Genomic DNA, 111575 nt, shown 5'->3' on the forward strand with positions numbered 1-111575 from the left:
TCACCCACGGGCTTGGTGTCCCTCAGGGCTGTCGGTCTTCCACCTGCCACCGCAACCGCTGGTATAGCAGATGAGGCAAAATGAGAGTTACAAGGTGTTCGGAGCGGAAACGTTGGACCTGAACCCAACCGCGCGGTGAGCGCTCGCGGAACTCGTCCAACGGACTACACCTCACCCTGCCCTCTCCTTACAGGAGAGGGTTCCCCGCGCCTTCCCGCGACAGTTCAGCTTCTCAGCTAATCGCTTCCTTCAGATCCAAGGTTCCCTGCACGCCGATCGCCGCGTAGTTGCGTTTCAGCCAGCGCTTGGCCGCGGTGCGGCCGAGATCGCGCAGGCTGAGCAGGAAGTTCCATTCGGAGTTGAGGCGCGAGGAGGAGGTGAGCTGCGCCAGCGGCAGGCCGCCGTCGATCCGGTGCATCAGCACGCGCTTGTAGTCGCCGGTCGAAAGCTTGCCGTCGTCGAGCAGGCGGTTGACGAAGTCGATGGCGCGCAGTTCGCGCAGGAGCGAGGCGTTGAAGGTGATCTCGTTGAGCCGATCCTGGATGGCGCGGGCATTGGTCGGCAACTCGCGGCGCTCGAGCGGGTTGATCTGGACCAGCAGGATGTCGTCGCCTGCCGCTTCGTAGAACAGCGGAAAGAGCGGCGGGTTGCCCATATAGCCGCCGTCCCAATAGGGCTCGCCGTCGATCTCGACCGCCTGGAACAGCATCGGCAGGCAGGCCGAGGCCATCAGATGGTCGGCGGTCAGCTCCTGCCGGGTGAATATCTTGATCTTGCCGGTGCGGACATTGGTCGCCGAGATGAACAGGTTGACGTCGGCGCAGCCCTGGACCTTGCCGAAATCGATCAGGTCGGAAATGACCCCGCGCAGCGGGTTGATGTTGAGCGGGTTGACGTCATAGGGGCTCGCCACCTTCGAGAGCAGCTCGAACCAGAGCAGCCCCGGCGGGCGGCCATCCGTCCAGGCGCCGAGCATGGTGTCGAGCAGCGAGCGCTCGGAGCCGCCATATTTGCCGTCGACGCTGATCCGGCGCCAGAAATTTTCCAGTGCGGTGCGCGCGCCGTCGATGCCGCCATCGAGCCAGCCCTCGGTCAGCACCACCGCGTTCATCGCGCCGGCGCTGGCGCCGGTGATCGCCTCGATGGCGATACGGCCGTCGGCGAGGATCGCGTCGAGCACGCCCCAGGTGAAGGCGCCGTGCGCGCCGCCGCCCTGGAGCGCGAGATTGACCGATTTCTCGGCCTTCGGCCCCGCCAGGCCTTTGACCAGCGGGACCTTGCGCTGCTTGCGGCCGGTCACGCGGCGGTCCAGCCGCCATCCATCGGCAGGGTGGTGCCGGTGATCGACTTGGCCGCATCGGTGCAGAGGAAGACGGCGAGCGCCGCGACCTGCTCGACGGTGACGAATTCCTTGGTCGGCTGGGCCAGCAGCAGCACGTCGTTGATGACCTGCTCCTTGGTCAGGCCGCGGGCCTTCATCGTGTCGGGGATCTGCTTCTCGACGAGGGGCGTCCAGACATAGCCCGGCGCGATCGCATTGACGGTGATGCCATGGGTCGCGACCTCGAGCGCCACCGTCTTGGTGAAGCCGGCGATGCCGTGCTTGGCCGAGACATAGGCCGATTTGAACGGCGAGGCGACGAAGGCGTGGGCGGATGCGGTGTTGATGATCCGGCCCCAGCCCTTCGCCTTCATCTTCGGCAGGGCGGCGCGCGTGGTGTGGAAGGCCGAGGTCAGGTTGATCGCGATGATCTGGTCCCATTTCTCGATCGGGAACTCGTCGACCGGGGCGACATGCTGGATCCCGGCATTGTTGACGAGGATGTCGATCGCGCCGAATTCCTTTTCGGCCTCGGCGATCATGGCGGCGATCTCGTCCGGCTTCATCATGTTGGCGGCCGAGTAGCGCGCCTTGACCTTGAAGTCGGCCTCGATGCCGGCGCGCTCCTTCTCGATCGCGTCGGTCTCGCCGAAGCCGTTGATCACGACATTGGCGCCCTCGGCGGCGAGCGCGCGAGCGTAGGCGAGGCCGATGCCGGAGGTGGAGCCGGTGACGAGGGCGGTGCGATCTTTGAGGAACATGGGGCGGCTCCTGACATTTGGCCTGAGAACGCTTAACTTACCGGCGAAGGCTGGCATTGCGCCAGCGAGGGAGCGTCGGTCACCAGGACGGTGCCCGATGTGCTATTGCAACGCAACATGACGAAAATGCAGCCTGCAAATCCAGATCACCACCACCATGATCACGATCATGAGCACGGTCTCTGCCAGCACGCGCACGACCATTCGCGCCATGCCGCCGCCGGCCTGGCGCGTGCCGAGGCGGTCTGCCGCGAGCGCGGCCTGCGCCTGACGCCGATCCGGCGCAAGGCGCTGGAGGCGCTCTATGGCGACCACAAGCCGGTCGGTGCTTATGATCTCGCCGACCGGATCTCGCCGCCGGGCGGGCGCAGGCTGGCGCCGATCTCGATCTACCGGGCGCTCGACTTCCTGGTCGAGCAGGGCTTCGTGCACCGTCTGAGCTCGCGCAACGCCTTCATCGCCTGCCCGCATGGCCACGGCGCCAACGAGGCGGTCGCCTTCCTGATCTGCGAAATCTGCGGCGGCGTCGACGAGGACGCCTCGCCGGCGATGCGCCAGGCGATCAAGGGGATGGCGGAGGGCCGGCGTTTCCAGACCTCCTATCAGGTGGTCGAAATCGTCGGTCGCTGCGAGCATTGTCGCGACGCTGCCGCAGCTTGACGATTATCCTGCAACGGCGCAGTGCAGCCACGACGAGCCGCTGCCGGCAAAGGATCCGGACCATTCCATGAGCGACCAGCCGCTGACCTGCCTGCCCGAAGGGCCTGACGCCGCGCCGGCGCCGCGCAAGCGCACCGTCCCGGTGATGGTCGGCCATGTGCAGGTCGGTGGCGGTGCGCCGATCGTCGTGCAGTCGATGACCAATACCGACACCGCCGATATCCCGGCGACGGTCGGGCAGGTGGCGGCGCTGGCGCGGGCGGGCTCGGAGCTGGTGCGCATCACCGTCGATCGCGACGAGGCGGCCGCAGCGGTCCCGCATATCCGCGAGCGGCTCGACATTCTCGGCATCGACGTGCCGCTGGTCGGCGATTTCCACTATATCGGCCACAAGCTGCTGAGCGACCATCCGGCCTGTGCGCAGGCGCTGGCGAAATACCGGATCAATCCCGGCAATGTCGGCTTCAAGGACAAGAAGGACAGGCAGTTCGGACAGATCGTCGAGCTTGCGATCAAGCACGGCAAGAGCGTGCGGATCGGCGCCAATTGGGGCTCGCTCGACCAGGAATTGCTGACATCGCTGATGGATATCAACGCTGCCGCGCCGAAGCCGCTCGATGCGCGAGCGGTGATGCGCGAGGCGATGGTGCAGTCGGCCCTGCTCTCGGCGCAGCGCGCCGAGGGAATTGGGCTAGCCAAGGACAAGATCATCCTCTCGGCCAAGGTCTCGGGCGTGCAGGACCTGATCGCGGTCTACCGCATGCTGGCCGAGCGCGGTGACTATGCCATCCATCTCGGCCTGACCGAGGCCGGGATGGGCTCGAAGGGCCTCGTCGCCTCCTCGGCGGCGCTCGGAGTGCTGCTGCAAGACGGGATTGGCGACACGATCCGCTTCTCGCTGACACCGGAGCCGGGCGGCGACCGCACGCTGGAGGTCAAGGCCTCGCAGGAACTGCTGCAGACCATGGGCTTCCGGGCCTTCGTGCCGCTGGTCGCGGCCTGCCCGGGCTGCGGGCGCACGACCTCGACGGTGTTCCAGGAGCTGGCGATGGACATCCAGAGCTGGATCTCCACCTCCATGCCGGAGTGGAAGACGCGCTATCCAGGGATCGAGGCGCTCAACGTCGCGGTGATGGGTTGCATCGTCAACGGCCCCGGCGAGTCCAAGCACGCCGATATCGGCATCTCGCTGCCGGGCACGGGCGAGGCGCCGACCGCGCCGGTCTTCGTCGACGGCAAGAAGGTCGCGACCTTGCGCGGCCCCGCCATCGCCGCCGAATTCAAGACCATGGTCGAGACTTATGTCGAGCGGCGCTACGGCGCCCGGGCCGCCGCCGCGGAGTGAGCCGGCGGCAATTCACGGTTGAAGCGATTTTCACCGTGCGCCGCGTGAAAGTGGCTCCCGCCCTCGCGGAACATGCTCTAGCGTCTTTGCCTGACAGACATGCCGTGCTAGAGGCCCCGGCCTTTCGCTGCATTGCAGCACCCGCGGAGCGCCCTGATGGGTCATGACCAGCAGCACCCGTCGGCCGCCAAGCCGGATGGGGATCGCTTCGGGCTCGAAGAGCCGGCCGGCAACGGCCATTCCAGGCAGAGCTATGCGGCGCTGGCGCTCGGCGCGCTCGGCGTCGTCTATGGCGATATCGGCACCAGCCCGCTCTACGCGCTGCGCGAGACGATCCTGGCAGCGACCGGCGCGGCGTCCGGCGGACATGGCGGCGGTGCTGCCGTCACGCTGAGCGGTCCCTTGCCGCGCGAGGCTGTGATCGGCGTGCTCTCGCTGATCCTGTGGTCGCTCGTCCTCGTGGTGACGCTGAAATACGTGGTGCTGCTGCTACGCGCCGACAATAACGGCGAGGGCGGCACGCTGACCCTGGTGGCGCTGGCGCAGCGCGCGCTCGGGCGCACCCGTGGCGGCATCGTACTCTTCCTCGGCATGGCCGGCGCGGCGCTGTTCTACGGCGATGCGGTGATCACGCCGGCGATCTCGGTGCTCTCGGCGGTCGAGGGCCTGAAGCTGGTGACGCCGGTGCTCGAGGACTACGTCATCACCATCGCCTCGGTGATCCTGATCGCGCTGTTCCTGGTGCAGAGCCGCGGTACCGGCAAGGTCGCCAATTTCTTCGGCCCGATCATGACGCTCTGGTTCCTGACGCTGGCGGGCCTCGGCATCTACCACATCGCCGACGATCTCGGCGTCTTCGCCTCGATCAATCCCTATTGGGGCGTGCGCTTCTTCTTCGACCATCCCGGGCTGTCGCTGGCGGTGCTCGGCAGCGTCTGTCTCGCCGTGACCGGCGCCGAGGCGCTCTATGCCGATATGGGCCATTTCGGCCGCGGGCCGATCCGTAGCGCCTGGATCTTCCTGGTCTTCCCGGCGCTCTGGCTCAACTATCTCGGCCAGGGCGCGCTGATCCTGTCCGATCCGACCGCGATCGACAATCCGTTCTACAAGCTCGCACCGCCGGCGCTGATCCTGCCGCTGGTGATCATGGCGACGCTCGCCACCATCATCGCCAGCCAGGCGGTGATCACCGGCGCCTATTCGCTGACGCGGCAGGCGATCCAGCTCGGCCTGCTGCCGCGTCTCGAGATCCGCCACACCTCCGAGCACACCTCCGGGCAGATCTACATTCCGCGGATCAACGTGCTGCTGCTGTTCACGGTGCTGCTGCTGGTCTGGACCTTCAAGACGTCTTCCAACCTCTCGCACGCCTATGGCATCTCGGTGTTCGGCGCGATGATGGTCGACTCGCTGCTCGCCTTCATCGTGATCTGGAAGGGCTGGCGCTGGGGCTTGCTGGCGACCACCGCCGTGGTGCTGCCCTTCCTGATCATCGACGTCGCCTTCTTCTCGGCGAACCTCCTGAAACTGCTCAGCGGCGGCTATGTGCCAGTGCTGTTCGCCATGGCGCTCGTCCTGCTGATGTGGACCTGGGTGCGCGGCACCAAGATCCTGTTCGACAAGACCCGCAAGACCGACGTGCCGCTGCTCGAATTGGTCGGCATGCTGACCAAGAGCCCGCCCTACCGGGTCAAGGGCATGGCGGTGTTCCTGACCAGCGACCCCGAGACGGCGCCGGCCTCGTTGCTGCACAATCTCAAGCACAACAAGGTGCTGCATGAGCGCAACGTGATCCTGACCGTGCGCTCGGCCGACACGCCGCGCGTCGCCGAGACCGAGCGCGTCAGGCTCGCGCGCATCACCGACGACTTCTGGCGCGTCGAGATGGTCTATGGCTACATGGAGAGCCCGAACGTACCCAAGGGGCTGGCGATCCTGCGCAAGCAGGGCTTCAAGTTCGACATCATGTCGACCTCGTTCTTCCTGTCGCGCCGCTCGATCAAGGCCTCGCCGCAATCGGGCATGCCGGTCTGGCAGGACAATCTCTATATCGGCCTGACCAAGAGCGCGACCGACGCCACCAACTTCTTCCAGATCCCGACCGGTCGCGTCGTCGAGGTCGGCACGCAGGTGACGGTCTAAGCGCTCAGTTCTTGCGCTGCGCGGTGAATTCGGCCGCCGCACGCAGCATCGCCGCCTCCGGCCCGAAGCCGGCGAGCGCCGCGATCGCCTCCTCGCTCAGCCGGTCCCGCTCGCGCTTGGCTGCATCGAGGCCGAGCGCCGTGACCAGCGTCGCCTTGCCCTTGGCGTCGTCCTTGGCGGTCGCCTTGCCCATCTGCTCGGGGCTTGCTTCGATGTCGAGGATGTCGTCGGCGACCTGAAAGGCGGCGCCCAGCGCCTTGCCATAGCGCCCCAGAGCGGCTGTCTGCGCCGCCTCGGCCTGGCCGAGATGGGCGCCGATCAGGACGCTGCCGGCGAGCAGCGCGCCGGTCTTCATTGCCTGCATCCGGCGGATCTCGACCTCGCCGAGCTTTCCGGGGGCGCCGTCGGCGGCGAAGCGTCCCTCTGCAGCGAGATCGAGCATCTGCCCGCCGACCATGCCGCCCGGGCCGAGCGAACGGGCGAGCTGCAGGATGACCGCAGCGCGCGTCTGCCCATCCGGATGCGTCTTCGGATCGGCGATCACGTCGAAGGCGAGCGTCAGCAGGCCGTCGCCGGCGAGGATCGCGGTCGCCTCGTCATAGGCCTTGTGCACGGTCGGGCGGCCGCGGCGGGTGTCGTCGTCATCCATTGCCGGCAGGTCGTCATGGACGAGCGAATAGCAATGGGCGAGTTCGACGGCCGCTCCGGCGCGCAGGGCCTGTTCAACCGGCACGCCGAAGAGCTTCGCCGTCTCGACGACGAGGAAGGGACGAAGCCGCTTGCCGCCACCGAGCGCACCATGGCGCATCGCGGCGAGCAGCCGAGCGGGGCGATGAACCTCACCGGTCTCTGGTTTGTCCTGAAGCAGTGCTTCGAGCAGGGTTTCGATCGCACCCGCCGTCTCCGACAAGGCGCTGGCCAGAGCCGCGGCGGGGACAGTCCGTTCCACGGAACTCATGATCACTTCTCGCGTTGGCTGGCGGAGTTTGGCGCGCGGGGCTTGCCGGAGGCGGCCGTATTCGTCAAGCGTGGGGGATGACGCAGATGGCTGACAATCCGGCTCCGCGACGCGGGGGCCTCACGGGCCGGATCGTGCGCGGGCTGTTGCGGCTGCTGGCAGCGCTTGCAATCGTCTTTGTCGCCCTGCTGTTGCTCTACCGCTTCGTGCCGCCGCCTTCGACCTTGATGATCGGCCGCTGGCTGACCTTCCGCACGGTCGAGCGCGACTGGGTGCCACTCTCGCAGATCTCGCCGCACCTGATCCGCGCGGTGATCGCCTCCGAGGACCAGCGCTTCTGCTCGCATGCCGGTGTCGACTGGGGCGAACTCAACGCCGTGCTGCAGGATGAGGACGGGCCGAGCCGCGGCGCATCGACGCTGACCATGCAGACCGCCAAGAACCTCTTCCTCTGGCCCGGCCGCTCCTATCTGCGCAAGGGAATGGAACTGCCGATGGCGCTGGCGATCGATCTCGCCTGGCCGAAGCGGCGGGTGATCGAGGTCTATCTCAACATCGCCGAGTGGGGAGACGGCATCTTCGGGGCCGAAGCGGCAGCCCAGCGCCATTTCGGCAAGCCGGCCTCGCGCCTGACGCCGGCGGAGGCGGCGCGGCTGGCCGGAGCCCTGCCCAACCCGATCCTGCGCAACCCATCGCGGCCGAGCCGGGCGCTGCAGGCTGCGGCCGGCCGGGTACAGCGGCGGATGAACCAGCTCGGGCCGCTCGGCAATTGCGCGCTGCCGGGAGCGTAGACCACTTTTTGTGCCCGGCGCACTAGCCAGAGCGCGCGCGAGCGTGTAAAGGCCAGCCCTCATCACGAATGTGACGTCGTCGCGACAGTGGTGCGGGTGAAATGCCCCGCCTCGCGCGAAGGCATGATGGAGAGTACCGATGGCCGTTCCGAAGAGAAAGACTTCGCCGTCGAAGCGCGGCATGCGCCGCTCGGCCGACGCGCTGAAGCAGCCCACCTATATCGAAGACAAGAATTCGGGCGAGCTGCGCCGTCCGCACCATATCGACCTGAAGTCCGGCATGTATCGCGGCCGTCAGGTGCTGAAGGCCAAGACCGAGGCCTGATTCAGGACGAAGCCCATCCGGGCCTCTGTCTTTGATTGCCGAAAGGCGCCGCCATTGCGGCGCCGGCATGACGGTCCCTATCTCAGATCTGCTGGATCAGCATCGCGCTGCCGAACCACGGCGGCGCGGAGCTGTTTTTGCACTATAGCGCTCAGCTTTCCCGGCTGAAGAAGCACAGCAGATTGGCATAGCCGCGGGCGCTTCGATCGCGCGATGCGTATGGGCGACCGAGCCCAGCCATTCGGCGGGATAGTGCTGGACATCGCACTTGCCTTGCTGGCGTCCGGTCTTGCCGGCGACGAACGACATCAGGCAGAGCGGCGGATGCCGGAAGAGACGGTCGGCGGCCCAAGGCAGCAGCGGGCGCCCGATGAAGCGTCGCGGACAATAGTCGAACCAGAGCCCGTCGAGCGCCAGCGGATGAGCCGCAAAGATCGGCTCGCCTTCGATCGCGCCGAGCCAGTCTCCGAAGCGCCGCACTAGCACGGCGGGAAGCTCCGGCTTTTCCGTCGCGGCCGCCCAGGCCAAGGGATGGCGTGCCCAGAACGCCATCGTGATCTCGTCGCGCATGGCGCCGTCGAGGGGTTCCAGAACCGCTTCGAATTCTCCGAGGACGGCACCATCGGCCGAGACGGCGACGGAGCCGAAAGAGAGCATCGAATTGATGCCCGGCGTCGGCCCGTCGAACTCGCAATCCGTCACGACATGATAGGGCGGCATGCGTCCTCGTCAGCCCTGCGCCCGCCTCGGCAGGCGCGGCAGCAGGATCGTCAATAGCCCCAGCAGCGGCAGGTAGGAACAGACCTTGTAAACGAAGGTGATGCCATAGCTGTCGGCGAAGCCACCGAGCAAGGCAGCGCCGAGACCGCCCGCGCCGAAGGCGAAGCCGAAGAACATCCCCGCGATCAGGCCGACTCGGCCCGGCACCAGCTCCTGCGCGAACACCACGATCGCCGAGAAGGCCGAGGCGAAGACCAGCCCGATCATCACGCTCAGCACCCCCGTCCAGAACAGGTTGGCATAGGGCAAGAGCAGCGCGAACGGGATGACGCCGAGGATCGAGAACCAGATCACGAAACGCGCGCCGAAACGGTCGCCGATCGGCCCGCCGGCGAAGGTGCCGACCGCGGCCGCGCCGAGGAACAGGAACAGCATCAGCTGCGCGTCGCGGAAGCCGAGCTGGAACTGTTCGATCACATAGAAGGTGAAGTAGCTGGAGATGCTCGCCATGTAGACGTTCTTGGTGGCGGTCAGCAGCACCAGCACGAACAGGGCGAAGGCGACGCGCCCGCCCGGCAACGGCAAGGCCCGGCTCGCCGGTGGCCGGCCGGCCTGCGCCCGGCGATGGGCGGCATACCAGTGCCCGACCCGGGCCAGCACGATGACGCCGGCCATGGCGATGACCGAGAGCCAGGCGACGCTGCCCTGGCCGAAGGGCAGGACAACGAAAGCCGCCAGCAGCGGCCCGAGCGCCGAGCCGAGATTGCCGCCGACCTGGAAGAGCGATTGCGCCAGGCCGTGCCGCCCGCCCGAAGCCAGCCGCGCCACCCGCGACGCCTCCGGGTGAAAGATCGCCGAACCCAGGCCGATCAGGCAGGCCGCGATGATCAGCACCGTGAAGTTGTGGGCGTTGCCGAGCAGGATCAGGCCGCCGAAGGTCGAGGCCATGCCTGCCGGCGCCGAATAGGGCATCGGCCAGCGATCGGTCACCATCCCGACGACCGGCTGCAGTAGCGAGGCCGTGACCTGGAAGGCCATGGTCAGCAAACCGATCTGAACGAAATCCAGCGCGTAATTCGCCTTGAATAGTGGGTAGAGCGAGGCCAGTAGCGACTGCATGACGTCGTTGAGCAGATGGCAGAAGCTCACCGCCAGCAGGACGGAAATCGTCGTCTTCTCGAAACGGGGGCGGCTTCCCTCGATCGTTGCAACCATTGCGGCACCCTTGCAGGCAAACCTCGACCAGCGCTCCTTCTACAGAGCTTGCTCGTGACCTGCTTTCGTGTTTCGGTCGATTTCTTTCGCGTTCGGGCCAATCGATGAGAAAGCTGCCGCAGCAACAGGTGGAGGCCCTCCATTCCGACCATCGCCAGATTCACGGCACGGTTTCCGATGCCGACGGCGATGTCCTGGTCCGAGTCTCCGACAATCCCGCCGGCTATACGATACCGCCGCACAGCCATCGCCAGATCCAGCTTCTCTGCGCATTCTCGGGCGTGGTCCAGATCAACACCGAGCGCGGCAGCTGGATGATCCCGCCCGGCCATGGCCTGCTGATACCGGCCTGGCTGCAGCATTCGGTTGAGATGCTCAGCGATGTCAGCATCAAGTCGGTCTATCTCCTCACGGAACACGACGACCTGGCGGAGCGCATGCTACAGGTGCTCGGCGTCACCGATCTTGCGCATGCGCTGATCGTCGAGGCGATCCGTCTCAGCGACACACCGCCCGGCACCCGCAAGCTCGCGCTCGTCCTGGAACTGCTGACGGCCGAGATCGCCGCGCTGCCGATCCGGCCGCTCGGCCTGCCGATTCCGGTCGACAGGCGACTTTCCGCCCTCTGCCGCGCCTATATGGCCGCGCCCTCGGTGACCGAGCGCCTCGACGATTGGGCGGCCAAGCTGGCGATGAGCCGGCGGACCTTCACACGGTTCTTCCAGCGCGAGACCGGCCTCAGCTTCGTCGCCTGGCGCCAGCAGGCCAGCCTGTTCGCCTGCCTGCCCCGGCTGGCGGAAGGCGTGCCGGTCACGGAGGTCGCCATGCTGGCGGGCTATGACAATGTCGCGGCGTTCACGACGATGTTCAGGCGGAGGCTGGGCACCGCGCCGCGCAACTATATGAAGGCCTCGCTGGCGCGATAGCCGTCCGGCTATCGAAAAAGGGCCGCCCTCGCGAGCGGCCCTTCGAAACAGTCCATGCGAGCGAAAGGCTCACTTCGGCGCGAAGATGCCGACGCTGCTGGCGGTGATGTCGAAGGAGAGCGTCGCCACCACGGTCGGGTTACACCACTTCGAGCGGCCCGAGCCCGAGACGATGCCGCGCGGATCGGCGGTCAGCAGGAAGCAGTCGCTCTTCGACAGGTTGGTGTCGTGGTAGCGCACATCCGCCGTCAGGTTCTTCCAGGTGTAGGAGAGGCCGGCGTTCCAGTAGGCGTAGTCGGGCAAGTTGGTCGGCGGCACCGTCGACCAGATCGCGAGATTGGTCGTGCCGAGCCAGTAATGGCCGAACTCGCCGGAGACCGAAAGGCCTTCCAGGAACGGCAGGTTGTACTTCGCCGTCACCGAGGCATAGGTGCCGGAGGCGCCAGTGCCGAGCCAGTCCCAGGCGTAGAAAACGTTGGCGCCGAGGATCAGCTTGTCCTCGAAATTGTAGCTGAGCTTGCCGTAGACCTCGGTGTAGTCGGTGTTCTTCGGTGTCCAGTACACGCCGGCCGTATCGATGTACTGCTTCTCGCTAGGGTAATAATACTGCCAGACGCCGACATCGACGGTGACCGGGCCGAATTTCGGCCGGATACCGCCGTAGAAGTCGATCTCGGCCGGCGGGCTGGTCGCCAGGTCGACATTCGAGGCGTAGACGCCGGCATAGACCAGGTTGTCGTAGAACTGCAGCTCGGCGCCGCCCTGGATCGCCGGCTTGCGGTCGGTCTGCGAGATGCCGCGGAAGTTATAGTCCGTCATGCCCTTCACGCTGACGGCGATGTCGAACCAGGTGATGCTCGGCGCCACCGGCACGGGCGGCGCGCCCTTGCGGCTCGGCAGGTCGGAGGCGAGCGCCGAGGCCGCAAGCGCTGTCGACAACGCCAGGCCGGTCAGCAAACCCGAAATCTTGAAAGCCATTACGAACTCCATCGAAGGTCCGCATGACCGCGTCATGCCTTCGTCACGATGAAGCCTTCGCAACCGAGAAATCGGCAAGGCGAGCTTTTCGGCAGCCTGCCGTGCCATTGGGCAAAGACACCGGTTTCGCCGGGTTTCGCGCCCAGAAAAGCGCCCGCGGCCATTGCTGGCCGCGGGCGTGACTTTTCTGCATCAGTGCTTTGCGGGCGCTTCAGCGCGCCGTGGGCTGGCTCGCATAGGCCGCATCGGGCTGCAGCTGCGAGGTCCGCAGCGTCGAAGCCCGGCGCGGCGGCAGCGGGGCGGTCACCGTCTGCGGCGTTTCGGGCACGGACGAGGCGATCGGCGCCTGCTCCTTCGGCTCGGAGGAGCCGCCGAGCAGCGGCACGAAGCTCAGCGCCCGCTGATAGAAGGAGGGCTGCGCCGGCTCGGCTGCGGCTGTCTGGATTGGCGCCGGCGTCGCGGCTCCGGCCGTCGCCTTGGCGACCTGCGTCGCCGCATCGCTCGCCGGCTTGGCGGCCGGCGCGGCGGCGACCACGGGCTTGGCTTCCTCGATCTGCGCGCTGCTGACGGCGGCCAGGACGGCGTCGTTCTCAGCCGATTCGGCGCGGACGGTGGCCTTGGTCCGCCCCTTGTCGTCGAGCACGACGACGCGCGGGCCGATCAGCGAATCGACGCGGCTGATGCCGACATCACGCGAGCCCCAGGCGACCGACCGGTTCAGCGAATCGGCGCCGGACTGGGCCAGTTGTCGCTTGAACGAGGAGTGCTGGTCGCCATCATCATAGATCAGCTTGACCGCGGGCGTGCCCTTCGAGACCAAAGCCGCGACCTGGATCTCGTCCTGCTGGCGCTTCTGGGCGACGGCCTGCGTGATCGAGGAATCGATCTGGCTGCCGTCGCGGTTGAAGGCATAGCGCCCACCGGCCACGGAGACCGCGGGCTCATCCTTGGCGACCTCGAAGAAATCAGAGCCTTCCTTCAGATTCTTCCAGAAGGCGATGTTCGGGTCGAGCCGGTGCTTGGCGAGATTCTCCGGCGTCATCCGGAACGGATAAGCCTGCATCTGAACGGCGCGCTGCCCGCCATTATGGGCTTCGCGGACCAGCGCATAGAGCTCGCCGATCTGGTCGTCGGTCATCGAGTAGCAGCCGGCCGAGGAGCAGGCGCCGTGCACCATCAGATGGGCGCCGGTGCGGCCATGCGAGCGGTCATAGGCGTTGGGATAGCCCATGTTGAACGAGACGTAGAAGGACGAGTTCGGGTTCATCTGCGCCGGGGTGATGGCGTAGAACCCTTCCGGCGCCATGCGGTCGCCCTCGCGCACCTTCGGGCCGAGCTGCCCGGACCAGCGGCACATCGGATAGGTCTTGAGCAGCGCGTATTTGCCGTCGGCGCGCTTCTTCCAGACCTCGAGCTCCGACTCCTTCTTATAGGAACGAATCAGGATCGGTTGGCTCTTGCTCATGCCCTTCTCGGACATCAGCGTGTAGGTCGCGGACGGAATCGGGATGTTATGGCGCGCGGAGCCGCGGTAGCGCTCCTCTTCGCAGGCTGCCAAACTGAGGCCAAGGAGCGCCGCCAGCGCGAAATGTCTCAGAGCCACGTCGTCAATCCCATCTCGCGCGGACGCGTCAAGCCGACAATTCACCACGCAACAAGGCCAAATTATGCCCGTTGCCCGGTTTTAGGATCGTTAGCCTTGACCGTTCCTTACCACAGGGGCCTTGCAGATGGCCATATGGTGAAGCCGCGGTAAAGCGCCCGCCGGGGCGAGGGCCCGGTTGCGCCCAATCGGCCGGTTAAAGCGTCCGGCCGATCGCCAGATATTTCTGCGCCCGCCGGTCGACGATCTCGTCGGCGCCGAGGCCGGCGAACTCGGAGAGCGCTGCTTCGATCGCCGTGCCGGCCCGCTCGATCACGGCCTGGGGGTCGCGATGGGCGCCGCCGGTCGGCTCGGCGACGATCCGGTCGATCACGCCGAAGCGCAGCAGGTCCTGGGCGGTGATCTTCATGCCGGTCGCGGCGTCCTGGGCGCGCGCCGTGTCGCGCCAGAGGATCGAGGCCGCGCCCTCCGGCGAGATCACCGAATAGATCGCATGCTCCAGCATCAGCACCTTGCTGGCGGCGGCGATCGCAATCGCTCCACCCGAGCCACCCTCGCCGATCACCAGCGCGACGCTCGGCGTGCGCAAGGCGAGACAGGTCTCGGTCGAGCGCGCGATCGCCTCGGCCTGGCCGCGCTCCTCGGCCTCGATGCCGGGATAGGCCCCGGCGGTGTCGATAAAGCTCAGCACCGGCAGACCGAACCGGTCGGCCAGCTCCATCAGGCGCACCGCCTTGCGGTAGCCCTCCGGCTTGGGCATGCCGAAATTGTGCTTGATGCGGGTCTCGGTCGAGTTGCCCTTCTCCTGGCCGACCACGCAGACCGGCTCGCCGCGGAAGCGACCGAAGCCTCCGACGATCGCCTCGTCCTCGCCGAAGGCGCGGTCGCCCGCCATGGGCGTGAACTCGTCGATCAGGGCCGAGCAGTAGTCGAGGAAATGCGGGCGCTGCGGATGGCGTGCCACCAGCGTCTTCTGCCAGGGCGTCAGGGCGCCGTAGAGGTCCTTCAGCGCCTGCGAGGCCTTGGCCTCGAGCTTGCCGATTTCCTCGGCGAGCGAATAGCCGTCGCCCTTGCCATCGAGCGCGCGCAGTTCATCGGCCTTCGCCTCCAGTTCGGCAACCGGCTTTTCGAAATCGAGATAGCTTCGCATCGACATCCAGATCAGGTCCCGCTTTCCCGAGGGAAAAGGCGGCGGCAAGGGCCGCCAAGGCTCGCGGCGACGGAAGGGTCAAGAAAGGCGGCGGACCTTGGCCGCGCCCCGGCGAAATTGTCAACCCGCAGGCAGCGTCGCTTCGTCCTGCCGCGGCAGCCGGCCGGAGGGATGAGCCTGCGGCAGCAGCACCGGCCGGAAGGCGAAACTCCGTCGTGTCGCGCGCAAGGGTGCGCGCCGGTAGAACTGCTTGGTCGCGTCGATGACGTAGACGCCGGCAAAGGGCAGCGACAGGCCGGCGCCGACCTTCTCCCAGGCCATGGCCGAGCGCATGAACAGCCGCCGGCGCAATGGTGGCACATAGAGCGCCTCGGCCCAGTGCTCGGGCGAGAACATGGCGCGGCGCATCAGCGCCTCGATCTGCGAGCGGCTGAACGGCCGGCCATGGCCGAAGGGCGTCGTATCCATACGCGCCCACAGGCCGCGCCGGTTCGGCACCACGACAATCAGGCGCCCGCCCGGGCTCAGCACCCGCGAAATCTCTTCCAGCAAATCCTCCGGGCTCTCGGTCTCCTCCAGCGCATGCACCAGCAGGACGCGATCGATCGAGGCGGTCGGGAGCGGCAGCAGCGTCGGCTCGACCAAGGCGGACGCGGAGAGGCCGGGCGAGGGCCAGTTCACCACGCCCTGTGCCGCCGGCATGAAGGCGATGACGCGCTCGGCCTCGCCGCCGAGCAGCGGCAGATAGGGCGTCGCATATCCCAGGCCCAGCAGACGCTGGCGTCGGCAGTCCGGCCAGAGCCTCAGCACCACCCTGCCGACGGTCCGCCGCGCCACATGCCCCAGCGGGCTGGCATAGAAGCTGCGTAGGTCGACGACGTCGAGGGCCATGCCGACGGAAATGGCGTAGTGGCGGCGGGAGCGCAAGGGCGAGCTGCCAGCCGAAGTCTGGTGTCTTGCTACCGACGCCGGCTTGCTTCAAGCAGTCACCTCGATTGCCGACTGTCGGAGTTTTTGCCATGCCGCTCGACATCCATGTCTTCCGCACGCTCAGCGACAATGCCGGCGCGCTGCTGCGCGATGCTGCCACAGGCGCCTGCGCTACAGTCGACGTTCCCGATGCGAACGAGGTGCTCGCCGCCGCCAAGGCCAAGGGCTGGACGATCAGCCAGGTGCTGGTCACGCATGAGCACGCCGACCATGTCCAGGGCATCGCCGCGCTGAAGCAGGCGACCGGCGCCAAGGTGTTCGCGCCGGAAGCCGCCCGCGACGGCGCTCCCGTCGACGTCGTCCTTGGCGAGGGCGACCGCGTCTCGGTGGGCAGCTATGAGTTCGAGACCTGGACGACGCCCGGCCACGCCGACGGGCATGTCAGCTTGATCGGCAAGAGCGCCAGTCTCGCTCTGGTCGGCGATGTCGTCTTCGTCATGGGCTGCGGGCGCGTCATGCCCGGCAAGATGGAGGCGATGTGGGCCTCGCTGTCGCGCATCATGGCACTGCCGGACGCGACCACGCTGATCACCGGCCATGACTACACGCTCTCGAACGCCCGTTTCGCCGCGGCGATGGACCCGAGCAACGCCGCCGTCGCGGCGCGCCTCGCCGAGGCCGAGGCGGCCAAGGCCGAGGGACGCTTCTGGGCTGTGACCACGGTCGGCGAGGAGAAAGCGACCAACCCGTTCTTCCGCTCGGAGGAACCGGCGCTCGCGGCCACGCTCGGCATCGTTGGCAAGCCGGCGGGCGAGGTCTTCGCCGCGCTGCGCGAGGCCAAGAACAGGTTCTGAAGTCAGATGAACACGTTGAGCGGCCTCAGCGCCGCCGAGGTCATCCACTTGCTGGAGCTGAAGCCCCATCCCGAGGGCGGGCATTATCGCGAGACCTTCCGCGATCCCGCCGGGCCGGTGGGGCGCGGCTTCTCGACCGCGATCTACTATCTGCTCGATGTCGGCGAGACCTCGGAATGGCATCGCGTCGACGCCGCCGAGATCTGGCACCACTATGCCGGCGCGCCGCTGGTGATCACGCTCTCGCCGAACGGGCACGACGCCTCGGCCCACCATCTCGGCAAGGACCTTTCCGCCGGCCAGCGGCCGCAGATCGTCGTGCCGGCCGGGCACTGGCAGAGCGCGACCTCGCTCGGCGCCTGGACCCTGGTCGGCTGCACCGTCGCGCCGGGCTTCGCTTTCTCCGGCTTCGAGATGGCGCCGCCGAACTGGCGGCCGACGCCGCGCCCGGCCCGAGGCTGAGCATGGACAAGCCCGTCACCGATATGGCGCTGGTCAGCGCCTGCGAGACCCGGATCGTCAACGCCTGGCCGGCGCCGACCACGCTCGTCGTCGATCAATGGGTGGTGCGCTTCGCCAATGGCTATTCCGGCCGCGCCAACTCGGCCTCCTCGCTGCGCGAGGGCGGCGACATGGACGAGCCGACGCTGGCCTTCGTCGAGGGGCTCTACCGTGAGGTCGGCCTGCCGCCGCGCATCCGCTTCACCCCGCTGGTCGCCGAGGATGCCCGGCGGCGTTTCGCCGAGCGCGGCTACCGCATCGAGACCGCCTCCTTCGGCATGGTCGCCGAGCTCGATCCCAATCTTCACCCGCCTATCCCCGGCATGGTGTCCACCGGGCAGGCCGACGATGCCTGGATCGACGGCGTCTGCAGCCATCAGACCGGCAACAAGCGCAATCGCGAGCATCTCGCCGCCATCGTCTCCGGCGTACGCGTCCCCGCCGCCTTCGCCATCCTGATGCATGACGGGCGCCCCGCGGCCTATGCGATGAGCGTCGCCGAGCGCGGCATGGCCGAGATCGGCGCAGTGATCGTCGACGAAGCCCTGCGCGGCAAGGGCCTCGGCAAACAGATGATGCTGGGCCTGATGGGCTGGGCCGCGGCGCAGGGCTGCACCAAGGCCTATCTCCAGGTCGACCAGAGCAACGGCCTTGCCTTCGAGATGTACAAGCGGCTCGGCTTCCGCACGGTCTACGCCTACGAGACGCGGATCCTCGACATCTGAGCCTAGCCGCGGGCCGCCTTCGGCTCGGTGCCCCGCGCTGCCGGCCCGAAGCTCGCGACCAGCGCGCCGGCGACGATCAGGACGCAGGAAACGGCCAGCAGCCAGTTCGCCGGCGCATAGCCGGCAATCACCAGGATCACGGTCGAGAGCACCGGCGCGGCATAGGAGGCGACGCCGAGGAAGGCGACATCGCCTTTCTTCATGCCGATGTCCCAGCAGATGAAGGCGAGCCCGATCGAGCCGAGACCGAGGCCAAGCACGCCACCCCATTCGACCGCGCTCAGCGCCCACAGGGTCGTCTCGAAGGCAAGATGGCAGGCGAAGGCGGGAATGGCGCAGCCGAGCATGGTGATGGCGAGGCTCTCGGACGGCACCCCGGCGAAGCGCCGCGACAGTACCGAATAGCTCGCCCAGACGAAGGCGCCGAGCGCGGCCAGCACATGGCCGAGCTGGATGCCGGCGCCGCCCGAGCCGAGGCTGCCGGAGATCAGCATCGCCGTCGCGGCAAGACCGATCAGTGCTCCGACGAGATGGCGGGCCTTGAGTCCTCCGCCCGGGAGCAGCGCCGCGAACAGCACGATCAGCAGCGGCCAGAGATAGTGGATCAGATTGGCCTCGGCGGCCGGCGCCGTCTTTACCGCGGCGTAGTAGAGCGCGGTGTCGCCGAACGGCCCGTAGAGCCCGAGCAGGAAGGAGGCTGGCGTCGGCCGCGCCAGATGCAGGCGCCCCCGCAACGCCGCGATCGCCAGCACCAGCACGCCGCCGATGACGAAGGTCATGCCGACGAGCTGGAAGGACGGCACCCGCCCGGACATGGCGGTGAACAGCGCCAGCGTCGACCAGAGCAGGATGGCGATGGAGCCGGTCGTGGTGGCGGCGCGGGAGGTCATGAGACGAGCTTCGGAATTGCGATTGCAGACCCGTTAAGCGCTGCGCCGCCACCTAGCCAGCCCATTCATCATCAGTGGCCGGCACGACATCAAAAAAATGCCGGCAAGGCCAATCTCACGGCCCTGCCGGCAATCTTGCCGGAGCGAATGGAGGCCGAGCGCTCGGCCTCCCTCTCGCCTCACCCCTTGATGAAGGCGAGGAGGTCGGCGTTGATCACGTCGGGATGGGTGGTGCACATGCCATGCGGCAGGCCGGCATAGGTTTTCAGCGTGCCGTTCCTGAGCAGCTTGACCGACAGCGGAGCCGAGTCGGCATAGGGGACGATCTGGTCGTCATCGCCATGCATCACCAGCACCGGCACCTCGATCGCCTTCAGGTCCTCGGTGAAGTCGGTCTCGGAGAAGGCCTTGATGCAGTCGTAATGCGCCTTGGCGCCGCCCATCATGCCCTGCCGCCACCAGTTGTCGATGACGCCCTGCGAAACCTTGGCGCCCTCGCGGTTGAAGCCGTAGAACGGGCCGGTCGGGATATCGACATAGAACTGGGCGCGGTTGGCGACCAGCGCGGCACGGAAACCGTCGAAGACCTCGATCGGCAGACCACCCGGATTCTTGTCAGACTTGACCATGACCGGCGGCACCGCGCCGATCAGAACCGCCTTGGCGACGCGGCCGGGCTCGGCGCGGGCGACGTAATGGGCGACCTCGCCGCCGCCGGTGGAGTGGCCGATATGGACGGCGTTGCGCAGGTTGAGATGCGCGGCGAGCTCGGCGACATCGGCGGCGTAGGTGTCCATCTCGTTGCCTGTCGCGGTCTGGCTCGAGCGGCCATGGCCGCGGCGGTCATGCGCGATCACCCGGAAGCCCTGATGCAGGAAGAACAGCATCTGGTTGTCCCAGTCGTCGGCGCTGAGCGGCCAGCCATGGTGGAAGACGATCGGCTGCGCCTCCTTCGGGCCCCAGTCCTTGTAGAAGATCTCGGTGCCGTCCTTGGTGGTGATCGTGCTCATCTGCCTTCTCCTTCGGCTTTTCGGGCGGCCGGATCGTCGCCCTTCGATGTGGACGGTTATAGGCGGGGCGTTGCATGCTGCCGCTTGGCGGAACCGACAATCAGCGGGGCAAAACTGACAGCATGACGACGGGTAAGCAGATTGTCGCAGAGATCGGTCTCCTGCTCTATCCGGATGTGCAGCTCGCGGCCGTCTACGGCCTGACCGACCTGTTCCGGATCGCCGGCGAGATGAGCCAAGAGCGCCGCGGACCGGACGCGCCCGTCATCCGCGTCAGCCATTGGCGCCAGGCGGCGGACAGCGCCGGTGTGGAATGCGTCTTCGACAGCCATCCCGGCCGTGAGCACGATCCGAGCCACCTGATCGCACCGCCGAGCCTGATCATGCCGGCGAGGATGCAGCCGATGAACGGCCTTGCAACCTGGCTGGCCGAGCGCCATGGCGAAGGCACGACGCTGTGCTCGGTCTGCGCCGGCGCCTTCCTGCTCGGCGAGGCCGGGCTGCTGGAGGGCCGCGAAGCGACGACGCATTGGGCCTTCGCCCAGGAGCTGGCGGCGCGCTTTCCGGCTGCGAAGGTCGATACCGACCGCATGGTGATCGACGATGGCGACATCATCACCGCCGGCGGCATCCTGGCCTGGACCGATCTCGGCCTGACCCTGGTCGAACGCCTGCTCGGACCGAGCGTGATGCTGGAGACCGCGCGCTTCCTGCTGATCGATCCGCCCGGACGCACGCAGCAGCCCTATGGCCATTTCGCGCCGCGGCTCGACCATGGCGACGGCGCGATCCTGAAGGTCCAGCACTGGCTGCAGGCGAGCGGAGCCAAAGATCATGACGTCCCGGCTCTGGCGAGGCGAGCGGGGCTGGAGGAGCGCACCTTTCTGCGCCGCTTCCGCAAGGCGACCGGCCTGCGCCCCACCGAATACGCCCAGCAGATCCGCATCGCCAAGGCGCGCGAGGCACTGGAACTGAGCCGTCGTCCGGTGGCACAGATCGCCTGGGATGTCGGCTACGAGGACGCCTCGGCCTTCCGCAAGCTGTTCCAGCGCATCACCGGGCTCGCCCCGGCCGATTACCGCCGCCGCTTCGGCGTCGCTCTCTCCTGAAGATTGATCCCCTGACCGCCGTACTTGCGTCACGGCTTCTGCGCGATGGCGGCCATGCATAGCGCGCTTTGCCCGGCGATTGACCGCGTCCGCGCGCTGGCGCAAGCGTGCGCCATGACCACGCTCCCCTTGCCGACGGCCGCCCGCCCGTTGATGCCGGTCCTGGCGGCCCTCAGCGTCGCCCATCTGCTCAACGACCTCATCCAGTCGATGATCCCGGCGGTCTACCCGCTGATCAAGGAGACTTATCAGCTCGATTTCGTGCAGATCGGCCTGATCACGCTGGCCTTCCAGGTCACCTCGTCGCTGCTGCAGCCTGTCCTCGGCTATGTCACCGACAAGAAGCCCTGGCCCTATGCGATGGTCGCCGGCATGGGCGCGACGCTGGCCGGCCTGCTCTCGCTCGCCTTCGCCCATAGCTACGGCATGGTACTGGTCGCGGCCGCCCTGGTCGGCACCGGTTCGGCCGTGTTCCATCCCGAGGCAACCCGCATGGCCCGCCATGCCGCCGCTGGACGCCAGGGGCTGGCTCAGGGCGTGTTCCAGGTCGGCGGCCATGCCGGCTACGCGATCGGCCCCTTGCTCGCCGCCGCCGTGGTCGTGCCGAACGGACAGCAGAGCCTGTCCTGGTTCTCCGGCATCGTGCTGGTCGCCATGCTGCTGATGGCCTGGATCGGCTCGCGATATTCCGCCTTCCGCAAGGAGCAGGTCGCCTCCAAGGCGCATGCCGACGATGTTGCCTCGCACGGCATGCCGCGCCGCCGCGTTCTGCTCGCCATGGCGGTGCTGATCGTCATCCTGTTCTCGAAGAACGCCTACACGGCCTCCTTCACCTCCTACTACACCTTCTATCTGATCGAGCGTTTCCAGGTCTCGCTGCAGCTCTCGCAGATCCTGCTCTTCCTTTATCTCGTCGTCGGCGCGGTCGGCGTGATCATCGGCGGCATGATCGGGGACCGGATCGGCCGCCATCGCGTGATCTGGCTCTCGATCCTGGGCTGCCTGCCCTTCGCGCTGGCATTGCCCCATGCCGACCTCGCCTGGACCGCGATCCTCAGCGTCATCATCAGCTTCATCATGGCGAGCGCCTTCTCGGCGATCCTGATCTACGCGATCGATCTGGTGCCGCACCGCGTCGGACTGGTCGGCGGTTTGTTCTACGGTCTCGCCTTCGGCCTCGGTGGCCTGGCCGCGGCTGCGCTCGGCGCGCTCGCAGACAAGATCGGCATCATTCAGGTCTTCGCCCTCTGCGCCTGGCTGCCGGCCTTCGGCCTGCTCACCTTCCTGCTGCCGAAGGAAGCGCGCGGCTGACCGCTGCGGCAGCGAATGCAACGAGAAAAGGCGGAGCCGGCCGGCTCCGCCCTTCGCAAGGTCGGCCGATGGGCGGCGTCAGGCCATGTACTGTCCGCCATTGGCGGAGAGGGTCGAGCCGGTGATGAAGCCGGCCTCGTCGCTGGCCAGGAACACGACTGCGCGCGCGATCTCCTCGGGCTCGCCGAGGCGTCCGACAGGGATATGCGGCAGGATCGACTTCTCGATCACGGCCGGGTCGATCGCCTTGACCATCTCGGTCGCGATATAGCCGGGGCAGATCGCGTTCACCGTAATGCCGGCCCGCGCGCCTTCCTGCGCCAGCGCCTTGACGAAGCCGATGTCGCCGGCCTTGGCGGCGGAGTAGTTGACCTGGCCCATCTGGCCCTTCTGGCCATTGATCGACGAGATGCAGATGACGCGGCCGAACTTGCGCGAGCGCATGCCTTCCCAGACCGGGCGGGTCATGTTGAACAGCGAGTTCAGGTTGGTGTTGATGACCGCGTCCCACTGCTCCTTGGTCATCTTGTGGAACATGCCATCGCGGGTGATGCCGGCATTGTTGACGAGCACATCGACGGGCCCGAGCTCGGCCTCGACCTGGGCGATGCCCGCGACGCAGAAGTCGTAGTTCGAGACGTCCCATTTATAGGTCTTGATGCCGGTCTCGGCGGTGAACTTGGCCGCCGCCTCGTCATTGCCGGCATAGCTCGCCGCTACAGTGTAGCCGGCCGCCTTGAGGCCTTTCGAGATCGCCTCCCCAATACCTCGGGACCCGCCCGTCACCAGTGCAACCTTAGCCATCGCCGTCTTCTCCCTCTTAGACGCGGCTATGAAGGCCGCTTCATTCTTTGCTGAGATCGAGACCGGGCTCGTAAGCCCGGTCGACATCCTTGATGATCGCCTGCCCGCAGATCACCCGCCCTGTCTTCTCGTCATAGGTCAGGGTCGGGTGGCCGTAGAGAATCCAACCACGGCTCAACGCCTCCGAGACCCGATGACAGAACGAGGCGTCATCGGGGCCGGTGAGATAACGGTAGAGCGTGGTCTGCTTCGGCATGGCGGCGCGCCGCTCAGCGCTCCACCGCCAGGGCGATGCCCATGCCGCCGCCGATGCAGAGCGTGGCGAGGCCCTTCTTGGCGTCTCGCTTGGCCATTTCGTGCAGCAGCGTCACCAGCACGCGCGCGCCGGAGGCGCCGATCGGATGGCCGATCGCGATCGCGCCGCCATTGACGTTGACGATCGCGGGATCCCAGCCCAGGTCCTTGTTCACCGCCAGCGCCTGCGCGGCGAAGGCTTCGTTGGCCTCGACGAGGTCGAGATCGCCGACCTTCCAGCCGGCCTTCTCCAGCGCCTTGCGGGTCGCCGGGATCGGGCCCGAGCCCATGATCGCCGGATCGACGCCGGCGGTCGCCCAGGAGGCGATGCGGGCGAGCGGGGTCAGGCCGCGCTTGCTCGCTTCCTTCGCCGTCATCAGCACCAGCGCGGCGGCGCCGTCATTGATGCCCGAGGCGTTGCCGGCGGTCACGGTGCCATCCTTCGAGAAGGCGGGCCGGAGCTTGGCCATCGCCTCCAGCGTCGCGCCGTCGCGGATGTATTCGTCGGTGTCGACGACGATGTCGCCCTTGCGCGTCGAGATCGTGATCGGAGCGATCTCGTCCTTGAAGCGACCGGCCTTGCGGGCAGCCTCGGCCTTGTTCTGCGAGCCGACGGCGAAGCTGTCCTGCTCCTCGCGGCTGATCTGCCATTTGGTCGCGACGTTCTCGGCCGTGGTGCCCATATGGTAGCCGTGGAAGATATCCCAGAGGCCGTCCTTGATCATGGTGTCGATGAACTTGACGTCGCCCATCTTGGTGCCGGCGCGCATGTGCGCGGCATGGGCCGAGAGCGACATCGATTCCTGGCCGCCGGCGACGATGATGTCGGCGTCGCCATTGGCGATCTGCTGCATGCCGATCGCCACCGCACGCAGGCCCGAGCCGCAGACCTGATTGAGGCCCCAGGCGGTGGCGCCTTGCGGCACGCCGGCATCGACCGCAGCCTTGCGCGCCGGGTTCTGCCCCTGCGCCGCCGTCAGGACCTGGCCGAGGATGACCTCGTCGACCTCGCCGGCATCGACCTTGGCGCGCTTCAGCACCTCCTTGATCACCGCGGAGCCGAGATCATGAGCCGGCGTATTGGCGAAGGCGCCGTTGAAGGCTCCGACCGCCGTGCGCGCGGCGCCGACGATCACGATGTCATTCTCAGCCATGGGCTCATCCTCCGGTTCTCTTCCGCCGGCCACAAGGCTGGCTTGTCCCGCCCACCTTCGAAGCGTGAAACGACGCCGTCAAGACGGCTAAGCGAGCAAGCTCATCTTCGAGGCAAACTCGGCGCGCTCGTGCCTCGCGCTTAAAAAACTTGCAGCAGGCGGCCGAAGGGTTATCGTTCCCCTCGGGACCGTTCTCCGGCCTTGCCCGATCCCTGAGGCTTGGCCGCAACTAGCCGCGTGGGTGTCGATGGCCAGCGACAAAGAACCGACTGTCATCAAGAAATACGCCAATCGCCGGCTATACCACACGGGTACGAGCTCCTACGTCACATTGGAGGATCTGGCCGGGCTGGTCCGCAAGGGCGAGGACTTCGTCGTCTACGACGCCAAGAGCGGCGAGGACATCACCCGCTCGGTGCTGGCCCAGATCATCTTCGAGGAAGAGAGCAAGGACGGGCAGAACCTCCTGCCGATCACCGTCCTGCGCCAGCTGATCCGTTTCTACGGCGACAGCATGCAGGCCCTGGTGCCGCGCTATCTCGAATTCTCGATGGAGAATTTGACGCAGGACCAGAACAAGTTCCGCGAGCAGATGAGCAAGGCCTTCGGCACCGGCGCGATCGACGCGCTCCAGGCCCAGACCCGCGCCAACATGGCGATGTTCACCGAGGCGTTCCGGCTGTTCAACCCGTTCGCGGCTGCAGCCGCCGCGAAGGGCCGTGGCGAAGCCCCGGCCCAGGGCGAGAGCGGCGAGCTCAGCGATCTCAAGCGCGAGCTCAACGAGATGCGCGAGCGGCTGGACAGACTGGCCAAGGACAAGTGAGGCGGTGACGTCGCTTCGATCGGCGGGCTTGCCGGCGGAGGATTCCGCCCGGCAGGCGCGGGCGGGATGTCAGGCTGTCGCGCGCAGTGGCGGCAGATCCCGCGCCTCGTCCGGCAGCGACAGCTCGGCCTTGCCGACCAGGTGCCCCTGCAGATAGGTCACGCCCCAGTCGCACAGCATCGAGGCCTGCAGCTCGTCGTCGACCCATTCGGCCACAGTTTCGACGCCGAGATGGTGAGCCAGCTCCAGCAGGGTGCGCACGAAGAAGCGATCGTCGGTCGAGCGCCGCAGATTCTGCGTGAAGGCGCCGTCGAGCTTGAGAATGTCGATCGGAAAGGCGCGCAGATGCCGGAGCGAGGTGTGGCCTGCGCCGAAATCGTCGATCGCGATGCGGGCGCCGCGCTGCTTGATCCGGGTCAGCAGTTTGGCCATTCGTTCGGGATCCGCGATCGTCGCCGTCTCGGTGACCTCGACGATAAGGCGCTTGGTCGCAGCCGGGTTCGCCCGGGCGCTCGCCTCAAACCCTTCGATCCAATCGGCTTCCGCCAGCGTGCGCGGCGAGACGTTGATCGACAGGATCGCCTCCGGCCGCTCCACCAGATGCGTCATGGCGAGCTCCAGCACGCGATGGTCGAACAAGCCGACCAGGCCTCGCCGTTCGAGCAGGGGCACCAGTTCGGCCGCGGCGAGGAAGCCGCCTTGCGGGCGCTCGACCCGCAACAGCGCCTCGTTGAACGCGAATGTACGGTCCTTCGCCGTCACCACCGGCTGGAAGGCCAGCCGCACCTTGCGCTCGTTGAGCGCGGCGACCGCTTCGAGATCGAGCCTCGGCGCGACGCCGCCGGCCTCGGCCGCGAGGGTCCGGCGCGCGATCACGGCATTGTCGAGCCCCGTCGCCTCGGCGCCGGCGAGCGCGTTCTCCGCCGCCTTGACCAGCATCGAGCCGTGGCGGGACAGATCGGGCGCGAGCGCGGCGCCGACACGTAGTCGCGTCAGCGCGATCCCGCGCGAGGTCTCGACCGCCGAGCGCGCCACCGCTTTGACGAAGCGCTGCGCCGCCGCCTCGATCTGGTTCGCCGGGCAGCCGGTGAGCAGGATGGCGAAGCGGTTGCCGGAATAGTGCATCAGCTGGTCGCGCCGGCGCATGACCGAATGCAGGCGCTGGCGGACCTCTTCGATGATCTCCTCGGTGCCTTCGTGGCCGAAATCGGCGTTGAGCCGCGACAGCTCCCCGATCGCCGCGATCAGCACGACGACGGGGCGCTCCGCCGGCAGATGCTCGGCCAGCAGCTCGTCGACGCGCTCGATCAGGGCATCGCGATCACAGAGGTCGTTGTCGGAGGATGCGAGTTCCTCGGGCCGCACGGCGCGCTCGAGCCGCAACACCCCGCGTGCCCGGGCTGGACGGCCATCGATGCCGGCGAACCAGCGTCCCGCATCCTCGATCCACATCTTGCGGCCAGCGAGATCGGCGGCATAGCGCGTCCGATAGACCGCGCCGTCGCCGACATCATGTCCGCCCGAGGAGAAGATCGCGTCGTAGCGGCTGCGGCCGCTGCCGGGCTCGACCAGTCCGGCGAAGGCGAGGCCCCGCTGCAGCACAGTCGCCGAGACCGGGCCCAGAACCTCGGCCACGTTCGGGCCCCAGTTCAGCGTGTCGCTGCCGATGTCCCAGCTATAGGCCACTTCGCCGATCGATGAGAGCAGGCTGCGCGGCTCGACGATTCTCTCGTCGCGGGAACCGAACAGGGACGGCGCAGACATGGTGCGGCTGCCTCGGACGACGGAGTGGGGAGCCGTCCCATTCTGGAGACGGCTTACAGAGAACTGTCCCGAAACGATGCGTGTGTCTGCGTGAATGAACGGTTAAGATCGGCACGCCGATTGCTGCGATCGCTCGTGAAACCCCTGGTTTTTCGGAGCGGGACGATGGCTGAGACAGAATCGACCGGTGCGGCCACCTCTACGGGTCGGGAGGAGACCATCTCCCGGGTGCCCGCGGCCTTTCTCGTCCAGCTGGCGGCAAGCCAGGTCGGGATCGGCCCCTTTGCAGAGCGCAACCGCGAGACGCCGTTCATCGGCGCCCGCCGCTACTACGAAGGATTGGCGCGCCGGGGGGTGCCTCGCCGGCTCCTGCGTTCGGCCTGAGCGCTTCAGGCCGGGCTGCTCGGCGCGGTCGGTTTCTCCGATTTGCCGGCAAGGGCGACGAGACGTGCCTGTTGGTCCGGATTCAGCAGCCGCAGCGGCAGGCCGATCGGTGCTCCGGCCTCCGGCCACAGCGACAGCAGGCCGTGACCGACCGTCGTCGAGCGGATCGCGGAGAACGGCATGAAGCCACGCATCGCACGGCTTCGCGTCCACAGGCCGGCCTGCGTGACAAGGACACGGCCACCACGCCATTCCGCCATGAAGTCGTCGAAAGCAGCCTGCTCCCGGCGCGCGGCAGAGAGACGAGCGGCGAGAGAGGGCGCCCAGAGGCCGAGCCAGAAGGCGGCGAAGGCCAGCATCGCGATCGTGCCGCCAGCACGCAGCTGCGACGCGCCGCTGGCGACGGCGAGCCCAGCGGCGAGCAGGGCGAGCACGCAGCCCAGGCCGATCAAGGCCGGCCAGCCTTCCCAGGCTGACGACGTCACCAGCGCCTGCCGCCGGCTGGATTCGAGCGCCTGATACTGCGCGAACTCCTCGAACGTGTAGTCGAGCCGGATCTCGAACGCTGCCTCAGTCACGGATGGTGGCTCCACAGCCTCGATCTCTCTTCGCAAGGATGCAGGCGACCAGGCTGGCCGCAAGAAAAAAGCTCCGGCGGTCGGCCGGAGCTTCTTGATCTGGTCGTCAGGGCCCGAAGACCAGCTTCAGACGAACTGGCCGTGGCAGTGCTTGAACTTCTTGCCGGAGCCACAGGGGCAGAGCTCGTTGCGGCCGACCTTGCCCCAGGTCGCAGGGTCGGCCGGGTCGCGCTCGGCGACGGCGAGATCGCCATCGGTCGCGGCGAATTGCGGCTGGTTGGCGAAGAAGCCGGCCGGCGGGGGCGGGAGGTTGTCACCGCCGCCCTGGTCGAAGGTCTGGCCGCCTTCCGGAGGCTGTTCGAAGCGGACCTCGACGCGCATCAGATTGCCGGTGACCTGCTCGCGCAAGCGCCCGATCAGCCCGTCGAACAGCTCGAAGGCTTCCTGCTTGTACTCGTTCAGCGGGTCGCGCTGGGCGTAGCCGCGCCAGCCGATGACCTGGCGCAGATGATCGAGGGTGACGAGGTGCTCGCGCCAGAGATGGTCGAGCGTCTGCAGCAGCACCTGCTTCTCGATATAGGTCATCACCTCTTCGGTGTTCCGCTCGATGCGCGCGGCGTAGTCGTCATCGGCGATCTTGCGGATGCGCTCGCGGAGCTCGGCGTCGGCGATACCCTCTTCCTTGGCCCAGTCCTCGATCGGCAGGTCGAGGTTGAGATAGGTGACGACGTCCTGCTTCAGGCCGGCGGCGTCCCACTGTTCGGGATAGGCATCCTCGGGGATGCGGCGGGAGACGGTGTCCTCGACGACGCCATGGCGCATATCGTCGATGGTCTCGCGCACGCTGGCCTCGCGCATGAAATCGCGACGCTGCTCGAACACGACCTTGCGCTGGTCGTTCATGACGTCGTCGTATTTCAGGATGTTCTTGCGGATGTCGAAGTTGCGGGCCTCGACCTTGCCCTGCGCCTTCTCGACCGCCTTGTTGATCCAGGGATGGACGATCGCCTCGTCCTCCTGCAGGCCGAGCTTCTGCAGCATGCCGTCCATTCGGTCGGAGCCGAAGATGCGCATCAGATCGTCCTGCAGCGACAGGAAGAACTTGGAGCGGCCGGGGTCGCCCTGGCGGCCGCCGCGGCCGCGCAGCTGGTTGTCGATGCGGCGGCTCTCATGGCGCTCGGTGCCGATGATGTAGAGACCGCCGGGGCGGGTCATGGTCTTGGCCGGGCGCGAGCCCTTGGCCGGCTCGAGCTCGATCGTCTCAGAAGCGTTCAGGACGATCTCCTTGAAGCGGGCGACCTCGGCCTCGATCTCCTTGATCTTGGCGTCCTTCTCCGGCCCGTCCGCCATGCCCGCGGTCTCGGCCGCGACGCGCATCTCGACATTGCCGCCGAGCTTGATGTCGGTGCCGCGCCCGGCCATGTTGGTGGCGATGGTGATCGCGCCAGGCACGCCGGCCTCGGCGACGATGAAGGCTTCCTGCTCGTGGAAGCGGGCGTTCAGCACGGCGAACTGCTTGCTGCTCTTGCCGGAGCGGGCCGAGGCGTAGAGCCGGTCGAGCGCATCGGGCTGCGAGAAGTCGATCTGCTTGAAGCCGGCGGCGACCAGCATCTCTGCGATCTGCTCGGATTTCTCGATCGAGGCGGTGCCGACCAGGACCGGCTGCAGGCGCTCGCTGGCGCGCTCCAGCTCCTTGATGATCGATTTCACCTTCTCGGGGAAGCTGCGATAGACCTCGTCGTCGTCGTCGATACGGGCGACCGGGACATTGGTCGGGATCTCGACCACTTCGAGCTTGTAGATCTGCTCGAACTCGTCGGCCTCGGTGCCGGCGGTGCCGGTCATGCCGGCGAGCTTCTTGTAGAGGCGGAAATAGTTCTGGAAGGTGATCGAGGCGAGCGTCGCGTTCTCGGGCTGGACGGTGACGCCTTCCTTGGCCTCGAGCGCCTGGTGCAGGCCTTCCGAATAGCGCCGGCCCGGCATCATGCGGCCGGTGAACTCGTCGATGATCACGACCTCGTCGTTGCGGACGATGTAGTCCTTGTCGCGCGTGAAGAGCGAGTGCGCACGTAGCGCCTGGTTGACGTGGTGGACGAGCGTGACATTGGCGGAATCGTAGAGATCGCCTTCCGTGAGCAGGCCGGCCTCGCGCAGCAGCTCCTCGATATGCTCGTTGCCGGCCTCGGTCAGGGCGACAGTGCGTTGCTTCTCGTCGACCTCGAAATCGGTCTTGATCAGCTTGGGCAGAACCTTGTCGATCGCGACATAGAGGTCCGACTTGTCGTCGAGCGGGCCGGAGATGATCAGCGGCGTGCGGGCTTCGTCGATCAGGATCGAGTCGACCTCGTCGACGATCGCAAAATGATGGCCGCGCTGGCTCATCTGCGCGACCTCGTACTTCATGTTGTCGCGCAGGTAGTCGAAGCCGAACTCGTTGTTGGTGCCGTAGGTGATGTCACAGGCGTAGGCGCGCTGGCGCTCCTCGTCGTCGAGGCCATGCACGATGATGCCGTAGGTGAGTCCGAGGAAATTGTAGATCTTGCCCATCCATTCGGCGTCGCGGCGGGCGAGGTAGTCGTTGACGGTGACGACATGGACGCCCTTGCCGGCGAGCGCGTTGAGATAGACCGGGAGCGTGGCGACCAGGGTCTTGCCTTCGCCGGTCTTCATCTCGGCGATAGCGCCCTCGTGCAGCACCATGCCGCCGATCAGCTGGACGTCGAAATGGCGCTGGCCGAGCGTGCGCTTGGCTGCTTCGCGCACGGTGGCGAAGGCCGGCACCAGGAGGTCGTCGAGCTTGGCGCCGTCGGCGAGTTGCTGCTTGAAGGTTTCGGTACGGGCGCGGAGAGCCTCGTCGGAGAGCTGGGAGACCTCGGCTTCGAGCGCGTTGATCGCGGCGACGCGGGGTTGGTAGCCCTTCACCCGCCGATCATTCGACGAGCCGAAGAGTTTCTTTGCAAGCGCGCCAAGCATGTCTGGCCTTTCAATGGCGATCCGGCCGGCGCGGATGGCGAGGCCGAAGCGGTACCTTAGAATTTCACGCGCGTGTTTAGACGGGCGCGGGCGCGTGGTCCAGCACGCGCTTGTCCGCGCCGATGTGGGGTCCGACGAGGCACCTTCCAAGAGGTCCGGGCGGCTGCGGCGGATTGAACCAGCCCAGCCGGCTCGCGTTGATGTGCGAGGCCTCGTCTTGCCAAGGCCGCGTTCTGCTGGCACTCAGCCGGCGAGATCGATCTTCGCGCCGTCCAGTTGAAAGGCCGCACCGATGTTGTCCTCCCGTCTCGCCATGCTGTCGCTTGGCTTCGCGCTCGCCGCCGTGCCGGCCTTCGCGCAGCAGGACAAGCCCGTCGCCAAGGTCGACGGCATCACCATTACCGAGGGCGACCTCAAGCTCGCCGAAGAAGACCTCGGCGAGCGCACCGCGCAGATGCCGGAGGAGCGCAAGCGCGAGGAGCTGATCAACTATCTGGTCGACCTCAAGCTCGGCGCCAAGACCGCTGCCGCCGCCAAGATCGGCGATGGGCCGGAATTCGCCAAGCGCCTCGCCTATAACCGCGACAAGCTGCTGCTCGACGAGTACCTGACGAGCGAAGCCAAGAAGGCGGCGACGCCGGAGGCGGCCAAGAAGCTGTTCGAGGACACCGTCAAGGCGATGAAGCCGGAGGAGGAGGTCCACGCCCGCCACATCTTGGTGCCGGAGGAGGCCCAGGCCAAGGCGGCGCTGGAGCGGGTGAAGAAGGGCGAGGACTTCGCCAAGGTCGCGGCCGAGCTCTCCAAGGATCCGGGCTCCGGCAAGGAGGGCGGCGATCTCGGCTGGTTCGCCAAGGACCGGATGGTGCCGGAATTCGCGGAAGCGGCCTTCAAGCTCGAGAAGGGCCAGCTCTCCGAGCCGGTGAAGAGCCAGTTCGGCTGGCACGTCATCAAGGTCGAGGACAAGCGCAGCAAGCCGCTGCCGAGCTTCGACGAGGTCAAGCCGCAGATCGACCAGTATCTGGTGCGCAAGGCACAGCAGGACATCATCGTCGCGCTGCGCGAGAAGGCCAAGGTCGAGCGCCTCGACAAGCCGGCCGCTCCGGCGACCCCGGTTCCGGCTGAGCCGAAGAAGCCCTGATCAGCCGCGATTTTCATCGGATCGTTGTGATGCGCCCGGGCCATGCCCGGGCGTTTGCTTTTGGAGGGGTTCCGACTCTTGTCTTCGTCCCGCGGCTGCGGCACATCGGGCCAACGATACGAGGAGGCGCATGATGGCCGGCAAGGATGTTCCCGTTTCTCCGCTCGCGCCGAAGCGCCAGCCCAAGGTTCCGGCCGTGCCGGGCGTGCGCTTCGCGACCGCCGAGGCCGGCATCCGCTATAAGGGCCGCACCGACGTGCTGCTCGTCCTGCTCGACGAGGGCTCGCAGGTCGCGGGCGTCTTCACCCGCTCGAAATGCCCGTCGGCCCCGGTCGACTGGTGCCGCGAGAATCTCGCGCAAGGAAAGGCGCGCGCCATCGTCGTCAATTCCGGCAACGCCAACGCCTTCACCGGCCTGAAGGGCCGTGATTCAGTGGCGCTGACCGCGAAGATCGCGGCCAAGGCCGCGGGCTGCAAGGCGGAGGAAATCTTCATCGCCTCGACCGGCGTGATCGGCGAGCCGCTCGACGCTACCAAGTTCGAGGGCGTGCTGGCCGATTGCGCGAAGCGCGCCGCCGACGGCCCCTGGTCGGATGCCGCCAAGGCGATCATGACCACAGACACCTTCCCGAAGGCGGTCTCGCGCAAAGCCAAGCTCGACGGGCATGAGGTCGTCATCGCCGGCATCGCCAAGGGCGCCGGCATGATCGCGCCCGACATGGCGACGATGCTCTCCTTCGTCTTCACCGATGCGCCGATTGCTGCGCCCGTGCTGCAGGCCTTGCTGTCGAAGGGCGTGAAGGGCTCGTTCAACGCGATCACGGTCGACAGCGACACCTCGACCTCCGACACGCTGATGCTGTTCTCGACGGGCAAGGCGAAAGCCCGAGGCGTGCCGGAGATCACCGACCCCGGCGATGCCCGCCTCTCCGGCTTCAAGCGGGCGCTGAACGCGCTGCTGCTGGAGCTCTCGCACCTGGTCTGCAAGGACGGCGAGGGCGCCCGCAAATTCGTCGAAGTCCGTGTCGTCGGGGCGCAATCGGCGCGCTCGGCCAAGAAGGTCGCGCTCTCGATCGCCAATTCGCCGCTGGTCAAGACTGCGGTCGCCGGTGAGGATGCCAATTGGGGCCGCATCGTCATGGCAGTCGGCAAGGCCGGCGAGCCGGCCGATCGCGACAGGCTCGACATATCCTTCGGCGCGATCAAGGTGGCGGAAGCCGGCGCGCGCGCCGCGTCCTATGACGAGCAGGCCGTCTCCGACTATATGAAGGGCGAGCACATCGTCGTCACCGCCGATCTCGGCCTCGGCCGCGGCAAGGCCACCGTCTGGACCTGCGACCTGACCAAGGCCTATGTCGAGATCAACGGCGACTACCGCTCCTGAGCTTTCGGGCCCGGTAGGCCCGAGCAAGGCGTTCATCGTCGGCAACCTCGCCGCCTGCTCCTTCCTCTGGGGGAGCAGCTATCTGTTCATCAAGCTGATGGCCGGCGAGGTCACGCCCTGGGCGATCGCGGCCGGGCGCGGCCTGCTTGGCGCGGCGACGCTCGCGCTCTTCGTTGCGGCGCGCGGCCAGAGCCCGCTGCCGCGTCGCCACGAGTTCCGGCACTGGCTCGTGCTTGGCACCTGCAATGGCTGGTTGCCGAATGTCCTCGTCGCCTATGCGCTGATCCAGCTCGCCAGCGGGCCGGCAGCGATGATCCAGGCAGCCGGGCCGCTGGTCACGGCGCTGTTCGCGCATCTCCTGTTCGCCGAAGAGCGCCTGACCCGGCGTCGCCTCGCCGGCGTCCTCGTCGGCATGGCCGGGGTCGCCATCCTGATCGGGCCGCGCCTGGTCGAGGGCGGCGGCTCGGCGCTCAGCGTCTTCGCCATGGTCGGCGCGATGCTGTCCTATGCCTGCGCCAATCTCTACACGCGCGTGGTGCCGCAAAAGGCCGGCGATCCGATCCGGCTCGCGCTCGGCCAGCAGATGGTCTCCGGCTCCAGCGCGCTGCTGCTGACGCTGATCTTCGCAGGCGGGGCGGCGCTCGCGGCGCTGGCGCCGCATTGGCAGGCCGTGCTGGCGCTCGGCGTGTTCGCGACGGCGCTGCCAGTGACCTTCTTCATGCGATTGATCCGCGCCGCCGGGCCGACGCGTGCGGCGATGACCGGTTATCTCGTGCCGGCGGTCGCTGCCGTCATGGGTGTGCTCGTGCTCGGCGAAACGCTGGAGTTGCGGCAAATCATCGGTGGTTGCATCATCCTCGCAGGCGTCTTCCTGGTCTCGACGGCGCCTGCGGGGGGACGAGCCAGATGACAAGAATCGCATGCGTGCTGGGCCTCGCGGCCCTGCTGGGTGCCTGTGTGCAGGGACCGGTGACGACGTCATCCTTCTCGGCGGAGGAGGCGGCCTTCATCCGCAAAGCCGGAACCGGGGTCATCGTCGGCCATGCCTTCCGGACGCGCTCAAAGGGGCAGGTGGTCAATGCCGCAGGCGAGGTCGTCAGGCTGATCCCGGCGACCGCCTATGCCCGCGAGCGTTTCACGAGCGTCTTCGGTAGGGCCAAGTTCCTGCCGCACTGGCGCTATCCGAACGAGCAGGTCGATCCGCGCTATGCCGAGTTGACCCGCACCACCAAGACGACGGCGCGCGGGCAGTTCAGCTTCGACAAGGTCGCGCCCGGCACCTATTTCGTCTCGACCCAGGTGATCTGGGGCGAGGAAGACCAGGTTTTCCGCGAGGGCGGCACGGTCTATGACGAGGTTACGCTGACCGGCAAGGAAACCGAGCCGGTCGAGGTCATCCTCTCGGGACATTAGCCTTTCGTGAAACTGCTGCTCGTCGTCGCCTGCGCGCTGATCGATTCCGACAATCGCGTGCTCGTCACCCAACGTCCCGAAGGCAAGTCGCTCGCGGGCCTCTGGGAGTTTCCCGGCGGCAAGCTGGAGGCCGGCGAGCGGCCGGAGCCGGCGCTGATCCGCGAGCTTTCCGAGGAGCTCGGCATCGAGGTGAAGGAGGCCTGCCTCGCGCCGCTGACCTTCGCCAGCTACGCCTATCCCGACTTCCACCTCCTGATGCCGCTCTATATCTGCCGGCGCTGGGAGGGGACGGTGATGTCACGCGAAGGGCAGGCGCTGAAATGGGTGCGTCCCGGCAGATTGCGCGATCTCGCCATGCCGCCTGCCGACGAACCGCTGATCCCGCCGCTGGTGGATTTGCTCGGCGCCTAGGAAAGGCCGTCATTCTCGGGCGGAGCGAAGCGCAGACCCGAGAATCTCATGACGAGAAGGCGCAGACCGGAGGCTCTTCCGGCCAGAGATGCTCGGGGCAAGCCCGAGCATGACGCGCATTGGCCCGCCGCTCAGCGCGGCAGGATGGTCTCGCCCATCAGGTGCTTGTCGATCGCATGGGCCATCTGGCGGCCCTCGCGGATCGCCCAGACCACCAGCGACTGGCCGCGGCGCATGTCGCCGGCAGCGAAGACCTTCTCGACCGAGGTCTTGTAGGCCAGCATGTTGGCCTCGACATTGCCGCGGCCGTCGAGCTTGACGCCGAGCTTGGCGAGAAGCCCGTCATGCACCGGCGAGACGAAGCCCATGGCGAGCAGGACGAGATCGGCCTTGAGCTGGAACTCGCTGCCCTCGATCGGCTTGAAGCTGGCGTCGACCTTGGCGCAGTGCAGCGTCTTCACCTTGCCGTTCTCGCCGGTGAACTTGACCGTGCCGACGGCGAAGTCGCGCTCGGCGCCTTCCTCATGGCTGGAGGATGTCCGCAGCTTCAGCGGCCAGTTCGGCCAGGTCAGCTGCTTGTTCTCCTTCTCCGGCGGCTGCGGCATGATCTCGAGCTGGGTGACTGAGAGCGCGCCCTGGCGGACGGAGGTGCCGATGCAGTCGGAGCCGGTGTCGCCGCCGCCGATGACGACGACATGCTTGCCGCCGGCGAGGATCGGCCGGGCATTGCCGGTCGTGTCCGGTTCGCCGCCATTGCGGCGGTTCTGCTGCGGCAGGAAGTCCATGGCGAACTGGACGCCGTCGAGGTCGCGGCCCTCGATCGGCAGGTCGCGCGGCTTCTCGGCGCCGCCGGTCAGGCCGACCGCGTCGTATTGCGACAGCAGCTCCTGCGGGTCGACGTCGATGCCGACATTGACGCCGTAATGGAAGACGACGCCTTCGGCCTCCATCTGGGCGACGCGCCGGTCGACATGCGACTTCTCCATCTTGAAGTCGGGGATGCCGTAGCGCAGCAGGCCGCCGGCGCGGCCCTGGCGCTCATAGACATGGACCTCGTGGCCGACGCGCGCGAGCTGCTGGGCAGCGGCGAGGCCGGCCGGGCCCGAGCCGATGATGGCGATCTTCCTGCCTGTCTTGACCTCGGACGGCTCGGGCTTGATCCAGCCTTCCTGCCAGCCCTTGTCGACGATCGCGCATTCGATCGACTTGATCGTGACCGGGGTGTCCTCGAGATTCAGCGTGCACGACGCCTCGCACGGGGCGGGGCAGACGCGGCCGGTGAACTCCGGGAAGTTGTTGGTCGAGTGGAGGTTGGTCAGCGCCTCCTGCCACTTGTCATTGTAGACGAGGTCGTTCCAGTCCGGGATCTGGTTGTTGACCGGGCAGCCATTGTGACAATACGGGATGCCGCAGTTCATGCAGCGCGCCGCCTGGTCACGGGTCGCCTCCCGGCCGAGCGGGATCACGAATTCCTTGTAGTTCCTGATCCGGTCCGAGGCCGGAAGATACTTCCGGTCGCGGCGGTCGATCTCGAGAAAACCGGTTACCTTGCCCATCGTCTCATCCGCCTGTTCGATTACTCGGCCGCGACCGAGACGCCGGCCTGGGCCCGCTCGATTTCCATGAGGGCCCGCCGGTACTCGACCGGCATGACCTTGACGAATTTGGGCAGGTACTCCGCCCAGTTCTCCAGGATCGCCTGCGCCCGCGCCGACCCGGTGTATTTCAGGTGGTTGGCGATGAGCTGGTGCAGGCGCTCGGCGTCGTAGCCGGACATGTTGGCCATGACGTCGATGCGGCCCTTGAACTCGAGGTCGCCGCCATGGTGGTAGAGGCGCTGGGTCAGCTCCTCCTCCTCCGGCACCGGCTCGAGATCGACCATTGAGAGGTTGCAGCGCTTGGCGAAGCTCTTGTCCTCGTCGAGCACATAGGCGATGCCGCCCGACATGCCGGCCGCGAAGTTGCGCCCGGTCTGGCCGAGCACGACGACGACGCCGCCGGTCATGTATTCGCAGCCATGGTCGCCGGTGCCCTCGACCACCGCGATCGCACCGGAGTTGCGCACGGCGAAGCGCTCGCCGGCGACACCGCGGAAGTAGCATTCGCCGGAGATCGCGCCGTAGAGCACGGTGTTGCCGACGATGATCGCCTCTTCGGCAAGCGCGCGTGACTTCGGATCAGGACGGATGATCAGCTTGCCGCCCGACAGGCCCTTGCCGACATAGTCGTTGGCCTGGCCGGTGAGGTCGAGCGTCAGGCCGCCGGCGACCCAGGCGCCGAAGCTCTGGCCGGCGGTGCCGGTGAGCTTCACCGTGATCGTGTCCTCGGGCAGGCCGATCGAACCGTGGCGCTTGGCGATCTCGCCCGAGAGCATCGCCCCGGTCGAGCGGTCGACATTGCGGATCGTGCTCTCGATCACCACCGGGGCGCCAGTGTCGAGCGAGGCGCCGGCCTTGGCGATCAGGGTGCGGTCGAGCACCGACTCGATCGGGTGGACCTGGCGCTCGACATTGCGGATGGCGACGCCCTTGCCCGGCTCCGGCTTATGGAAGATGCGGGCGAAATCGAGCCCCTTGGCCTTCCAGTGGTCGATGGCTTCCTTCTTGTCGAGCCAGTCGGAGCGGCCGACGAGCTCGTCGAAGCTCTTCACGCCCATCTGCGCCATGATCTCGCGCACGTCCTCGGCGAGGAAGAAGAAGAAGTTGATGACGTGCTCGGGCTGGCCCTTGAAGCGCTTGCGCAGCACCGGGTCCTGGGTGGCGACGCCGACCGGGCAGGTGTTGAGATGGCACTTGCGCATCATGATGCAGCCGGCGGCGATCAGCGGCGCCGTAGCGAAGCCGAACTCGTCGGCGCCGAGCAGCGCGCCGACGACGATGTCGCGGCCGGTGCGCAGGCCGCCGTCGACCTGCAGCGCGATGCGGCCGCGCAGCTTGTTCATCACCAGGATCTGGTGGGTCTCGGCGAGGCCAATCTCCCAGGGCGATCCCGCATGCTTGATCGAGGTCAGCGGCGAAGCGCCGGTGCCGCCCTCATAGCCGGCGATGGTGATGTGGTCGGCGCGCGCCTTGGCGACGCCGGCGGCGACCGTGCCGACGCCGAGCTCGGAGACGAGCTTGACCGACACGTCCGCGGCCGGGTTGACGTTCTTCAGGTCGAAGATCAACTGGGCGAGATCCTCGATCGAATAGATGTCGTGATGCGGCGGCGGCGAGATCAGGCCGACGCCCGGGGTCGAGTGCCGGACCTTGGCGATGCGGGCATCGACCTTGTGGCCGGGCAGCTGGCCACCCTCGCCGGGCTTGGCACCCTGCGAGACCTTGATCTGCATCATCTGCGAGTTGACGAGGTATTCGGTGGTGACGCCGAAGCGGCCCGAGGCGACCTGCTTGATCGCCGAGCGCATCGAGCGGCCATCCGGCAGCGGCTTGAAGCGCTCCGGCTCCTCGCCGCCCTCGCCGGTGTTCGACTTGCCGCCGATCGCGTTCATGGCGAGGGCCAGCGTCGAATGCGCCTCATGGCTGATCGAGCCGAAGGACATGGCACCCGTGGAGAAGCGCTTGACGATCGAGGTCGCGCTCTCGACCTCGTCGAGCGGGATCGGCTGGCGGCCGAGCTCGTCGGCCATCTTGACGTGGAACAGGCCGCGAATGGTCGAGAGCTTCTCGCTCTGGTCGTTGACCAGCTCGGAATAGGCCTTGAACTTGTCGCGGGCATTGCCACGCACGGCGTGCTGGAGCAGCGCGATGTTCTCCGGCGTCCAGGCATGCGCCTCGCCGCGCAGGCGGAAGGCGTATTCGCCGCCGATGTCGAGCGCATCGCGATAGATCGGCGAGCCGCCGAAGGCGTCGCGATGGCGGCGCACGCTCTCCTCGGCGATCTCGGCGAGACCGACGCCCTCGATCGAGGAGATCGTGCCGGTGAAGTACTTGTCGATGAACTCGGTGCGCAGGCCGACCGCGTCGAAGATCTGGGCCCCGCAATAGGACTGGTAGGTCGAGATGCCCATCTTGGACATGACCTTGAGCAGGCCCTTGCCGACCGACTTGATGAAGCGCTTGACCACCTCGTAGCGGTCGACTTCCGGCGGGAATTCGCCGGCCTCGTACAGCGCTTCCAGAGTCTCGAAAGCGAGATAGGGGTTGATCGCCTCGGCGCCGAAGCCGGCGAGCAAGGCAAAATGATGGATCTCGCGTGGCTCGCCGGACTCGACGACGAGGCCGACCGAGGTGCGCAGGCCCTTGCGGATCAGGTGATGATGGACCGCCGCCGTCGCCAGCAGCGCCGGGATCGGGATGCGGTCCGGCCCGACCTGCCGGTCGGAGAGGATGATGATGTTGTAGCCGCCATGGACGGCCGCCTCGGCGCGCTCGCACAGGCGCTCGATCGCGCCTTCCATGCCGGCCGCGCCCTCGCGCGTCGGGTAGGTGATGTCGAGCGTCTTGGTGTCGAAGCGATCCTCGTAGTGGCCGATGCAGCGGATCTTCTCGAGATCGTCATTGGTCAGGATCGGCTGACGCACTTCCAGGCGCTTGCGGCGCGAGGTGCCTTCGAGGTCGAGGATGTTCGGCCGCGGCCCGATGAAGGAGAGGAGGCTCATCACGAGCTCCTCGCGGATCGGGTCGATCGCCGGGTTGGTGACCTGGGCGAAGTTCTGCTTGAAATAGGTGTAGAGCAGCTTCGACTTCGAGGAGAGTGCCGAGATCGGCGTATCCGTGCCCATCGAGCCGACGGCTTCCTGGCCGGTCACCGCCATCGGCGCCATCAGGATCTTGGTGTCTTCCTGGCTGTAGCCGAAGGATTGCTGGCGATCGAGCAAGGCGACGTCGGTGCGCGAGGCGCGTGCCTCGACCGGCGGCAGGTCTTCCAGCACGATCTGGGTGCGCTTCAGCCAGTCCTTGTAGGGATTGGCGAGGCAGAGCGTGCTCTTGATCTCGTCATCGCCGATGATGCGGCCCTCTTCGAGGTCGATCAGCAGCATCTTGCCGGGCTGGAGCCGCCACTTCTGGACGATCTTCTCTTCCGGGATCGGCAGCACGCCGAACTCCGAGGCGAGCACGACGAGACCGTCGTCGGTGACGAGATAGCGCGCGGGGCGCAGGCCGTTGCGGTCGAGCGTCGCGCCGATCTGGCGGCCATCGGTGAAGGCGATCGCAGCGGGGCCGTCCCACGGCTCCATCAGCGCGGCGTGGTATTCGTAGAAGGCGCGCCGGCTCTCATCCATCAGCGGGTTGCCGGCCCAGGCCTCCGGCACCAGCATCATCATGGCGTGGGCGAGCGAATAGCCGCCCTGGACCAGGAATTCGAGGGCGTTGTCGAAACAGGCGGTGTCGGACTGGCCCTCATAGGAGATCGGCCAGAGCTTGGAGATATCGGCGCCGAAGAGCTCGGAATCGACCGAGGCCTGGCGGGCGGCCATCCAGTTGACGTTGCCGCGCAGCGTGTTGATCTCGCCGTTATGGGCAACCATCCGGTAGGGGTGGGCGAGGCGCCAGGACGGGAAGGTGTTGGTGGCGAAGCGCTGGTGGACGAGGGCAAGCGCGCTCTCGAAGCGCTCGTCGGTAAGGTCCTTGAAATAGGCGCCGAGCTGGGTAACCAGCACCATGCCCTTGTAGACGATGGTGCGGCAGGAGAACGAGACCGGATAATAGGTCGCGGTCGCCCGGTCATGGCGCTTGTAGACCTTGTTCGAGACCGACTTTCTGAGGACATAGACCCGGCGCTCGAACTCATCCTCGCTGACGAGCCCGGCCGGACGGCCGACGAAGATCTGGCGATGGCAGGGCTCGGTCTCCTTGACGGCCTCGCCGAGATCGCTGTTGTCGACCGGCACGTCGCGCCAGCCGAGGAAGATCAGACCTTCCTCCTCGACCGTCTGGGCGACGATCTCCTCGCAGACGGCGCGGTTCTCGGCCTCCTGCGGCATGAAGAACTGACCGATGGCGTAGTGGCCGGGCTCGGGCAGGTCGATGCCGATCCCTGCGCATTCTTCCTTGAAGAAGCGATGCGGGATCTGGGTGAGGATGCCGCAGCCATCGCCGAGCTTGGGATCGGCGCCGACGGCGCCGCGATGGTCGATATTGTGCAGGATCTGCAGGCCCTGCGCGACGATCGCGTGGCTCTTGCGGTTCTTCATGTCGGCGATGAAACCGACGCCGCAGGAATCCTTCTCATAGGACGGATCGTAGAGACCCTGGCGCTCCGGCATGGCGGGGTCGCGCACTGCGGGGAAACGCTCGAAAGCGGCCGTCGTCGTGGTGGCGGCTTTAGCAGTGGTGTTGGCCATCGCGCTCGCCTTCCTGCCTTCGCTCATCGTCGCCTCCGCCCGCATCGGTCCCGCAGCATCGGCGCGAGAACCAGCCAAAGTCCACCGCCGCTCCGGCTTCCACCTTGGCGAGCAAGGATCGGGCCGGTCCGGCTTTATTCTCGGTTTGCGAAGGTTGCTTGCGCCGGTCTGGTCTTGCGCCCGCGTCCTCCGCAGGCGCCTCGGGCGTTAAGCCCTGCCGCGCCTGGTCACGCCGCCGTTTTGCCGGCGGCGCGCGTCGTACGGTTGGCTTTGGCTTTATTCGCCGTACCTCCCGTCATGGTCCGCTCCATCCGCCAGCGCCGGGGCCTCGGCGAGGCCCACTCTGAAAATGGGACAGCATAGCTGTCCTATTGCCTTGACCTTGCCAGAATTCCAATCTGGGCACAAGCGGCGATTTTGCACTGCGGCGACATTTTATTGCTATCTGCATAGGTGTCTCGACATTTTCGCATCGCGCGGGCCCGCGAGCCAAGCCGGAAGTTGTCGATCGCGGGAATCAGGGCTGCTCTGCGTCGCGACCGATTGCGCCGCGGCAGGAGGCTGCTTATCCGTCGCACTCCCCGCAGCAGCCCGCCGGATACGAGCCTGCCATGAATTTCGTCAGCGACAATCTGGCCGGGGCGAGCGCGCCGGTGATGCAGGCGATGGCGGCGGCCAATGACGGATTCGCTGCAGCCTATGGCAACGACGCCTGGACGAAGCGGGTCGAGGCCCTGTTTGCCGAGTTGTTCGAGCGCGAGGTCGCGGTCTTTCTCGTCACCACCGGCACGGCGGCGAATTCACTGGCGCTGGCGAGCCTGGTCCAGCCCTGGGGGGCGGTGCTCTGCCATCACGAGGCGCATATCGCGGCCGATGAATGCGGCGCGCCGGAATTCTTCACCGGTGGGGCCAAGATCGTCGGCCTGTCCGGAGATGGCTGCAAGCTTGCTCCGGAGGTCGTCACTGAACAGCTCGCACGCATGCGGGCGGGCGCCACACATCAGGTGCAGCCGCAGATGCTGTCGATCACGCAGGCAACCGAGTGCGGGCTGGTCTACCGGCCGGACGAGATCGCGGCGCTGAAGCAGGCGATCGCGTCGCGCGGGCTGAAGCTGCACATGGATGGCGCCCGCTTCGCCAATGCGGTCGCGGCGCTCGGTTGCGCGCCCGCCGAGATCACCTGGAGAGCGGGCGTCGACGTGCTGTCCTTCGGCGGCACCAAAAACGGTGCCTTCGCCGCGGAAGCGGTGATCGTCTTCGATCCGGCCGATGCGGGTGAGATGCCCTGGCGGCGCAAGCGGGCCGGGCACACTTTGTCCAAGGGTCGGCTGATCGGGGCACAGTTCGAGGGGGTGCTGGCCGGCGGCCACTGGCTCGACCTCGCCCGCCACGCCAATGCGATGGCCGCGCGTCTCGCTGCTGCTGTCGAAGCAGCAGGCAGGCTCCGTTTGGCCTGGGCCTGCGAGGCGAACGAGGTCTTCCTGGTACTGCCGCCGCAGGCGCAAGCGGCACTGGCGGCGCATGGCGTGCAGTACATCGTCTGGTCGGGCGAAGCCTTGCCGGACCGGGAGCGCCTGCAGCCCGGCGAGGTGGTCGGCCGCTTCGTCTGCTCCTTCGCGACGCAAGCAGAAGAGGTCGACCGGCTCGCGGCTGCGCTGGCCGGCGCCTGAACGTCGAAGAACGCCTGTTTCGCAGCGGAATCACGCCGCAAGCGCGCCGCAATCCTTACCGAGAACTGAAGGCTGCGAATTTCGTCTGACAGAGGACAGACCATGGCAGTCTTCGTTTCGCCCGTCGTGCCGCGCCCGTTCCGGCGCCGGCTGGCCGGTCTCACCGTCCTGGCCGTCATGGCCGGCGCGAGCGGCCCGGCCCTGGCGCAGCTCGATGATTATGGCGGTGGCTATGCCCGTTACGGCTATGGCTACGATTATGATGACGGCTACGGCTATGGCCGTCGCTACGAATACGTGCCTGCCCGGCCTGCGCCGATCCCGCCGCGTGCGGTAGAACGGATCGCCTTGCAGGAATTCGGCCTGCGCGAGGTGCAGCGCACGGTGCGCACCCGCTCGGCCATCGTCGTCGATGGCCTGGCGGCGAACGGATCGCGGGTGCGGCTGGTCATAGACCGCTTCAACGGCGAGCTGATCGACCGGATCGTGCTGCAGCCGCCGCCGCGAACCGTCAGGCTCGACCCGCGCGAGGAGGAGCGCCCCGCGCCGAAAAAGCTGACGCCGCGTCCGCCGGAGCGTCCGGCCGCGCTGAAGCCGGCGCAGCCGCCGGCCGAGGCGAGCGCGCCGGCGACAGTTGCGCCACCGTCACCGGCAGCCCCGAAGCCCGATGCTGCTCCGGCGAAGCCGACTGCGGTGCCGGCCGTCGCGCCGAAGGACATCGGCAAGCCGAAGCTGGTCAATCCGCAGGATGTCCGCGGAGCGGACGAGCCCGATCGTCCGCCACCGCTGGCAAGGGCGCATCCGAGCGGCATTCCGACGCCGGACACGACCCTGCCGCCGGTTCAGATCGAGGAGATGAAGACGGCGCAGCCAAAGCCGGAAACTCCGATCGCGCCGGTCAACCCGCCGAACTGAGCTCGCGCAACCACGCATGAAAGGAGCCTTCCCGGTTTCCCGGGAAGGCTCTCATGTTTCAGGCTGGCGATGTTGCCGTTCAGGCGAGAGTTACGCGGCCTTACGGGCTTCGATCACCTTGGCGCCCTGCGCGCCGATCGGGATCAGCCGGGGCTTCTTGGCCTCGGGGATCTCGCGGACGAGATCGATGTGGAGCAAACCGTGCTCGAGGCTGGCGCCGGTGACCTGGACGTAGTCGGCGAGCTGGAAGCGGCGCTCGAAGGCGCGGGCGGCGATGCCCTGGTGTAGGACCTCGCGCTTGTCGGCGTCATCGGCGGCTTTCTTCTCGCCGCGGACGGTCAGCGCGTTCTCCTTGCTCTCGATCGAGAGGTCGGATTCACCGAAACCGGCGACCGCGATCGAGATACGATAGGCGTTCTCGGCGGTGCGCTCGATATTGTAGGGCGGATAGCTCGGGGCGTTGTCGACGCTGGTGGCCTGGTCGAGCAACGAGAACAGGCGGTCGAAGCCGACGGTCGAGCGATAGAGCGGGGAAAGATCGTAGGAACGCATGATTGTCCTCCAAGGGAAGCGACATTCGTGTCAGCCCGCCTCGTCATGAGCGCGGGCCAGGTCTCGGTTCGCACAGCCGCTTGGCGGCCTGCGCAATAATGATCTGGGTGGCATTTCCGGCTTTTCAAGAGCCGCGCCCGACGGGCATAACGGAGCGATGAGTCAGCCGGAGCGCCGATGACGCAGGCCGAGTTCTTCCATCAGCCGGACTATCCGGTGCCCGGCCACGGCAAGGTCTGGTCTGCTCAGACCGGCGATGGCGCGCGGCTACGTATGGCGAGCTGGCGCCCGAGCGTACGGCGGGAGAATGGCACGATCCTCCTCGCCCAGGGGCGCGCCGAGTTCATCGAGCGCTACAGCGAGACGATCGCTGAGCTGCGCCGCCGCGGCTTTCATGTCCTGACCTTCGACTGGCGCGGGCAGGGCGGCTCGCAGCGCTTCACCGGCCGGCAGCGCAAGGGCCATGTCGGCCGTCTCGTGCATTACGAGCGCGACCTGGCCCTGGTCATGGCGCAGTTGCAGGAGCGCTTTCCGCCGCCCTATTTCGCCCTGGCGCATTCGATGGGTGCGGCGCTCTGCCTCGACGCCGCCAGGCGCGCGGCGCTGCCGGTGGAGCGGCTGGTCGCGATCGCGCCGATGCTCGGCATCAGCATGATCGAGAATCCGCGCGGCGCGCGCTGGCTGGCGCGGGTGCTGTACTGGCTCGGCTTCGGCAAGGCTTTCGTGCCCGGCGGCGGCGACACCGCGATCGGCACCAAGCCGTTCGAGGGCAACCGGCTGAGCTCCGACCCCGTCCGCTATGCCCGCAACGCGGCCTTGTCCGCCGCGGCGCGCGAGCTCGCGATCGGCGATCCCAGCGTCGGCTGGGTCCATGCCGCCTTCCAGCTGATGGACCGGCTGGCGCAGCCGCGCGCGCCGCTCGAAGTGCGCGTGCCGACATTGATCATCGCCGCGGGGCAGGACCCCGTCGTGTCGACGCCGGCGATCGAGCGCTTCGCGGCGCGGCTCAAGACCGGCTCGGCCCTGGTGCTGCCGGCGGCGCGCCACGAGATCCTGATGGAAACCGATGCGATCCGGGCGCAGTTTTGGGCCGCCTTCGACGCCTTCGTCCCCGGCGAGGAGTTGCCGGTTGAGCAGGCTGCGGCGCCGGCTTCAGCCGTTGAGCAAAGCGAGCGCAGCCTGGTGCAGGGTCTTGTTGCCGGCGGCGAGGATGGTGCCGCCCTGGGCGGCGCTGCCGCCGTCCCATGAGGTGACGATGCCGCCGGCGCCCTCGATGATCGGGATCAGCGCGACGATGTCATAGGCCTTCAGCCCGCTCTCGATGACGAGATCGACATGGCCGGCGGCGAGCATGCAATAGGCATAGCAGTCACAGCCATAGCGGGCCATGCGCACGGCGCTCTCGACGCGCTGATAGGCGAGCTTCTGCCCATCCGCGAAGAGATGCGGGCTCGTCGTCATCAGCGTCGCCTCGGCGAGATCGGTCACCTGCCGCGTATGCAGCGTGCGCGGGCCGTTCGGCCCCTCGTAGCGCGCCACGCGGCCGTCGCCGGAGAAGCGCTCGCCGGTGAAAGGCTGGTTCATCATGCCGTAGACCGGCACGCCGTTGCGGGTCAGCCCGATCAGCGTGCCCCAGACGGGGATGCCGGAGATGAAGGCGCGGGTGCCGTCGATCGGATCGAGCACCCAGACATAATCGGCGTCGGCATTCTCAGAGCCGAACTCCTCGCCGAGGATGCCATGGGCCGGAAAGGTGCGCCTGATCAGGTTGCGCATCACGTCCTCGCCGGCGCGATCACCTTCGGTGACCGGGTCGAAGACGCCGCCGCCGGACTTGTCCTCGGCGGTATGCCGGGCACGGAAGAAGGGCAGGATCGCCTGGCCCGAGAGGGTAGCCAGCTTGGAGACGAACTCCGTGAAATCGACCGCGCTCATCCAGGCTTCCCTCGGCTCTCGTCCAGTTGCCGCCTTCATGCTGTGCGGCGGGCGGGATGACAAGCGTTGCAAGGCGGGACTGGTCAGGTCAGGACAGTTCAGCTCCATTCAGTTCTGCGATACTGGGCGACAGGCGACAAAAATTGTTCATGCCATGCAAATTTTGCATGGCCGGATTTGCGTTTGGGCTTGCTTTTTTGCGGCGCAATGAGTTATTGTGCACTGCGAAGGGGAGATTGCTTCAAACCTTCGTTGCCCTCCTTGGGCGTTTCCTCCCTAGACTTGGGCCGCCACGAAAGTGCGCGGCCCTCTTTCTTTTGTAGCCGGGGGCAATTGGCGGCCTCTGGCCGTCCTTACTCCGCTGCCTGGCGCCAGTCGTCGCTCCAGCCGCTCCAGCGCGCGAAACATTCGGCCATTGCGGCACTGATCACCTGTTGAACAGCGACAAAGCCGCTGCTCGGCTCCAGTGTCGCCTCGTTCATGTAGAGGCCGCGGCTGATCTCGATCTGCAGCGCATGCACGCCGGAGCCGGGGGCGCCGTAATGCTCGGTGATGAAGCCGCCGGCATAGGGGCGGTTACGGGTCACGGTGAGGCCGGCGCGCGCGAAGGCTGCTTCTGCTGCATCGACCACGAAGCTCGCAGCGCTGGTGCCGAAACGGTCGCCGAGGATGATGTCGGCCTTGGCGATGCCGTCGCGATCGAGCCCGGTCGATGGCATGGAATGGGCATCGACCAGAATGCAACTGCCGAAGCTGGCCTGTGTGCGATTCACCAGATGACGCAGCGCGGCATGGTAGGGCCGGTAGAGCTCCTCGATCCGGGTCAGCGCGCTCTCGACCGGGATGCGGCCCGGATAGATCTCATAGGCTTCGCCAACGATGCGTGGGATCGTGCCGAGCCCGCCGGCGACGCGCAGCGAGCGGGTATTGGCGAAGCCGGGCAGGCGGCCGTCGAACATGCGCGGATCGAGTTCGTAGGGCTCGCGATTGGCATCGAGAAAAGCGCGCGGGAATTCGGCGACGAGCAGGGGGGCGCCGAGCGCGACCGCATGCGAGAACAACAGATCGACATAGGCGTCTTCCGAGCGGCGCAAAGCCCGCAGCGGCAGGCGCGAACCCTCGACGAAGGCGCGAGGATAGCTCCGCCCGGCATGAGGGACATCGACGACGACCGGAACGACCTGCAAGGCGGGCTGATGGAGTGTGAACGGCCGTTCGATCTCGGCGATCACATCGTCGGGGCGCGGGAGGGAGAAACCGGTTGTCAGCGTCATATCGCCGAACTCAAGCACAAAGCGGGTCCCGGTTGAAGGGCCTGACCTTTCGTCATTCGGCTAGCCGGGCTTCACTGGTTGTTTACCGTAATGTCGCCAAATAGAACTGGCTGATCCGTCCGGCTGTGTGCGAGCGCTGAGTTCGCGCGCGCCGGGCTGGACCAGCGTAGCCCGGGATGGCAGGGACGGCCACCCCGTACGAGGGACGACGAGGCGAGCGAATCGGCTTCCGGCCAGGCGGGCGGGTGGCGTGGGCTCGGCGCAACATCACGGACGAAGCAAGGCGCCATGACGAAGATTCTCCTGGCCGAAGACGACAACGACATGCGCCGCTTCCTGGTGAAGGCGCTGCAGAATGCGGGCTATGACGTCGCCTCGTTCGACAACGGGCTGTCGGCCTATAACCGGCTGCGCGAGGAGCCGTTCGAATTGCTCCTGACCGACATCGTCATGCCGGAAATGGATGGGATCGAGCTGGCGCGCCGCGCCACCGAGCTCGATCCCGACATCAAGGTGATGTTCATCACCGGGTTCGCGGCGGTGGCGCTCAATCCGGATTCGCAGACGCCGAAGGACGCAAAGGTGCTGTCGAAGCCCTTCCATCTGCGCGAACTGGTCAACGAGGTCGAGAAGCTGCTGGCGGCCTGACGGCTTGGTCGTCGCCTTCTGCACGGAAAGCCGACGAAGCGCCTTGCAAGGCGCGCAAGCCTCCGCTATAGCCCCTCCACCTCGCAGCGATGCCGCCCTCGGGCCGGTGTCGTTCCGGACGCCCTCGGGCGGAACGGGCGCGTAGCTCAGCGGGAGAGCACTACGTTGACATCGTAGGGGTCACAGGTTCGATCCCTGTCGCGCCCACCATTTTCCTCCTTGGATCGCAAGGACAAACGGCCGCCCTTCGGGCGGCCGTTTTGCTTCGGTGCTCAGTTCACGGGCGAGGCGATCTGCTTGCGGCTTTCGTCCACGAGCCAGTCGCGAAAGGCCTGCATGGCCGGCGTCAGCGAGCGCGATTGCAGCCAGGTCAGCCAGTAGCTGCCGAGCGATACCTCGACCGGGAACGGGCGTACCAGCCTGCCATCCTCGAAATAGCGCGAGAACAGCAGCGCCGGCACAAGCGCGACGCCTTCGCCGGCGGCCGCGACCTCGGCGAGGGCGATCGAGGTATCGAAGACCGGTCCGCGCGCCTGCAAGGGCTCGATCCCGGCTGCTTCGCTCCACAGCTTCCATTCGTCGGCACGATAGGAACGAAGAAGGATCTGATTCGAGAGATCGCTCGGCTGCTGCAGAGCGCTCGCCGTGCTGGGGGCACAGACCGGTGTCATCGGCGCCTCGAACAGGCGCAGCGCCGCGGTGCCATGCCAGGCGCCACCGCCGAAGCGCAGGGCATAGTCGAGCCCTTCGGCGGCGAGGTCGACGCGGTTGTTGTTGGTGGTCAGCCTGAGATCGATCTGTGGTTGGGCCTGGCGGAAGCCGGCGAGGCGCGGCAACAGCCAGCCGAGCGCGAACGTGCCGACGGCGCCGACATTCAGAACCTCGACCGGCCTCCCAGTCTCGAAGCGTTCGAGCAATCCGGCGATGCGGTCGAAGCTGTCGCGTAGCGTCGGCAGCAGGCTACGGCCCTCGTCCGTCAATGCCAGCCCGCGTGGTAGGCGACGGAAGAGCTCGACACCGAGCCGTTCCTCCAGCCCCTTCACCTGATGGCTGATCGCGGCCTGGGTGACGCAGAGCTCGATGGCCGCCTTGGTGAAGCTGAGATGGCGGGCCGAAGCCTCGAAGGCGCGCAGCGCGTTCAGGGGCAGGTGCGGGCGGAGCATGGAACGAGCCTTAGGAAATCTAATGGCTCTGAAGAAATATCATCGTTTGCGATTGGGCAAGCCAGCGGCGAGAAGGGTGTCCGCCGACAGGCCCGGCAGCAATGCCGTCGCAGGTTGCGCCGTCTTCACCAGAACCGTTCCCCCGATATCCTGCGCGGCATGCCGCTCGCGATCGCTTCCGCATGGAGAAAACCGATGATCCGACGCCGTGAGCTGCTGATCGGCTCCCTGATGACCGCGCCGATGTTCGGCAACGTGTCGGCCCTTGCCCAAGGCCGCGAGGAGGAGGTGCGCGCGGCGCTGTTTGCGCTCGATCGCAAGCATGGCGGACGCCTCGGCGTCGCTATCCTCGACAGTGGCAATGGCCGCATCGTCGCCCATCGCGGCGAAGAGCGCTTCGCGATGTGCAGCACGTTCAAATTCGTCGCTGCCGCCTTCGCGCTGGCGCGGGTCGACCGGGGCGAGGAGGAGCTGGAGCGGCGGGTCAGCTACAGCAAGGCCGATCTCATCACCTATTCGCCGGTGACCGAGAAGCATGTCGACAAGGGCCTGACCGTGGCCGAGATCTGCGATGCGGCGGTCACGCTCAGCGACAACACCGCCGGCAATCTCTTGCTGGACTCGTTCGGCGGCCCGAAGGGGCTGACCGAATATATGCGCTCGCTCGGCGACGAGGCTTCGCGCCTAGATCGACGCGAGCCGGAGCTGAACGAGGCCAGGACAGGCGATCCGCGCGATACGACGACGCCGGTCGCCATGGCGGGTGTGCTGCGCCAGACAGTGCTCGGCGCGGCGCTGTCGCCGGCATCCCGCCAGCAAGTGACCGCCTGGCTCGTCGCCAACAAGACCGGCGACAAGCGTCTGCGAGCCGGTGTGCCGAAGGGCTGGCGCATCGGCGACAAGACCGGAACCGGCAACAACAACGCGACCAACGATATCGGCGTGATCTGGCCGCCCGGCCGGGCGCCGCTGGTCGTCACCGCCTACTATACGGAGTCGCGTTCATCCTTCCCCGAGCGCGAAGCCGTGCTCGCGGAAGTCGGGCGGCTGGCCGCTTCGCTCTGAAGCGTAGCAAAAGCCTCCGAAACGCTAGCTGTTCATCGGTCGGCTTCGAAAGGTGACGTCAAAACGCTGCTTTCATGGCATGATGCTGGATATGTCTGCACGGCCTGGAGGATCGACGATGCGTGCAAGATGGCTCATCGCCTTGGGGCTGGCAGCTGCGCTCGGCGGCTGCATGACCGCTGCCGAGCAGCGCGCCTTCGACGAGCAGCGTTGCCGCTCCTATGGCTTCCGGGCAGGCACGGACGGCTTCGCCAACTGCCTGCTGGAGGTCGATCTCGACCGCTCGGCCTCGCGGCGGGCAAGGCTGGAGACCTCCGGCTTCTACGGACCGTATTGGGGGCCGTGGCCCTACCGGCGCTGGTGAGCTCTATTCGGCGTCGGCCTGGCGGTCGGGCACGGCATCGCGGAAGGCGGCGAGCTCCATCGCCGCAGCCTCGGCCTGCAGCAGGCGCGGGAACTTGGTGACATCGACCTTGAAGCGCCGGGCGTTGCCGAGTTGCGGCACCAGGCAGATGTCGGCGAGGCCGGGCTCCGAGCCGAAACAGAACGGGCCGGAATTCTTCGCTGCGAGCTGTTCGCAGGCCGATAGGCCATCAATATTGACGTCAGCAGCCCAGGCCAACGCCACCGCCCCGTCATGGCCGAGCTCGCGCAGCCGGTTCAGCACCTTGAGATTCTGCACCGGATGAGTATCGCAGGCGATCGCCTGGGCGAAGGCTCGGACCTTGGCCCGCGCGATCGGGTCTTTCGGCAGCAGCGCCGGCTGAGGATGGGTCTCGTCGAGCCATTCGATGATCGCGAGCGACTGGGTCAGCACCGTGCCGTCGTCGAGCGCCAGCGTCGGCACCAATCCTTGCGGGTTGAGCGCGAGATAGGCGGGATCGCGCTGGCCGCCATGGCGCAGATGATGCGAGACGTGCTCGACGTCGAGGCCCTTGAGATTGAGCGCGATGCGCACGCGCCAGGCGGCCGAACTGCGGAAATAGCCGTGCAGCTTCATTGTGCCGCCTCCGATGGGCCGGCTCGAAGCGACCGGCCGCTCTTTTCTCCTACGCAATTCCGGACGCAGAACCGCTACACACTAAAGCAATTCCATCTGCTGGAATTGCTTTTTAGAACGTATAGCCGAGGCGGGCGCCGAAATTCGAGGGGCCGCGCGGATTGCCGGCATTGGCGAGCGGATTGTCCGAGCAGCCGGTCGTGCTGAAGTGCTCCAGCGTTGCGATCAGGCTCCAGCGGTCGTTGAGGCGGAAGCCGAGGGCGGCGGCGCCGCGCGCACCGGTGTTGCAGCCGACGTTCAGGCGGTTCTCGGGGATGACGGCGCCGGTCTTGCCGTTGTTGAGGGCGGCGCCCAGGCTCGCCTCGAGGAAGACCGATTGCGAGACATCGAAGGTCCAGGTCGCCCCGGCATAGGCGTATTGCGTGCCGTTGACGTTGAGGCTGGAGCCGAGATGGAAACGCGGCACGAAGGCGTTGGCGAAGCGGTCGTTCAGCGTGGCGATGCGCGGCGTCAGGAGTTCGCCGCCGACATTGAGCAGGCCGCTCTCGCGCCCGCCGGGATTGGCGGCGCCGAGGCCGAAGCGTGCCTCCCAGGCCGGGGCGGGGGCTTCCGTCGCGGGAGCATAGCCGAGCGCGCGTGTCCCACCGCGGTCGGTCTGCGCCAAGGCAGGCGCAGACAGGACCGTGAATGCAACGAACAGCGACGCGACGCGAACCATGGCGGGTGAGCTGGCTTTCGGCGGAGGTTTAAAGATTAGAAAGGCGCAGAGAGTGGTGGCCGCAATGTGACGATATCGCCCTTGCCCACCGCGTAACGATCAGCCAGCGCGCCACCAGAGCACGCCGAGGATCACCAGAATCGCGACGAATTGCAGCACCACGCGCAGCCGCATCAGCTTCTGCGAGGTGTTGGCGCTGCCGCCGCGCAGCATGTTGACGAGGCCAAGCAGCAGCACGACGGCGACGGCGCCGACGGCGATCGGAACGAGGGCTGAGGAGACGGTCATCGCCGTGCTTTAATCCTCGCGGGGCCGGTTGACCAGCTTGGCCGTGGCGGCGAAGCGCCACAGCCGTGGAGAGGCTCGTCATTGCGAGGAGCGCAGCGACGAAGAAATCCAGGAGGATGTGGAGCGCTGCGGCCCCTGGATTGCTTCGCTTTCGCTCGCAATGAGGATGGTCTAGCGATAGCGCCGCTGCACGATCAGGTTGGCGGCTATGGTGAGCAGCAGCGTCGCCGTCATCAGGATGAAGGAGATGGCGCCGCCGAAGGGCCAGTTGTTCTGCTGGGCGAACTGGCCGTAGACCAGCGGGCCCATGGTCTGGAATTTCGGACCGCCGAGCAGGACCGGCGTTGCATAGGCGTTCATCGCCAGGATGAAGGTCAGGATCGTGCCGGCGAGGATGCCGGGCATGGCGAGCGGCCAGAGCACGCGGCGGAACATGGCTACCGGCCCCGCGCCGAGGCTGAAGGCGGCTTCTTCGACATTGCGGTTGATGCCCTCGATCACGCTCTGCAGCGTCAGCACCATGAAGGGCAGGTTGACTGCGATGATGCCGATGATCACGGCGGTTTCGGTGAACATGATCTCGAGCGGCTGGTCGATCAGCCCCAAGCCCATCAGCGAGGCGTTGAGCGCGCCTTTGCTGCCGAAGGCGGTCATCCAGCCGGCGGCGCGCACGGCGTTGCCGACGAAGAGCGGCAGCACCACCAGCATGATCAGGAGGTTCTTGAAGCGGCTCTGCGTGCGCGCCAGCACATAGGCGAGCGGGAAGCCCATGATCAGGCAGACGACGGTGCAGGCCACGGCGACGCGGATCGTGCGCCAGAGCACGTTGAGGTAGAAGGAGTCGGTGAAGAACTTGACGTAGTTCTCGATCGTCAGCCCGTCGACCATGAACTGGCCGGGGATGAACTGGTTGAGTGAATAGCGGAACAGGATCGCGATCGGGCCGATCAGCCCGATCGCGACAAAAAGCGTCGCCGGGACGACGAGCATCCCGGCAAGGCTGGTGCGGGCACCGGCGACTGGTTCGGGCGCTGCGCTCACCCCTTGAACACCTTGTCCCACCATTCCTTCATCGCGGAGTCGTTCTTCGCGAGGAAGGCGTAATCGAGATCCTTGATGCGCTTCTCTTCCTCGGGCGTGAAGCCGATGCGCTTTTGCAGATCGGGCGCGACGGAGAGGCCGGAGACCGTGCCGTTATAGCCCATGTCGACCGCAAAGGCCTCCTGCGGCTCCTTGGCGAGCATGGCGTTCATATAGGCGTAGGCGTTCTCCTTGTTCGGCGCGTTCTTGGCGATGACGAAGCCGGAGACATAGGCCGGAATGCCCTCGACCGGCGACACCGCCTCGCAGGGAATGCCGGCGTTCTGCCATTGCACCACGCGCGCCTTCCAGATCGCGCTGATGCCGACCTCCTCGTTCTTCATCGCCTGGGCGAAGGCCTCGTTGGTCGGATAGACGCGCGCGCCGGCCTTCTTGACCGCGAGCAGGATCTCTTTGGCCTTCTCGATGTCGTTCATGCTGGCGCCGTTGGTCGCGGCCATCGAGGCGGCGATCATGATCGCCTGGTACTGGATGTCGATGAAGCCGATCTTGTTGCCCCATTTCGGATCGAGCCAGTCCTTGAAGCCCGTCGGGGCCGGGCTGATCAGCTTGGGATTGTAGATGACGACGTTGCCGGAATAGATGTGCCCGATGCCGTACGGATACTTCATCGTCGGCAAGAGGTTCTTGGCGTTCGGAATCTTCGAGTAGTCGAGCGGCTCGGTGACCCCCGCCTCGTTCATCTCGAACATGTTTGCGGCCGAGAAGCCCTGGATGTCGACGGTGCCGCGCGGCAGGCGGCGTTCGGCGACCATCTTGGCCCGGCGTGGTGCGTCGCCGGCCTGGTCCTGCACAACTTCGAGGCCCTTGGGCTTTAGCAGCGGATCCTCGATGTTCTTGGTCAGCAGGCGGGCATAGTCGCCGCCCCAGGTCCCGACCACGACCCTGCCGCCGGATTGCGCCTGCGCGCGGCCGCCAAGGGCCGGGAGCAGGGCGGCCGCGCCGGCAGCCTTCATAAGGTCGCGTCTGTCGATCTTTTTCATGTCCGTTCCCCTGTTGGACGCCGATCGAGCGGTTTCAAGGCTCGCGCGGATAGACGAGCCCGGCGTCTTCGGCCCAGCCTATCGTGATCATGTCGCCCGGCCTCGGCTCGGCCGCGCCCTGGCGATTGGGCACCTGCAGCAGGATCCGGTCCTGCTCGGTCAGCCGGACATCTATATCGAGCAGCGCGCCGAGATAGGAGACGTGCTCGACCCGGGCCGGGAAACGGTTGGCGCAAGCCTCGGCCTCAGTGCCGATGGCGAGGCGCTCGGGCCGGAGCGCCAATGTCGCCGGGCCGGCAGTCGCCGCCTTGCAGGCGATGTCGAGGCCACCTTCGCTGCGGAAGCGCCCGCCTGTCGCTTCGCCTTCGAGGAAGGCGCTGCGGCCGATGAAGCCGGCGACAAATCGGTCGGCCGGCTTTTCGTAGAGCTCGCGCTGGGTGCCGATCTGGCGGACCTTGCCCTTCTCCATCACCACCAGCCGGTCGGCCATGGTCAGGGCCTCCTCCTGGTCGTGCGTGACCATGATCGTGGTCAGGCCGAGCTTGCGCTGCAGGTCGCGGATCTCGACGCGGACCTCCTGGCGGAGCTTGGCGTCGAGATTGGAGAGCGGCTCGTCGAGCAGCAGCACGTCCGGTTCCGTGGCCAGCGCCCGGGCGAGCGCGACGCGCTGCTGCTGGCCGCCGGAAAGCTGGCGCGGATAGCGCTCGTCCAGACCGGTCAGGCGCACGAGCCGCAAGGCCTCGGTGACACGGGGGCCACGGTCGGCCGGTGCGATCTTGCGCATCTCCAGGCCGAAGGCGACGTTCTCGGCGACGGTCATGTGGGGGAAGAGGGCATAGGACTGGAAGACCAGCCCGCAATTGCGTTTCCAGGGCGGCAGGCCCGTGACGTCACGCTCGCCGATGGTGATCCTGCCCGCGGTCGGCTGGATAAATCCGGCGACCATGCGCAAGGTCGTGGTCTTGCCGCAGCCGGAGGGACCGAGCAAGACGAGGAACTCGCCCTCGGTGATGTCGATGCTGCAATCGTCGACGGCGGTGAACTCGCCATAGACCTTGCGCAGATGCTCGATGGATAGGCGCGCCATCAGACCACCCGGCTCAATTTGACGTAACGGTCGGTGACGATCATCGCCGCTCCGATCAGGACGATCTGGATGACCGAGGCGGCGGCGACCGTCGGATCGATCTTCCATTCGAGATATTGCAGGATCGCGATCGGCAGCGTCGTACGGCCGGGTCCGACCAGGAACAGGCTCATCTCGAGATTGCCGAAGGAGGTGACGAAACCGAACAGCGAGCCGGCGACAAGGCCCGGCCTGATGCTCGGCAAGGTGACGCGGCGAAAGGTCGTCCAGGGGCCGGCGCCGAGATTCTGCGCGGCTTCCTCGATGGTGCGGTCGAAGCCGGCGAGGCTCGCGGTGACCAGCTTCACCACCCAGGGGATGACGACGAGGCTATGGGCGGCGACGAGGCCGCCGAGCGAGCCCAGCACGGGCAGGCCGGTGGCGATCTCGGTCTCGATCTGGAAAACATAGAGCGAGGTGCCGAGCACGATGCCGGGCATCACCAGCGGCAGCAGCAGCAGCGTGTTGATGGCGGGGCCGAGCGCGATGCGATGGCGCATCAGGGCTAGGCTGGCGGGTACGCCGAGCACGAGCCCGATCAGGGTCGCGAGCACGCCGACCTGCAGGCTGAGGACGAAGCCGTCAACGAAGGGCTTGTTGTTCGCCGCCGCCTGGAACCATTTCAGCGAATAGCCTTCCGGTGGGAAGGAGGGGATCTCCTGGCGGAAGAAGGCGAGCCAGACGACGAAGAACAGCGGCATCAGGATGAAGCCGAGCGAGAGCGTGGCGGCGCCATTCAGCGCGAGACGTCCCAGGCTCAAGCGTGCGGCGCTCAAATTGCGGCCCTCTTCATCGCCATGTCCTCGCTCTCGAAATGTTCGCTCTCAATGCAGCGTATTCTTGTGGAACGCGCCACCCTTCATGATCACCGGCAGCTTCGCGCCCTGGTCCTGGAACAGCTCCAGGCTCTTCAGCGGATCGCCGTCGACCAGGATGATATCCGCATGGGCCCCTGCACGCAGCGTGCCGAGCTTGCCTTCCATGCGCAGCAATTGCGCGCCGATCGTCGTGGCCGAGCGGATGATCTCGATCGGCGACAGCACTTCGCGGCGCAGCAGGAACTCGCGCGACTGGTCGATCTGGAGCTGGCCGAGCAGGTCCGAGCCATAGGCGACCGGAACGCCGGCGCGCTTGCAGATCTCGAGAGATTTCAGGCCGCCATCGATGACGAGGTCGTTCTTGGCGAGCATCTCGGCGTTCATGCCGAACTCGGCGGCGCGCTCGCGCATCGCATAATAGGCGACGAGGTTGGCGGTCAGGAACATGTTGTTCTCAGCCATCAGTTTGGCCGAGGCCTCGTCGATCAGGTTGCCGTGCTCGATTGCGCGCACGCCGCATTGCGCGGCGCGGGTGATGGCCTCGGGCGTATAGGCATGGGCGCAGACATAGCGGCCGAAGGCTTTTGCCTCGGTGACGGCCGCCGTCACCTCCTCTACCGTGAACTGCATGGAGTCGAGCGGATCGTAAGGCGAGGCGACGCCGCCTGACATCATGATCTTGATGTGGTCGGCGCCGAGCCGCATCTGCTCGCGCGTCGACTTGATCACGGAGGAGACGCCATCGGAGACGTTCATCGTATAGGCCATGGCGTTGCAGCAATGGCAGCGTGCGCCGAAATCGGTGCGCCGGCGCGGGTCGCTATGGCCGCCGGTCGGGCCGATCGCAGCGCCGGCAATGAACAGGCGCGGGCCGGGGACATCGCCCTTCTCGACCGCTTCCTTGATGCCCCAGTCGGCGCCGCCGGTGTCGCGCACCGAGGTGAAGCCGCGGTCGATCATGCCCTTCATCAGGCGGGCGGCGCGGGCGGTGGCCAGCGTCAGCGGCACCTTTTCCAGCAGCGGAATCGAGACTTCCGACAGCATGACGTGGACATGGCTGTCGATCAGCCCAGGCATCAAGGTGCGCCCGCCGCAATCGATCACATCGGCCTTGTCTGCCTTGATCGGCTTGTCGGAGACCTCGCGGATCAGCTCGCCTTCGACCAGCAGTTCGTGGCCCTTGCGCAGCTCGCCATGATCGGGCTCCAGCATCGCGAAATTGCGGAACAGGACCTGCGTCATGGCGATGTCTCCCGGCAAAGCTCCTGATATATTACGAGCTTCGCCGGCCCTGTCCATCGCGTCTCGCGCGCAATGATGCGGCGGAGTCGCCTTTTCTGATCAGCCGGCGGCGGCGTTCTGCGCCAGCGCGCGGCCGCGAACCGGCAGCGAGAGGTCGTCGGCAAGGGCGCGGTTGATCGCCGGCAGCCCGTCGAGCAGATCGGGCAGGAAGGCCTGCGAGGGCGGCAGGCGCTTGGGCAGCGCGTGCAGCGCCTTGGCCATCTGCAGCGGATCGCGCGTGCTGGCGCCGGTCTGGGTCGGGTCGAACAGCACGTCGATCAGGCGCAGGCTGTCGGCGCGCTCGGCCCGGATCGCCTGCTCCAGCCGCGGGCGAACGCGCGGCACGATCAGCGCCGGCTTGTCGAAGGAGAGGATCTCGCAGAAGGTATTGTAGCCGCCCATGGCGACGACACAGTGGGCGCGGTTCATCAGCAATTCCAGGCGCGGCTCGAAGCCGATGCTCTCCAGCTTGGGCAGCTTGGCGATGCGGTCGGTGAACTCCTTGCGCTTCTCGCGCGACAGGAACGGGCCAAAGACGATCAGCGACGGCAATTCGATGGTCGGATCGGCCTCATAGGCCGAGATCACCCAGTCGATCACGCCCGCGCCATCGCCGCCGCCACCGGGCGTCACCAGGATGAACGGCCCCTTGGTGATACGCGGATGCCGGTTCGGCGGCATCGGCGAGGGGACGGCCCGCTTGAGATAGCCGGTATAGCTGATCTTGCTCGCAAAGAGATGCTGGTTCGGCAAACCGTCGAGCGGCCGGTAGATGCTCTCCAGCCCATAGACCCAGATGTCGTCATAGGTGTTGGCAAGCACGTCGAGGGCGCCGCTCTGGCGCCATTCCTCGTGCAGCTTGGTCGGCTCGTCGAGCACGTCGCGCACGCCGAGCACGATGCGGGCGCCGCGCCGGCGCAGGATTTCGAGCGCGGGGATGAGCTCGCCGCGCAGGCCGATCGGCTCCTTGTCGACGATGACGATGTCCGGGTCGAAGGAGAGCACCGTCTGCTTGATCAGATCGGTGCGCAGCCGGATCGTGTCGGCGAGCTCGAGATTGAGATGGTGCGGCAAATAGCGGCCGTCGCTCTGCTTCTCGATGCCGGGAATGCGGACATAGTCGACGCCGTCGCCGAACTGGAAGCTCGAGATCATCGACGAGCCGGAGACGATGATCACTGATATATGAGGGTAGCTCGCGACCAGCGAATTGGCGATCGCCCGGCAGCGGCGGATATGGCCGAGACCGAAGGTGTCGTGACTGTAGATCAGGACACGCGGTGCATGCGGACTGCATGGCGGGCGGCGCGCGCCGCTATCGTCGATCAGACTGAGCCCCATGCGTCCGTCGCGTCCTCTGCTTGAAGGTCAGATGGCCTCCGGGGGACGCAAGAACGCACCCGAACTGGCCAAAACCATAGCGCCGGCGGCGCGTCAATCCAAGCCCGTCGCCGCGTGCACCTTGGTTGCCTGATTGCACACCAAGGTATGAGGGTTGGCGAATGCGACGGCTGCATGACCGGCTAACCGGGTCAGCAGGATCGTGAGGGCATCCCACGCCGTGCTGTCATGATCGTGATGGTGCAGCAGCAGACCGAAGGACTGTACCGGCTCGGGATCGGCGCGCCGGGCGGCAAGCAACCGGACCATTTCGGCCAGGAGCTCGCTGTGCTGCCGGCCGACGCGGCCGTGATGCCAGTCGATCAGGTCAAGATCGGTGTTGACGAGGCGGGGGCCGCCGGCAGGACCGAGGGCGAACTTGCGGAAGCAGGACAGACCGGTGAAGCCGAGCCTCGGTAGTTCCGCGGCGATATCCGGATGAATGCGGTTCCAGGGCGGCACGAAGACCGGCAGGAGGCGGCTGCCGAACAGCTTGCTCAGGCGCTCTCGGCCGGTGGCGACCTCGGCAAGGATGTCCGGCAGCGGCCGGTGCAGTCCGAACTCGCTCTTCTTCTCGCCAGGCGGGGCGTGGTTGCGATGCCAGACGCCGTGCTGGCAAGGCAGTAACAGTGGTGCGGTTTCGAGCCGTCTCGCCAGCACCTCCTGCGCCAGCATCGGGATCGACGCCAGCAGCACGGGGATCGTGAAGCGCTCGGCGAGGCCTACGAGTCGATCGAGCTGGCCGCTCGGCACGATCGCGTCGTCGTCGCGCAGCCAGAGATCGAGCCGCCTGCCGGCTACGGCCCAGCGATCGAGCTCGGTGAGCAGGGCAGACCAGGCAGCCTCTTCAGTCACGGCGCGCCCCTCACGGTCGTGCTGCTATGCCGCGCGCTGGCGGCAGCCAGCGCAGCGGCGAGGATCGCTCGGGCGCTGTCGCCATTGCGCTCTCGCCGCGCGAAGCCCTGTGCTGCCGCCCCCATGCGAGCGCGCAAGGCCGGATCGCCGATCAATCGCGCGATCGTTGCCGCCAGGCCGGCTTCGTCGCCATGGGGAGCGAGCAGGGCGCTGCGGTCCTGCGCCACCACGGCGGGGACGCCGCCGCTGTCGAGCGCGGCGACGGGGAGACCCGCGGCCTGCGCTTCGAGATAGACCACGCCATAGGCTTCGTTCAGCCCGGGCCAGACGAAGAGGTCGTGCGTCGCGAGCTGGGCGAGGATGTCGGCACGGGTCTGCTTACCCAGGAAACGGACGCGGCCGGGCGGGAAGCCGGCAAAGGCGGCCTCGATGGCCGGGCGCTCGGGACCGTCGCCGATCAGGGTCAGCGTCCAGGGCAGGTCGGCGATGCGGGCGAGCGTCCGGGCCAGGAAGAGGTAGCAGGCGGCTTTGTTGCCCTGGCGCATCATCGCGACAGCGATCAGCTGAACCGGCTCGTTCCCGTCGCGAGGCGCGGCGGAGTGCTCGGAGATCTCCTCGACACCGAGCAGGAAGGGCGGCAGGTCGATCAGGCGGTCCGCCTCCGGGATGAGCCGGCTCAAGCCCTCGCGGTCGCGAGCCGTCATGCACAGGTGCAGATCGGCGCGCAGGATGGCGGCGCGGGCGAGAGCCGCCGCCTCACTCCAGGGGCCAGTGAAGCGCTTCTGTGCATCGCTGGCCTCGGCAAGGAGATAGGGCAGGTCGAAGTGCTCGACCAAGGCAGGGCCGATCAGGTCCGGAGCGCGATAGTGACAGTGATAGGTGAAGAACAGGTCGGGCCGGGCCTGCGGCGTCTGCCAGCGCTCCGTCAGCGCGGCGATCACGCCCCGCGCCGCATCCTTGAGGGCAGCCAGGAGCGCCGGGTCGGGCTCGCGCATGAAGCTGCGCTCGGCCGGGATGATCTCGACGGCGTGGCCGAGCTCTTCCAGCAGCGTCACCAACTGGTGCGCCATCAATCGGTCGCCGGAGGGCACGCCGTCGCCGTAGCGATTCAGCGGCGTATGGAAAGCGATTTTCACGATGGTCTTGGGGTGAACGGGTCAGCGTCAGCGATAGGGATCGGCCGCGTCGCGCAGCCCGTCGCCGAGGAAGTTGAAGGCGAGGATGATGACGATCACCGGGATGCAGGGATAGAGCAGCCAGGGATAGAGCGCGACGACATTGATGTTCTGCGCCTCGTTCAGCATCACGCCCCAGCTGGTGATCGGCGGACGCAGGCCGAGGCCGAGGAAGGAGAGCGCGGTCTCGCCCAGAATGGTTTTTGGGATGGTGATCGTCGCGGCGGCAATGAGATGGCTCATGAAGCCGGGCACAAGGTGGAGGCCGATGATTCGGGCCGGCTTGGCCCCCATCAACTGGGCGGCGACGACGTAGTCCTCCTCGCGCAGCGCCAGCAGCTTGGAGCGCACTGCGCGGGCGAGTCCGGTCCAGTCCATCAAGCCGAGGATCACGGTGATGCCGAAATAGACCAGCAACGGGCTCCAGGACGGTGGCAGGATCGAGCTCAGCGCCAGCCAGAGCGGGATATGCGGCAAGGACTGCACGATCTCGATGACACGCTGGACGACGAGGTCGACCCGGCCGCCATAGTAGCCGGCGATGCCGCCGATGATGACGCCGAGCACGAAGGAGACGCTCACGCCGAGCAGGCCGATGGTCAGCGAGATCCGCCCGCCATAGAGGATGCGCGAGAGCATGTCGCGCCCGAGCCGGTCGGTGCCGAGCAGATAGAGCGTGCCGCCCTCGGGCGGGCAGATCAAATGGAGATTGCCGGGGATCAGGCCCCAGAACTCGTAATTGTCGGCGCGGCAGAAGAAGCGGATCTGCTGCGGCTTGCTGGTGTCGACGTCGTATTCGCGCTTCAGGTTCTCCATGTTGAGGCGCTGGACATAAGGGTAGACGAACGGCCCGATGAAGCTTCCCTCATGGAAGAGATGCACCTCCTGGCGCGGGGCGCGGATGAAATCGGTGTTACGCGTCGTGTAGTGATAGGGCGCCAGGAACTCGCAGAAGGCGGCCGAGGCGTACATCAGCAGGATGACGATGCCGGAGATCACCGCGAGCTTGTGCTTGCGGAACTTCCACCACATCAGCTTCCACTGCGGGGCGAGATAGACGCGCTCCTGCTCGGGCGACATCTTCTCGACCGCATAGGGTTCGAAGGGCGCGGTCGACCAGCGATGCGGCAGCGGCTCGGAGGGAGGCGGGGCGGAAGGCGTCGTCACTTGGTCGCCGTCCCCTGCAGGCGGATGCGTGGATCGAGGATGGCGAGCGCGATGTCGGAGATCAGCACGCCGATCACGGTCAGGAAGGAGAGGAACATCAGGAAGGAGCCGGCGAGATACATGTCCTGGCTCTGCAGCGCCCGGATCAGCAGCGGACCGGTGGTCTGCAGCGAGAGCACGATCGCGACGATCTCGGCACCGGAGACGATCGAGGGCAGGATGTCGCCGATGTCGGAGATGAAGAAGTTGAGCGACATGCGCAGGGGATATTTGCGCAGCGCCTTGCCCGGCGGCAGGCCCTTGGCACGGGCGGTGACGTAGTACTGCTTCTGGAGCTCGTCGAGCAGATTGGCGCGCAATGAGCGGATCATGCCGGCGGTGCCGCCGGCGCCGATGATGATCACGGGGATCCAGAGGTGCTCCAGCACCGATTTGAACTTGGCCCAGCTCATCGGCTGGTTGAGATATTGCGGGTCGACGAGCCCGCCGATCGAGGTGCCGAACCAGACATTGGCGAAATAGAGGAAGACCAGCGCCAGCAGGAAATGCGGCACGGCGAGGCCGATCAGGCCGATGAAGGAGAGGCCGTAATCGCCCCAGCTATACTGGTGCGTCGCCGAATAGATGCCGATCGGAAAGGCGACGATCCAGGTGAAGATGATGGTGAAGAACGACACCACCATGGTCAGCAATAGCCGGTCGCCGACGATGTCGCGCACCGGCAGCTGATACTCGAAGGAATAGCCCATGTCGCCGCGCAGCAGGCCGGTGACCCACCAGAAATAGCGCTCGACCGGCGGTTTGTCGAAGCCGTACTCCTTCTTCAGGAATTCGACCCGGCTCATGTCGGCCTTCTCGCCCTGCGCCTGCATCTCGGCGACCAGGGTCTCGAAATAGTCGCCTTCGGGCAGGTTGATAACGGTGAATATCAGGACGCTGGTGACGAACAGCGTCGGGATCATCACCAGGATGCGCTTGAGGATGTACTTCAGCAGCACGCTACTTCCCCTCGAACCAGAAGGTGTCGGGCATGTAGCGGCCGAAGAAGGCGCCGGGCTCGAAACTGTAAAGCCCTTTGTCGGGCACGTTCTTCAACCGAGTGGAAACGACGACGGGTTGCAGCGTCGCGTTGACGACGCCGATGGTGAACAGCTGCTCGGCGTTGATCTTCAGCATCCGCTGCCAGATCTCCCGGCGCTCCTGATGCGTGGTCGAATGCCGCCAGGCCCGGTAGAGCGCGACGAGCTCCTTCGCCTCGGCAATGTCGGGGGCCTCGCCCTCGCGGCCGCCGCTCTCGAAATACTGGCCCCAGCGCGGCCAGTTGAACTGGCTCGGCGAGGTCGGCGCCAAAGCGTCGGGCTCCATCTCGGCGGCGACCAGCGCATTGTCCATGCCGGTCCAGCCGGACATGATCGTCTGGCCGGCGAGGATGCGGCGGCGGAAGACGTCGAGCTGGCTCGAGCGCGGGTGGATCTTGATGCCGATCGCGATGAAATCCTGCTTGATCAGGTCGAGGATGTCGGTCTCCTCGGTCGAGGCGCCGGCAGTCTCGATGGTGAATTCGAGGCGCCGTCCATCCGGAAACAGGCGGATCTTCTCGCCGTCGCGCTTGGAGAGACCGATCTCGTCGAGCAGGCGGTTGGCCTCGGCCAGGTCCGGCGTCATGTTGAGCTTCGCCAGCGTCTCGTCATAGAGCGGGCTTTCTGGCAGCGCGGTGTTGCCGCTCTCCTTGGCGAGCCCGAAGAAGATGACGCGGTTGATGTCGCGGCGATTGATCGCCAGCGAGAGCGCGCGGCGATAGCGCAGATCGCGGTTGAGGTCGCGCCAGACCGGATCGATCGCGTTGAGATTGGGCATCAGCGCAAACGAGGCGCCCTCGGCCCGCTTCCACAGCTTGACCTCGAAGTTCATCCGCTTCGCGGCGCTCTTGAGGAAGGTGTAGTCCTCGAAGCGCAGATAGCGGGCCTGCAGATCGGTGTCGCCGGCAGCGGTCTTGGCCGGGATCAGGGACGAGCTGCCGATGGTCAGCGTGACCTCGTCGACATAGGGCAACTGCCGGCCATTCTCGTCGACCCGATGGAAATAGGGATTGCGAACGAAGGTGAAGCGCTCGGCGGGAATGCTGGTCGTGTTGCGCCAGGGGTCGAGCGTCGGCAGGTCGGGATTCTCCGGCCGGTACTGGCGCGAGAAGCGCTCGTGCAGCGAGCCCCAATCCTTGACGCGGGCCGTCTTGACCTTCTGCTTGAGCTCCTCCTTGCCGGCATAGCGCTGGTGGAACTGCTTCAAGTAGTGCGCCGGCATGGCGATGTAGAGCGGCTGGGCGCCGGCGAGCGCGGGCAGGAAGACCGGATTCGGCTGCGACCAGGAATAGCGGATCGTCTGCGGATCGAGAATCTCGAAGCTGGGTTTCTCGCCGCTGATCACCATGGCCTGCGGTGGCCCGCCCGGCGAAAGACGCTTGTTGTTGGCGACGTCCTCCCACCAGTAACGGAAGTCCTCGGCGGTGAGGGGATGTCCGTCCGACCAGCGATGGCCGGGGCGCAGGCGCAAGGTGAAGATGCGGCCCTGCTCGGCCTCGTAGCTCTCCAGCACATCCGGCGCCAGCTCGAGCTTGTCGTCATAGACGACGAGGCGGGTGTAGCCGTAGATCGTCATCATGCGGATGTCGCGCTGGTCGCCCATCAGCATGCGCATGGTGCCGCCATGCCGGCCGGGCGCGCGACCCATCGCCGCCACCTCGATCAAACGCGGCGATGTCGGCAGGCGCTCGGCAAGAGCAGGCAGTTTGCCCGCCGCGACCTGATCGGCGAGCGCAGGGCTGTCGATCAGCGTCTCGACGCCGGCGAGACCGAAGCGCGGCGCGAGGAGGGCCGCACCGGTTCCGAGGAGAAAACTCCTGCGTGCGATCCGCATCAGGCGAACTCCCTGACATCGGCGCCTGGCTTGGCGAGGACGAGATGGCCGGCGCCGAGGTCGAGATGGGTGAGCGCCTCGCCCTCAGGATCGGGCTTGAAGCCGGCCGGCCAGTGCCGCGTGTCGGAGGCGCCGCCAGGCGCGGCCAGCTTGAAGTCGAGCTTGCGGTCGAGATCGGCGAAGGGCACCGATTTCAGGAGCGCCTTGGTGTAGGGATGGACCGGCGCGGTGAACAGGGTGTGGCGCGGCGCGAGCTCGACGATGCGCCCGTTCGCCATCACCGCGATACGGTCGGCCATATAGTTCACCACCGCGAGATTGTGGGAGATGAACAGGAAGGTCAGGCCGCGCTCGGCCTGTAGGTCCTTGAGCAGATTGAGGATCTGCGCCTGGACCGAGACGTCCAGCGCCGAGACCGGCTCGTCGCAGATGATCAGCTCCGGATCGAGCGCGAGCGCCCGGGCGATGCCGATGCGCTGGCGCTGGCCACCGGAGAAGGAATGCGGATAGCGTGAGAGGAAGCGCTGATCGAGCCCGACATCGTCCATCAGCGCCTTGACCCGGGCCTTCTGCTCGGCGCCGTCGCCGCGTTCATGGATGATGAGCGGCTCACGCAGGATGTTCATCACGGTCATGCGCGGCGAGAGGGAAGAGACCGGGTCCTGGAAGATCATCTGCAGCTTCGGGCGGAAACGGCGCAACTCCTCGCCCTGCAACGAGAGGATGTCGGTGCAGTCCTTGCCGTCGTCGAAGCGGAGCTCGCCGGAATCGGGCGTCAACGCCCGCATGATCACCTTGCTGAGCGTGGTCTTGCCGCAGCCGCTCTCGCCGACCAGGCCGAGGCATTCGCCACGCTCGATGTCGAAGCTGACATCGTTGACGGCGGTGACGGTCGAGGTGGTGCCCTTGCCGAAGAAGCGGCTCGAATGGGTCGTGTAGGTCTTGGTGACATGCCGCACGGAGAGCAGCGGCGCCTGCTGCGCGGCGCCGGGCTGGACCGGTGCCGATTTGGGCGCTGCGGGTGCCCGCGGGCGCGCCTCGCGCAAAGCGACCAGCCGCTCGCCCTCCTGCATGTCGAAATGCGGCGAGGCCTGGAGCAGGGCCTTGAGATAGGGATGCTGCGGGCGGCGGAAGATGTCCTCGGCCGGTCCGCTCTCCATGATCTCGCCATGGTAGATCACCACGACCTCGTCGGCCATGTTGGCGACGACGCCGAGATCATGGGTGATCAGCAGGATCGCCATGCCCATCTCGGCCTGGAGATCGCGCATCAGGTCGAGCACCTGGGCCTGGATGGTGACGTCGAGCGCCGTCGTCGGCTCGTCGGCGATCAATAGCGCCGGCTGGCAGATCAGCGCCATGGCGAGCATGGCGCGCTGGCGCAGGCCGCCCGAGAGCTCGAAAGGATAGAAATCGTAGGCGCGGACCGGGTCCTTGAAGCCGACCCGCTTCAGCATCGCCTCGATCAGGGCGCGCGCCTCCGGCTTCGGCATCGGCCGGTGCAGCAGCAGCGCCTCCTCGATCTGGTTGCCGATCGTGTGGACCGGCGAGAGCGAGGACATCGGCTCCTGGAAGATCATGCCGATCCGGCCGCCGCGCAGATCGCGGATCTCCTTGCCCTCGGCCGGCAGTGTGGCGATGTCGATCACGGCGTCGGGCGTCTGCGGATCGCGGAACAGGATGCTGCCGCCGGTGATGGCGCCGGCGCGCGGCAACAGGCCCATGATCGCCTGCGAGATCACCGATTTGCCCGAGCCGGACTCGCCGACGAGCGCAACGGTCTTGCCGGCCGGAATGCGGAAATCGACCCCCTTCACGACATCGCGAGCGAAGCCGTGAATGGTGAAGCCGATCCGCAGGTCGTTGATCTCGAGAATGTTCATCTGCGGCTGACGCCGTCGTCCCCTGATGTTCGCGTTGCCGGACCAACGATCGACGCCGTCATCCGGATCCCTTTGCCACCGAACGTTTCGCCTTTCGCCGTCACGCGGCGCTTTCGTCCGTCCGTCCCTCCCTCCGTCCTTGTCCTGTCTCGATGACGACCTTGTAACATGGCGGGCGCTCCCGACGCGCCGCCTCACCCGACCGAACTTGAAATTACCGGACTTGTCGAGTCCCGCAGCTTGTTGCGCCCTGTCGTGAACTGCCCACATATGGGGGCGAACCGGCACAGTGTCCGCGCGTCCGGATGCGGGATGGGAAAGCCCCTTGGAGAGAAGCCTCTTCCGTTACGTCTGGCAGAAGAGCCGCCGGGAGCAGATCATTGTTCTGCTGGTGATCCTCGCCTCGATCCCGTTCAACTGGCTGTCCTTCGACGTGCCCAAGCGCATCGTCAACGATGCGATCCAGGGTGGCGCCTTCAAGGACGGCAAGACGACGGCGACGGTGTTCGACTGGACGCTGCATTGGCCGGAGTTTCTCGGCGGCGGCAGCGTCCAGCTCTTCGAGGGCTTCAAGGTCAGTCAGGTCGGCCTGCTCCTGACGCTGAGCTTCTACTTCCTTGCCCTCGTCCTGATCAACGGCGGCTTCAAATACGTCGTCAACCTGCAGAAGGGCGTGCTGGGCGAGCGCATGCTCCGGCGCATGCGCTACGATCTGTTCGGCCAGCTGATGCGCTTCCGGCCTGAGGAAATCCGCTCGGTCAAGCCGGCCGAGGTGGCGAGCATGATCAAGGACGAGGTCGAGCCGATCGGCAGCTTCGTCGGCGACGCCTTCATCCAGCCGGCGTTCCTGCTCAGCCAAGCCCTGACCGCGCTCGCCTTCATCATGATGCAGAGCGTCTGGCTCGGCTCGATCGCGCTGGTCATCGTGCTGATGCAGGCGGTGATCATCCCGATCCTGCGCAAGGAGCAGCTCAGGCTCGGCCGCGAGCGCCAGATCGCCTCGCGCCAGCTCGCGGGCCGGATCGGCGAGATCGTCGATGCCGGGCCCACCATCCAGGGCAACGGCGCGACCTCCTATATCCAGTCGGACATCGCCGGGCGGCTGGGAGCGCTGTTCGACATCCGCTATGCGCTCTACAAGCGCAAATTCGCCGTCAAGTTCCTGAACAACCTGATGGCGCAGATCACGCCGTTCTTCTTCTACGCGATCGGCGGCTTCTTCGCCCTGCAGGGCCGGCTCGACATCGGCCAGCTGGTCGCGGTCATCGCGGCCTATCGCGACCTGCCGCCGCCGATCAAGGAGCTGATCGACTGGGAGCAGCAGCGCAACGACGTCACCATCAAATACGAACAGGTGATCCAGCAGTTCAGCCCGACCGACGTGGTCCTGCTGGAGGAGAAGGGCGAGATCGTGCCGCTGCCTCCGCGCGGCGAGATCCGGCTCGACAAGGTCGAGATGGTCGACAATCGCGGCCAGCCACTGCTGTCACCGCTGAGCCTGACGCTGCGCCGGCCGGGCGAGGTCGCGCTGATCGGGCCGGCCGGCGGCGGCCGGGACACGCTCGGCCGCATCCTCGGCCGGCAGACGATGAGCTATAGCGGCCGCATCCTGATCGATGGCGAGCCGCTTGCAGCGATCAGCGTCGAGCGCGCCAGCCATCTGATCGGCTATGCCGGTCCGGAGATCGAGATCATCAACGGCTCGCTGCGCGACAACATCTTGCTGCCGCTGAAGCGCAGACGGCCGGTGGTCAAGCCGGATCGGAGCGTCGACCAGGAGGAGCATCGCCGCTTCATCGAGGCGCTGCGGGCTGGAAACTCTCCGCTTCCGTTCACCGCGGACTGGACCGACTACGAGGGCGTCGGGCTCGAGGGCGAGGAGGGGCTGGAGGAGCGCCTGCTCGCCGTGCTCGACACGCTCGGCTGCGCCGACGAAGTCTATGAGCTCGGCCTCGACGCCAAGGTGATCGCGCCCCTGCCCGAGGGAGCAGCCGAGCGCATTATCGAGGCACGCAAAGTGGTCGCCGCCGAATTGACCAAGACCAAGCTCGGCGGCCTGATCGAGACCTTCGATCTCGACCGCTACAACGCCAATGCGACGATCGCCGAGAACCTGGTCTTCGGCGCCATGCGCAATGGCCGCCAGCCGGCCGATTTCCTGCTCGAGGACGCCTATGCCCGCTCGGTGCTGCAGGCCGAGGCGCTGGATGAGCCGCTGGCCGAGATCGGCGGGCGCATTGCCTCGACCCTGGTCGAGATCTTCGCCGGCCTGCCCCAGGGCCATGTCCTGTTCGAGCGCTACGCCTTCGGCGGCGAGGTCGATCTCGAGAAGCTCGGCGAGCTCGCCGAGGCGCTGCGGCGGCATGATCGGCGCAGCCCGCTCGATCCCACCGTGCAGCGCGAGCTGGTCGCGCTGGCGCTCGGCTATGTCGAGCCCAAGCATAGGCTGAACCTGCTCGACATCGCGCTGCGGCGGCGGGTGCTGCGCGCCCGGCACAGCTTCAAGACCTATCTGCCGGGCGAGAAGGCCGACGAGATCGAGTTCTACGATCCCGCCGACGTGATCCACGGCGCGAGCGTGCGCGACAACCTGCTGTTCGGACGTATCGGCTTCGGCGTGCCCGATGCCGGGCGCAAGGTGGCGGAGATCGCAAGGGCGGCGCTCTCGCGCGCCGGTCTCGATTCGTCCGCCTACCGTCTCGGGCTGGGCACCGATGTCGGTCTGCGCGGGCGCTATCTGCCGTTGCGGCTGCGGCTGATGGTGCCGCTGGCGCAGGCGCTGATCAAGCGGCCCGACATTCTGGTGCTCGACCTCGACGCCTTCGCCGTGACCTGCCCCGATCCAGGCAGCCTGATCCGCCGGATCGGCAGCTATTGCCAGGACAGAACGACCTTCCTGCTCTTGACCGACCAGGGGTTGGCTGCCGATATCCCTGAGCAGATCCTATTCAATGGAACCGTGGCCCGGGTGAGCAGCAGGAACGGAACCGTCGACGAGGTGGATGAGCTGCAGGACGGGCTGCCGAGCCTCAACGGCGCTGTTCCGATCGAGGCAAGGACATGACGCTCGAGAGCGATATAGGCTGCCTGAAGTCGATCCCCCTGTTCCGCGGGCTGCCGGGGCCGCGGCTGAAGCTGCTCGCCTTGATGGGCGAGCGGCTGCATTTCCCGGCCGGCACCGTCATCACCGAAGAGGGCGACAAGCCGGAGGAGGTCTATTGCGTGCTGGAAGGCGAGGTCGAGCTGTCGCATGAGGCGCCGGAAGGACCGTCAAAGACCTTCCGGCTCGCGAGCGGCAGCCTGATCGGCGACGTGCCGCTGCTCTGCAACCAGACCTATGCGGCGCGGTCCACCGCCAAGACCGACGTGGTGGCGCTGCGCCTGCCGCGGACATTGTTCTTCGAACTGCTCGACAACATCCCGGAGTTCTCGGTCGCCCTGTCGCGCGACCTCGCCGGCCGGCTCTACCGGCTGGCGGACTCCGTCCTGCATGGCGAGAAGACACATTGAAGCGCCGGGGGCGCCGATGACGGCGGTTCCGAGCGCGCCAGCGGGAGGCAGGCCTGTGAGTTCCGGCTTCGACCAGATGTCGTCCTGGAGCCGCGACGTGCGCTTCGTCTCGGGCTGCATCCTGATGGTCTTCGCGACCACGCATTTCCTCAACCACGCGCTCGGCATCTTCGGCGTCGCGACGATGGAGGCTGTGCAGGACTGGCGCTACTGGTTCTGGCATAGCTGGATCGGCACGGTCGCGCTCTACGGCTCGCTGATCGTTCATCCGGTCTTCGCCCTGCTGCGCGTGGCGCAGCGGCGCACCTTCCGGATGCCGGCGCGCGAAGTCGTCCAGATCGTGCTCGGCGTCGCGATTCCCGTCCTCCTGATCGACCATATCGTCGGCACCCGGGTGCAGGGCTCACTGTTCGGTCAGGACGAGAGCTATCACGCGGTTCTGCGGCGGCTCTGGCCCGGCCTTGCCCTGTCGCAGAGCCTGCTGCTGCTGCTGGTCTGGACTCATGGCGTCATCGGCCTGCATTTCACCTTCCGGGCGCGCGAGACCTATGCGCGCTGGCGCGATCCGTTCCTGCTGGTCGCGATCCTGATCCCGCTGCTCGCCATCATCGGTTTTTCGGTGGCGGGGCGCGAGGCGCAGATGATGGCGCTGCCGCCCGAGCTCTACACCGCCCAGCAGGTCGACATGTTCAACCTGAACGTGACCTGGGCCAAGCGCGCCTTCTTCGGCCTGATCGGCGGCTTCGCCGGCTTCGTCGTGCTGCGCGAGCTTCGGGCACGCGCGCTCGGCGCGATCGCGGTGCGCTTCGTCGGCCATGGCGTGCGCCGGGTCATTCCGGGCCCGACCCTGCTCGAGATCTTCCGGCGCTTCGGCATTCCCCATGCGGCGCTCTGCGGCGGACGGGCGCGCTGCGCCACCTGCCGCGTGCTGGTGCTCGACGGCGCCGACGACCTGCCGCCACCCGGCCCGAACGAGGCGCGGCTGCTGCGCCGGATCTCGGCCGGCGACCATGTCCGGCTTGCCTGCCAGATCAGGCCGAAGCGCGACCTGCAGGTCCAGATCCTGCTCGCCGCCAAACAGCGCGGCGCCGGCCCGAGCGGCGCCATCGACCCCGACGACCGGATCGGCAAGAAAGGGCTGACGGTGATGGTCGCTGACCTCAGGGCCTTCACCGCGCTCTCCGAGCGGCAATTGCCGCATGAGCTGATGAACCTGCTCAACCGCTTCTACGACGAGATGTCCCAGGCGATCGCGGCGCATGGCGGGCGGATCGAGGCGATCTATGGCGACGGGCTGATGGCGGTGTTCGGGCTGGAGACGACGCCGGCGCGGGCTGGCGCGGCGGCGATCGCGGCGGGCGGCGACATGGTGCGCGCCGTCGAGGCGCTCAACCGCGAATACACCAACGCCCTGCCACTGCCGCTGCGCATCGGCATCGGCATCCATGGCGGCCAGGCGATCGTAGGCGCGGTCGAGAACGAGAGCATGGGGCGGCGCGAGATCACCGTCGGCGAGACGGTGATGATCGCGAGCCAGCTCGAGGCGGCGACGCGGCGGCTCTTGTCCGACATCGTCGTCTCCGCCGAGACGGTGAGCGCGACCGGCCGCAGCTATCGCGACACCGTTCCGCACAAGATCGCGGTCAAAGGCCGCGACAAGCCGATGCAGGTCTACGGCTTCGGCAGCACGCCGGCTGGCGATCCGCGAGCTGACGAGGCGCGTGACGATGGCCGCGGCGCGCCGACGGCGGTCGTCGAAGAAAAGCCGGTCTGAGCGTCAGAACGCGCCGAAGGCGAGGAAGCGCCTGCGCTGATAGCCGGCCTGAACCAGCGCAGCATCGTTGATGGTCAAGTCGAGGTCGATCGCCGGCCGATCCTGGCGCTCTGCCAACAGGGCCGGCACCTGGCCGCGCACGCGCTCGAGGCTGTGCGCATGTTCCAGGATCAGCACGTCGGCGGCACGCACGAGTGCCAGCAGCCTTGCGTCGATCGCCTCGCCGTCGCCGAACGGTTTGAGCGACAAGCCGAGCAGCACCAGGCCGAACGGCGATTGCGGCGCTTCGAGGTCGAGCTGCTGGAGCTTGGCCTGGACATGGCGCACCCGGCACGGCGCGCCGTTCAAGCTCTCCTCGGCGAAGGGGACGATCTTCGGATCGATGACGGTGACGGAGACAGGCCGATGCGTGATGTAGCCGGTGATCGGCAGTCCGGCGCCGCCGATCTCGATGATGTGATCGCAGCGCCGCAAGAGATGAGCGGCCAGAACCTGGCGCAACGCCGCGGCCGGGGAGGCCAGATGCGGCAGCAGAACGTCGGGCTCGGCTGCACTGGCCTTTGCCGATGACAGTGCATATGGTCCGCCGCGTTCCGCCTGATCCCCGGTTTTCATCCTTCAGCCTTTGTCCGCATGTCCAGCGCGCTACCCGCCGACGCTCTCTACGATATCCTGCGCGGCGTCGCAGCCCTGACCGGCGATGCGATCGTCGCCGATCTGGCTCGGCTCGTCGGCAAGGGGGCGCCGTCCGATCTATCGATCGCCTTCAACCACAAGCAGATCGCTTCGAAGCGCTGGCTGGTCGACAGTCTTGCCGAGGTCTTGCCGAAGCCGGATGGACCCGTCTGGGTGCTCGGCGCCTGGCATGGCGTGCTCGGGGCGATGCTGCTCGCCGACGATCGTCTCACGATCCCGCGCGTGGTGAGCCTCGACATTGATCCGGATTGCGCGCCGATCGCCGAGATCCTGAATCACCGCCATGTCGCGTCCGGGCGTTTCCGGGCGGTGACGGCCGACATGATGGGCCTCGATTTCGAGCGCGCCGAGGGCGGACAGCCTGGGCTGGTGATCAACACCAGCTGCGAGCACCTCGACGACGTGCCCGGCTGGATCGCCGGCCTGCCCGCCGGATTGCCGCTGCTGCTGCAATCGAACGATTATTTTCGCGAGCCGGATCATCGCAGCTGCGTGCCTGCGCTCGACGCCTTCAAGGAACAGGTGGGGCTGTCGGAACTGTGGTTTTCCGGGGCGCTGCCGAGCAAGAACTACACCCGTTTCATGCTGATCGGCCGCAGATGAGCACCGAGGGGGCCGAGGGGCCGGCGGTCGCGATCGCGATGAAGGGCTATCCGCGCCTGTCGGAGACCTTCATCGCCCAGGAACTGCTCGGCCTGCAGCGGCTCGGTCTGCCCTTCGCGATCTGGTCGCTGCGTCATCCGACCGACGGCGCGCGGCACACGATGCACAAGGAGATCGCGGCGCCGCTGCATTATCTGCCGGAGTATCTGCACGACGACTGGCCGCGCGTGCTGCGCGGCATCGTCAGCGCCTTCGCGCGGCCGAGCATCATCAGGCTGCTAGGTGTCTTCCTTCGCGACCTGTCCCGAGACCGCACGCGCAACCGGCTGCGCCGCTTCGGCCAGGCCTGCGTGATGGCCCATGAGTTGCCGGCAAGCACGCGCCATCTCCATGTGCACTACCTGCACACGCCGGCCTCGGTGATCCGCTACGCGGCATTGAGCCGGGGCCTGACCTGGTCATTCTCGGCCCATGCCAAGGACATCTGGACGACGCCGGACTGGGAGAAGCGCGAGAAGATCGCTGATGCGCGCTGGGGCGTGACCTGCACCCGCGACGGCCATGCCGAGCTTACCCGCCTCGCCGAGCGGGCAGACAAGGTGGCGCTGCTCTATCACGGGCTCGATCTCGCACGCTTTCCGGCTCCGCCCGAGGCGCGCGCGCCGCGCGACGGCTCAGATCCGACTGAGCCGGTGCGGTTCATCACCATCGGGCGGGCGGTGGCAAAGAAGGGGTTCGACGACCTGCTCGCGGCGCTGGCGATCCTGCCGGCCGAGCTGAACTGGCGGCTCGTCCATATCGGCGGGGGCGAGATGCTCGCCGTCTTGAAGGCGCAGGCCGAGACGTTGGGGCTCGCCACGCGGATCGAGTGGCGCGGACCGCAGGCGCAGGATGCGGTGGTCGCGGCGCTGCGCGAGGCCGATCTCTTCGTCCTGCCTTCGAAGCAGGCGGAGAATGGCGATCGCGACGGCCTGCCCAATGTGGTGATGGAGGCGGCTAGCCAGGCCCTGCCGATCGTGGCGACCGATTTCGCCGGCATCCCGGAATTCGTGCAGCATGGCCGTGAGGGACTATTGTTGCGGCCGAGCGATGTCACAGCCTTGGCCAAGGCCCTGGACGGGCTCGCCCGCGATCCGCAATGGCGCGCGAAACTCGGCGACGCGGCCTTCAACAGGCTGAGGACCGAGTTCTCGGCGCAAGCCGGGCTGGAGCGGGTGTATCGGGCGCTGCGCGAGGCGGTCGCCGGCAAGGGCGCCGCCGCGTCATGAGCGCGAGCATCCTGATCACGGTCACGCATCTGCTCGGGATCGGCCATCTCGTGCGGGCGAGGCAGCTGGCGCGGGCACTGGCCGCGGCGGGCCATGAGGTTACGCTCGCCAGCGGTGGCATGCCGGACGGCAAGGCGGCAGCGGTTTATCGTTTCGTGCAATTGCCGCCGGTGCGCACGCAAGGCACGGATTTCCGCAATCTGCTCGACGAGGACGGAAAGGCCGCTACGTCGGAGCGACTGGCCGCACGGTGCGAGCAACTGGTCGCACTGGCGCGCCAGCTTTCGCCGGATATCGTCGTCACCGAACATTTCCCGTTCGGCCGACGCCAGCTCGCTGGCGAGTTCCTGGCGCTGATCGAGGCTGCGAAGGCGGCCAGGTCGGGCGTACTTGTGCTGGCTTCGATTCGCGACGTGCTGGTCGCGCCGCTTCGCCCGGAACGATTGGCCGAGACGGCCGAGCGGATCGCGACGCTGTTCGATGCGGTGCTGGTGCATGGCGACCCACAAGTCCTGCCGCTCGAAGCCTCCTGGCCGGTGACACCGGAGATCGCCGTTAAGCTGGTCTATACCGGCTATCTGGCGGAACCCCCCGCATTGCCGGGGACCCCAGCAGAGTCGTCGCGGACGATCCTCGTTTCCGGCGGCGGCTCGGCGGCAGCCCTGCCGCTGTTCAAGGCCACGCTCGCCGCGGCGCGGCTGCTGCCGCAGCGGCCCTTCCATCTGCTGATCGGCCGCGGCATCTCGGAGGCCGACTTTACCGCCCTGCGACAATCGGCTCCTGACAACGCCAGGGTCGAATGGGCGCGCCCGGATTTCCCGGCGCTGCTCGCCGCCTGCTCGCTGTCGATCAGCCAGGCGGGCTACAATACGGTGCTCGACCTGTTACAGGCCGGGCGGCCGGCGCTGCTCGTTCCCTTCGACGCCGGCAACGAGACCGAGCAGGCCCTGCGCGCTGCGGCGCTGGAACGGGCCGGGCTGGCGCGCGTCGTGACACTTGCCGAAGGGCCGCAGGCACTGGCTTGTGCGATCGAAGCAGCGCTGGTGCAGGGCGCGCCGCCGGCCGCGCGGGTCGATCTGGACGGCGCAGCCGGCGCCGTCGCCGCTATCGCCAGGCTGCTCGCGAGCCGCGCCTGAGCCGTGCGTGAATGCATGCCGGCGAAGGGACGGCATGCCTCTTGCGAATTGCCGGCCCAAAGCTTTCGATCTAAGGAGGTTGTACACGCCTCCCTTTCGGTCGGCTCACGAGGACACCGGGTCTTTACCGGCCCCTGTCCTGCGCCCGGAGAAGAATGATGACAACGACGACTGCCTCCGCCCCCGGCATGCCCGACATGAAATTGTCGGTGCGTCAGGTCTTCGGCATCGAGTCCGACATGGAGGTGCCGGCCTATTCGCAGCCCGAGGCCCACGTCCCGGATTTCGATCCGGACTACCGTTTCGACCGCGACACCACGATCGCGATCCTCGCCGGCTTCGCCCATAACCGTCGCGTGATGATCTCGGGCTATCACGGCACCGGCAAGTCGACCCATATCGAGCAGGTCGCGGCCCGCCTCAACTGGCCTTGCGTCCGCGTCAACCTCGACAGCCACGTCTCGCGCCTCGACCTCGTCGGCAAGGACGCGATCGTGCTGAAGGAAGGCAAGCAGATCACCGAGTTCCAGGACGGCATCCTGCCCTGGGCGCTGCAGAACAACATCGCGCTGGTCTTCGACGAGTACGATGCCGGCCGCCCGGACGTGATGTTCGTGATCCAGCGCGTGCTCGAGCAGTCGGGCAAGCTGACGCTGCTCGACCAGAAGCGCGTCATCCGTCCGCACGCTGCCTTCCGGCTGTTCGCCACCGCCAACACGGTCGGCCTCGGCGACACTTCGGGCCTCTATCACGGCACCCAGCAGATCAACCAGGGCCAGATGGACCGCTGGTCGATCGTCACCACGCTGAACTACCTGCCGCACGACAACGAGGTCGCGATCGTGCTCGCCAAGTCGAAGCACTATCAGGCCTCGCCGGAGGGCAAGGACATCGTCAACAAGATGGTCCGCGTCGCCGATCTCACCCGCAACGCCTTCATGAACGGCGACCTCTCGACCGTGATGAGCCCGCGTACCGTCATCACCTGGGCCGAGAACGCGGCGATCTTCGGCGGCGATGTCGGATTCGCCTTCCGCGTCACCTTCCTCAACAAGTGCGACGAGATGGAGCGCACGCTGGTGGCGGAGTTCTTCCAGCGCTCCTTCGGCAAGGAGCTGCCGGAGAGCGCGGTCAACGTCGTTCTGAGCTGACAACGGGAGGCCTGGCATGGCCCGGTACGAAGGAAGCTGTCACTGCGGCAGGGTCGCCTATGAGGTCGAGGCCGATCTCGGCCAGACGATTACCTGCAACTGCTCGTACTGCCAGCGCCGCGGCTCCGTGCTGGCCTTTTCCCCGGCGACCAGCTTCGCGCTGACCAAGGGCGAGGATGCCCTGACCGAGTACCGCTTCAATACGCAGAAGATCCAGCACCTGTTCTGCGAGAGCTGCGGCATCGAATCCTTCGCGCGCGGTTCGATGCCGGACGGCACGCCTATGGTTGCGATCAATGCGCGCTGCCTTGCCGGCGTCGAGCCAACCGAGTTGAGCCCGACGATGTATGACGGGCGCGCGCGCTGAAGGAGCACGCCGTGAGCGCCGCCGACAGCAAGCAGGCCACGATCCAGCGCGAGACGGATGTCGCCGCGACGCGCGAGGCCGTGCTGCGCGGGCTCGCCGCCCATAACGAGGCCAGGGTCGGCCCGCGCAATGCCGAGCCCCTGGCGCTCAGCCTGCGCGACGAGAGCGGCGCCATGGTCGGCGGCCTCATCGGCGAGCTGAAATGGGAGTGGCTCTATGTCGACCTGTTCTGGATCGACCAGGCCCATCGCGGTGCCGGCCATGGCGAGGCGTTGCTGGCGATGGCCGAGCAGGCGGCGCGCGACTATGGCGCGCGCGGCGTCTATCTGGGCACGATGAGCATCCAGGCGCCGGGCTTCTATCCCCGCATGGGCTATCGCGAATGCGGCCGCATGGAGGACTATCCGGTCGCCGGCCAGAGCTTCCATCACTTCATGAAGGCGCTATGAGCATCTCCAACCGCAAGCCCGGAACCCCGAAGGAAGCGCCGGCCGAGCCGCTGAAGCGCGCGGTCTCGGGCGCGATGAAGGCGATCGCGCGCAAGCCGGAGATGGAGATCGTCTTCGCCGCCGACAAACCTTCGCTGGTCGGCGAGCGCGCTCGCCTGCCGGAGCCGCCGCGCAAGCTCACTGCGGGCGACGTCGCGATCCTGCGCGGCCATGCCGATTCGATGGCGCTGCGCCTCGCCTGCCACGACGCCGCGATCCACCGCCGCGCCGCGCCCGAAGGCGATGCCGCCCGCGCCGTCTTCGACGCGGTCGAGCAGGCCCGGGTCGAGAGCGTCGGCTCGCGCCGGATGAGCGGCGTTTCCGGCAACATCTCGGCGATGCTGGAGGACCGCTATCACCGCGGCGGTCGCTATGAGGAGATCACCGACCGGGCCGATGCGCCGCTGGAGGATGCGCTCGCTTTGATGGTGCGCGAGCGCCTGACGGGCCTGAAGCCGCCCAAGGCGGCGCAGAAGCTGGTCGATCTCTGGCGCGAGCAGATCGAGGCCAAGGCCGGCGACGATCTCGATCGGCTGGCGAAGTCGATCGAGGACCAGCGCGCCTTCGCCCGCACCGTGCGCGACCTGCTCGTCTCGCTCGACATGGCCGAGCAGTCGAGCCAGGGCGACGATGCCGAGGAGGACGAGGACGATCAGGACCAGTCCTCCGACGACCAGCAGCAGGAAGAGGGCGAGGCCGAGCAGCAGAGCCAGGGCGAGCGCTCGGAGACCGAGACCAGCGAGGACGCCGCCGAGGAATTGCAGGAGGGCGCCTCGGAGGCCGCCGACGCTCCGGCCGGCGACTGGGACGAGGAGGACGAGAATTCCGAAGCCGAGGAGGCCGGCGAAGCACCGCGGCCGCGCGAGAGCCGCGCCAACGACCGGCCGCAGACCGACTACAAGGCCTATACCCAGAAGTTCGACGAGATCGTCACCGCCGAGGAACTCTGCGATGCCGAGGAGCTTACGCGCCTGCGCGCCTATCTCGACAAGCAGCTGGCGCATCTGCAGGGTGTCGTCGCCCGGCTGGCGAACCGCCTGCAGCGCCGGCTGATGGCGCAGCAGAACCGCTCCTGGCAGTTCGATCTGGAGGAGGGCGCGCTCGATCCCTCGCGCCTGCCGCGCATCATCATCGACCCGTTCCAGCCGCTCTCCTTCCGGCAGGAATCGGACACGAATTTCCGCGATACGGTCGTGACGCTGCTGATCGACAATTCCGGCTCGATGCGCGGCCGGCCGATCACGGTGGCGGCGACCTGCGCCGACATCCTGGCGCGGACGCTGGAGCGCTGCGGCGTCAAGGTCGAACTGCTGGGGTTCACCACCCGCGCCTGGAAGGGCGGGCTCTCGCGCGAGGCCTGGCTGCAATCGGGCAAGCCGGCCAATCCGGGCCGCCTCAACGATCTCCGGCACATCATCTACAAGGCCGCCGACGCGCCATGGCGGCGGGCGCGCAAGAATCTCGGGCTGATGATGCGCGAGGGCTTGCTCAAGGAGAACATCGACGGCGAGGCGCTCGACTGGGCGCATAAGCGCCTGCTCGCCCGCTCCGAGCAGCGCAAAATCCTGATGGTGATCTCGGACGGCGCGCCGGTCGACGATTCCACCCTCTCGGTCAATGCCGGCAGCTATCTCGAACGGCATCTGCGCCATGTCATCGCCGAGATCGAGACGCGCTCGCCGGTCGAGCTGATCGCGATCGGCATCGGCCACGACGTCACCCGCTACTACCGCCGTGCCGTCACCATCGTCGATGCCGAGGAGCTCGGCGGCGTGATGACCGAGAAGCTGGCGGAATTGTTCGAGGAGGATGCCGGCGGGGCAAGTTCGCGGGGCTCGCGCCGGCTGCAATGAGCCTGAGCCGCCGCAGCCTGATCGCCGGCCTCGGCGCGGCGGCTCTGAGCCTGCCTGCGCGGGCGCAGAGCCTGGAGCCAGGGCGGATACCTGTCAGCATCTCGGCTCGGCCGATCGCGAGCTTCGAGCCCGGTAACGCCACGAAGTCCCGCTTCGGCCAACTGAGCTTCCGCGGTGGGCTCCAGCTTTCCGGCAGCCATCCCCGTTTTGGCGGCTTCTCCGGGCTTTGGCGCTCGCTGGAGGGGGAGCGGCTCGTCGCGATCACTGATAACGGCTTCTGGCTGACGGCCAGGATCAGCCGCAAGCAGGGCAAGCTCGCCGGGCTGGAGGAGGCCGAGCTCGCGCCGATTCTCGGGGCCTCCGGCAAGCCGCTGCACCGCTCGCGTTATTACGACACCGAATCGCTCGCCATTCAGGGCGGCACCGCCTTTATCGGCGTCGAGCGCGCCCATGACATCCTGCGCTTCGACTTCGCCCGTCACAGCGTCGAAGCCCGGGCGCAATTGGTGCCGACGCCGCCCGCGCTGAAGCGCCTGCCGAGCAATCGCGGGCTGGAGGCGCTCGGCGTTCTGCCGGCCGGCCACGCGCTCGCCGGTGCGCTGATCGCGATCTCCGAGCGCTCCGGCCGCGAGGACGAGCCGACCGCCGGCTTCATCATGGGCGGGCGCCAGCCGGGCACGCTGCAGGTGATCCGCCGCGACGGCTACGACATCACCGACCTCGCCTTCCTGCCGGGCGGTGACATGCTGCTGCTGGAGCGCTGGTACAAGCCGCTGCGCGGCGTCGGCCTGCGCATCCGCCGCATCGCCGGCAGCACGATCCGGCCGGGGGCGAAGCTGGACGGACCGCTGCTGATCGAGGCCGATCTCGGCCAGGAGATCGACAATATGGAGGGGATGGCGGTCCACCAGGAGAACGGGCGGACCATCATCACCCTGATCTCGGACGACAATTTCTCGACATTCCTGCAGCGGACAGTGCTGCTGGAGTTCGAGCTGGTGCAGTAATTGGCGCGCGTCATGCTCGGGCTTGACCCGAGCATCTCAGGCCGAAATGGGCTCGACCAGCGCCTTCTCGTCAGGAGATTCTCGGGTCTGCGCTTGGCTTCGCCCGAGAATGACGAGCGAGCCAGCAACGAAAAAAGCGGCCTTGCGGCCGCTTCGTTCAGTCCCGAGGGAAACCCGCGCTCAGTTGGCGGCGAGCTTCTTCTCGATGTCGCGCTTCAGCGCCAGCGCGCCGGTCGACAGGTCGCCGGCCGGAGCCTTGACCAGGAAGGCGTCGAGGCCGCCGCGATGGTCGACGGTGCGCAGCGCATTCGCCGAGACGCGCAGGCGGACCGAACGGCCGAGCGCATCCGACTGCAGCGTGACGTTGACGAGGTTCGGCCGGAAGACCGTCTTGGTCTTGCGGTTCGAGTGGCTGACGAGGTGGCCGGTCTGGGTGGCTTTCCCGGTCAGTTCGCAACGGCGGGCCATGATCGTGTTCCCAAAATCTCCGAATGCTCAACGCAAAATGCCGACACGCGACGTGCCGGCAGGCGAGCACCGGAAGTCAAATTGAAGTGGGCGGTCTATAACGGTCCGGTGACAGCCCGTCAAGGCAGGTCGCACGTAAAGCGCCCGGAAACATCTCGGTAACCATTATCCCGCCAAGCTGGCGCGAAGCCAGTCACGATTCGGACCGAATCTCAGTGCATGCGACGATACCCGTCGCGCCCGGAGCCTCCAGATGAAGCTCGCTCTGTCGCCTGCCAGCAGCGCCCTGATCGCGGCGCTGATGCTCGCACTGCCGGCGCCGACCGCGCAGGCGGCCTCGCTCGACGCGACCTATGACGTCAGCCTGCTCGGCCTCTCGCTCGGCAAGGCCAATCTGGCCGGCGGCATCACTGGCGGCAGCTACAAGCTCGACGCCACCGCCAAGCTGACCGGCCTCGTCGGCAGCTTTACCGGCGGGCGCGGTTCGGGCACCGCGACCGGCAATCTCAACGGCAGCCGGCTCTCGCCCGCCACCTTCGCGGTGTCCTCGGCCAATTCCAGCGAAAGCCGCACTGTGCGCATGGCGCTGGGCGGCAATGCGGTGCAGGCGCTGGCGATCGAGCCGCCGATCGATCCCAAGCCCGATCGCGTCCCGCTCAAGGACGAGCACCAGCGCAACATCATGGATCCGCTCAGCGCCTTCCTGATGCCGGTCGAGGCTTCCGGCCGCACTGGCGGCGCGGCGGCCTGCAACCGCACGCTGGCCATCTTCGACGGCGCGGCGCGCTACGACATCAAGCTGAGTTATTCCGGCACGCGCGAGATCAAGATCGACGGCTATAGCGGCCCGGTCTCGGTTTGCCAGGCGCGCTATGTTCCGATCGCCGGCCACCGGGCGCTGCGGCCCGCGACCAAGTTCATGGCCGAGAACAAGGAGATCTCGACCTGGCTCGCCCCCGTCGCCGGGACGAACATGATGCTGCCGGTGCGCATATCCGTGAAGACGATGATCGGCACCGCGGTGATCGAGGCCTCGAGCTTCAAGGTCGATCCCGGCGTCACGGCGACCGCGACGCGGAATTGAGGTTCCCCATCAACGGCTCCGGCCGAGTTCGAACGGGAATGGTACCTGCTCGAAGATCGGCAAGACTCCGATCTTCTGGATCGTCTTCATCTCCCAGTCGTGCAACATGGCCGCAATACCGGCTTCGTCTCGCGCTTCCAGTAAGGGAGCGAGATGGTCAACAATGAGCGCATAGCTACCCTCCGACCAGTAGCGAGATTTTCGGGGGTGCAGCGCCATCCAACGCGCGGTCTCGAGCGCATCATCAAAACGCCCCATCGCTGAAGCCAGCTGAACTTTATGTAACGGTGAGTTGACTGTCTCGCGGTAGCCGAATTCTCTATTCTGATCGAAGCTTAGAAGCGCATGGAAGCTTTCGATCGACCTCAGCATCGGTAAGATGCGTTCCTCCACGGCTTGGAGGAATGCGTCCTTGAAGTGCGGCTGAGACCAGTATCGCGGCTGGTCCCGTGCCGTTGAAAATTCTTCGAGCCAAAAGCCTTGCAAGGTTGCGCAGGGGTCGCAGGTGTAGCCGATCGAGAAGAAGAACTGCGGCAGGTCCGATATGCTCGTGCGGTCGATCGAGATCGTGCGGATGATGTGGCGGAGGGGCTTGAGGATGACAAACGGCCCATACCGTACCAAGTCGTGGTGCCGAGCTACCAATGTGTCGAGTAGCTCGGCAATTTGCGTCTTCGATGTCACTTGCTCGGCCTGACTTCGAGGACGACGATGCGACGCGCGCTAGCAAAGCCATATCGCCCTGCGTTCGCCAAAATATCCGAGCGGCGAACGGACAGGCCTCGTCTCCCGGCCTTGAAATCGTAAATGCAAAGTGTTCCGTCAGCCCTCAATTCGTAGGCGTCATAACGCACTGTATCGGGATAACCGTACCGGCGCAGGGTCTCCGAGGTCGGTTCGCTTAACTCCTTCAGGAACGACCGCTCGGCCTTCAGGTCGGGATAGTTCTGCGTCGTGATTTGGTTGCCCATGTTCGTATGCACATACGTCCCGTAAACGGCCGGTGATGGATATTTGCTCGCGGGCCCGACCGTCGCAATGGCGGCGTCGAGGCGGGACTGCAATTCGGGCAGATAGCGACAGGTTGCTTCCGCTTCGGAGCGGCTGATCTGGCCGACATAGCCAAGGTCGAAGCCAGGCGCTTGGCCGGGCCGATAATCTCGCGCGTTAAAAGCAATGGTCGCTTCCTGCCCATCGATCTTGTTTCGCGCCGACAGCCAGGTGAAGAGCGTCAGAGCCGATGTGATCGTGACCTCCGCCGCCGCGGGGGCAGCGGGCAGCAATGGAGCGAACGCCTCCTGCACGGTCGCCTCGCGCTCCGGCCCGCGTTCGGTCCAGGTCGAGCGTGAGACGACTTCGCCGTCGGGACCACCATCGCGGATCGTCTGGGTGCGATCGGAGGTCTCGAAGGTGGTCTTGCCGCCCTCGGGCACCGCGACGGTGTGGCGCTCGTCCCAGTCGCTCGGCTTGCCGGGGGCAGCGAACTCGGAGTGGATGGTCGAGCCGTCGCGGTTGACGACGGAGCGTTCGGCGAGCGAGCCGTCGGGGCGGGTGGCGTCCTGATAGAAGGCCCAGCTCTCCTCGCCGCTGGTATCGGGTACGACGTCGCCGAAATTTAATGCGGCCGCGAAGGCGTTTCCGAGATTGCCGATGAAGTCGGTTCCGGTCAGCGTCGGATCGCCACCACCTCCGCCGCTGGTCCATTGCCCGCCATCGGCATTGCCGGCCGGCACGCGCGGCTGGTCGGGATTGTATTTGCGGGCGAGCTCGTGGCGGAGCAGCCGCGTCTGCGCCTTCAGCGAGACAAGCCGGCGGCGCAGAAGGACGATCTCGCGCCAGCGTGCGCTGTCGGCGGCTGAACGATGCGGCAGGTCGGGCATAACGTGCTCCTGGTTGTGGAGCGTCGTTCTGAGGCCGCCAGAAGCACCGGGGATAAGATCGCTATCTATCCCCGCTAACGTCCGATTCTGCCTTCGCCTCGCAACGCATGAAGGCTTTGCCATTCGACGAATTGCGGGACTCGGGTGCGAGGCGCTAGCCTTCCCGGCGATTCGTATCCGGAGCCGCCATGTCCCGCGATTTCGCCTTGCCGCCCGGCCTCAGGCATCGCCAGGTCGTCGTGCGCGACACCATGCTCCATGTCGCCGAGGTCGGCGACGGGCCGGCGGTGCTGCTGCTGCATGGCTGGCCGGAATTCTGGATGAGCTGGCTGCCGATCATGAATCGGCTGCACGGCGAGTTCCGTTTGATCGCACCCGATCTGCGCGGCTTCGGCGACAGCGGCAAATCATCGGCGCCGCGCAGCGATGTCGGTGCCAACGCCCATGCCGACGATATGGCGGCGCTGCTGGAGGGGCTCGGTGTCGGCCCGGTCGGCGTCGTCGGCCATGATGTCGGCGCCTATGTAGCGCAGGGGCTGGCGCGGCGCCATCCGCAGCGGGTCGAGAAGCTGCTGTTCTTCAATTGCCCGACACCGAGCGTCGGCTCGGCCTGGGTCCGCGACGGCCATATCAACGAGATCTGGTACCAGTCCTTCCAGCAATTGCCGCTGGCGGAGCAGTTGATCGGCTCCAGCCGCGAGGCCTGCGCGCTCTATCTCGGGCATTTCCTGACGCATTGGTGCCATCGAAAGGATGCCTTCGCGCCGGTCTTCGACAGTTACGTCGAGAATTTCATGAAGCCGGGCAATCTGCGCGGCGGATTCGACTGGTATCGCAGCCAGAACGCGGCGCGGATCGCCGCGATCGACGGCCACCCGGCGCCCTCCGTGCCGATCCATCAGCGCACAAGGGTGCATTGGGGCCGGCACGACCCGATCCTGAAATCGGACTGGTCGACCTTCCTGCCGCTCTATTTCGACGACGTCGAGGTGAGCTTCTGTGAGGACGCCGGTCATTTCGTCCATGTCGAGGCACCTGACGAAGCCGCGCAGGTCCTGGCCGACGTGTTCGCTGATTAGTTGGCGGCTTATTGGCTACCGTATCCCTCGGAGTCCTCTCGCCTTCTGGCGCGCAACACCTACATGAGCGAAAGCGGCCCTCGCGCGCGCAAGTCGGCGAAGGATGGACAATGAGGGCGATTCAAAATCTTGTGGTTTTTGAATCGCTTGCCGCGATATCTCGCCGTGAACGAAACCTGATTCTGCGGGAGTCAGCGATTCGGCCTCGCTTCGTTCCGGACTCGTTCTGTTCACGGATCGGGTTGCCTTTGGGTAGCCCATCCCGGTAGGGCTGGCCCGGCGTTTCGCCGCGCAGGCTGCAGGAAAGCTCCAGCGTCTTGATCCAAACCCGTTCCCTTCCGCCCTCGCTCCGCGCCCGCGGTGTCACGGCGGTGCTCGGCCCGACCAATACCGGCAAGACCCATCTCGCCATCGAGCGGATGGTGGCGCATCCGACCGGCATGATCGGCCTGCCGCTGCGCCTTTTGGCGCGCGAGGTCTATCAACGCGTCGTCGACAAGGTCGGGCCTCATGCCGTCGCGCTCGTCACCGGCGAGGAGAAGATCAAACCGGAGCGGCCGAGCTTCTGGGTCTGCACGGTCGAGGCGATGCCGCGCGACCTCGTGGTCGATTTCGTCGCCATCGACGAGATCCAGCTCGCCGCCGATCTCGATCGCGGCCATGTCTTCGCCGACCGGCTGCTCAATCATCGCGGCCGCGAGGAGACGATGCTGATCGGCGCCGGCACGATGAAGCCGCTGGTCGAGCAGCTCATCCCCGGCGTCAATGTCGTCTCCCGCCCGCGCCTGTCGAAGCTCTCCTTCGCCGGCGACCGCAAGATCACCCGGCTGCCGCGACGCTCGGCGATCGTCGCCTTCTCGGCCGAGGAGGTCTACGCCATCGCCGAGCTGATCCGGCGGCAGAAGGGCGGTGCGGCGGTGGTGCTGGGGGCGCTGTCCCCGCGCACGCGAAATGCCCAGGTCGAGATCTACCAGTCGGGCGATGTCGACTATCTCGTCGCCACCGACGCGATCGGCATGGGGCTCAACCTCGATGTCGACCACATCGCCTTCGCCGGCGACAGCAAGTTCGACGGTCACCACTATCGCAAGCTTCATCCGGCCGAGTTCGGCCAGATCGCCGGCCGTGCCGGGCGCCACCTGCGCGACGGCACCTTCGGCACGACCGGCCGCGCCCCGCCCTTCGAGCAGGAGCTCGTCGAGGCGATCGAGGATCACCGCTTCGAATCGGTGCGCCAGGTGCAATGGCGCAACTCCGATCTCGACCTGCGCTCGATCCCCGGCCTGCTCGACAGCCTCAACTTCCAGCCGCAGGAACCGGGTCTGACGCGGGCGCTGATCGCCGAGGACATGACGACGCTGGAGATCCTGGCGCGCGATCACGACGTCTCGCGGCTGGCGCAGGGCAAGCCGGCCGTGTCCCGGCTCTGGGAAGTCTGCGGCCTGCCGGATTATCGCAAGATCGCGCCGATGCAGCATGCCGAGCTGGCGACCACCCTTTATCTGCGCCTGATGCGGCATGGCCGGCTCGATCCGGACTGGTATGCCGGCCAATTGGCGGCGCTCGACCGGGTCGATGGCGAGATCGACACCCTGTCGGCCCGCATCGCCCAGGTGCGGACCTGGACCTATGTTGCCAACCGTCCGGACTGGCTACCCGATCCTGAGCATTGGCAGGGGGTGGCTCGTCTTGTAGAGGACAGGCTGTCGGACGCTTTGCACGAACGGCTCGCCAGCCGTTTCGTCGATCGGCGCACGAGCGTATTGATGCGTCGCCTGCGGGAGAATGCGATGTTGGAGGCCGAAGTCACCTCGACCGGCGATGTCCTGGTCGAGGGTCAGCATGTCGGATTGCTGCAAGGCTTCCGTTTCACGGCGGACCCGAAGGCGGGTGGTCCGGAAGCGAAAGCTTTGAACGCTGCGGCGCTGAAAGCGCTTGGCGGCGAGCTGGAAGCGCGCGCCTCGCGCGTCGTGCTGGCCGGGGACGAGGCCTTCGTGCTGTCGCATGATGGGCTGATCCGCTGGATCGGCGAGCCGGTCGCGCGCCTGACCGCCGGCGAGAAGGTGCTGGAGCCGCGCTTGCGCCTGATGGTCGACGATCATCTGCCGGCCCCGGCCCGCGAGCAGATCGAGACGAGGCTCGGCGCCTGGCTGAAGCACCATGTCACCAAGCTGCTCGGCCCGCTCCAGATCCTGGAGAACGCCGAGAGCGTCAGCGGCATCGCCCGCGGCATCGCCTATCAGGCGGCCGAGGCGCTCGGCGTGCTGGAACGCAGCAAGGTCGCCGAGGAGATGAAGACGCTCGACCAGGAGGGACGGGCGGGCCTGCGCCAGCTCGGCATCCGCTTCGGCGCCTTCCATCTCTATGTCCCGGCGCTGCTGAAGCCGGCGCCGCGCGCGCTCGCCGCCCAGCTCTGGGCGCTGAAGCACGGCAATCCGGAAGTCTCCGGGCTCGACGACATCTCGCACCTTGCGTCGTCCGGGCGAACCTCGTTTCCTGCCAACAAGGAGATCCCGAAGGGGCTCTATCGTGCCGCCGGCTACCGCGTCTGCGGCGAGCGGGCCGTGCGCGTCGACATCCTCGAGCGCCTCGCCGACCTGATCCGTCCCGCGATCGCCTATCGCCCCGGCGTCACGCTCGGCCAGCCGCCGGTGGGCGCTGCCGATCAGGACGGCTTCGTCGCCACCGGCGCGATGACCTCGCTGGTCGGCTGCGCCGGCGAGGATTTCGCCTCGATCCTGCGCTCGCTCGGCTATGTCTCGCAGAAGCGTCCGGGCCCGGCGATCACCGTGCCGCTCGCTGCCGCGTCCGAGCCGGCCGCGACCACGCCCGCGGTTCCGGTGGAGGTCGTCGTCGAGGCGGCCGATGCGCTGAACGAGGCGCCGTCCACCGAGAGCGAGGCTGCCGCTGAAGGCGCGGACAGCGCTGCGCCTGCGGGCGAAACCGCGGATGCTCCGATCCTGACCGATGCGGAGATCGCTGCGGCTCCGGCCGAGGAAGAGGCTGCCGACCCGGTTGAGCCGGTGCCGGCCGACGCGATGTCGACGCTCGCCCTGCCAAGCGATGAGTCGGTGGCAGAAGCTGTGCCTGAAACCGAGATCGCGGCGACCGAGCCTGCTGTGGCCGCCGAAGCGGCTCCTGCGGCCGAGCCGGAGCTGATCGAGATCTGGCGTCCGCATCGCCATCAGGGCGGGCGGCGTCCCGAGCAGGGCCAGCGTGGCCGCCGGCCCGATCGTCGTGCCGGTGCTGCCGAGGCCGCTCCGGCGGCCGAAGGCGGCGAGGGCAAGCCCGGCGGGCAGCGTCCGCCTAACCGCAATCGCTGGCGCGAGGGGGGCTGGAATGGTCCGCGTCCTGCCGGCGGCGAAGGTGGCAGGCCCGCGGCGCAGGAGGGCGCCGGCCGCAATGCGCAGGGCCGCGATGGGCGTCCCGAGCGCGGCCCGCGGCCGGAGTTCAAGCGCGATGGCGGTCGCCCGGGTGGCGGTCCGCGTCGCGAGGAGCGCGGCGGCAAGGAGCAACGCTTCCAGCAGCCGCAGCGGCCGCGCCCGGCCGAGCGCCAGCCCGATCCGGATTCGCCCTTCGCCAAGCTGCTTGCCCTGAAAGCCCAGCTCGAGGGCAATGACGGGCGCAAGAGCTAGGCATTCGCACTCCGGGGTATCGCTTGCGGGACGACCGGCAACGCCTCGACAAATGGCTCTGGTTCGCACGTTTCGCGCGGTCCCGTCCCGCCGCCGTGCGGCTGGTGGAGGAGGGGCATGTCCGGGTTGCAAGCAAGCGTGTCGAGAACCCGGCGCTCGGGGTGAAGCCCGGAGACGTGCTGACGCTCGCTCTGCCGCATGCGACGCTGGTCGTGCGCGTCATCGGTTTTGCTGAACGCCGCGGCTCCTATGAGCAGGCCCAGACGCTTTACGAGGTCCTCAGCGGACCCGAGCGCGGCGATCAGCCGCTTGCGCCCGACGCCCCCGAGGGATAGAGCGCGTAGTGATGCGGCGAGCGCTGGCCCGCTTGCGAAAAATCATCTCGAAACGCACGTTTCGATGGAAGTTTGATCTCGTTTCCGGTCGTGACAGGGCCTTGAAACATTCTCTCGACCGGCTCTAAAGAAGCGCCGGCCGATTGGAAGGACAGCGCCATGACCTATGTGGTCACCGAGAACTGCATCAAGTGCAAATACATGGACTGCGTCGAAGTCTGTCCGGTCGATTGTTTCTATGAGGGCGAGAACTTCCTCGTCATCCATCCCGACGAGTGCATCGACTGCGGCGTCTGCGAGCCGGAATGCCCGGCCGAGGCGATCAAGCCCGACACCGAGCCGGGACTCGACAGCTGGCTGCAGCTCAATGCCAAGTTCGCCGCGAGCTGGCCGAACATCACGCAGAAGAAAGACTCGCCGGCCGACGCCAAGGAGTTCGACGGCGTGCCGAACAAGCTCGAACTCCTGTCGCCGAATCCCGGCGAAGGCGACTGAGCTTACCCTCCGTCAGACCCGAATCGAGGTTAACCATAGCCGGTCGCAACGCGGCCCGGCGCTGTTTGCATTCCGTTTACCTTTGATTCGGCGCGATTTTTGTGGTATCCACAAGCCACAGTCGAGTTCGTTCCGCCTGCCCCTGCGAGGTTACACAAACGGGGCACCCCCTGAAACGACAGCAATGCACCACCGGTCAGAATGCCCGGGGTGTGATTGTCTTCGTGTCTGGCGGTTCGCAAGAAACGATCGGCTGTGGGAGCGTGTTGCGCCGGTGAAAAAGCCAGAAGGCTTACCCGACGTGTCAGGCAGAGTGCCGCCGGTCATCCCGGCCAGCGGTTGAAAGTCGCGTCTCCGCTCCGGCGGAGAGATGCAGGAGTCGAAACGGCATGTCCACTGCGAAGAAGACTGTTGTGCGCCAGGGCTTCAAGACGGGCGAGTTCGTCGTCTACCCGTCCCATGGCGTCGGTCAGATCACGGCGATCGAGGAGCAGGAAGTCGCGGGCTTCAAGCTCGAGCTGTTCGTCGTCAGCTTCGCCAAGGACAAGATGACCCTGCGTGTGCCCACCGCCAAGGCGGCGAGCGTCGGCCTGCGCAAGCTCGCCGACACCGACATCGTCGGCAAGGCGCTCTCGACCCTGACCGGTCGTGCCCGAGTGAAGCGCACCATGTGGTCGCGCCGCGCCCAGGAATACGAAGCGAAGATCAATTCGGGCGATCTCGTCGCCATCGCCGAGGTGGTGCGCGATCTCTACCGCTCCGAGGCGCAGCCCGAGCAGTCCTATTCCGAGCGCCAGCTCTATGAGGCTGCGATCGACCGGATGACCCGCGAGATTTCCGCCGTCGAGGAGATCACCGAGACCGAGGCGCTGAAGAAGATCGAGGGCCAGCTCGCCAAGTCGCCGCGCCGCGCCGGCAAGGCCGATGCCGCCGAGGCGGCCGAGGGCGAGGATGGCGACGAGGACCTGCAGGAAGAGGCTGCCTGAGACAGCTTTCCCGCATCGGATAAGAAGAGCCCGGCGGAGCGATCCGCCGGGCTTTTTCGTGTCAGGCCGCCCCGGTCTCGGCGGCAAGGAAGGCCACCGTCCGCTCCCAGGCCAGCTTGGCCGCCGCGGCATTGTAGCGCTCGGCGCTGGTGTCGTTGTGGAAGGCGTGGTCGACGTCGGGATAGACGATCGCCTGGTAGTTGACGCCGGCCGCCTTCAGCGCCGCCTCATAGGCCGGCAGGCCCTCGACCAGACGCGTGTCGCGAGCAGCCTGCTGGATCAGCAGCCGGGCCTTGATCTGCGGCACCTTGGCGAGGTCGGGCGAGCGCCCGTAGAAGACGACGCCGGCAGTGAGCTCCGGAGCGCTGACGGCGAGATCGTTGACCGCGCCGCCGCCCCAGCAGAAGCCGACCGCGCCGACCTTGCCGGTCGCATCCGGCCGTGCCTTGAGGAAGGCGAGGGCGGCGCGGCCCTGCGACACGACGTCCTCGGGCTTGAGCTGCGGGAACAAGGCGCGCGCCGCATCGGCATCGGCCGGCGTGCCGCCGAGCGGGGTGAGGAAATCGACGCCGAGCGCGCTGAAGCCGGCCAGAGCGGCACGGCGGGTGACGTCCTCGATATGCGGGTTCAGGCCGCGGTTCTCGTGGATGATGAGGACGCCGCCGCGCTTGGCCTGCGTCTTCGGCGTGACGAGATAGCCTTTGAGCTTCACGCCGCCGATGGTCTCGTCGATGCGCCTGCTCTCGATGCGGGCATCGTCGGCTGGGACCTGCTGGGCCTGGGCGTAGTTCGGTTCCAACAACGACAGCGCCGCTTCAGCTGCCGCCGCGGAGCCGGCGATGGCGATCAGTCGGTTCATGAAGCTGCGCCGGTCGAGCGGCTTGTGGGTGTATTCGTCGTAGAGTTCGACGATGCGGCGATCGAGCGCCATGACTGCCTCCCTGTCTTGACGAAGGCCGGCAGGCTAGCACAACACGCCCAGAAAGGGCTGGGCGAGCCGAGCTCCTATTCGCTCACGATCTTGTAACGCTGGCCGGGCGTCAGCTTCGCGCTGCGCTCCAGCCCGTTCAGGATCAGGAAGAGTTCCATCGGCCGGTCGGTCGCCGCCATCCGTTCGGCGAGGCTGGCGGGCATGTCGCCGGCGCCGGCGGTGACCAGTCGGATCCGCAGGGGGCTGACCGATTGCGCGTCGCTGGCGCTGAGATTGCGGAAGCTGTCGAGCAGAGCGCGCATGGCGCGCTCGGGATCGGTCTGGCCCTTGGCGGCGAGGATGAAGCGATAGACCCGGGGGCCGGCCTGGACCGCGGCGAGCCGGAAGGTCCAGTCGGCGCCCTTGCCCGAGGTCATCGCCGCCGGCAGGCCGCCGACGGTCAGCGACTGGACCTCGGCGGTGGTGACGCCGTCGATCCAGCCTGATGCCACATAGGATTCCAGCGTCTGGCCGGCCTTCAGCGCGACCGAGTCGAAGCGCAGCGCCTGCGAGCCGTCATTGCTGACGCCGACCACCATCTCGCGGGCCGCTTCGAGCTCGAAACCGTCGGGAGCCGTGAAGGCGATGCGCAGCGCGCTGTTGAGATAGCGGCGGCCCCGCACGACGCCATCGGCCGGATCATCGCCGAAGGCGATGCCATCGACGACGCCGAGCCAGCGCGCGGCGTCGCGCTCACCGATGCCGGGCGCGCCGATCTGACGCGCGCCATTGGTGACGGCGGCGACGCGCTCCGGCGTCGAGGGATGGCTGGAGAGGATGTCGAACTTCTTGTCGCCGCCGCCTTGGCCGCCGGCGCGGAAGCTGGTGTTGCGGCCGAGCGAGACCAGGAAGCGGCCGGCGCCATAGGGGTCGTATCCGGCGCGGGCGATGTTGCGCACGCTGATCTGGTCGGCGGTCAATTCCTGCTGGCGCGAGAAGCGGGCGAGCGAGAGTTTTGAGCTCTGCTGCACCGCGGCCCCGGTCGTCGGGTCGTTCAGCACCTGCGCCACGACCTTGCTGACCAGCGCCGATTCTGCTTCCATCTCGGCGCGCTCGACCGCGTGGCGCGCGGTGACATGAGCGATCTCGTGGGCCATCACCGAGGCGATCTCGGCCGAGTCGTTCGCAAGGGCAAGCAGGCCGCGCGTGACATAGAGCCGCCCCGTCGGCAGCGCGAAGGCGTTGACGATCGGCGAGTTGAGGATCGTCACCTCATAGGTACCGATCTGGCCCTCGCCGGCCTTGGCGAGTCGGGCGATGATCGCCTCCAGCTCGGCCTTGACCTGCGGGGCACGGTATTCGCCGCCGAAGGCGGAGAGCAGGCGCTGATGCTCGCGGTCGGTGCCGCGCTGCAGGCTGGCGACGCGCGGCGCCGGTTCGCCGCCGGGCTGATTGAGCGGCGCCAGGACCGAATTCTGGTCGCCGAAGCAGGCCGCCAGCAACAGGGCCGGCAGCACCGCGGCGACGAGGCGCCCCCGGAACGGCTGACGATGTCGCTGAACTCTCCGCATCTGCCCCTAGTCGATCAGTTCCAGTGCGCTGCGCGATTCGGCTTCGATCAGGAGGCCGTCGCGCCCCTCGACCACGCCGCGTATGCGCACGCGTTTACCCGTCAGCGACGAGGCGGTCCAGCCGCTGCGCTGCAATTCACGCCACAGCGCGCGCGACAGAACGATGCTGCCGCCGGCGCCGCGCCGTCGCTCGAAATTGAGATAGGTCCGCTGCGCCCGCTCTGCGACGGCAGCGATACGCCCCTCGACCTCGACGATCCGGCCCGCCTGCGCTTTCATCGCGGCGGCATCATGACCGTCAATCACCGGGCGCGCCACTGCGGCATGTTTTCGCTGCGGGTTTCCGGGCTGGCCGGCCGTCGCGGCTCGCGGCTCGGCCTTGCGCCAGACCTCGTTGCAGGCGGCAAGACCCGGTTCGGGCAGGCGCAGGGCGGCGCCTTCGGCGAGGAGGGCGGCACTGAGGTCGGCCTGGCCGGCGAGCACATCAGGAGCCCCGTCGGCGGCGAGGAGGCGCGCCGGGAGGCGCCCCCACCGATCCGCCCCGCCGAGTGGGGCCAGCCGGAAGGCCTGACCGTGCCAGCGGACGAGTTGCGTGGCGAAGCGCTCGCGCTCGGCGTCGTTCTGCCGGGGGGCGAGTCCGGCGAGCCTGACGCTCCGGCCGTCGGCGAGCAGCAGGTCGCCATGGCGATCGAGACCGGCGAGGCGGACCAGCTCGACCCCTTCCGCAGTCGCGCAAGCGTCATCCGCCGCTCGCGCGATGATGGCCGAGGCCGCCATGCCGACGAGGAACGTCACGATCGCTGCAAAGGAAGGCTTCACCCGCATCGGCTTTATGCTAAACGCAAGGACGCGCGTCCCGGTAGCTCAGCAGGATAGAGCAACGGTTTCCTAAACCGTAGGTCAGGGGTTCGAATCCCTTCCGGGACGCCAGTTTCCTTTTTTCGCTGCAGATGTCGGTTGCCGATCCGATCGGCGGAGCCGCCTCCGGCGCTGCGAGGTCGACCTTGCCTTCCAATGTGCCGCCGACGATTCGGACCGACCGCCTGATCCTGCGCGCCCCGGCCGCAGCCGATTTTTCCGACTATGCCGACTTCCTCGCCTCGGAGCGGGCGCAATATATGGGCGGCCCCTATGATCGGCGTGGCGCCTGGGGCCTGTTCTGCCATGACGTCGCGCAATGGGCGCTGTTCGGCCATGGCGCGCTGATGATCGATCTGCCGGGCAGGACCTGTGTCGGGCAGGTCGGCATCAATCACGGCCCGCTCTTCCCTGAGAAGGAACTCGGCTGGCTGATCTATGCCGGGCATGAGGGTCAGGGCTATGCGAGCGAAGCCGCCGCCGCTCTGCGCGACTGGGTCTTCGGCCAGCTCGGCCTCGGGACGCTGGTCAGCTATGTCGATCCGCGCAACCGGCGCTCGGTCGCCGTCGCCGAACGGCTCGGGGCTCGCCTGGACAACGCTGCTGCGAGGCCGGACCCCGGCGATCTGGTCTATCGGCATCACCGATAGGGCAGGAGATCGTGACCAGGCAGGGGCGAGGGGCGATCGGCCCGCGGCTCAGTGCTTCGTCACGTGCTCCGGCTTGCCCTTGCGCTTGGTCGAGGCCAGCTCGTCGAGCTCTTTCTCTGTCATCGACTCGAGCATCGATTTCGAGGCCCCCTTGAGCTCGCTCTTCGGGATGTCGCCACGCTTGGCGGCGAGCGCCGCTCCGGCCGCCTTCTGCTGCGCCTTTGATTTGGCTGGCATCGCTCATCCTCCGATCTTGGGCTGTGATGCCTGCAACCCGAGCGGCGCGTGCTGGTTCCGTGTTGCCAGGGTGACAGCCCCGCTGGCGTGCTCGCCTTGCGAACCGACCATGCGGGGATTGCGAAAGCCCGATCTTGTCGCGGCGGCTTCGGCACGGCAAAGCTGATGGCACGGCTCTTGAGGGAAGACTTCAAGGCCGGCCAACTCTCGCAGCCGGGACCATCTTGCGCATCCTCGTCCTCAATCCGAACACCAGTGCCGAGATGACCGAGCTTGTCCTGCGCGTGCTGGCGCCGCTGGTGCCTGCCGATGTCGAGCTCGTGCCGGCGACCGGTCGTTTCGGCGCGCGCTATATCTCCAGTCGCAGCGCCGGCGCCATCGCCGGGCATGCGGCGCTGGACGCCTTTGCCGAGCATGGGGCGGGGTGCGACGCGGTCTATCTCGCCTGCTTCGGCGATCCCGGGCTGATGGCGCTGAAGGAGATATCGGAGGTTCCGGTGGTCGGCATGGCCGAAGCGGCCTGCCGGCAGGCCGCTGCGCAGGGCGGGCGTTTCTCGATCGTCACCGGTGGCGAGCGCTGGGGGCCCATTCTCACCGAGTTCACAGCTGCGCTCGGACTGGACGGCAGGCTGGCCGCCGTCGAGACGGTGGCGCCGACCGGCGGCGACATCGCGGCCGATCCGGACGGGTCGATCGCGCTGCTGGCCGACGCTTGCCGGCGAACGGTCGAGCGCGACGGAGCGCAGGCGGTGATCCTGGGCGGGGCCGGGCTTGCTGGCCTCGCGGCGCGGGTCGAACCGTCTGTCGGCGTGCCGGTGATCTGCTCGACTTTAGCCGGCTTCGCCGCCGTGCTCGACGCGGTGCGCAATCCGCCGCGGAAGCCGCGTCAGGGTGATCTCGCACTGCCGGCGTCTGTGCCTAGTATCGGGCTCTCGGCCGGTCTGACGCGCCTGCTGAGCGAGCGCTAGCGGCGTCTGCCTCCAGATGGGCGAGCGGGCTGCGCAGCTGCCGCGTTTCCCTGAGGGACGGCCAGCCAGATCATATGCTTTGCGCCGCCGGCTCCGGCTCGAGCGCGCACCGTCTTCTCTTCGACGGCGAAGCCGGCCTGGCGCAGGCGCTGGGTGAAGCTGCGGTCCGGCCCCGCCGACCAGACCGCGAGCACGCCGCCCGGCCGCAGCGCTGCCTTCGCATGGCCGAGGCCGGCATGGTCGTAGAGCCGGTCATTGGCCTCGACCATCAGCCCGTCCGGGCCGTTGTCCACATCGAGCAGGATCGCGTCGTAGCGGCTCGGACCTTCGCGGATCGCAGCCATGACATCGGCTTCGCGCGCGGTGACGCGGGGATCGTCGAGGCAGCCGGCGAAGATCGGAGCGAGCGGGCCGCGCGCCCAGGCGATCACCGCCGGGATCAATTCGGCGACGACGATCTCGGCATCGTCCGGGAGCGCTGCGAGTGCGGCCCGGAGCGTGAAGCCCATGCCGAGGCCGCCGATCAGCAGGCGTAGTCCTGGTCGCGGCCCGATCCTCTCGATCGCCAGTGTCGCCAGCGCCTCCTCCGAGCCCTTGAGGCGCGAGTTCATCAGCTCGTTATGGCCGAGCGTGATCGAGAACTCGTCCTCGCCGCGGCGCATCAGTTTCAGCGTGCCGCCGCCCGGGATCGGCGCGGCGTCGAGCTGCATCCAGGGCTTCATTGGTGCTTCAGTCCAGCCGGGCGCGCTTGATGAAGGCGCCGGCCTTCATGATGACGGGCATGTGCCGGCCCTGGCGGGTCAGCAGCGACAGATCCTGCAGGGGGTCGCCATCGACGACGATCAGGTCGGCATGGGCGCCCGGAGCGATGGTGCCGATCTTGCCCTCCAGCTTCAGGAGCTTGGCCGCGACATGGGTCGCGGCGCCGATCACCTCATGCGCCGGTAGGGCCCGGCCGCGGATGACGAATTCCTCCGACTGGTGGCGATGCATCTCGCCGAGCAGGTCGCTGCCATAGGCCATGGCGAGCCCGGCCTTCTTCATGATCGCCAGCGATTCCATGCCGGCGGCGCGGACGAATTCGACCTTGGCGACGGAATCGGGCGGGAAGCCGAGCTTGCCGCCCTCGCTGGAGAGCTTGTCATAGGTGACGAGCGTCGGCACCGCTACGGCGCCGTTCCTGGCGGCGAGCTTGGCCGTCTCGGCCTTGATCAGGTTGCAATGCTCCAGCGAGTGGACGCCGGCCTCGACGCAACGGCGGATCGCCTCGTCGGTGTAGACATGGGCCGAGACATAGGTGCCGGCCATGCGGGCCTCTTCCACGACCGCTTCGAGTTCGCCGACGGAGAAGCCGAGGAAATGGATCGGGTCCGTCGGCGAGGCGCAGCCGCCATTGGCCATGATCTTGATGAAGTCGGCGCCGCCCTTGAGCTCCTCGCGGGCGGCGCGTCGGACCTCAGCCTCGCCATCGCAGATGCGGCCGAGCGCGCCGAGGCGGTGACGGGTGCCGGGCGCGAGCCGGTCGTCATAGCGGCCGCGGAAATCGGCATGGCCGCCGGTCTGGCTCAGCGCCTTGCCGGAGATCACGAGGCGCGGCGTCGGGTAGTCGTGCTCCTCGGTCGCCTGCTTCAGGCCGAAATCGGCGCCGCCGACATCGCGCACCGTGGTGAAGCCGCGCAGCAGCATCTCTCGCATGATCACGAGCGAGCGCACGGTGACGAGCGAATCCGGCAGGGCGGCGTTGCGGCCGAGATCGGCGAGGCCGGCGATGACATGGACATGGGCATCGATCAGGCCCGGCATCAGCGTGCGGCCCTTGAGGTCGACCACCCTGGCCTTCTCTGAGCGGACGCTCTTGCCGACCTCGCGGATCAGCCCAGCCTCGACCAGGACGGAGACCGGATCGGCCCGCTCGGGCGCGGTGCCGTCGACGATGCGGGCATTCTGGAACAGGGTCGCGGCCATCGGTTTGGTCCTTGCCTTTGAAAGTTCGTGAGAGGCCGTTCAGCGCATCAGCAGCGCTGCGAGCCAGAGGCCCAGGCCGAAGACGACGTGGTTGATCAGGCCGATCAGCCGGATCTGGTTGGCATTGGGGCGCTTGCTGGCGGCGAGGCCAAAGCCCATGCCGGGCTGCAGGATGAACCAGCCGCAGCCGACGGTGACGATGCCGACGATCAGGGCCGGCAGCAGCGTCGGGTTGCGGGCCCAGTCCAGCCCCCAGATCATGATGACGATCGCGGCGAACAGGGCGCCGATCAGGTAGTGCATGATCCAGCCGATCGCGAGCTCGCCTTGCACCGGCGGCGTGTCTGCGATGGTGTCGTGCATGAAGCGGCCACGCGGCAGATAGGCGAACCAGCGCCCGACCATCGCCCAGTTCGCTAGCGGGATGCCGAAGGCCCGGTTGAGGACAAGTGCCCAGAGGTCGAGCAGAGCGGTCGCGCCGATGCCGATCGCGAGCGAGCGGCCGATCACTTCGAGCATGTCTATCCCCTAGGCCGCGAACCGCGCCGCCGGCTATGGAGGCGAAAGGACGCAGTGGGGTCAATCGCCAGCAGGTTGAATGTCCCCGCCCTTAGCGCAGACGGGGCATGCGGCGGCGCAGCGCAGGAACCGCAGAGGACGTCGCTCGTTCTCCACCAGTGCTTTCAATGCGGGGGGACGCGATGGCAGTGGCGACGGCGAGCAAGACGAACGCGACCGGGCCGCATGGAGCGCAGGAACTGCCCTCGGTCGTCGTCACCAGCTACAATCTCGAAATCCGCGACGGTGACGGCTTCCTCGGCGACAAGGCGAGCCGAGGCGCCTTCATGGATCATCTCGCCGAGTTGCGCAGCCATCTCGCCGAGACGGGTGAGGATCCGCTGGCGAAGGCCGGCAAGAGCGTCAGCAAATCGGAGCTCGACAAGCTGCTGACGGAAGGCGAGGCCCGCGAGGCGGCGCTGGTGCTCTCGGCTGTGGAGCGCTTCGCCCAGTCGCTCGCCTTCGTCATCCGCCGCTTCCTGCGGCAGAAGGCCTGGAGCCCGGTCGAGCGCATTGTCGTCGGCGGCGGCTTCCGCCAGAGCCGGATCGGCGAGCTGGCGATCGCGCGAGCCGGGATCATCCTGCAGACGGAAGGCTATACGATCGAACTCGTGCCGGTGCGCCATCACCCGGACGAGGCCGGGCTGGTCGGCAGCGCCCATCTCGCGCCGAAATGGATATTCGAGGCCTATGATAGCCTGGTCGCGGTCGATATCGGCGGCTCGAACATCCGTGCCGGCATTGTCGAACTGCGCCAGGACAAGGCTTCCGATCTGAGCAAGGCACGGGTCTGGGAAACCGAGCTCTGGCGCCATGCCGACGAGGAGCCGAGCCGCGAGGAGGCGGTGAAGCGGCTCGGCAAGATGCTGCGCGACCAGATCAAGCACGCCGAAGCGGAGGGTCTTCGCGTTGCGCCTTTCATCGGCGTCGGCTGTCCCGGTCTGATCGAGCCGGACGGGGCGATCGACCGCGGCGCCCAGAACCTGCCGGGCAACTGGTCGAGCAGCCGGTTCAATCTGGTCGAGAGCATCCGCGAGATGGCGCCGGAGATCGGCGAGCACGACACTGTCGTCACCATGCACAACGACGCGGTCGTCCAGGGCCTGAGCGAATTGCCGTTCATGCAGGATGTCGAGCACTGGGCGGTGCTGACCATCGGCACCGGGCTCGGCAATGCCAGCTTCCAGAACCGGGCGAAGCCGAAGAGCCGCGACAAGGGCAAGGACAAGCCGAAGAACGGCAAAGACAAGAAGGACTAAAAGCTTCAGTCCCGCTTCGCCGGCAGCGCCCAGAGCAGGCCGCGCGTGACGATCGCCGGGAAGACGGTGAGATGGTCCTCGCCGGGGATGATCTCGGTCGAGAGCTTCAGGCCCGGATAATTGCGCGAGCGCAGCGCCTGCTCGAACTCCTTGAGATCGGCGATCATGTCGGTCTTGCCGTCGTAGCGCGGATCGCCCGAGGCCTTGTCGATCGTCTCATAGGAGGCGATCGCCATCAGCACGTTCGCCTTCAGCTCCTTGTTGGCCTCGGCATAGGCGCGCTCGCGCTGGAACAGCACCTTCTGGTCGAACCAGAGCGAGGGGCTACCGATGATGTAGTGCTGGAACAGCTTCGGCTCGCTCAGCAGGACATGGAGGCCGAACAGTCCGCCATAGGAATGGCCGGCATAGATGCTGCGAGTCGTATCGGTCCGGTAGGTCGCAGCGACGAAGGGCATCAGTTCCTCGGAGAGGAAGCGGCGATAGCCCTCAGCTTCACCGAAAACCGGCGGTTTGCCGGAGGGATCGCGCGTCTTCTCGCCGTTCGGCGTCGGCGTGTAGTCGCGCCGGCGGCTGTATTCGGGGGTGTCGCCGACCGAATAGGACAAGCCAACCAGGATGAACTCCTCCAGCCCCTTGGCCCGGTTGCCGACCCGGCGCGCAATGCTGCGTACCAGCGGGAAGGCGTAGTCGGCGTCGGTGACGAACAGTACCGGGAAGCGCCGGCGCGGCTGGCTCTGATAGGATTCCGGCAGGCTGACGAAAATCTCGTAATCGCGCTGCAGCGCCTTGGCGCGGATCGTCCTGACCTCGGTGCCTTTGAGCACGAAGGGCGGCGGCGCAGTGATGCCGTCGGAAGCCGGCGGCTCGGCATCGGGCCGGGCGATGGCGGCGGTGGCGATGAGCATGAAGGCGATGAAGGCAGGCAGGCGAAGCATCCACGACGTCTCCGACAGGACTGTGCCGGGATCGTGACGGTTCGCGTAGCCACAGCCAAGAGCGTGCCTTCGATTCCACCAGTCGTCCCGGGCGGAGCGAAGCGAAGACCCGGGACCCATTCCGGAACGCTTCAGGCATGGGTCCCGGATCGGCGCCGCTGACGCGGCTTGTCCGGGACGACTCAAAGGGGCTAGCGCCGGAGGCCCGGAGCTTCGACAGGAAGCCCCCTGGCCCGCACGGCGAGATAGAGTTCGAGCGCGAGGTATTCGTCGGAGCCGTAGTCGAACTGCGTCGCCCTGACGCCGAGCGAGCAGGCGCGCAATCGCCGATGCAGCGAGCCGAGCCCGTTCCATTCGAGCCGATAGGCCGGGAAACCAGTGCCGATGCCGTAGCTGATCGTGTCGCCGCGCAGCTTCTGGCCGACGAGGCCGTCATGGCATTGCGTGCAGGCGAGGTTGAGCTGGCCCTGCCGGCGTTCGTAGAAAGATTTGCCGGCTTCGTAATAGGGCTTGGCCGCGCCTTCGGTCGAGACCGAGAGCGGCACGCCCTGCGAGAGTGAGGCGACATAGGCGGTGAGGCCGAGCAGTTCCTGGCTCTCATAGCCGAAGGCGGGCTGCTTCTGCCTCTCGACCCGGCACTGCTCGATGCGCCCTTCGAGATTGATCAGCTTGCCGCCGGCGGCGTCGACCTGCGGATAGCGGGCGGCTGCGCCGCGCAGGCTCCGCTTGGGATCGGCATGGCAGGAAGCGCAGGTTGGCGCCACGCCATCGCGGCGGCTGAACAGTTCCTCGCCCTGCTCGACCCAGAGCCAGCCGGGGTTGCGAGCCTCGTCCTCCTGCTGGCGCTGCATCTGCGGCGAGAGGAAGGCGCTGCCGGGCTTGATCTCCTCGGCACCGGCGGCGCCGGCCAGAGCGAGCAGCGCTGTCGCAACGACGCGGCTGGCCGATGTCATGTCACGACGAGACGGGCGGTGCGGGTGAAGGTCGCCCCGCCATCCTCGCGCCATTCGAACAAGAGGTCGCCGGTCTCGACGGCGCGGGTGGTGAAGCTGACGAAGGGGTTGGCGGAGACGCCGGTGTGCATGTCGTAGCGGAACACCGGCTCGCCGGCATAGATCACGGTCAGCCGGTTCAGGATCTTGCGCGGCACGACGCGGCCCTCGGCATCGACCTGTCCGCCGCGATCCATCGGATGACGGACGAGGACGCGGATTTCGACGATATCGCCGGCTTTTGCTTCGGCCGGCATGGTGATGCGGGCGTTGAACGATGCCATTGGCTTTCAGCCTCCGTCGATGCAGGCGCTGAGGGTGACCACGATATCGGCATCGGCCATGACATAGCCGCCACTGCTCAGCGAAGCGACGACCGCGACCTTCTGCGAGGTGGCGAGGCGCAAGGTGGCGCGGATGTCGGCCCGGCCGCTGCGCGGGGTGAGGTGGAAGCGCGCCACGTCGGGAAACGGGTTCTTCTCGGCGATGACATGGATCCAGCGGACATGGTCGTTCTCCGTCATGGGAGACTCAACCAGGATGGCGACATCGACCGAATTGCCGTTTTCGACCAGTTGCGGGATGTCGAAGGTGATCTTGCTGCGCTCCGGCACCGCGCCTTCGGTCACGCGCGTGATCAGCTCGGCGAGCGCCGGTGGCGCGGCTGCCTGAGTTGATGCCGGCAAGGCGGCGAGCGCGAGGCCGGCGGCGCCGGCCGCCATGACCTCGCGACGCGAGAGCGCCGGCTCAGGGCGTGCGCAGGCTGGCGAGATAGGTGACGACATCCTCGATCTCCTGGGCGGTCAGCGCCGGCCGATCGCGAAAGGCCGGGGCAACGTCTTGCAATCCTTGGTTACGAAAATAGGGCGGCATCACCGTCTGCGGGTTGAGCAGGCTGGCATCGACTAGGCGCAGGCGCAGCTGGCCGGTATCGAGCCGGGCACCGACGCCGGCGAGATCCGGGCCGATCGTGCCCTGGAAGGGCTCGTTCGGCTCCGGCACCTGATGGCAGATCAGGCAGTTGCCCTGCGTGCGGTCGAGCACCAGTGCCCGTCCGCGTTCGGGGTCGCCGATCTTGCCGCCGAGCGGCGCGGGAATCGTATCGCCGACGACGGTATAGACTTCGAGCGCGCCGGCCGGCGCGCTCGCGAGCGCCAGCCAGATCAATGCGGTCCGGATCGCGGCAGGCCTCACGCCTTGCGCAGATCCGTGTTCTTCAGCGGCAGGTTGCGCACGCGCTTGCCGGTGGCGGCGAAGATCGCGTTCAGCACTGCCGGCGCTGCCACCGCGATGGTCGGCTCGCCGACGCCGCCCCAGAATCCGCCGGAGGGCACGATCACCGTCTCGACCGCCGGCATGTCCTCCATGCGCACCACCGGATAGGTGTCGAAATTCTCCTCGACCATGCGCCCGTCCTTGACCGTGCACTCGCCGAAGAGCGCGGCAGAGAGCCCGTAGACGAAGGAGCCCTCGACCTGGCGTTCGATCTGGGCGGGGTTGACGGCGTGGCCAGGGTCGGTCGCGGCGGTGATCTTGTGGATCTTGAGCTTACCCCCGGCATCGACCGAAACCTCGGCAACCGCCGCGACGTAAGAGCCGAAGCCCATGGTCTGGCAGATGCCGCGATAGACCCCGTCCGGCGCCTTCGTCCCCCAGCCCGCCTTCTCGGCGGCCGCGTTGAGCACGGCCAGGTGCTTGGGATGGTCCTTCATCAACGCCCGGCGATAGTCGAGCGGGTCCTTGCCGGCGGCATGGGCAAGCTCATCAATGAAGCATTCCAGATAGATCGCGTTCTGGTTGAGGTTGACCCCGCGCCAGAAGCCCGGCGGCACATGCGGGTTGCGCATGGCGTGGTCGATCAGGAGGTTCGGGATGGTGTAGCCGATCGACGCCTCCGGCCCCGGCGGGTTGAGGCCCTGGAACACCACCGGATCGCGGCCGTTCTGGATGTTCTGCGGGAAGATGCCGGCGACGATCGACTGGCCGGAGATGCGCATGCGCAGGCCGGTCAGGTTGCCGTCCTTGTCGAGTGCGCCGGTGAGCTTGCACTGCGTCACCGGGTGGAAGCGCCCGTGCAGCATGTCCTCTTCGCGCGACCAGATCAGCTTGACCGGCGTGCCTGGGATCTGCTTGGCGATGGCGACGACCTGGCGCACCCAGTCATGCACCGCGCCGCGCCGGCCGAAGCCGCCGCCGAGATCGATCTTGTAGGCCTCGCATTTGGCCAGCGGCAGGCCGGATGCTTCCGATGCGGCAGCGAGTGCCGCTTCGCCATTCTGCGTCGGCGTCCAGACCTCGCAGCGCTCCGGGGTATAGAGCGCGGTCGCATTCATCGTCTCCATGCAGGCATGGTTCTGGAACGGATAGGAATAGACCTGCTCGATGACGCGTGCGGCATTGGCGATGGCGCCTTTGACGTCGCCGTTCTGGTTGCCGATAGCGGCTTGCGGGGCGTCGAGCCCTTCCTTCAGCCAGGCGGCGATGCTCTCGCTGGAGACCTTGGCGTGCTCGCCCTCGTCCCAGGTGATCGGCAGGGCGTCGAGCGCGGTCTTGGCGCGCCACCAGGTGTCGGCGACGACGGCGATGGCGCCGTCGCCGACCGGCAGGACGTGCTTAACGCCCGGCATGTCCTTGATCTTGGCGGCGTCGAAACTCTTCACCTTGCCGCCGAAAACCGGGCAGTCCTTGATCGCGGCGTTGAGCATCCCCGGCAGGGTGAAGTCCATGCCGTAGACCTTCCTGCCAGTGGTCTTGTCGGCGGTGTCGAGCCGCTTCAGCGGCTTGCCGGCGATGGTCCAGTCCTTGGGGTCCTTGAGCGGGACATTGGCGGGGGCAGGGGCCTGGAGCTTGGCTGCCGCAGCCGCGACCTCGCCATACCGGATCGAGCGGCCGGAGCCCTTATGACTGATCACGCCCTTGACGACGCTGCATTCGCTAGCTGGCACCTTCCAGCCATCCGCGGCGGCCTGGACCAGCATCATCCGGGCCGCTGCACCCCCCTTACGGACATAGTCATGGGATTCGCGGATACCGCGGCTGCCGCCGGTCGAGAAATTGCCCCAGACGCGGTTGCGGGCGAGGTTCTGGCCCGGCGTCGGATATTCGGTGGTGACCTTGGCCCAGTCGCAGTCGAGCTCCTCGGCAACGAGTTGGGCGAGGCCGGTCAGCGTGCCCTGGCCCATTTCCGAGCGGGCGATGCGGATCACCACCTTGTCGTCGGGATGGACCACGACCCAGGCGTTGACCTCCGGTACTGCGCCTTGCGCCTGTACCTCGCTGGAGAGGGGAACGGAAAAGCCGAAGCTGAAGGCGCCGGCGGCTGCGGCCGAGCCTTTCAGAATCGAACGGCGGGAGAGTTTGGTATCGGTCACAGAGGCTAGACTCATGGCGTCCTCCTGATTGCGGATGGCGCTGCGGCGAGGTGGTGGCGCTCGAGCCGCGCGCGGAAAATGGGTGAGATCGGATCAGCCGCGATTCATCTGGCCGCCGGCGGCGACGTCCTTGATGGCGGCCTTGACGCGGTTATAGGTGCCGCAGCGGCAGATATTGGTCATCTCGGCGGCGATGTCGGCATCGCTCGGCTTGGGATTGGCCTGGAGCAGTGCGGCGGCGGCCATGATCATGCCGCTCTGGCAAAAGCCGCATTGCGGCACGTCGTGCTCGATCCAGGCCTTCTGGATCGGATGGTTGCCGTCGGGCGAGAGGCCCTCGATGGTGACGATCTTCTGCTCGGCGGTGAGGGCGCTCACCGGCATGGCGCAGGAGCGGGTGGCGACGCCGTCGATATGCACGGTGCAGGCACCGCATTGGGCGACGCCGCAGCCATATTTCGTGCCGGTCAGGCCGATCTGCTCGCGGATCACCCAGAGCAGGGGCGTGTCGTCCTCGACCGCAACGTCAATCGTCTTGCCATTGATGCTGAGCTTAGCCACCGCAAACCTCCCGGTTTCGATTCCAAGATCGGCGAGAGAGCCAGCGCGCCTCGCCTGATGCACATGCCGGCCCGTCAGCAGCCGGAGGTGTTCTTTGGAGGAATTCAAACCCAGAAGCGCGATTGCCGCCAGAGGTTGTACGGTCACCGGCGATCACGGTCCCGTTGGGCTGTTTCCGGGCACCTGCTCTGCGATCCGCGCGGCTTTCATCAGCGCCGCCATGATGCTGTCCGGTTTTCCGCCGAAGACACCCAGCCTCTGGTGCGTCGGCTGCGGCGTGCTCTCACAGGAATGTGATGCTGTTGCACGATCATCGCCCGCCAGCGCTGCAAAGCTGCGAACGCCGCCATGCTGCCGCTTCGTCAGACATGCTTGCTTTCGTCCCGCTGCAATGGCGAGGCTGCGCGACGATGCGAATCAGCCCGGCAGGACCGCAATGTCGATGATATACGGCCTCGACCGAGCCTTCCGGCGTTGCGGCGGCGCCGCGCTCTTCGCGCTGGCGCTGCTGCTCCTGCCGCTGACGGCGCTGGCGCAATCGGCCGACCCCGCAAGTCCCCGCGCGCGCCTGGATTCGATCAGGGGCGAGCTCACCCAGATCGAGGCGTCCCTCACCAATCCGAACGTCTCCGACGATGAGTTGCAGCGCCAGCGCCTGCGCCTGCAACCTCTGCTCGATCAATTGAGGCTCCTCACCGATGAGCAGGTGCCGCGCACCGAGCAGGCCAGGCTCAGGCTCGAACAGCTCGGGGCGAAGCCGGACGCCAATGCGCCGCCTGAGACGCCGGACGTGGCGCGCGAGCGCGACACGCGCACGAAGAGTTTTGCCGAGGCCGATGAAACCCTGAAGATCGGGCGTGCGACACTGTTGCAGGCCGAGCAGTTGCAGAGCTCGATCAGCGATCTCAGGCGCGACCGTTTCGCCAAGGCCCTGTTCGCCGCCGGCCCGTCGATCCTCAATCCAGAGGTCTGGTCGACGACGCTGACGGCCTTTCCGTCAGATCTGCGCGCCTCGCAATTCATCTTCGGCGACTGGCTCTCGGTCTTCACCACGGCCCTGTTCAGCCCGCGCGGCACGCTGGTGGCGCTGGCCTTTCTCGGTGCGATCGCACTCTATGTCGCGCGCGCCCGCTACATGCCGCGGCTGACGGCCCGACTGGCGGCGAGCGTCGATTCGAGCGACCGCCATATCCTCTATGCGGCACTGATCCGCATCGTCGCGCGGACGGCGCCACCGGCGCTGGCGAGCTGGCTGATCTATGCCGGGTTGAACACCGCTGGCCTGCTGCCGCCGCGGATCCAGCCCGTCATCCTCGCCATCGTCTTCGGCCTGGCCCTGATCGCCTTCGTCCAGGCGCTGGCAGATGCCATGTTTGCCCCCGGTGAGCCGCAACGTCGCCTCGCCAGCGTGATGGAATCGACCGCGAAGACGGTGACCTGGCTCGCCAGCTCGCTCGTCATCGTGATGGCGATCGGCAAGGTGTTCGAGGCCTGGCTGCAGGCGATCGCCGCCGGCCTCACCTTGTCGATCATCGTGCGTGGCGTTTTCGCCACCATCTTTGCGATCATCCTGATCGCTGGGCTCTATCGCCTGCGCGACAACCAGGAGATCGAGCAGGAAGCGTGCCTCGGCCCCTATGTGCCGGTCGATGGCGCCAGCCTCGGCCCGGTCCGGATCCTCGGCTGGGTCGTCGGCGTCGCTGTCCTCCTGTCGCTGCTGCTCGGCTATGTCGTGTTGGCGACCTTCCTGACCGAGCAGGTGATCTGGCTCGGCATCCTCGCCGCCGTCTTCGTGCTGCTGATGCAGCTGATCGAGCTCGGCATCAGCAGCCAGCTCACTGGCGAGGGCCGCTTTGCGCTGACGCTGCGGGCTGGCATCGGCCTGCGCGCGGGGACGCTGCAGAAGATCGCGGTCGTGCTCTCAGGCGCGCTCAAGATCGTGCTGATCGTCGTCACGGTGATGCTGGCGCTGGCGCCTTGGGGGCTGGAATCGACAGATTTCCTGACCTCGCTGCGGGCCGCCTTCTTCGGCTTCCAGGTCGGCGGGGTCACGGTCTCTCTGTCCTCGATCGTCGTGGCGATCCTGCTGTTCGCGCTCGGCCTCGCGGCGACGCGCTCGCTGCAACGCTGGCTCGACGGCAAGTTCCTGCCGACGACCTCGCTCGACACCGGCCTGCGCAACTCGATCACGACCGCGGCCGGCTATGTCGGCTACGCGGCGGCGGCGGCCGTCGGCTTCTCCTCGTTGGGCCTCAGCCTGGAGCGGCTCACCCTCGTCGCCTCGGCGCTCTCGGTCGGTATCGGTTTCGGCCTGCAGTCGGTGGTGTCGAACTTCGTCTCCGGCCTGATCCTGCTCTGGGAGCGGCCGATCCGCGTCGGCGACCAGGTCCTGGTCGGCGACGCCGAGGGCATCGTCAAGCGCATCAATGTCCGCTCGACCGAGATCGAGACCTTCGACCGCTCCTCGGTGATCGTGCCGAATTCGAACCTGGTCTCGGGCGTGGTGCGCAACCGCGTCCGCTCCGACCGGACCGGCCGGGTGCTGATCTCGATCAGCGTCCCGCGCCGGCTCAATCCAACGGATGTGCGCGCCATGCTGCTCGACGCCGCCGAGGCTCATGGCGATGTGCTGAAGAAGCCGCCGCCGAACGTGCTGTTCAAGAAGCTCGGCACGACGACGATGGATTTCGACCTGATCTGCGTCGTCGGCGATGTCGACATCGTCGGGCGCGTCACCAGCGACCTGAACTATGTGATCCACCGGCGCCTGACCGAGCTGGAAACCCCGGTCCCGACCGAGCTCACCGTCAAGGGGCTGGAGGGTGTCGAGCACTCGCTCGGCGAGATCGCCGCGGCGGTGTCGAAGGAGGTCGGCCGCCGTGCCAAGCCGGCTGGCGGGCGCGTCTCAGTCAAGCGCTCAGGCCCGCCGGCCGAGAGCGAGGAACAGCCGGAGGAGGCTCCGGCCTCGCCACCCGCCAAACCGGAACCCGCCGCGAGCGGCAAGGACGAGACCAAGGATTGATGCGATGCGTCTTTTTCCCGCGCTGCCCGCGCCCCCGCAGCGGTGGCGCTCGATGAGTTGTCCTGCCGCGTTTGCCGCAGCGCTTTCGCTGCTGAACCTCGCCGGCTGCACCGAGCCGGTCCGGACCCAGCCGGCCTTCTACCGCGATCTCGGCTCTCCCTCTGCCAGGGTCGATGCGGAGGCTGCGCGCGCGACCATCTCGGCCTATCGGCTGAATGCGGGCCTGGGGACGCTGAAGCTCGATCCGGCCTTGATGCAGGCGGCCGAGCAGGAAGCAGCCGCGATGGCGGCTGCCGACAAGCCGGCCCAGGCCGAGGCGGTGAAGGCGAGACTTGCGCGAGCGGGGCAGCCGGGTACCGAGGCCAATCTCTCGGCCGGCTATCGCCGGCTGGCGGAGGCCTTCTCGGGCTGGCGCGACTCGCCGCAGCACGACCGGGTGATGAAGGCGCCGAAAGCGACCCGCATGGGCATCGCCTCCGCCTATGCACCGGGCTCGAAATACCAGGTCTATTGGGCGCTGGTGGTCGCGCCCTGAGCGATCAGGGCTTGGCGCCGACCGGCAGCGGCGGCGCATCGGCCTTGAGCACGATGCCGACGCGGCGATTGAAGGCGAGATAGGGGTTGTCCTTGACCAGCGGCTCGGTGTCGGCCTTGCCGGTGATCGAGACGAAGCGCTCGTCGGGGACGCCGGCATTGCCGAGCAGTTCGCGCACCGCCGAGGCGCGGCCGACCGACAGCGCCCAGGGATTGCCGGGCGCGACCGTACTCGGCCGCTGGGTGGCGGTGTGGCCGCTGATCGCGATCTTGTTGGGCATGCGGCGCAGCGTCGGGGCGATCGCGGCGAGCAAGCGGCGCATACGCTCGTTCGGTATGGTCGAGCCTTCGTCGAACATGGCGCGGTCGTCCTGGTCGACCAGCTGGATGTCGATGCCCTGCTCGGAGACCTCGACCAGGATGTTGCGCGAGAGCTCGCCGATCTCCGGCATCTCGCGCAGCGCCTGACGCAGCGAGGCGGCCGCGAGCGCAAAGCCGCGATCATGCGTGGCCGAGACCAGGCCCTCTTCCTTCTGCTGGTTCTGGTTCGGCGCTGTGTTGTCGGAGGCCTCCTCGAGCGGGCGGACATAGGCATTCTTGATGTGCGTCTTGGTCGGGATGCCGTCGACCTCGACGATCCCGGCCAGCTTGAAGTCGCGCTGCGTGCCGAAGGCGTCGCGCATCGAGCCGGCGACGATCTGCATCTTCTGCTTGTCCTGGCTCGAATAGGCGGCGACCATGACGAAGAAGGCCATCAGCAGGGCCATGAGGTCGGCGAAGGTCACGAACCAGCCGTGGCCGCCATGTCCGCCTCTTTTCTTCTTGGCCATTGCCCGGGGCCGCTCAGGTCGCTTCGGCCATCTCGGCCCGGTGATGGTCGGGCAGATAGGCGAGCAGCATTTCGCGCACGAGCGTCGGGCTCTTGGCGTCGCGCATCTGCAGCACGCCGTCGATGATCAGCGTGCGCGAGATCTCCTCTTCCTCCAGCTTGATGTGCAGCTTGTCGGCGATCGGCAGCGTGATCATGTTGGCGATCACGGCGCCGTATAGCGTCGCCAGCAGGGCGGTCGCCATGGCCGGGCCGAGCTTGGACGGGTCGGACATGTTGGCGAACATCGTCACCATGCCGAGAATCGTGCCGATCATGCCCCAGGCCGGGGCGCAGTCGCCGATGGCGCGGTAGACCTTCGAGCCTTCATCGAGCCGCTGCAGGAAGTTGTCGCGGTCGCGCTCCATCGTGTCGCGGATGAAGTCCTTGTCGTAGCCGTCGGCGATGTAGCGCAACCCTTGCGCCAGGAAGGTGTCGGAGACCTCGACGTTCTCAAGCGCGACCGGGCCGCTCTTGCGGTTGATCTCGGCGACGCGGGTGATCTCGTCGATCAGCTCGCGCGGATGGATCGAGCGCATGGTGAAGGCGAAGCGCAGCCCCATCGGCAGGCCGTGGGCGATCACCGAGAAAGGAAAGCGGATCATGGTCGCGGCCGCGGCGCCGCCGAAGATGATGATGACGGCGTGCTTGTCGTAGAAGGCGGCGAAGTTGCCGCCGTCGATGATGATGATCGCGCAGATGGTAGCGATACCGCCCAGAATGCCGATGCCGGTCGCGATATCCATGGATGCCATCCCAAGCCGGCCAGACCCGGCATTCGGCCGGGCCCCAGCTTTCGCTGTCGCGGAAACCATAGGGACCGGCGGTTGAAGGAAGCGTTAAGGTTTGGGGGCTTGCTCGCGCCGCAACCTCGGCTAAAGCTTTCGGCGATGTCTCTGCTTGCGATCTACGCCCGCGTCCTCGGCGAGCTTGGCCCGGAACGGCGCCTCGGGCTCA

At 67.0% G+C, this 111575-nt stretch carries 105 protein-coding genes and 2 tRNA genes (1 of these 107 running past the window's edge); 49 read left to right on the forward strand and 58 right to left on the reverse strand.

All coding sequences use genetic code 11. The annotated features are described in order from the left end of the window. Positions 1 to 232: 232 nt before the first annotated feature. Together BMZ69_RS14110 and BMZ69_RS14115 are read right to left on the reverse strand one after the other, a co-directional pair. On the reverse strand, positions 233 to 1300 hold the full coding sequence (locus tag BMZ69_RS14110) for a patatin-like phospholipase family protein (protein ID WP_210188024.1): 1068 nt from the start codon (positions 1298 to 1300) through the stop codon (positions 233 to 235). Further along, the gene (locus BMZ69_RS14115; RefSeq protein ID WP_092157564.1) at positions 1297 to 2082 is read right to left on the reverse strand and encodes a 3-hydroxybutyrate dehydrogenase; all 786 of its coding nucleotides are present in this window, start codon (positions 2080 to 2082) and stop codon (positions 1297 to 1299) included. The genes BMZ69_RS14110 and BMZ69_RS14115 overlap by 4 nt, the downstream gene beginning before the upstream one ends. Positions 2083 to 2199: 117 nt before the next feature. Here BMZ69_RS14115 and BMZ69_RS14120 point away from each other — a divergent pair, with 117 nt between their 5' ends. The 3 genes from BMZ69_RS14120 to BMZ69_RS14130 all read left to right on the forward strand — a co-directional run bounded on the left by BMZ69_RS14120 (position 2200) and on the right by BMZ69_RS14130 (position 6229). Further along, entirely contained in the window at positions 2200 to 2742 is a 543-nt protein-coding gene (locus tag BMZ69_RS14120; protein WP_244543367.1) for a Fur family transcriptional regulator, read from the forward strand. Between the two features lie 67 nt (positions 2743 to 2809). Next, on the forward strand, positions 2810 to 4087 hold the full coding sequence (gene ispG, locus BMZ69_RS14125) for a flavodoxin-dependent (E)-4-hydroxy-3-methylbut-2-enyl-diphosphate synthase (protein WP_092157568.1): 1278 nt from the start codon (positions 2810 to 2812) through the stop codon (positions 4085 to 4087). 156 nt (positions 4088 to 4243) lie between these two features. After that, a complete protein-coding gene (locus BMZ69_RS14130) occupies positions 4244 to 6229 on the forward strand; it encodes a potassium transporter Kup (protein ID WP_092157570.1) in 1986 nt (661 codons plus the stop codon). A 4-nt stretch (positions 6230 to 6233) separates the two neighbouring features. Here the strand turns inward: BMZ69_RS14130 and BMZ69_RS14135 are convergent, their stop codons facing one another. Then, positions 6234 to 7187, reverse strand: a complete 954-nt coding sequence (locus BMZ69_RS14135; protein WP_092157573.1) for a polyprenyl synthetase family protein — start codon at positions 7185 to 7187, stop codon at positions 6234 to 6236. Positions 7188 to 7273: 86 nt separating this feature from the next. On the opposite strand from BMZ69_RS14135, the gene mtgA reads away from it, so the two are divergent. Further along, positions 7274 to 7978, forward strand: coding sequence for a monofunctional biosynthetic peptidoglycan transglycosylase (mtgA, locus tag BMZ69_RS14140; RefSeq protein WP_244543368.1), 705 nt, complete (start codon positions 7274 to 7276; stop codon positions 7976 to 7978). Between the two features lie 139 nt (positions 7979 to 8117). Further along, on the forward strand, positions 8118 to 8303 hold the full coding sequence (rpmF, locus tag BMZ69_RS14145) for a 50S ribosomal protein L32 (RefSeq protein WP_057189713.1): 186 nt from the start codon (positions 8118 to 8120) through the stop codon (positions 8301 to 8303). 96 nt (positions 8304 to 8399) lie between these two features. Here rpmF and BMZ69_RS14150 read toward each other — a convergent pair whose 3' ends face one another. After that, on the reverse strand, positions 8400 to 9023 hold the full coding sequence (locus tag BMZ69_RS14150; RefSeq protein ID WP_244543369.1) for a DNA polymerase III subunit epsilon: 624 nt from the start codon (positions 9021 to 9023) through the stop codon (positions 8400 to 8402). 9 nt (positions 9024 to 9032) lie between these two features. Beyond that, complete coding sequence (locus BMZ69_RS14155; RefSeq protein ID WP_092157577.1) at positions 9033 to 10238, reverse strand: MFS transporter; 1206 nt, start codon at positions 10236 to 10238, stop codon at positions 9033 to 9035. A 104-nt stretch (positions 10239 to 10342) separates the two neighbouring features. Between BMZ69_RS14155 and BMZ69_RS14160 the strand changes: the two genes are divergently transcribed. After that, positions 10343 to 11164: an AraC family transcriptional regulator gene (locus tag BMZ69_RS14160; RefSeq protein WP_092157579.1), complete on the forward strand. Its 822-nt coding sequence runs from the start codon at positions 10343 to 10345 to the stop codon at positions 11162 to 11164. 69 nt (positions 11165 to 11233) lie between these two features. Here the strand turns inward: BMZ69_RS14160 and BMZ69_RS14165 are convergent, their stop codons facing one another. The 4 genes from BMZ69_RS14165 to BMZ69_RS14180 form a co-directional block, all read right to left on the reverse strand. Next, entirely contained in the window at positions 11234 to 12142 is a 909-nt protein-coding gene (locus BMZ69_RS14165) for a TorF family putative porin (protein WP_175506803.1), read from the reverse strand. Between the two features lie 211 nt (positions 12143 to 12353). Continuing rightward, positions 12354 to 13745, reverse strand: a complete 1392-nt coding sequence (locus BMZ69_RS14170; protein WP_244543370.1) for a L,D-transpeptidase family protein — start codon at positions 13743 to 13745, stop codon at positions 12354 to 12356. Between the two features lie 196 nt (positions 13746 to 13941). After that, complete coding sequence (locus tag BMZ69_RS14175) at positions 13942 to 14895, reverse strand: acetyl-CoA carboxylase carboxyltransferase subunit alpha (RefSeq protein ID WP_175506811.1); 954 nt, start codon at positions 14893 to 14895, stop codon at positions 13942 to 13944. A 120-nt stretch (positions 14896 to 15015) separates the two neighbouring features. Further along, positions 15016 to 15786 (reverse strand): class I SAM-dependent methyltransferase, encoded by a 771-nt coding sequence (locus BMZ69_RS14180; protein WP_092157868.1) that lies wholly within the window; start codon positions 15784 to 15786, stop codon positions 15016 to 15018. A gap of 128 nt (positions 15787 to 15914) precedes the next feature. On the opposite strand from BMZ69_RS14180, the gene gloB reads away from it, so the two are divergent. The 3 genes from gloB to BMZ69_RS14195 are packed head-to-tail and all read left to right on the forward strand — an operon-like array spanning position 15915 to position 17905. Beyond that, positions 15915 to 16679, forward strand: a complete 765-nt coding sequence (gene gloB, locus BMZ69_RS14185; RefSeq protein ID WP_092157585.1) for a hydroxyacylglutathione hydrolase — start codon at positions 15915 to 15917, stop codon at positions 16677 to 16679. 6 nt (positions 16680 to 16685) lie between these two features. Continuing rightward, positions 16686 to 17141 (forward strand): cupin domain-containing protein, encoded by a 456-nt coding sequence (locus BMZ69_RS14190; RefSeq protein ID WP_092157587.1) that lies wholly within the window; start codon positions 16686 to 16688, stop codon positions 17139 to 17141. Positions 17142 to 17143: 2 nt separating this feature from the next. After that, positions 17144 to 17905, forward strand: a complete 762-nt coding sequence (locus BMZ69_RS14195; RefSeq protein WP_092157589.1) for a GNAT family N-acetyltransferase — start codon at positions 17144 to 17146, stop codon at positions 17903 to 17905. A gap of 2 nt (positions 17906 to 17907) precedes the next feature. Here BMZ69_RS14195 and BMZ69_RS14200 read toward each other — a convergent pair whose 3' ends face one another. Continuing rightward, complete coding sequence (locus BMZ69_RS14200) at positions 17908 to 18795, reverse strand: aromatic amino acid exporter YddG (protein ID WP_092157591.1); 888 nt, start codon at positions 18793 to 18795, stop codon at positions 17908 to 17910. 179 nt (positions 18796 to 18974) lie between these two features. Beyond that, the gene (locus BMZ69_RS14205; RefSeq protein WP_092157594.1) at positions 18975 to 19805 is read right to left on the reverse strand and encodes an alpha/beta fold hydrolase; all 831 of its coding nucleotides are present in this window, start codon (positions 19803 to 19805) and stop codon (positions 18975 to 18977) included. 122 nt (positions 19806 to 19927) lie between these two features. On the opposite strand from BMZ69_RS14205, the gene BMZ69_RS14210 reads away from it, so the two are divergent. Together BMZ69_RS14210 and BMZ69_RS14215 are read left to right on the forward strand one after the other, a co-directional pair. Beyond that, on the forward strand, positions 19928 to 20914 hold the full coding sequence (locus BMZ69_RS14210) for a GlxA family transcriptional regulator (protein WP_092157870.1): 987 nt from the start codon (positions 19928 to 19930) through the stop codon (positions 20912 to 20914). Between the two features lie 114 nt (positions 20915 to 21028). Then, on the forward strand, positions 21029 to 22225 hold the full coding sequence (locus BMZ69_RS14215) for an MFS transporter (protein ID WP_092157596.1): 1197 nt from the start codon (positions 21029 to 21031) through the stop codon (positions 22223 to 22225). Positions 22226 to 22303: 78 nt separating this feature from the next. Here the strand turns inward: BMZ69_RS14215 and phbB are convergent, their stop codons facing one another. The 3 genes from phbB to BMZ69_RS14230 are packed head-to-tail and all read right to left on the reverse strand — an operon-like array spanning position 22304 to position 24477. Beyond that, complete coding sequence (gene phbB, locus BMZ69_RS14220; protein WP_092157598.1) at positions 22304 to 23029, reverse strand: acetoacetyl-CoA reductase; 726 nt, start codon at positions 23027 to 23029, stop codon at positions 22304 to 22306. A 40-nt stretch (positions 23030 to 23069) separates the two neighbouring features. Continuing rightward, positions 23070 to 23285, reverse strand: coding sequence for a DUF1737 domain-containing protein (locus BMZ69_RS14225; RefSeq protein WP_092157600.1), 216 nt, complete (start codon positions 23283 to 23285; stop codon positions 23070 to 23072). A gap of 13 nt (positions 23286 to 23298) precedes the next feature. Then, positions 23299 to 24477 (reverse strand): acetyl-CoA C-acetyltransferase, encoded by a 1179-nt coding sequence (locus BMZ69_RS14230; RefSeq protein WP_092157602.1) that lies wholly within the window; start codon positions 24475 to 24477, stop codon positions 23299 to 23301. A 247-nt stretch (positions 24478 to 24724) separates the two neighbouring features. On the opposite strand from BMZ69_RS14230, the gene phaR reads away from it, so the two are divergent. Then, the gene (gene phaR, locus BMZ69_RS14235; protein ID WP_092157604.1) at positions 24725 to 25300 is read left to right on the forward strand and encodes a polyhydroxyalkanoate synthesis repressor PhaR; all 576 of its coding nucleotides are present in this window, start codon (positions 24725 to 24727) and stop codon (positions 25298 to 25300) included. A 69-nt stretch (positions 25301 to 25369) separates the two neighbouring features. Here the strand turns inward: phaR and BMZ69_RS14240 are convergent, their stop codons facing one another. Then, the gene (locus BMZ69_RS14240; protein WP_092157605.1) at positions 25370 to 27064 is read right to left on the reverse strand and encodes an EAL domain-containing protein; all 1695 of its coding nucleotides are present in this window, start codon (positions 27062 to 27064) and stop codon (positions 25370 to 25372) included. A gap of 165 nt (positions 27065 to 27229) precedes the next feature. Here BMZ69_RS14240 and BMZ69_RS14245 point away from each other — a divergent pair, with 165 nt between their 5' ends. After that, complete coding sequence (locus BMZ69_RS14245; RefSeq protein WP_092157607.1) at positions 27230 to 27448, forward strand: hypothetical protein; 219 nt, start codon at positions 27230 to 27232, stop codon at positions 27446 to 27448. A gap of 5 nt (positions 27449 to 27453) precedes the next feature. On the opposite strand, the gene BMZ69_RS14250 is transcribed toward BMZ69_RS14245, so the two are convergent. Continuing rightward, positions 27454 to 28026 carry a hypothetical protein gene (locus tag BMZ69_RS14250; RefSeq protein WP_092157609.1) on the reverse strand — a complete coding sequence of 191 codons (573 nt, stop codon included), beginning with the start codon at positions 28024 to 28026 and terminating at the stop codon, positions 27454 to 27456. A gap of 126 nt (positions 28027 to 28152) precedes the next feature. Then, the gene (secA, locus tag BMZ69_RS14255) at positions 28153 to 30999 is read right to left on the reverse strand and encodes a preprotein translocase subunit SecA (RefSeq protein ID WP_092157611.1); all 2847 of its coding nucleotides are present in this window, start codon (positions 30997 to 30999) and stop codon (positions 28153 to 28155) included. 313 nt (positions 31000 to 31312) lie between these two features. On the opposite strand from secA, the gene BMZ69_RS14260 reads away from it, so the two are divergent. From BMZ69_RS14260 to mutT, 5 genes are all read left to right on the forward strand, one after another. Continuing rightward, the gene (locus tag BMZ69_RS14260; RefSeq protein WP_244543376.1) at positions 31313 to 32137 is read left to right on the forward strand and encodes a peptidylprolyl isomerase; all 825 of its coding nucleotides are present in this window, start codon (positions 31313 to 31315) and stop codon (positions 32135 to 32137) included. Positions 32138 to 32267: 130 nt separating this feature from the next. Then, positions 32268 to 33521, forward strand: a complete 1254-nt coding sequence (argJ, locus tag BMZ69_RS14265) for a bifunctional glutamate N-acetyltransferase/amino-acid acetyltransferase ArgJ (protein ID WP_092157615.1) — start codon at positions 32268 to 32270, stop codon at positions 33519 to 33521. Next, positions 33490 to 34431, forward strand: coding sequence for a DMT family transporter (locus BMZ69_RS14270; protein ID WP_092157617.1), 942 nt, complete (start codon positions 33490 to 33492; stop codon positions 34429 to 34431). Before argJ ends, BMZ69_RS14270 begins: the two co-directional genes overlap by 32 nt. Next, positions 34428 to 34934, forward strand: a complete 507-nt coding sequence (locus BMZ69_RS14275) for a carboxypeptidase regulatory-like domain-containing protein (protein WP_139219054.1) — start codon at positions 34428 to 34430, stop codon at positions 34932 to 34934. The genes BMZ69_RS14270 and BMZ69_RS14275 overlap by 4 nt, the downstream gene beginning before the upstream one ends. Positions 34935 to 34940: 6 nt before the next feature. Then, positions 34941 to 35345, forward strand: a complete 405-nt coding sequence (gene mutT / locus BMZ69_RS14280; RefSeq protein ID WP_092157621.1) for an 8-oxo-dGTP diphosphatase MutT — start codon at positions 34941 to 34943, stop codon at positions 35343 to 35345. Between the two features lie 131 nt (positions 35346 to 35476). Here mutT and BMZ69_RS14285 read toward each other — a convergent pair whose 3' ends face one another. Both BMZ69_RS14285 and gltB read right to left on the reverse strand, forming a co-directional pair. Then, complete coding sequence (locus BMZ69_RS14285; RefSeq protein ID WP_092157623.1) at positions 35477 to 36901, reverse strand: glutamate synthase subunit beta; 1425 nt, start codon at positions 36899 to 36901, stop codon at positions 35477 to 35479. A gap of 20 nt (positions 36902 to 36921) precedes the next feature. Further along, complete coding sequence (gene gltB / locus BMZ69_RS14290; RefSeq protein ID WP_244543378.1) at positions 36922 to 41553, reverse strand: glutamate synthase large subunit; 4632 nt, start codon at positions 41551 to 41553, stop codon at positions 36922 to 36924. Positions 41554 to 42242: 689 nt separating this feature from the next. On the opposite strand from gltB, the gene BMZ69_RS14295 reads away from it, so the two are divergent. Both BMZ69_RS14295 and BMZ69_RS14300 read left to right on the forward strand, forming a co-directional pair. Continuing rightward, positions 42243 to 43301, forward strand: a complete 1059-nt coding sequence (locus tag BMZ69_RS14295; protein ID WP_092157625.1) for a threonine aldolase family protein — start codon at positions 42243 to 42245, stop codon at positions 43299 to 43301. A gap of 102 nt (positions 43302 to 43403) precedes the next feature. Next, on the forward strand, positions 43404 to 44216 hold the full coding sequence (locus BMZ69_RS14300) for a hypothetical protein (protein WP_092157627.1): 813 nt from the start codon (positions 43404 to 43406) through the stop codon (positions 44214 to 44216). 90 nt (positions 44217 to 44306) lie between these two features. Here the strand turns inward: BMZ69_RS14300 and BMZ69_RS14305 are convergent, their stop codons facing one another. Beyond that, positions 44307 to 44768 (reverse strand): Hsp20 family protein, encoded by a 462-nt coding sequence (locus BMZ69_RS14305; RefSeq protein WP_092157629.1) that lies wholly within the window; start codon positions 44766 to 44768, stop codon positions 44307 to 44309. Positions 44769 to 44945: 177 nt separating this feature from the next. On the opposite strand from BMZ69_RS14305, the gene BMZ69_RS14310 reads away from it, so the two are divergent. Then, complete coding sequence (locus BMZ69_RS14310; RefSeq protein ID WP_092157631.1) at positions 44946 to 46016, forward strand: alpha/beta fold hydrolase; 1071 nt, start codon at positions 44946 to 44948, stop codon at positions 46014 to 46016. Here the strand turns inward: BMZ69_RS14310 and hisN are convergent. Both hisN and BMZ69_RS14320 read right to left on the reverse strand, forming a co-directional pair. Next, on the reverse strand, positions 45921 to 46703 hold the full coding sequence (gene hisN / locus BMZ69_RS14315; protein ID WP_092157633.1) for a histidinol-phosphatase: 783 nt from the start codon (positions 46701 to 46703) through the stop codon (positions 45921 to 45923). The two genes, BMZ69_RS14310 and hisN, sit on opposite strands and share 96 nt — an antisense overlap. 353 nt (positions 46704 to 47056) lie before the next feature. Then, positions 47057 to 47977: an N-formylglutamate amidohydrolase gene (locus tag BMZ69_RS14320; protein WP_092157874.1), complete on the reverse strand. Its 921-nt coding sequence runs from the start codon at positions 47975 to 47977 to the stop codon at positions 47057 to 47059. A gap of 288 nt (positions 47978 to 48265) precedes the next feature. Here BMZ69_RS14320 and BMZ69_RS14325 point away from each other — a divergent pair, with 288 nt between their 5' ends. Then, positions 48266 to 48625 carry a cell cycle two-component system response regulator CpdR gene (locus BMZ69_RS14325; RefSeq protein WP_038363805.1) on the forward strand — a complete coding sequence of 120 codons (360 nt, stop codon included), beginning with the start codon at positions 48266 to 48268 and terminating at the stop codon, positions 48623 to 48625. 135 nt (positions 48626 to 48760) lie between these two features. Further along, positions 48761 to 48835: transfer RNA gene (locus tag BMZ69_RS14330), tRNA-Val, on the forward strand. 62 nt (positions 48836 to 48897) lie between these two features. Here BMZ69_RS14330 and BMZ69_RS14335 read toward each other — a convergent pair. After that, complete coding sequence (locus BMZ69_RS14335; protein WP_092157635.1) at positions 48898 to 49788, reverse strand: LysR family transcriptional regulator; 891 nt, start codon at positions 49786 to 49788, stop codon at positions 48898 to 48900. A 195-nt stretch (positions 49789 to 49983) separates the two neighbouring features. On the opposite strand from BMZ69_RS14335, the gene bla reads away from it, so the two are divergent. Next, on the forward strand, positions 49984 to 50853 hold the full coding sequence (bla, locus tag BMZ69_RS14340; protein WP_092157637.1) for a class A beta-lactamase: 870 nt from the start codon (positions 49984 to 49986) through the stop codon (positions 50851 to 50853). Positions 50854 to 50971: 118 nt separating this feature from the next. After that, entirely contained in the window at positions 50972 to 51217 is a 246-nt protein-coding gene (locus BMZ69_RS14345) for a hypothetical protein (RefSeq protein WP_175506804.1), read from the forward strand. Positions 51218 to 51220: 3 nt separating this feature from the next. On the opposite strand, the gene maiA is transcribed toward BMZ69_RS14345, so the two are convergent. The 15 genes from maiA to BMZ69_RS14420 form a co-directional block, all read right to left on the reverse strand. Beyond that, positions 51221 to 51853: a maleylacetoacetate isomerase gene (gene maiA / locus BMZ69_RS14350; RefSeq protein WP_092157639.1), complete on the reverse strand. Its 633-nt coding sequence runs from the start codon at positions 51851 to 51853 to the stop codon at positions 51221 to 51223. A 112-nt stretch (positions 51854 to 51965) separates the two neighbouring features. Next, the gene (locus BMZ69_RS14355) at positions 51966 to 52517 is read right to left on the reverse strand and encodes an acyloxyacyl hydrolase (RefSeq protein ID WP_175506805.1); all 552 of its coding nucleotides are present in this window, start codon (positions 52515 to 52517) and stop codon (positions 51966 to 51968) included. 153 nt (positions 52518 to 52670) lie between these two features. Further along, on the reverse strand, positions 52671 to 52859 hold the full coding sequence (locus tag BMZ69_RS14360; RefSeq protein WP_092157643.1) for a twin transmembrane helix small protein: 189 nt from the start codon (positions 52857 to 52859) through the stop codon (positions 52671 to 52673). Positions 52860 to 53030: 171 nt separating this feature from the next. Then, positions 53031 to 53900 carry an ABC transporter permease gene (locus BMZ69_RS14365; protein ID WP_244543371.1) on the reverse strand — a complete coding sequence of 290 codons (870 nt, stop codon included), beginning with the start codon at positions 53898 to 53900 and terminating at the stop codon, positions 53031 to 53033. Next, positions 53897 to 54943 (reverse strand): ABC transporter substrate-binding protein, encoded by a 1047-nt coding sequence (locus tag BMZ69_RS14370; protein ID WP_092157647.1) that lies wholly within the window; start codon positions 54941 to 54943, stop codon positions 53897 to 53899. Before BMZ69_RS14370 ends, BMZ69_RS14365 begins: the two co-directional genes overlap by 4 nt. A gap of 34 nt (positions 54944 to 54977) precedes the next feature. Continuing rightward, positions 54978 to 56030 (reverse strand): ABC transporter ATP-binding protein, encoded by a 1053-nt coding sequence (locus BMZ69_RS14375; protein WP_092157649.1) that lies wholly within the window; start codon positions 56028 to 56030, stop codon positions 54978 to 54980. Further along, on the reverse strand, positions 56030 to 56830 hold the full coding sequence (locus tag BMZ69_RS14380) for an ABC transporter permease (RefSeq protein WP_244543372.1): 801 nt from the start codon (positions 56828 to 56830) through the stop codon (positions 56030 to 56032). The genes BMZ69_RS14375 and BMZ69_RS14380 overlap by 1 nt, the downstream gene beginning before the upstream one ends. A 63-nt stretch (positions 56831 to 56893) precedes the next feature. Beyond that, entirely contained in the window at positions 56894 to 58129 is a 1236-nt protein-coding gene (locus BMZ69_RS14385) for a metal-dependent hydrolase family protein (RefSeq protein WP_092157651.1), read from the reverse strand. A 99-nt stretch (positions 58130 to 58228) separates the two neighbouring features. Further along, the gene (locus BMZ69_RS14390) at positions 58229 to 59509 is read right to left on the reverse strand and encodes a glycosyltransferase family protein (RefSeq protein ID WP_092157653.1); all 1281 of its coding nucleotides are present in this window, start codon (positions 59507 to 59509) and stop codon (positions 58229 to 58231) included. Positions 59510 to 59602: 93 nt separating this feature from the next. Further along, on the reverse strand, positions 59603 to 60403 hold the full coding sequence (locus BMZ69_RS14395) for a polysaccharide deacetylase family protein (protein ID WP_092157655.1): 801 nt from the start codon (positions 60401 to 60403) through the stop codon (positions 59603 to 59605). Then, entirely contained in the window at positions 60400 to 61539 is a 1140-nt protein-coding gene (locus BMZ69_RS14400; protein WP_092157657.1) for a glycosyltransferase family 4 protein, read from the reverse strand. The genes BMZ69_RS14395 and BMZ69_RS14400 overlap by 4 nt, the downstream gene beginning before the upstream one ends. A 27-nt stretch (positions 61540 to 61566) precedes the next feature. Further along, a complete protein-coding gene (locus tag BMZ69_RS14405; protein WP_092157659.1) occupies positions 61567 to 62745 on the reverse strand; it encodes an ABC transporter permease in 1179 nt (392 codons plus the stop codon). Next, positions 62742 to 63740 carry an ABC transporter permease gene (locus BMZ69_RS14410; RefSeq protein ID WP_092157878.1) on the reverse strand — a complete coding sequence of 333 codons (999 nt, stop codon included), beginning with the start codon at positions 63738 to 63740 and terminating at the stop codon, positions 62742 to 62744. Before BMZ69_RS14410 ends, BMZ69_RS14405 begins: the two co-directional genes overlap by 4 nt. Before the next feature lie 4 nt (positions 63741 to 63744). Beyond that, a complete protein-coding gene (locus BMZ69_RS14415; RefSeq protein ID WP_092157661.1) occupies positions 63745 to 65658 on the reverse strand; it encodes an ABC transporter substrate-binding protein in 1914 nt (637 codons plus the stop codon). Further along, positions 65658 to 67541, reverse strand: coding sequence for an ABC transporter ATP-binding protein (locus BMZ69_RS14420; RefSeq protein ID WP_092157663.1), 1884 nt, complete (start codon positions 67539 to 67541; stop codon positions 65658 to 65660). Before BMZ69_RS14420 ends, BMZ69_RS14415 begins: the two co-directional genes overlap by 1 nt. Before the next feature lie 325 nt (positions 67542 to 67866). Here BMZ69_RS14420 and BMZ69_RS14425 point away from each other — a divergent pair, with 325 nt between their 5' ends. The 3 genes from BMZ69_RS14425 to BMZ69_RS14435 are packed head-to-tail and all read left to right on the forward strand — an operon-like array spanning position 67867 to position 72825. Then, positions 67867 to 70605, forward strand: coding sequence for an ABC transporter transmembrane domain-containing protein (locus BMZ69_RS14425; RefSeq protein WP_139219055.1), 2739 nt, complete (start codon positions 67867 to 67869; stop codon positions 70603 to 70605). After that, complete coding sequence (locus BMZ69_RS14430; RefSeq protein WP_091838059.1) at positions 70602 to 71051, forward strand: cyclic nucleotide-binding domain-containing protein; 450 nt, start codon at positions 70602 to 70604, stop codon at positions 71049 to 71051. The genes BMZ69_RS14425 and BMZ69_RS14430 overlap by 4 nt, the downstream gene beginning before the upstream one ends. Positions 71052 to 71106: 55 nt before the next feature. Then, positions 71107 to 72825, forward strand: coding sequence for an adenylate/guanylate cyclase domain-containing protein (locus BMZ69_RS14435; RefSeq protein WP_175506806.1), 1719 nt, complete (start codon positions 71107 to 71109; stop codon positions 72823 to 72825). A 3-nt stretch (positions 72826 to 72828) separates the two neighbouring features. Here BMZ69_RS14435 and BMZ69_RS14440 read toward each other — a convergent pair whose 3' ends face one another. Further along, positions 72829 to 73440 (reverse strand): hypothetical protein, encoded by a 612-nt coding sequence (locus BMZ69_RS14440; protein WP_092157669.1) that lies wholly within the window; start codon positions 73438 to 73440, stop codon positions 72829 to 72831. Positions 73441 to 73458: 18 nt separating this feature from the next. Here BMZ69_RS14440 and BMZ69_RS14445 point away from each other — a divergent pair, with 18 nt between their 5' ends. The 8 genes from BMZ69_RS14445 (at position 73459) to BMZ69_RS14480 (ending at position 81394) form a co-directional block, all read left to right on the forward strand. Continuing rightward, positions 73459 to 74124, forward strand: coding sequence for a hypothetical protein (locus BMZ69_RS14445; protein WP_092157671.1), 666 nt, complete (start codon positions 73459 to 73461; stop codon positions 74122 to 74124). Next, positions 74121 to 75392 carry a glycosyltransferase family 4 protein gene (locus BMZ69_RS14450; protein ID WP_092157673.1) on the forward strand — a complete coding sequence of 424 codons (1272 nt, stop codon included), beginning with the start codon at positions 74121 to 74123 and terminating at the stop codon, positions 75390 to 75392. The genes BMZ69_RS14445 and BMZ69_RS14450 overlap by 4 nt, the downstream gene beginning before the upstream one ends. After that, positions 75389 to 76528, forward strand: a complete 1140-nt coding sequence (locus tag BMZ69_RS14455; protein WP_092157675.1) for a glycosyltransferase family protein — start codon at positions 75389 to 75391, stop codon at positions 76526 to 76528. The genes BMZ69_RS14450 and BMZ69_RS14455 overlap by 4 nt, the downstream gene beginning before the upstream one ends. 158 nt (positions 76529 to 76686) lie before the next feature. Then, the gene (gene cobS, locus BMZ69_RS14460; protein WP_092157880.1) at positions 76687 to 77679 is read left to right on the forward strand and encodes a cobaltochelatase subunit CobS; all 993 of its coding nucleotides are present in this window, start codon (positions 76687 to 76689) and stop codon (positions 77677 to 77679) included. Between the two features lie 16 nt (positions 77680 to 77695). Continuing rightward, positions 77696 to 78046: a GFA family protein gene (locus BMZ69_RS14465; protein ID WP_092157677.1), complete on the forward strand. Its 351-nt coding sequence runs from the start codon at positions 77696 to 77698 to the stop codon at positions 78044 to 78046. Between the two features lie 11 nt (positions 78047 to 78057). Continuing rightward, complete coding sequence (locus BMZ69_RS14470) at positions 78058 to 78495, forward strand: GNAT family N-acetyltransferase (protein WP_092157679.1); 438 nt, start codon at positions 78058 to 78060, stop codon at positions 78493 to 78495. Then, positions 78492 to 80387 (forward strand): cobaltochelatase subunit CobT, encoded by a 1896-nt coding sequence (gene cobT / locus BMZ69_RS14475; protein WP_092157681.1) that lies wholly within the window; start codon positions 78492 to 78494, stop codon positions 80385 to 80387. The genes BMZ69_RS14470 and cobT overlap by 4 nt, the downstream gene beginning before the upstream one ends. Then, positions 80384 to 81394 carry an esterase-like activity of phytase family protein gene (locus BMZ69_RS14480; protein ID WP_092157683.1) on the forward strand — a complete coding sequence of 337 codons (1011 nt, stop codon included), beginning with the start codon at positions 80384 to 80386 and terminating at the stop codon, positions 81392 to 81394. The genes cobT and BMZ69_RS14480 overlap by 4 nt, the downstream gene beginning before the upstream one ends. A gap of 180 nt (positions 81395 to 81574) precedes the next feature. Here the strand turns inward: BMZ69_RS14480 and rpmB are convergent, their stop codons facing one another. Beyond that, entirely contained in the window at positions 81575 to 81862 is a 288-nt protein-coding gene (gene rpmB, locus BMZ69_RS14485; RefSeq protein WP_092157685.1) for a 50S ribosomal protein L28, read from the reverse strand. Between the two features lie 253 nt (positions 81863 to 82115). Between rpmB and BMZ69_RS14490 the strand changes: the two genes are divergently transcribed. Further along, a complete protein-coding gene (locus BMZ69_RS14490; RefSeq protein WP_092157687.1) occupies positions 82116 to 82946 on the forward strand; it encodes a DUF3108 domain-containing protein in 831 nt (276 codons plus the stop codon). A 9-nt stretch (positions 82947 to 82955) separates the two neighbouring features. Here BMZ69_RS14490 and BMZ69_RS14495 read toward each other — a convergent pair whose 3' ends face one another. Together BMZ69_RS14495 and BMZ69_RS14500 are read right to left on the reverse strand one after the other, a co-directional pair. Beyond that, a complete protein-coding gene (locus BMZ69_RS14495) occupies positions 82956 to 83630 on the reverse strand; it encodes a hypothetical protein (protein ID WP_092157689.1) in 675 nt (224 codons plus the stop codon). After that, complete coding sequence (locus BMZ69_RS14500) at positions 83627 to 84949, reverse strand: hypothetical protein (protein WP_139219056.1); 1323 nt, start codon at positions 84947 to 84949, stop codon at positions 83627 to 83629. The genes BMZ69_RS14495 and BMZ69_RS14500 overlap by 4 nt, the downstream gene beginning before the upstream one ends. A 65-nt stretch (positions 84950 to 85014) precedes the next feature. Between BMZ69_RS14500 and BMZ69_RS14505 the strand changes: the two genes are divergently transcribed. The 5 genes from BMZ69_RS14505 (at position 85015) to BMZ69_RS14525 (ending at position 91356) form a co-directional block, all read left to right on the forward strand. Beyond that, entirely contained in the window at positions 85015 to 85905 is an 891-nt protein-coding gene (locus BMZ69_RS14505; protein ID WP_092157693.1) for an alpha/beta fold hydrolase, read from the forward strand. A gap of 320 nt (positions 85906 to 86225) precedes the next feature. Next, positions 86226 to 89540: a helicase-related protein gene (locus tag BMZ69_RS14510; protein ID WP_092157882.1), complete on the forward strand. Its 3315-nt coding sequence runs from the start codon at positions 86226 to 86228 to the stop codon at positions 89538 to 89540. A gap of 23 nt (positions 89541 to 89563) precedes the next feature. Then, entirely contained in the window at positions 89564 to 89875 is a 312-nt protein-coding gene (locus BMZ69_RS14515) for an RNA-binding S4 domain-containing protein (RefSeq protein ID WP_092157695.1), read from the forward strand. Positions 89876 to 90034: 159 nt separating this feature from the next. Beyond that, complete coding sequence (fdxA, locus tag BMZ69_RS14520) at positions 90035 to 90370, forward strand: ferredoxin FdxA (protein WP_092157697.1); 336 nt, start codon at positions 90035 to 90037, stop codon at positions 90368 to 90370. A gap of 389 nt (positions 90371 to 90759) precedes the next feature. After that, complete coding sequence (locus BMZ69_RS14525; RefSeq protein WP_092157699.1) at positions 90760 to 91356, forward strand: CarD family transcriptional regulator; 597 nt, start codon at positions 90760 to 90762, stop codon at positions 91354 to 91356. Positions 91357 to 91417: 61 nt separating this feature from the next. Here the strand turns inward: BMZ69_RS14525 and BMZ69_RS14530 are convergent, their stop codons facing one another. From BMZ69_RS14530 to BMZ69_RS14540, 3 genes are all read right to left on the reverse strand, one after another. Beyond that, a complete protein-coding gene (locus tag BMZ69_RS14530) occupies positions 91418 to 92287 on the reverse strand; it encodes a dienelactone hydrolase family protein (RefSeq protein WP_092157700.1) in 870 nt (289 codons plus the stop codon). 74 nt (positions 92288 to 92361) lie between these two features. Next, complete coding sequence (locus tag BMZ69_RS14535; RefSeq protein WP_092157702.1) at positions 92362 to 93837, reverse strand: M48 family metalloprotease; 1476 nt, start codon at positions 93835 to 93837, stop codon at positions 92362 to 92364. A 6-nt stretch (positions 93838 to 93843) separates the two neighbouring features. Beyond that, a complete protein-coding gene (locus BMZ69_RS14540; protein WP_092157704.1) occupies positions 93844 to 94662 on the reverse strand; it encodes a hypothetical protein in 819 nt (272 codons plus the stop codon). A gap of 28 nt (positions 94663 to 94690) precedes the next feature. Here BMZ69_RS14540 and BMZ69_RS14545 point away from each other — a divergent pair. Together BMZ69_RS14545 and BMZ69_RS14550 are read left to right on the forward strand one after the other, a co-directional pair. After that, positions 94691 to 94767: transfer RNA gene (locus BMZ69_RS14545), tRNA-Arg, on the forward strand. Positions 94768 to 94787: 20 nt separating this feature from the next. Next, the gene (locus BMZ69_RS14550; RefSeq protein ID WP_092157706.1) at positions 94788 to 95345 is read left to right on the forward strand and encodes a GNAT family N-acetyltransferase; all 558 of its coding nucleotides are present in this window, start codon (positions 94788 to 94790) and stop codon (positions 95343 to 95345) included. Positions 95346 to 95393: 48 nt separating this feature from the next. On the opposite strand, the gene BMZ69_RS14555 is transcribed toward BMZ69_RS14550, so the two are convergent. Then, positions 95394 to 95582 (reverse strand): DUF3008 family protein, encoded by a 189-nt coding sequence (locus tag BMZ69_RS14555; protein WP_092157708.1) that lies wholly within the window; start codon positions 95580 to 95582, stop codon positions 95394 to 95396. A gap of 224 nt (positions 95583 to 95806) precedes the next feature. On the opposite strand from BMZ69_RS14555, the gene BMZ69_RS14560 reads away from it, so the two are divergent. Further along, a complete protein-coding gene (locus BMZ69_RS14560; RefSeq protein ID WP_092157710.1) occupies positions 95807 to 96550 on the forward strand; it encodes an aspartate/glutamate racemase family protein in 744 nt (247 codons plus the stop codon). Here the strand turns inward: BMZ69_RS14560 and BMZ69_RS14565 are convergent. The 3 genes from BMZ69_RS14565 to BMZ69_RS14575 are packed head-to-tail and all read right to left on the reverse strand — an operon-like array spanning position 96547 to position 99034. Continuing rightward, positions 96547 to 97272, reverse strand: coding sequence for a polyamine aminopropyltransferase (locus BMZ69_RS14565; protein ID WP_092157712.1), 726 nt, complete (start codon positions 97270 to 97272; stop codon positions 96547 to 96549). The genes BMZ69_RS14560 and BMZ69_RS14565 overlap by 4 nt on opposite strands. A 7-nt stretch (positions 97273 to 97279) precedes the next feature. Continuing rightward, positions 97280 to 98515: a metal-dependent hydrolase family protein gene (locus BMZ69_RS14570; RefSeq protein WP_092157714.1), complete on the reverse strand. Its 1236-nt coding sequence runs from the start codon at positions 98513 to 98515 to the stop codon at positions 97280 to 97282. A gap of 39 nt (positions 98516 to 98554) precedes the next feature. Beyond that, positions 98555 to 99034: a DUF2938 domain-containing protein gene (locus tag BMZ69_RS14575; protein ID WP_092157716.1), complete on the reverse strand. Its 480-nt coding sequence runs from the start codon at positions 99032 to 99034 to the stop codon at positions 98555 to 98557. A gap of 182 nt (positions 99035 to 99216) precedes the next feature. Here BMZ69_RS14575 and BMZ69_RS14580 point away from each other — a divergent pair, with 182 nt between their 5' ends. Continuing rightward, a complete protein-coding gene (locus BMZ69_RS14580) occupies positions 99217 to 100332 on the forward strand; it encodes an ROK family protein (RefSeq protein ID WP_092157718.1) in 1116 nt (371 codons plus the stop codon). A gap of 5 nt (positions 100333 to 100337) precedes the next feature. Here BMZ69_RS14580 and BMZ69_RS14585 read toward each other — a convergent pair whose 3' ends face one another. The 7 genes from BMZ69_RS14585 to BMZ69_RS14615 form a co-directional block, all read right to left on the reverse strand. Continuing rightward, positions 100338 to 101270 carry an alpha/beta hydrolase gene (locus tag BMZ69_RS14585; protein ID WP_210188025.1) on the reverse strand — a complete coding sequence of 311 codons (933 nt, stop codon included), beginning with the start codon at positions 101268 to 101270 and terminating at the stop codon, positions 100338 to 100340. A gap of 191 nt (positions 101271 to 101461) precedes the next feature. Beyond that, positions 101462 to 102223, reverse strand: a complete 762-nt coding sequence (soxA, locus tag BMZ69_RS14590; RefSeq protein ID WP_092157720.1) for a sulfur oxidation c-type cytochrome SoxA — start codon at positions 102221 to 102223, stop codon at positions 101462 to 101464. Beyond that, a complete protein-coding gene (gene soxZ, locus BMZ69_RS14595) occupies positions 102220 to 102546 on the reverse strand; it encodes a thiosulfate oxidation carrier complex protein SoxZ (protein ID WP_092157722.1) in 327 nt (108 codons plus the stop codon). The genes soxA and soxZ overlap by 4 nt, the downstream gene beginning before the upstream one ends. 6 nt (positions 102547 to 102552) lie before the next feature. After that, positions 102553 to 103047: a thiosulfate oxidation carrier protein SoxY gene (locus BMZ69_RS14600; RefSeq protein WP_092157724.1), complete on the reverse strand. Its 495-nt coding sequence runs from the start codon at positions 103045 to 103047 to the stop codon at positions 102553 to 102555. Beyond that, positions 103010 to 103456, reverse strand: coding sequence for a sulfur oxidation c-type cytochrome SoxX (soxX, locus tag BMZ69_RS14605; protein WP_244543373.1), 447 nt, complete (start codon positions 103454 to 103456; stop codon positions 103010 to 103012). The genes BMZ69_RS14600 and soxX overlap by 38 nt, the downstream gene beginning before the upstream one ends. Further along, entirely contained in the window at positions 103453 to 105648 is a 2196-nt protein-coding gene (locus BMZ69_RS14610; RefSeq protein ID WP_092157726.1) for a xanthine dehydrogenase family protein molybdopterin-binding subunit, read from the reverse strand. Before BMZ69_RS14610 ends, soxX begins: the two co-directional genes overlap by 4 nt. A 78-nt stretch (positions 105649 to 105726) precedes the next feature. Beyond that, positions 105727 to 106194 (reverse strand): (2Fe-2S)-binding protein, encoded by a 468-nt coding sequence (locus BMZ69_RS14615; protein WP_092157728.1) that lies wholly within the window; start codon positions 106192 to 106194, stop codon positions 105727 to 105729. 436 nt (positions 106195 to 106630) lie between these two features. Between BMZ69_RS14615 and BMZ69_RS14620 the strand changes: the two genes are divergently transcribed. Next, entirely contained in the window at positions 106631 to 109216 is a 2586-nt protein-coding gene (locus BMZ69_RS14620) for a DUF3772 domain-containing protein (protein ID WP_175506807.1), read from the forward strand. A gap of 52 nt (positions 109217 to 109268) precedes the next feature. Further along, positions 109269 to 109751, forward strand: a complete 483-nt coding sequence (locus tag BMZ69_RS14625) for a CAP domain-containing protein (RefSeq protein WP_092157888.1) — start codon at positions 109269 to 109271, stop codon at positions 109749 to 109751. Positions 109752 to 109755: 4 nt separating this feature from the next. Here the strand turns inward: BMZ69_RS14625 and BMZ69_RS14630 are convergent, their stop codons facing one another. Then, positions 109756 to 110580 carry an OmpA/MotB family protein gene (locus tag BMZ69_RS14630; RefSeq protein ID WP_092157732.1) on the reverse strand — a complete coding sequence of 275 codons (825 nt, stop codon included), beginning with the start codon at positions 110578 to 110580 and terminating at the stop codon, positions 109756 to 109758. 13 nt (positions 110581 to 110593) lie between these two features. Further along, positions 110594 to 111364 carry a motility protein A gene (locus BMZ69_RS14635; RefSeq protein WP_092157734.1) on the reverse strand — a complete coding sequence of 257 codons (771 nt, stop codon included), beginning with the start codon at positions 111362 to 111364 and terminating at the stop codon, positions 110594 to 110596. Between the two features lie 144 nt (positions 111365 to 111508). On the opposite strand from BMZ69_RS14635, the gene BMZ69_RS14640 reads away from it, so the two are divergent. Next, positions 111509 to 111575, forward strand: the beginning of a protein-coding gene (locus BMZ69_RS14640) for a glucan ABC transporter ATP-binding protein/ permease (RefSeq protein ID WP_092157736.1). Its footprint extends 1739 nt past the window's final position; only the first 67 of its 1806 coding nucleotides appear in the window; it begins with the start codon at positions 111509 to 111511; its stop codon lies beyond the right edge, outside the window.

Origin of the sequence: Allobosea sp. CRIB-10 (assembly GCF_900112185.1) — a bacterium.
GTDB lineage: Bacteria > Pseudomonadota > Alphaproteobacteria > Rhizobiales > Beijerinckiaceae > Allobosea.

What these genes read in the sequence shown, in the direction of transcription:
- BMZ69_RS14115 (WP_092157564.1), bottom strand. Translation starts at nt 2,082, where the DNA reads ATGTTCCTCAAAGATCGCACCGCCCTCGTCACCGGCTCCACCTCCGGC.
- BMZ69_RS14320 (WP_092157874.1), bottom strand. Translation starts at nt 47,977, where the DNA reads ATGACGCTGACAACCGGTTTCTCCCTCCCGCGCCCCGACGATGTGATC.
- phaR (WP_092157604.1), top strand. Translation starts at nt 24,725, where the DNA reads ATGGCCAGCGACAAAGAACCGACTGTCATCAAGAAATACGCCAATCGC.
- BMZ69_RS14620 (WP_175506807.1), top strand. Translation starts at nt 106,631, where the DNA reads ATGTCGATGATATACGGCCTCGACCGAGCCTTCCGGCGTTGCGGCGGC.
- BMZ69_RS14385 (WP_092157651.1), bottom strand. Translation starts at nt 58,129, where the DNA reads ATGACGCAGGTCCTGTTCCGCAATTTCGCGATGCTGGAGCCCGATCAT.
- BMZ69_RS14450 (WP_092157673.1), top strand. Translation starts at nt 74,121, where the DNA reads ATGAGCACCGAGGGGGCCGAGGGGCCGGCGGTCGCGATCGCGATGAAG.
- BMZ69_RS14230 (WP_092157602.1), bottom strand. Translation starts at nt 24,477, where the DNA reads ATGGCTGAGAATGACATCGTGATCGTCGGCGCCGCGCGCACGGCGGTC.
- BMZ69_RS14305 (WP_092157629.1), bottom strand. Translation starts at nt 44,768, where the DNA reads ATGCGTTCCTACGATCTTTCCCCGCTCTATCGCTCGACCGTCGGCTTC.
- BMZ69_RS14240 (WP_092157605.1), bottom strand. Translation starts at nt 27,064, where the DNA reads ATGTCTGCGCCGTCCCTGTTCGGTTCCCGCGACGAGAGAATCGTCGAG.
- BMZ69_RS14540 (WP_092157704.1), bottom strand. Translation starts at nt 94,662, where the DNA reads ATGCGGGTGAAGCCTTCCTTTGCAGCGATCGTGACGTTCCTCGTCGGC.
- rpmF (WP_057189713.1), top strand. Translation starts at nt 8,118, where the DNA reads ATGGCCGTTCCGAAGAGAAAGACTTCGCCGTCGAAGCGCGGCATGCGC.
- BMZ69_RS14375 (WP_092157649.1), bottom strand. Translation starts at nt 56,030, where the DNA reads ATGGCGCGCCTATCCATCGAGCATCTGCGCAAGGTCTATGGCGAGTTC.
- phbB (WP_092157598.1), bottom strand. Translation starts at nt 23,029, where the DNA reads ATGGCTAAGGTTGCACTGGTGACGGGCGGGTCCCGAGGTATTGGGGAG.
- BMZ69_RS14480 (WP_092157683.1), top strand. Translation starts at nt 80,384, where the DNA reads ATGAGCCTGAGCCGCCGCAGCCTGATCGCCGGCCTCGGCGCGGCGGCT.
- BMZ69_RS14360 (WP_092157643.1), bottom strand. Translation starts at nt 52,859, where the DNA reads ATGACCGTCTCCTCAGCCCTCGTTCCGATCGCCGTCGGCGCCGTCGCC.
- BMZ69_RS14420 (WP_092157663.1), bottom strand. Translation starts at nt 67,541, where the DNA reads ATGAACATTCTCGAGATCAACGACCTGCGGATCGGCTTCACCATTCAC.
- soxA (WP_092157720.1), bottom strand. Translation starts at nt 102,223, where the DNA reads ATGACATCGGCCAGCCGCGTCGTTGCGACAGCGCTGCTCGCTCTGGCC.
- BMZ69_RS14130 (WP_092157570.1), top strand. Translation starts at nt 4,244, where the DNA reads ATGGGTCATGACCAGCAGCACCCGTCGGCCGCCAAGCCGGATGGGGAT.
- gloB (WP_092157585.1), top strand. Translation starts at nt 15,915, where the DNA reads ATGCCGCTCGACATCCATGTCTTCCGCACGCTCAGCGACAATGCCGGC.
- BMZ69_RS14575 (WP_092157716.1), bottom strand. Translation starts at nt 99,034, where the DNA reads ATGCTCGAAGTGATCGGCCGCTCGCTCGCGATCGGCATCGGCGCGACC.
- BMZ69_RS14500 (WP_139219056.1), bottom strand. Translation starts at nt 84,949, where the DNA reads ATGGCAAAGCCTTCATGCGTTGCGAGGCGAAGGCAGAATCGGACGTTA.
- secA (WP_092157611.1), bottom strand. Translation starts at nt 30,999, where the DNA reads ATGCTTGGCGCGCTTGCAAAGAAACTCTTCGGCTCGTCGAATGATCGG.
- BMZ69_RS14215 (WP_092157596.1), top strand. Translation starts at nt 21,029, where the DNA reads ATGACCACGCTCCCCTTGCCGACGGCCGCCCGCCCGTTGATGCCGGTC.
- BMZ69_RS14175 (WP_175506811.1), bottom strand. Translation starts at nt 14,895, where the DNA reads ATGCGAAGCTATCTCGATTTCGAAAAGCCGGTTGCCGAACTGGAGGCG.
- BMZ69_RS14260 (WP_244543376.1), top strand. Translation starts at nt 31,313, where the DNA reads ATGCTGTCGCTTGGCTTCGCGCTCGCCGCCGTGCCGGCCTTCGCGCAG.
- BMZ69_RS14300 (WP_092157627.1), top strand. Translation starts at nt 43,404, where the DNA reads ATGGCAGTCTTCGTTTCGCCCGTCGTGCCGCGCCCGTTCCGGCGCCGG.
- BMZ69_RS14600 (WP_092157724.1), bottom strand. Translation starts at nt 103,047, where the DNA reads ATGTCGTCACCTATCTCGCCAGCCTGCGCACGCCCTGAGCCGGCGCTC.
- mtgA (WP_244543368.1), top strand. Translation starts at nt 7,274, where the DNA reads ATGGCTGACAATCCGGCTCCGCGACGCGGGGGCCTCACGGGCCGGATC.
- BMZ69_RS14525 (WP_092157699.1), top strand. Translation starts at nt 90,760, where the DNA reads ATGTCCACTGCGAAGAAGACTGTTGTGCGCCAGGGCTTCAAGACGGGC.
- BMZ69_RS14570 (WP_092157714.1), bottom strand. Translation starts at nt 98,515, where the DNA reads ATGGCCGCGACCCTGTTCCAGAATGCCCGCATCGTCGACGGCACCGCG.
- fdxA (WP_092157697.1), top strand. Translation starts at nt 90,035, where the DNA reads ATGACCTATGTGGTCACCGAGAACTGCATCAAGTGCAAATACATGGAC.
- argJ (WP_092157615.1), top strand. Translation starts at nt 32,268, where the DNA reads ATGATGGCCGGCAAGGATGTTCCCGTTTCTCCGCTCGCGCCGAAGCGC.
- BMZ69_RS14585 (WP_210188025.1), bottom strand. Translation starts at nt 101,270, where the DNA reads ATGCTTCGCCTGCCTGCCTTCATCGCCTTCATGCTCATCGCCACCGCC.
- BMZ69_RS14580 (WP_092157718.1), top strand. Translation starts at nt 99,217, where the DNA reads ATGGCAGTGGCGACGGCGAGCAAGACGAACGCGACCGGGCCGCATGGA.
- soxZ (WP_092157722.1), bottom strand. Translation starts at nt 102,546, where the DNA reads ATGGCATCGTTCAACGCCCGCATCACCATGCCGGCCGAAGCAAAAGCC.
- BMZ69_RS14635 (WP_092157734.1), bottom strand. Translation starts at nt 111,364, where the DNA reads ATGGATATCGCGACCGGCATCGGCATTCTGGGCGGTATCGCTACCATC.
- BMZ69_RS14610 (WP_092157726.1), bottom strand. Translation starts at nt 105,648, where the DNA reads ATGAGTCTAGCCTCTGTGACCGATACCAAACTCTCCCGCCGTTCGATT.
- BMZ69_RS14200 (WP_092157591.1), bottom strand. Translation starts at nt 18,795, where the DNA reads ATGACCTCCCGCGCCGCCACCACGACCGGCTCCATCGCCATCCTGCTC.
- ispG (WP_092157568.1), top strand. Translation starts at nt 2,810, where the DNA reads ATGAGCGACCAGCCGCTGACCTGCCTGCCCGAAGGGCCTGACGCCGCG.
- BMZ69_RS14370 (WP_092157647.1), bottom strand. Translation starts at nt 54,943, where the DNA reads ATGAAAAAGATCGACAGACGCGACCTTATGAAGGCTGCCGGCGCGGCC.
- BMZ69_RS14550 (WP_092157706.1), top strand. Translation starts at nt 94,788, where the DNA reads ATGTCGGTTGCCGATCCGATCGGCGGAGCCGCCTCCGGCGCTGCGAGG.
- BMZ69_RS14285 (WP_092157623.1), bottom strand. Translation starts at nt 36,901, where the DNA reads ATGGGCAAGGTAACCGGTTTTCTCGAGATCGACCGCCGCGACCGGAAG.
- BMZ69_RS14430 (WP_091838059.1), top strand. Translation starts at nt 70,602, where the DNA reads ATGACGCTCGAGAGCGATATAGGCTGCCTGAAGTCGATCCCCCTGTTC.
- cobS (WP_092157880.1), top strand. Translation starts at nt 76,687, where the DNA reads ATGACAACGACGACTGCCTCCGCCCCCGGCATGCCCGACATGAAATTG.
- BMZ69_RS14205 (WP_092157594.1), bottom strand. Translation starts at nt 19,805, where the DNA reads ATGAGCACGATCACCACCAAGGACGGCACCGAGATCTTCTACAAGGAC.
- BMZ69_RS14180 (WP_092157868.1), bottom strand. Translation starts at nt 15,786, where the DNA reads ATGGCCCTCGACGTCGTCGACCTACGCAGCTTCTATGCCAGCCCGCTG.
- BMZ69_RS14190 (WP_092157587.1), top strand. Translation starts at nt 16,686, where the DNA reads ATGAACACGTTGAGCGGCCTCAGCGCCGCCGAGGTCATCCACTTGCTG.
- BMZ69_RS14325 (WP_038363805.1), top strand. Translation starts at nt 48,266, where the DNA reads ATGACGAAGATTCTCCTGGCCGAAGACGACAACGACATGCGCCGCTTC.
- BMZ69_RS14120 (WP_244543367.1), top strand. Translation starts at nt 2,200, where the DNA reads ATGACGAAAATGCAGCCTGCAAATCCAGATCACCACCACCATGATCAC.
- BMZ69_RS14150 (WP_244543369.1), bottom strand. Translation starts at nt 9,023, where the DNA reads ATGCCGCCCTATCATGTCGTGACGGATTGCGAGTTCGACGGGCCGACG.
- BMZ69_RS14490 (WP_092157687.1), top strand. Translation starts at nt 82,116, where the DNA reads ATGAAGCTCGCTCTGTCGCCTGCCAGCAGCGCCCTGATCGCGGCGCTG.
- BMZ69_RS14455 (WP_092157675.1), top strand. Translation starts at nt 75,389, where the DNA reads ATGAGCGCGAGCATCCTGATCACGGTCACGCATCTGCTCGGGATCGGC.
- BMZ69_RS14335 (WP_092157635.1), bottom strand. Translation starts at nt 49,788, where the DNA reads ATGCTCCGCCCGCACCTGCCCCTGAACGCGCTGCGCGCCTTCGAGGCT.
- BMZ69_RS14295 (WP_092157625.1), top strand. Translation starts at nt 42,243, where the DNA reads ATGAATTTCGTCAGCGACAATCTGGCCGGGGCGAGCGCGCCGGTGATG.
- hisN (WP_092157633.1), bottom strand. Translation starts at nt 46,703, where the DNA reads ATGAGCGCGGTCGATTTCACGGAGTTCGTCTCCAAGCTGGCTACCCTC.
- BMZ69_RS14565 (WP_092157712.1), bottom strand. Translation starts at nt 97,272, where the DNA reads ATGAAGCCCTGGATGCAGCTCGACGCCGCGCCGATCCCGGGCGGCGGC.
- BMZ69_RS14270 (WP_092157617.1), top strand. Translation starts at nt 33,490, where the DNA reads ATGTCGAGATCAACGGCGACTACCGCTCCTGAGCTTTCGGGCCCGGTA.
- BMZ69_RS14625 (WP_092157888.1), top strand. Translation starts at nt 109,269, where the DNA reads ATGAGTTGTCCTGCCGCGTTTGCCGCAGCGCTTTCGCTGCTGAACCTC.
- BMZ69_RS14225 (WP_092157600.1), bottom strand. Translation starts at nt 23,285, where the DNA reads ATGCCGAAGCAGACCACGCTCTACCGTTATCTCACCGGCCCCGATGAC.
- gltB (WP_244543378.1), bottom strand. Translation starts at nt 41,553, where the DNA reads ATGCCGGAGCGCCAGGGTCTCTACGATCCGTCCTATGAGAAGGATTCC.
- BMZ69_RS14165 (WP_175506803.1), bottom strand. Translation starts at nt 12,142, where the DNA reads ATGGCTTTCAAGATTTCGGGTTTGCTGACCGGCCTGGCGTTGTCGACA.
- BMZ69_RS14530 (WP_092157700.1), bottom strand. Translation starts at nt 92,287, where the DNA reads ATGGCGCTCGATCGCCGCATCGTCGAACTCTACGACGAATACACCCAC.
- BMZ69_RS14245 (WP_092157607.1), top strand. Translation starts at nt 27,230, where the DNA reads ATGGCTGAGACAGAATCGACCGGTGCGGCCACCTCTACGGGTCGGGAG.
- cobT (WP_092157681.1), top strand. Translation starts at nt 78,492, where the DNA reads ATGAGCATCTCCAACCGCAAGCCCGGAACCCCGAAGGAAGCGCCGGCC.
- BMZ69_RS14505 (WP_092157693.1), top strand. Translation starts at nt 85,015, where the DNA reads ATGTCCCGCGATTTCGCCTTGCCGCCCGGCCTCAGGCATCGCCAGGTC.
- BMZ69_RS14275 (WP_139219054.1), top strand. Translation starts at nt 34,428, where the DNA reads ATGACAAGAATCGCATGCGTGCTGGGCCTCGCGGCCCTGCTGGGTGCC.
- BMZ69_RS14390 (WP_092157653.1), bottom strand. Translation starts at nt 59,509, where the DNA reads ATGGGGCTCAGTCTGATCGACGATAGCGGCGCGCGCCGCCCGCCATGC.
- BMZ69_RS14155 (WP_092157577.1), bottom strand. Translation starts at nt 10,238, where the DNA reads ATGGTTGCAACGATCGAGGGAAGCCGCCCCCGTTTCGAGAAGACGACG.
- rpmB (WP_092157685.1), bottom strand. Translation starts at nt 81,862, where the DNA reads ATGGCCCGCCGTTGCGAACTGACCGGGAAAGCCACCCAGACCGGCCAC.
- BMZ69_RS14310 (WP_092157631.1), top strand. Translation starts at nt 44,946, where the DNA reads ATGACGCAGGCCGAGTTCTTCCATCAGCCGGACTATCCGGTGCCCGGC.
- maiA (WP_092157639.1), bottom strand. Translation starts at nt 51,853, where the DNA reads ATGAAGCTGCACGGCTATTTCCGCAGTTCGGCCGCCTGGCGCGTGCGC.
- bla (WP_092157637.1), top strand. Translation starts at nt 49,984, where the DNA reads ATGATCCGACGCCGTGAGCTGCTGATCGGCTCCCTGATGACCGCGCCG.
- BMZ69_RS14445 (WP_092157671.1), top strand. Translation starts at nt 73,459, where the DNA reads ATGTCCAGCGCGCTACCCGCCGACGCTCTCTACGATATCCTGCGCGGC.
- BMZ69_RS14135 (WP_092157573.1), bottom strand. Translation starts at nt 7,187, where the DNA reads ATGAGTTCCGTGGAACGGACTGTCCCCGCCGCGGCTCTGGCCAGCGCC.
- BMZ69_RS14415 (WP_092157661.1), bottom strand. Translation starts at nt 65,658, where the DNA reads ATGCGGATCGCACGCAGGAGTTTTCTCCTCGGAACCGGTGCGGCCCTC.
- BMZ69_RS14465 (WP_092157677.1), top strand. Translation starts at nt 77,696, where the DNA reads ATGGCCCGGTACGAAGGAAGCTGTCACTGCGGCAGGGTCGCCTATGAG.
- BMZ69_RS14345 (WP_175506804.1), top strand. Translation starts at nt 50,972, where the DNA reads ATGCGTGCAAGATGGCTCATCGCCTTGGGGCTGGCAGCTGCGCTCGGC.
- BMZ69_RS14555 (WP_092157708.1), bottom strand. Translation starts at nt 95,582, where the DNA reads ATGCCAGCCAAATCAAAGGCGCAGCAGAAGGCGGCCGGAGCGGCGCTC.
- BMZ69_RS14210 (WP_092157870.1), top strand. Translation starts at nt 19,928, where the DNA reads ATGACGACGGGTAAGCAGATTGTCGCAGAGATCGGTCTCCTGCTCTAT.
- BMZ69_RS14160 (WP_092157579.1), top strand. Translation starts at nt 10,343, where the DNA reads ATGAGAAAGCTGCCGCAGCAACAGGTGGAGGCCCTCCATTCCGACCAT.
- BMZ69_RS14440 (WP_092157669.1), bottom strand. Translation starts at nt 73,440, where the DNA reads ATGAAAACCGGGGATCAGGCGGAACGCGGCGGACCATATGCACTGTCA.
- BMZ69_RS14630 (WP_092157732.1), bottom strand. Translation starts at nt 110,580, where the DNA reads ATGGCCAAGAAGAAAAGAGGCGGACATGGCGGCCACGGCTGGTTCGTG.
- BMZ69_RS14195 (WP_092157589.1), top strand. Translation starts at nt 17,144, where the DNA reads ATGGACAAGCCCGTCACCGATATGGCGCTGGTCAGCGCCTGCGAGACC.
- BMZ69_RS14535 (WP_092157702.1), bottom strand. Translation starts at nt 93,837, where the DNA reads ATGCGGAGAGTTCAGCGACATCGTCAGCCGTTCCGGGGGCGCCTCGTC.